Origin of the sequence: Brevibacillus sp. HB2.2, assembly GCF_013284275.1 — a bacterium.
Taxonomy (GTDB): domain Bacteria; phylum Bacillota; class Bacilli; order Brevibacillales; family Brevibacillaceae; genus Brevibacillus; species Brevibacillus brevis_D.
Window position 1 is genome coordinate 1 of sequence record NZ_JABSUV010000029.1, and the last position, 86,423, is coordinate 86,423.

Below are 86,423 nucleotides of genomic sequence, written 5' to 3' on the forward strand. Positions count from 1 at the left end.
AGGATGCGGCTTTTTATGCCCATCCTTTTTACGTGCTTATTCCGGTCGTCGGTCTGTTAGCCAATGACCGCCTGCGATTTTGCCCACTGATGCCATCAACACAGACAGATGCGACGTGCCATCAATGCCTAAATATTCGTTCATGTCATGATCCATCCAGTGACCAATCGTCGTTACCCCAAGCCCCAATCCATTTGCTATTAAATGCAGATTTTGCGAAACGTGCCCGGAGTCCCACCAAATATAGCGGTACGCACGCTCTTTGTATTTGTCTTTCGTGCGATCTACCATCGCTGTCCAAACGAAATTGACAGCAGCCCGTCTTGTCACCTCTTGTTCTTCCGTGAACAGATAGGCAATCTCGGACGTGTCTTCTCTCTTCAGTCCCTCCAAGCACCAATTCTGTACATCCAGGTGATACAGGCCCTTCTCGAGTCCTTCCACGTTGTTGATCATCAGGTACGTCTCAATCGGATACAGGGCCCCGGCAGACGGCGTCGTGCGTAATTGATAGTCTCCCATATCATCTGTGATACCCTGTGTCCCCCACAGCAAGAGATTCAATTCATTAAGCGTCATGGGCTGCTTCAAGAAATTACGCTTGGATCTTCGATTAGCGAGGACCTCCCACAAATCGACGGATGCTGGAAACTGCGGCTTGCCCAATTCTATGCGTGCAAACACCTCTTCATAGCGCAAATACGTCGCTGGTCTTTTGGAAAAATCATAACGAGAGGCCCAGCCTTTTTCTAGCTCGCCTACCCGGTAAGAGGTCGCCTCGATAAATTCATTTGCAATTCGCTGCCATTCGGGATGCATCTATGTTCCTCCTCGTATGTGCTTGGTGGTGATGTCTTTTACTATACGAAGCTCTTTTCCATTAGTAAAACAATGATTTATAATATTTTTCATAAGATAAAACTAATGAAAAGGAACGAGGAGACATGACGCTTACCCAACTGCAAGTGTTTGTCGCCGCAGCAAAAGCTGGTAGCTTCACGCGGGCAGCAGAAGAAATCGGCTTTACGCAATCCGCCGTCTCGCAGATGATTCAGTCCCTGGAAAAAGAGCTAGGCGTCAGCCTTTTTCAGCGCAGTCGCAGCGGGATTACTCCGACGAGCATCGGAGAACGAATGCTTTCGCACGCTCGCGACATTTTGAACATCACATCCTGCATGAAGGAGGAAGCAAACGTGGCCCGCGGGATTTCGTCCGGTACCTTGCGTATTGCCTCGATCCCCAGCGTCGCCTCCCGCTTTTTGCCTGGACTTTTGGGCAGCTTTCGCAAGCGGTTTACGGCCGTGGACATCCTGCTTTTGGAAGGCGACAGTGATGAAATTAGCAATTGGCTGCACAGCTCGGTTGTCGACATTGCTTTTACCGTTATGCCTGATAAGGAAATGCAAACGTTGCCGCTTTTGCAAGACGAAATGATGGTCATTTTGCCAGATACCCATCCGCTGAAAGATAGTCAGACCCTTCGTTTTTCCGAAATTGCGGAACGCTGCTTTATCATGCCAAAGGATGGCTGCATCCGAAAAATGCTGCAAGAGAATCACATCACCCCAACAGTTACGTTTGAAGTGCGTGAGGTGTATACGATTTTGACCATGGTGCAGGAGTATATCGGCGTCACCATCATGCCTGAGCTGTACATGCCACCTGTCATCCCCAAAGTCGTCGCGATCCCTCTGTCGCCCCCGATTACAAGGGAAGTCGTGCTCGCGGTTCGCAACTGGCAGTCGATCTCCCCACTCACGGCAGAGTTCGCCGTTCACAGCCAGCAATATGTAAAAGGCATGGATTTCACGCCAACGAGCAAGTAGTCACACGAACAAAGCCCTCGCCTATTGGGATGGGCGGGGCTTTTGGTGTGCGAGAAGCTCTGTTAGCCATTTTTCAAATTTATTGGCACTCATAATTTCATGGGTAATAAATTCCCCCTCATAAAACAGGCCAAAGGTCGTCCATATGACAGGCGCGTTCTGTGCTGCTTCCCTCGTTGTCAGCTCGTACGCATGAAAGGGAACACTTTTCGCTTCCGCTACTTTTCTCAGCTCTTCCAAAACACCAACAGCAAATGGACACTGCGCTGTGTAATAAATGGTGACGCCTTTCTCCGTTGAAGAAGTCGTTCCTGTTTTCTTAAAGGACGGCATAGCGGCTTGTTCATTCCATTTCCATGCCACTAATTGAAAATACGGCTCTGCTTGGTCTGCCAGCTCAAACCCCATATGCTCAAAAAAACGCCTCTCACTCAAATACGGGTACTTGTTCTTCCCTACGATATGAACGATTCCGTCCATACCACGTTTGATGGCATCTTCCTTGCAATGATGCAACAATTGTTTCGCATGCCCGTTCTCTTTATATCTGCCAGACACCCACAAACAGTTAATGTACATATAATTGGGCGCTTCAATTGGAACCCATGCCATTTCCGCAGGCAAGTACTCAATAAACACTTTTGCTCGCTCATCCAAGCGATAAAAAACCAACCCTTCATCCATTCGCTCTGTCAGCCACTTCTTCTTCTCGGCTACTGAATGTTCGTATTGTTTTGCACCTAATGCACAGCATATGTGCTCCGTTTCTATATTCTTTTTCGTGATTTCTATATACGCCATTGTTTACCGCCTCCACCTTTCCTCTGCTTTTATCTATGATCGCGGACGAGGATTTTAGATAAAAGTGGTTGGTTTTTGGTAGCTGAGTAGTTATGTATATTTTACCACTTTTTTCTTGCCATAGAAAAAGGAGAAGTAGTGAATAGCTAGTTGGTTTTTTCATTCAAACAATGAAAGCTCTATTTCACCTGCTTGATCTTGCTCTAGATGAACAAGTGGAACAGGAGAGTAAATAAACGTATCCCCGTCGTTTTCAAGCTTGTACATGATACAAAACAAAGCTGATCCTCGATGATCGCCACTCGGTATGGAGAAAATCATGGCTGGACAGCGCAGCTCAGCAGAATGAACGCTTGCACACAGATCTTTATAAGTCACAACAGCAAGGTTGTCGATATCAACGAGATGCTGTTGACAATCCCCGATAACTTGCCTGTAATACTCTATATTTTGATGATACTTATTCGCAAAGCTCTGCTTATACTCCTCAATGCTAAGAAAGCAACACTCCCAATCCAAAGGTGGGATACTTAACACATAGCGATAGTACTTCAACTTTCTGATTCCTCCTCTTTTGAAATCAAGCTATTATACTTTAAGCATAAAGGAATGATTCCGTTCCATGTAAGTGTAAAGCTATCACAACAATAGCTCCATGGCTGCGCGTTCTTTATCCGCAATCTCAAGCAACAGCTTAGACGCATGCACGAGCTCTTGGTGCTCACCTGTTCTTCCTGCATGGTCGATTGATGCAGAGACGCTACCCCACATTGGAGCGATCTCTGTAAACATACAGTGGGCTTGTTCGATCCTCGGGTCCTCCAGCCGTTCCGCACATTCTCTCAAATAATCCCTATACAGATTCCGAAATAAAGCGCCACCGGTTCCCGCCCGCTCCATTAGCATCGCGGTAAGACATAAATCATGTTCGACATTGTTGCTGCGAGAAGGCCACTTCAGGATTTCATTGCTCATTTTAACAATGCCTCTATTGCCAATATTCTGAATCGGCGGGTTTAGATAGTCTTGCGCATTCATGGTCAAGGATACACGTATAGCAGAAACAAGCGGAAGCAATGCGTCGTTTGGCTCGATCGTAAAGGAACGATTCCGGGAGCTCATGGGTCCCTTTGCATTTCTGGCAGCGGCCAAGCTTGTCAAACTCGTCTTCACAAGTCCCCCCTGTTGTCTGGTGTCCGCCAAGTAGGCGTATTCGTCATCTATACCGTAAAGTACCGCATAGTGACCGGCGAAGTGCACTTTGTTCGTAAAATAATCCAAGTAATAAGAATCTAATTTAAGCGCAACCGGAATGCCGTGTTCGATGCTACTTCGGACGTTCTGCCACGCCTTATTGATGGACGAGGTTTCTTGATATCTGACGTTCAAGCCGAGTCGTTCGGCGAGATAAGCGGTCAGTTTATCCGGTTTTATCCTTCCTCCGATGAAAGGAAAGTCCATTCCCTTCGAATCCCAGTATATGAATCCAAGCCCTTGCCCGAGTCCGAACAACATCGGCTCAGACAGGTGGACTCCCGCATATTGCAATAAATTGCCCATGGCGGTTGTTTCGCAATGTTCCCCTTGATAAGGAATGAAACCTTCAATAAATTTGACCATGTTTACTTGCCTCCTCCAATAATTCATGGATGAAACGACTAACGAACGCTTGCTCGCTCTCGATTAAGCTTAATGGATGCAAAAACAACGCCCTTACGTTCAGCGGCAAGCTAGCTCCGCCTTGTGATTCGTACTTCTGTCTTATTTTTATCGAGGCTTGTCCAAGAAAATCCAGTCGTTTCCGTAAAGCAATGACGGCCTCTTCCTTCCCGATATGGGGCAAAGCGGCCAAACCGAGATCGAAGCGGTTGTCACGTTCCCGTGTAGACGACAGACAATCAAGAATTTCATTTCTCAGCTTACGTGTACCCACTTCGGTGAGGGCAAACCGGGTCGGCGCTGGCCCCTTGCCGGATTTCTCGTCGGATGTCTCAGGTGCGATCCATCCTTTATCGCTAAGTTTCTTCAATCCTGTATATATCGAAGTTGTACCGATATTTGCCCATTCTTTATAGCCTCGCTGTTCGACTAACTTCATAATATCGTATCCGGAAGCTTGACGATGTTCCGCGATCAATTGCAGGAGCATGAATTCAACATTCGATAATCTATGCATAGAGGGACTCCTTATCATCAGTATTTCATATATGGAATATAACGCAGGTGTAATAAAAATTCAATAACCGAATCTTCTGCGGCACTTGAGCTCGCGGCATCAACCGATCATGCCGATCTTTTTTTGGACGTCGTGCTTTGACTATGATAATGAAAGCGCAAGATCTTGAAACATAGTTTCCCCTATACTAAAAATACGAAAAATGGCAATTAGTTGTGACGAAAAATGGGGGAACGAACATGAGTAACAAGGTGGAAGGATTGTTAACGAACACAGATTTTCGCAGGCTCTGGATTGGGCAAACGGCATCACAGTTTGGGACTCAGGTTGCATTATTAGGAATGCCATTAGTGGCAGCTCTCTATTTAGGAGCCAGTCCCATGCAAATGGGGTTGCTTGGTTTTGCCGAGTATGCGCCATTTATCCTTTTCGGGTTGCTCGCTGGTGTATGGATAGATAGATTTCCCCGGCGACCCATTCTTGTCGCCGCTAACTTTTTCAGGGGTGCATTACTGCTCATAGTGCCGCTGACAGCCTTAACTGGATTCCTGAATATGACAGTTCTATATTTGATAGCCTTCATAGTGGGGATCTGTACTGTCTTTTTCGATGTTGCCTATACATCCTTTTTGCCTTCCATTGTGAGCAAGGAGCAGCTTGTTGATGGGAATAGCAAACTAGAGACTAGTAAATCTACCGCGCAAATTGCTGGGCCGGGTTTATCAGGTGGACTGGAACAGTTAATCACCGCTCCTTTTGCAATATTATTCACTTCGGTAGCCTTTTTTGTATCCGCTGTGTACATAGCCCGGATTCGCAAGTTGGAGACAGTCGTGACAGATGCGAAAAAACCAAAAAACATGTGGCTGGAAATCAAAGAAGGGCTGCATACGGTTTACACAAAACCGTTGCTGTGGGGAGTGGTGCGCTGCTCAACAATCTTTAACCTTTCCTGGAATGTTATTTTTAGTGTTTATGTTCTATATGCATCGCAAGAACTCAAAATCAGTGCGAGCATTGTTGGCATCATTTATGGAACGCTAGGAGTAGGGTACCTATTTGGCTCTCTGCTTGCCCAAAGGGCTGTACGTCGTTTTGGAGTAGGTCCAACTATTGTGGGTTCCGCTACGATCGCAGCAAGTGGCGGTTTGCTTGCTCCATTAGCAGTAGGATCAGAATTAAGCATGGCGTTGATTATGATGACGGGACAGCTTCTTTTCGGAATGGGTGTCTCCATGTTTAGCATTAGTACCGTCAGTTTACGCCAAGTAATTGTACCCGATGCCCTGCAAGGTCGCGTGAATGCTACCTTTCGCTTTATCTCGTGGGGTTCTTTACCGCTAGGCTCGTTGATTGGAGGGATGATAGGGGGGACAATGGGTTTACGGTTCGCTTTATTTGCGGGTGGCATTGGATTGTTAGCTTCGGCTTGTACATTATTGTTCACCCCATTTTTACAACTGCGTATGAAATCATTTCATGAAGTAACACTGGAAAAAGATGTGTCATAAAGAGCTAAGGAGTGCCTTAAGAAGTATGAAACTAACAGGTATTCAGGAATGTATTTTTGCTCCTGAATACCTTTTTTAAATTATCCCGGTTGATCGCTACCAACCAGAAAGACCTTCTTTACTGGCTAGTACGTAATGCCGAGCTCTGCCGCTAACACGAGAAACATCGCGTGCGACCATAGGAGCGGTACAGCGGGGTGCCCTGTTCTCTCCACCCACATCTCATAATGAGCCGGGGAAAGCAAATGCTCCTGTACTTGTTCAGGCAGTCCGTTCACTTGCCGCTGGGACACAATCCACGCCGCTATCTTTTCGGCTTCTTCACGCCTGCCCGTTTTCACGTAATACCAGCCCAACCACGCAGATAACAACAGCCACTGCCCCCCAACGGGTTTTATCAATCGCCCGTTGGCTGTACCATGCTCGCATATGAATTGGCGAATGGTCTCTCCTTGCTGAGTCGCCTCCCGCTTTTTGCCCGGACTTTTGGGCAGCTTTCGCAAGCTGTTTCCGGCCGTGGACATCCTGCTTTTGGAAGGCGACAGTGATGAAATTAGCAACTGGCTGCCGCCTCCACCTTTCCTCTGCTTTTATCTATGATCGCGGACGATTTGACCAAGCCTCTCAATGCCAGATTCAAAATCGGCGATCGAAGCGTACCCATACGAGAGCCGCACATACCCTTCTTTCGTCTCCCCGTAAATGTTGCCTGGATTCAGCAGAATGCCCTGGCGTTTGGCTGCTGTAAAGAGCTCCATCGTCGAGAGCTTTCCATTCATTTTCAGCCAGATGAAAAATCCTCCCTCAGGCACTTCCCACGTCGCGAGCTCACTCATGTGCTGCGTAAGTGCCCGGATGGCAGCCGCTCGTCTTGTAATGAGCTGCTCTCTGACCTTGTGCACATGCCTCTCATACAAGCCACTTGCCAGCCACTCCTCCGCCACACGTTGTGATAGTGAGCTGACTCCGTAATCCGTCTGCATCTTGATATCGGCCAGGCGTTCGATAACTGGCTCTGGCCCCACTACCCATCCAATCCGCAAGCCGGGGGTCAATGTCTTTGACAGGCTCCCGATGTACAGGACAGTTCCGTGTTTATCTCTAGCCTTGAGGGGCAGCGGTGGAGGCTCTTTCGTCCACAGCTCGCGGTAAATGTCATCCTCAATAATCGGCAGACGCTCTTCTTCACATACCCGCAGCAGCTCCAGCCGGCGTTTTTCTGTCATCAGGATGCCTGTTGGATTATGAAAGCAAGGATTGGTGTACAGAATCGCCCCATGCTCCTCTTTTCGCCTCGCATAGATCGCCTGTGCAATCATCCCCTGACGATCCATCGGCAATCCGGCAAGCTCCATCCCCGCCGACTGGAACACATGCAAGGAATTGAGATACGAAGGCTGTTCCAAAAACACAGTTGAACCTCGATGCAATAACCCAACCGAAATGAGCTGGAGCGCCTGCAATGCACCAGACACGATTAAGACAGAAGACGGCGAAGCTGTAATTCCTTGTCGTCCGACATAATCACTGACCGCTTGGCGCAGGGGAAGGTACCCTCTCGGCTCTTCATACCCAAATCCGCTAAGGTTCCTCGTTACCCGCTCCATGACTTGCTTCATCGTATCGACTGGAAACATGTCTGGGGAGAGCTCTCCTTTGCTCAGCTGAATCAGGTCTGACTGGAATTCACGCTTATTGATTTCTTGCACCGACGTCATGCTTGGCTTGTGCAATCCAGATCTGACGTACTCATTCCAATCCGGCGGTGGTGTCGTAGCCAACAGCGTCCAGGTATTATTGACAACGACAGTGCCCATTCCCAGCTTGCCCTCGATCAACCCGTCTGCGGTCAACTCCTCCAATGCCGCAATGACCGTGCTCCGATTGACTTCGAACGCTTGTGCCAAGTCGCGTTGGCTGGGGATTTTGCTGCCAATCGGCCATTCTCCTGTAGATATTTTTCCTTTGATAAAATCAATAATTTTCCGATATTTCGGCAACCGTTTCTCTCTGTGCAACCTGATCGATCCCTTCCTCTTCCTCATCTTCATAGGTAAAAGTGGTTGGTTTTTTTGATAGCCGAGTGGTTGCAGATATTTTACCACTTCTTGTTTACCATGGAAAAGAAAGAAGAAGCAGAGAATAGCAGGTTGGTTTTTTCATTCAAAGGAGGGAAGTTATCTTGTTTCATCCTGTCAGAAGTCGTATTTTCGCTGCACATGCCATCAGCATTTTGTTATGGGCCTCGGCCTTTGCCGGTATTCGCGTTGGGCTGCAAGCATACTCGCCGGAGCATCTCTCGCTGCTTCGCTTTCTGATTGGTTCTCTTTTTCTCGGGATACTCGCACTGTTTTTCCGCATCCGTCTGCCGGAGTTAAAGGATGTCCCAGCTATCCTTCTGCTTGGGGGCTTGGGTTTCGCCGTTTACCATACAGCGCTCAACTACGGGGAGATGAGCGTAAGTGCAGGGGTAGCCAGCCTTTTGGTCACGACGACGCCGATCTTTTCCGCTCTCCTCGCTCTCCTATTCTTCCGGGAGCATTTCGGTGTGAGAGGCTGGTTCGGTGCACTGATCAGTTTTCTAGGAGTCGCCATCTGTACGATTGGCACAGGAGAGACCCTTCAAATAACAGACGGAATATTCTTGATTTTATTGGCAGCCAGTAGCGAAAGCATTTACTTTGCGTTTCAGAAGCCACTCGTAGAAAAATACGGCGTTCTCGCGTTTACCGCCTACACCTTATGGGCAGGTACCTTCTGCATGCTCTTCTTTCTGCCCGGACTTGGCACTGCGATAGCCCAAGCGCCTTGGGAAGTGACACTCAGTGTTGTGTATTTGGGCATTTTCCCTAGCGTTGTTGCTTATTTGTCCCTCGCCTATGTGACTTCTGTCGTTGGCACCTCGGAGGCTACTACCTCCCTTTACATGACGCCAGTGCTCGCTTTTCTGATTGCTTGGGTGTGGCTGGGTGAAGGTCCTACGCTTGTGACGATGGCTGGTGGCGTTGTGACGCTTGTCGGTGTCCTGCTCGCAACGATGAAGCCTCGGTTATCCAGAAGCACATTCAAACACCAACCCTTTTAGAAACGCCAGTATTTCCATGCTTGTCGCTATAGGCGTATCGATCGGAATCAAATGCTTGGAGCTTGGAATGACTACCGTTTTGCTTTGCGGATGCCTCGTATCCATTTGGATCAGAGAGAGCTTCACATCGAGCTTTGACTCAGTCTCCGCCGGGAGAAACAGAACCGGGCATCCCATTTGTGCGCAGGCATCCTCAAAGTGCAAATCACAGAATGTCTCTATGCTCAGCGAGGCAGGTGCTCACACTGTCTGTGATAGCCAAGCTGCTTGCGAGTATTCCAACAGAGTCCTGAACTGAGCATAGCAACAAATGGTGTCAATAGATGTCAGCAATAAGAAAAACCAGGAAGACCCTCTTCCTGGCTAGTACGGAATGCCGAGCTCTGCCGCCAACACGAGAAACATCGCATGCGACCAAAGGAGCGGCACAGCGGGTTGGCCCGCTCTCTCCACCCACATCTCATAATGAGCCGGGGAAAGCAAATGTTCCTGTACTTGTTCAGGCAGTCCGCTCGCTTGTCGCTGGGACACAATCCACGCTGCTATCTTTTCGGCTTCTTCACGCCTGCCTGTTTTCACGTAATACCAGCCCAACCACGCAGATAACAGCAGCCACTGCCCCCCGCCGTAATACGTATCAGCCGGGTAGCGATGCACGCCGTGTCCTGCGCGCAGTTCCTCTTCTATGGCCTGCACGGTCCGGATCATAAGCGGATCATTCACGTCGACGATCCCATACGGCAGTGCCAACCAGAGAAGACTTGCATCCACTGAATGATCCCCGACGGATTTTATCAATCGCCCGTTGGCTGTACCATGCTCGCGTATGAATTGGCGGATGGTCTCTCCTTGCTGAGCGAGTTCGAAAGCTCGTTCGGGCAAATAAGGCTCCATCGCCTTGATCCCGGCATAAATGGCTCCCAGCGTCACTGGATGGATTCGGTCTCCTCCCTCTTCCCAGCAATCAAAGTTCGGGAGCTGCCAGCACGCCAGGACATAGTCAATCGTCAGTTCAATCGATGGCTTGACCTCGTGAATCAAGTCATGCTCTCCACTCATCCGCACATGCTCAGCCAGCCCCCACAGCCATGTCCCGTAGCCATCGAGCTGAAAGCTGCCCCATTCACCTGCCACTTCTTCTCCGTCCGCTGTATAGCGCGTATGCAAAAAGCGGTCTCTTCCCGCATCATTTTTGTCTAATCCATTTTTTACTGCCGAAATGGCTGCTCTTGCCTTTGTCTCATGCTTTCGGATCACATCATTACACCATTGGTAAAACTTGCGGGCACTCTCATGCTTGCCAGTACGGTTCATTGCGTAGGCCGTAAATGTTCCATCGCGGAGCCACGCATACTGATAGTGGACAAATGCGGGTGAAGCGATGTACGCCCCGGTACTCGCTTGATGCTGTAGGATCAACTTTACACTTTCCTCGATCAGGGTCATGGTTATCCCCCCTTATTCGGACAAGCCGACTTCGTAACAAATACAGTCGCTGCTCGTCTTCCGGCTATGCTTTTATAGCATATGCACCCGACATCCAAACGAAAACCCAAGATGCATAACAAAAGAAAACCCACTGGATGCGCATGTCCGGTGGGTTCTTGTACACTTAATTTTGTGAAGGTACATCGGTATGTTCCGATTTCAGGAACTGCTGCAGCTCCTCATAAAAAGTCGGGTTGCAAGCCATCACGCTGCTTTTTTGGTCGTACGGCAGTGGTGTTCCCGCCATGGTCGTCACCCGGCCGCCTGCTTCCTCTACAATAATGCGAGCTGCCCCGAAATCCCACGCATTGAGCTGCATACTGACATAGCCATCCAGTCTTCCCGCAGCCACATACGCCATTTCCAGAGCGGCGCTTCCCAAAAGACGCATTCCGCGAACCTTCCCAGCAAGCTTTTTCACAATCAAATCAATGCCGATCTGCTCAGCACGCTTGTTCCAAAATACGCTCGTACATAACAAAGCTTGCTCCAGGCTCACTTCTCGATTCACTTGCAAGGGACGATCATTGAGAAAAGCCCCTTCCCCTTTTACCGCATAAAACAACTCGTCTCTGGAAGGATCATAAACCGCTCCGACCATTCCCTCTCCCTTATGATACACAGCAATGGAAACGGAAAAATTGATTTGCTGATGCACAAAATTAGTCGTACCATCAATCGGGTCGATGACCCAAAGCGTGTCATACTGCTTGTAATCCTCCACATGTGCACTCTCTTCTCCAAGAATGCCGTGATCAGGGAAGCGTGCAAGAATCATCTGAATGACGTGATTCTCCACTTCTTTATCTACGGCTGTAACAAGATCGGAGGCAGATGTTTTATACTCGACGGTAAAAGGCTCCTTCATTCGCTTCAAACTCAGCTCACCCGCTGAACGGGCGCATTGCAAAGCGAGCTCCTTGAGAGCCGCCAGTGTTGATGCTTGCACACGTATCGCCACCTAAAACTTGACTTATTTTTTCGCAAAGCACGCCCTTTTCTTCCAGAAAGAGAGGCTTCGATGTTTTAATTGAATATGATGAGACAGCTCGTGTTAAAAAACGGCCATGCTATATGATTTAGTGTACCATACTTTACCTGCTGTTACACCACACGTTAGCCATGGGGAGTGTGCCTGAAATGTCGTTGCTTCACCCAGCACCCGGATTATTGAAAAAGGGTGTCTCCCTCGTCATTTTCTGACCGGGGAGACACCCTTTTTTACATGACCACTTTAGCAGCAGCGCGTTACGCCGCCTTTTTCAAATCGTTCGGTCAATGCGTACATGTAATACTCACGCTCTGTCATCGGAAAGATACCCGGTTCCCCATGCGTCTCGTACCAATGGGCGAGATAGCGGTCATAGTCAGGCATTCCGAAAATGGTTTTAATAACAGAGCTCACTTTGCGCATTGCCTTTCGCATTGCCCTTAGCTTGCGCCTCATGCTACGTGATGTCCTTTCCCGTCAAATACATTTCCTTTGGACTTGATGTACGGAGACTCCTGCAACGGATAGTGCTTGCCGCGGAGAATATTGATCCATACCCGCGCACCATCGAGAATGATCCCAATCGTAATGACCATGAAGATCGCACATACCACAGCATCGATCTGGTCGTTAAAGATCATTTTTTGTGCAGCTTCTACCGTTTTTACTCCTTTTGGCAGCGTGCCCGCATCCAGTGCCTTTTGGAATGCTTCTGCATGCGAGAGGAAGCCGATTTTTGGATCAGGATGGAACAGCTTTTGCCAGCCTGCTGTCAGCGTAGCCGTCGTCAGCCAAGCCATCGGTACGAGTGTGATCCACGAGTAAGCCGCTTTGCCCATTTTGAAAATAATCGTCGTTCCCACCGTAAACGCTATCGCGGCGAGCATTTGGTTTGCGATACCAAAGAGCGGCCACAGGGTGTAAATGCCTCCCAACGGGTCCATGACACCTTGGAGCAGGAAGTATCCCCATCCGATGGTAATGATCCCAGAACCAATCAGATTACCTGGCAGCCAGTTGACTTCCTTCATTTTCGGAATGACGTTGCCGAGCATGTCTTGTACCATAAATCGTCCGACACGCGTTCCCGCATCGATCGTCGTCAAAATAAAGACAGCCTCAAACAAGATCGCAAAGTGATACCAGAAAGCCATTAATGCCTTGCCACCCAATACTCCCGAGAAAATCGTCGCCATCCCAATTGCCAGTGACGGTGCTCCGCCCGTCCGGGAAAGGATCGTCTTTTCTTGAATGTCGTTGGCGAGCGTTGTTAAATGGTCAGGGGTTACGGTATAGCCCCAGCCTGTTATCGTCGTCGCAACCTGAACTACATCCACGCCAATTGCTGCGGCAGGTGAGTTGATCGCAAAATAGACACCGGGAGTCAACACGCACGCTGCAATCATCGCCATAACCGCAACGCCAGACTCCATCAGCATCCCGCCATAGCCGATCAATGGCGCATGCGATTCCTTCGCGATCATCTTCGGCGTCGTTCCGGATGATACGAGTGAATGGAATCCTGATACGGCTCCGCACGCGATGGTAATAAACAAGAAGGGAAACAGATTTCCTGCAAAAACAGGGCCAGTTCCATCAATGAACTTTGTCAGTGCTGGCATTTGCAATGGCGGCAGTGTCAGCACAATTCCCACCGCCAATACCGCAATCGTCCCTACTTTCAAGAATGAGCTGAGATAATCGCGCGGTGCCAACAGCAGCCACACAGGCAAAACCGAGGCAATAAACCCGTACACAATGATCATCCAGGCAAGCTGTACTTTGGAAAACGTGAAGGCTGGTCCCCATGTTGGCGATGCAGCAACGATTTGACCGAGCCAGAGGGAAAAGAACAGCAGGGCAAGCCCGATAATCGAGCCTTCCAATACTTGCCCAGGTCGTATATACCGCATATACAATCCCATCATGATCGCGATAGGGAGCGTCATGAATATCGTGAAGGTAGCCCACGGTGATTCAGCAAGAGCGTTAACCACAACCATGGCCAAAACAGCAATCAGGATAATCATAATGGCAATAATACCAATCAAAGCGAGTGCTCCGCCAACAGGACCGATCTCTTCCTTGGCAATCTGACCGAGAGACTTTCCATTGCGACGCATCGATCCGAACAGAATAATAAAGTCTTGTACCGCTCCACCGATCACGACCCCGACGATAATCCAGATCGTTCCCGGCAAATATCCCATTTGCGCAGCCAACGTAGGACCTACGAGCGGGCCTGCTCCTGCAATCGCAGCAAAATGGTGCCCAAACAACACCCATTTGTTCGTGGGCACGAAGTCTTTGCCGTCGTTGTTCACTTCTGCTGGAGTAGCGCGATTGTCATCGAGCGCCATTAGTTTTTTTGCTATGAATTTGCTGTAAAAACGATATGCTACAGCATAAGTGCAAAATGCGGCTGTCAGTAACCAGAACGAGTTGACTGATTCACCTTGCCAGAGGGCTATCATCCCGAATCCGACAGCACCCAATGCGGCTATCCCGCCCCAAATCAAGAGGGAAAGAAACCATTTCTTCATCCGAGTCGCCTCCTTCTATTTATTTAATATTCAGGCAATGGACCTTAGAAAAACGTATCACATCGGACAGCTTGCCAACATAAAAAATGACTGAACCGTACAAAAACAGGCATAAGCTGCACCATCCTCGTTTGAGTGTAAGCGCGTTCAATTTGGGGACGTAGAAAGTCTCCGCCCCGAGTCCGATACAAACCCCTCCACAATATGTTAAAGTTATACATAAATTGGTATGGAAATCAAAAAGGAGAATACGCACATGCGACGAATCGGGGGTTACATCATTATCGGAATCGGAGCGATTTTTGTTCTGGCTACCTACCTGAACGTACCGCTCGCAATGGACATGCTTTGGCCAGTCTTTCTTCTCATCCCAGGAATCGGGTTTCATATTTTCTTTTTTATGAACCCAATGCCGAATCGCGCTGGATTGTTGGTGCCAGGCGGGATCTTGCTCGTTTATGCTCCACTCTTCTTTTTCAGCCAGCTATTTTTTCATGGGGATATGAGCACGACGTGGCCCTTCTTCCTGATTGGTCCTGCTGTGGGGCTTACCGAACTCTACCTATTCGGCAATCGCAAACCCGCTCTCTTGATCCCCATTGGCATCCTCACTGTTCTCGCTATCATATTTTTGATCGCGAATCTGGCGTCTACCCAAGTAGGCGGCATCCTCGGCTTGATCCTGATCGTTTTGGGAGGGATCATGGTGACACGGAAGAAAAACGATGACTATCCCGTGTAAGCAGTCAAAAAAACAGACCAATCCTCCCCCAAACGGGACGCAGGATTGGTCTGTTTCCTTTAAAACCCCAATCGTTTCTTCAATTCCTTTACGACATTGCGGCTAACAGGCACTTCTGTTTTGCGTTGATCCTGCATGACTAGATGAATCGAGCCTTTAAACCAAGGGACGAGCTCTGCCGTTTTAGATAAATTGACAATGAAAGCGCGATGGGTCCGAAAAAACTGTTGGCGTGACAGCCTGCTCTCCAGCTCCTGCAACGTAAAGGTGGTCGCATATTGCTCACCTGCTGTATAGATGCTCGCATACCTTCCTTCCAAGGTGGCATAGACGATTTCGTTTGGATCAATCAGCATGATCTTGCCGTTTTTTTCTACCGGGACACGATGTGGCTGAGTATCGACCAGTACATTTTGCAGAAGGGATTGTAGCCTTTCCTCCAGTAGCGGTGACGCGTCCAATGCAGGCTCACTTTTCCGCCTCATTTTTCGTACCCGGTTCATCGTCTTTTCCAGACGCATTTCGCTGAACGGTTTGACGATATAATCAACGGCTTCGGCCTCAAATGCTCGAACCGCATGAAATTCATACGCACTTGCAAAGATGATGACAGGTGGATTGACCATGGATTCCAGAAGCTCCTGCCCCACATCTACACCGTCCCTGTCCTGCAAATGGATGTCCAAAAAAACCGCATCCGGCTCTGTCTGAAGCACCGCTTCCAACGCCTCTTCCCCACTGCCCGCCTCTCCTACTACGGATACTTCCGAAAACTGCTCCAGCAAATACCGCAGTTCTTCTCTGGCAGGCGTCTCATCATCGACGATGAACACTTTGAGCACTGACGTTCACCCCTATCGGTAATTGTATGGTGCATGTTGTCCCGCTCCCGCTTTTGCTCTCGATCACGATTCCATACGGTTCTCCGTAAATCGATTGAAGACGACTTTTTACATTGGCAAGACCGATTCCAGATAATTGCCGTCCTGCACGCTTCTCATCTAGTGCTCGCTCGGATGGGTCCATCTCCATTCCGACTCCATTATCTGCCACTGTCAGTTCGACGATTTGCTTTTCTTTGCGGCGCGCACGAATCACTACGGTTCCCCCTTCGCGCTTGGGCAACAGCCCGTGCTTGACCGCATTCTCTACCAGCGGCTGCAAAATCAGTCCTGGCACGGTAAACCGCTCTACGCCGTCCTCGATGTCGTACTCTACATGAAGCTTGTCCCCGAACCTCGCACGTTCGATGGCCAAATAGGCTTCGATATGCTCCAGCTCACGCGCCAGACTGACATATCCGCCAGAGTCATGCAAATTACGGCGGAAGTACTCTCCCAAATGAATCAATAATTCACGGGCCTGTTCGGGACGGAAGCGAATAAACGAAACGATCGTATTGAGCGCATTAAACAAGAAATGCGGATTGATCTGCGCATGCAAGGCCCTGATTTCTGCATCTGCCAACAGGCGGGACTGCTTCTCTAGCTCAGCCAGTTCGAGCTGACTCGATATCAGGTTCCCCAATCCACGTACGAGTTCCAGGTCCACTGCCGACAGTTTGCGCGAGCGATCCTGATACAGCTTAAGCACACCCGCCACTTCACGTCTTCGCATCAGGGGGACAAGGATCGCATAGCGCAAGGGACAGTTCGTCTCCCTGCACCCAATCTCTTCCTTCGTCTGGGCAATCTTTACTTCTTTGGTCGATAAAACTTCACGGGTCGCCTTGGTCGTTATGCCTTCTCCCACTACGTGATGAGACGAGCCTGCACCAACATGCGCAAGTACAGAGCGCGTATCGGTAATCGCTACCGCTGCTACACGCGTCGTCCGCAAAATTTCCTCCGCGACCTTTTGGGCAGAATCATAGGTTAGCCCTTGACGCAAGTACGATAGTGTTTTGTCCGCTACTTGCAGCGTTCGCTGGGCTTGGAGCGCCCCAATCCGATCCTCTTCCTTTTTGGCCAAATCAATAATAATGATCAAAATAGCAATTCCGACCGAGTTGACGACTGACATCGGTACACTAATGGCCTGAACCAATGCCAAAGCGTCAGCGTATGGGCGTGCGATGAGCAAAACAATTCCCATTTGCAGCCACTCCGCCAAGAAACCAACGAAGAGCGCTGTCGTCCACCCGATTTTTTTACTGCGGTTACGGAGGAACTGATAGATTAATCCCGCAAACAAGCCCTCGCTTATGGTCGAGATGGCACATGCCAAATCTGTAAAGCCGCCCAAGGAATAGCGATGAATTCCCGCAATCAGTCCTGTCATCAACCCTACCCAGGGACCAGCCAGCAAGCCTGCCACGACCGTCCCGATCACGCGTGAATTCGCAATCGCATCCTGATACCAAATGCCATTATAGGTACCCAGTATGGAAATAGCAGAGAAAATGACGACCATCAGTGCTTTTTCCCGCCACGTCGCTTGCTGGTTCAATATGCTGCGGAATGCACGGACACGCGTAAACAGCAAGGCCATCACAATCAAAACCGCCGTCCGCTCCGTCAATGGGACCATTAATGCCAGATTCATTGTTTTATCCCTCTCTATCGCTGCCCGATCGTTCCTGTTTGTTTTCATAACTAATCAAAATATTCACTCTTCACACCGTATTTCCCTTTTGCTTCTCTTCCTTTCTTGGTAAAAAAGGTTGCCGAAGTAATTTCGCCAACCCATGGAAACCCGTATCATTTTCATATTCGAACTCCAGTATTTTACACTTTTCCTTCCGCTCAAATCCTAGCTTTGTCCCCAGACGTACCGACTCCTCGTTGGTTTCCAGCGTGGTCCAATGCGGTGTCAGTCCATGTTCCATGCAATGCTCCAGATACGAAGCGCAAGCAAGTGTAGCAAAGCCTTTGTTCATGTCGGCTTCCTCGTACGTTTCCACGCTAATTTCATGGTCACGCTCATGGACACAGCAAGACAGGCAAGCACTCACAATCGTATTTCCCCGACATACGCAGAATCCTATGCCCCACTGCAAAAAATCATCCACCGAATGATAGAATTCCTCTACAACCTCGATCAGGATGTTGTCCGGGTCGTTTTCGATGACACCTGCATCGATTCTATTCAAACTGTATCCTTCAGGCAGAGAGCGGTAGCTGATCTTTCGCGCTTGGTATTGCTCGGGATTGAACTGGTAGTAATACTCCCAATCCGTTTCGATCTCTCGATGCGAGATGGCTTTGGTCACTGCTTTTTCCCACTCTTCATCTGGGACAACTGCCAGAAAATGAGTGCCCCCGCATGATTCGGTCGTATATCTGCGCAATTCCCCCTCGATAAAGGCACCTAGATCCGCTGTGAACGCTTCATTGGCAGAATCCCCTACGAAAATACTGATCACACCGGTTTGATCGACCAAGGCTGTCCGGGGCTGCTCCATATCATCTACGAAAATCGCTCCTCGATTTGTTCCATTGATAATCGCTTGGATGGTCAGATCGTTCACGTTCTTAGGTGACAGCAACGTCCTGATTTTTGCATAATCATTTGGCTCCAATCGATGAATCATCACAATTTCAGTCCTTTCACTTTCTTTTGGTCATCTGTGTACTTATGCGGCTATTTGAACGACTCTACCAAAAGCTTCTACGCTACCGTCCTGTGTTAGCTGAATGTCCTGCTGAACTTCCCTCTTGATACTCACATCGCATAATCATCCCTTTATATCCAGCATTTGGTTCCTACTAGTATAGATGATAGAGATGGGTAAATGGTTCATGAGATTTATTTTTTCTGCTTCGCAAACAAAAAAAGACCATCCCTTCAGCGTTTTCAGCCTGAGATGGTCTTGTCATACTTGTTACGTCAATGAATTAAAGGTTCCCTCTGCGCTCCTGCTCTCGCTCCAACGCCTCGAACAGTGCCTTGAAGTTGCCATTTCCGAAACCGCGCGCTCCTTTGCGCTGGATAATCTCGATAAACAGCGTCGGACGGTCTACAATCGGCTTGCTGAACAGCTGCAAGAGATAGCCTTCGTCGTCTCTGTCGACCAAGACCCCCAGCTTTCTCAAAGCCTCGATGTCTTCGTCAATTTCCCCTACACGCTCTTTCAAATCTTCGTAGTACGCATCTGGGACCATGAGGAAATCTACACCGTTATCACGCAGCTTCGATACCGTTTCGATAATATCATTGGTCAGGATGGCAATATGCTGTACGCCTGGTCCTTTGTAGAACTCCAAAAACTCCTGAATCTGCGACTTGCGGCGTCCTTCTGCTGGCTCATTAATCGGGAACTTGATGCGTCCAGTTCCACTTTGCATCACTTTGGACATGAGCGCAGAATACTCCGTCGAGATGTCGTCCTCACTGAAATTTTGTACGGCTGTAAAGCCCATGACCTTTTGGTAATATTCTACCCACTCATCCATGATCTCGACGTTACCAACGATGTGGTCGATGCCGATGATACCCGTGCTCTCTCCTTTGACTGGAGATTGGTAAGCTTTATAGCCCGGGAAGAATGGTCCGTTGTAATTTTTTCGTTCGATAAAGGAATGAATGTTTTCTCCGTACGTACCGATAATCGCTTTTTTGACCGTCCCGAATTCATCGGTATACTCAGTCGGTTCCATGATCGGAATGGCTCCGCGAGAAACGGCCTCCCGGTAAGCCTGCTCACAATCCTCTACACGCAGGGCAACGTCCTTGACTCCGTCCCCATGCTTTTTCACAAAATCCGCGATCGGGCTGTCAGGCGTAAGGGCCCCACTGATCACAAACGTCATATGCTTCTGCTTCAAGACGTAGGAAACCTTTTCCCGAGAACCTGTCTCCAAGCCCGAATAGGCTACTGCTTCAAAACCAAACGCATTTGTGAAATAGTGCATAGCTTGCTTGGCGTTCCCTGTATAAAACTCCAGGTAGTCCCAGTCCTGAATCGGGAAAAAATCGGTATTGCTCATTGCCTACCCCTCCGCTTTCCTTTTCGATTATTGACATTATTTTGTGAATTGGGATTATTTTGTCGTTATCTTGAGAGTACATTGGAAGCGCTTCCCCTTGCAAGAGCACGAAACAACGCGAAAACGCTCAAACGCTTTTATTCATTAAAGTACGCATGCGAGTAACAACTGGATACCAAAAAGCCACCGATCAAGTTGACCGATGGCGTTCCCTTCGTTTTCCTACTACCTATGCTTGAAAACAAATTGTTTCAGTTCCGCTAGAGGGGCAGCTCCTACGGCCTTGTCAATCATTTCTCCGTTCTTGAGCAAAATGGTCGTTGGCAAACTCATAATGCCATACTGATTGGCAATCTCTTGTTGTTCATCGACATTGACCTTTAGGACTCTCACTTCGCTGCTATGCTCCCTATCGAACGATTCGAGTATCGGCCCAAAAAAGCGGCACGGCCCGCACCAAGGTGCCCAAAAGTTGACGAGAGTATAGCCCTCGCTTTTTACATCATGTTGAAACGTAGAATCTGTTGTGTGGCAAATGCTCATTTGTAAGTTCCTCCCCTTTTTATGTTGAACAGTTATCCAAAACGACCATTACAGAGCCTCAATATCCTTAATGGAGGCAAAAAAATAACTCCCTGTACTTGGATCATTTCAAACAACACATTCATAGACTTATCATATCTATAATATCCCTCAAGGATTTTTAGTGTCAAGTTGCCCCATCCAAAAATGGGCGTCGAAAGTGCAGATGACAGCGCGAATCACTCTCCCCCTTGCTCATGCTCCCCATTCACTTTATGATGGATGTATTAAGTCCATGATTGAGGTGTATTATGAAGTATTCACAGGCAACAGATTATGCCCTCCATGCGATGCTCTATCTGGTAGCAGAAGCCCCTGATAAACCCGTTAGTGTTCAGCTTTTGGCAGAAAAGCTAGGCGTTTCACAAACATACCTATCCAAAATGCTGACCAAACTGGTCAAAGCGGGGTTGATCCACTCGGTCTCTGGCGCAAATGGCGGATACAAGCTCAAACGCAATCAGGATGATATATCGTTTCTCGATGTTATCCAAGCCATTGAAGGCACAACCTCCTTGTTTGAATGCAGCTTCCGTCATGATAGTGCCTGTCTGATTCAACAGGTTGTGACTGACGCCGAGCAGCAAATGATGCATACGCTAAAGAGTAAAAAAATTGCTGACCTGGTCCCACATATCCCCAAACCATGATCCTTTGACGTAAAACATCTTCCATGAAAAGCTCCGGCCGCCTTGACCGGAGTTTTTCTTCATAACGCTATCGTTCAATCGAAGAGAAAGGCGTGAACAAGGATGAGCCAATGGACAGAACAAGCCGCCAAGCAATGGGATCAATTTGCAGAAGACTGGCGAAAACGAAGTGAGCATATGTGGGAAAAAGGGAGCCGTAGCACCATCCTTCCCTATTTTATGAAGCATGTAGCTGTCGGAGCTGGACCTGTTCTCGATGCAGGCTGTGGTGATGGCTATGCCAGTTGCAAGCTTGCAGAGCACGGCTATCAGGTGGAGGGCATCGACATTGCCGGGGAAATGATCCGCCTCGCTCATGACAGGGTCATTTCCTCCTCAGGCTCTGTTCATTTTCAGACGGGAGATATCAGCGAGCTTCCTTTTGCCAATGATTCATTCTCCGGTGTGCTCTCGATTAACGTAGTGGAATTCACGCCGTCTCCGCTCCAGGCACTCTTGGAGCTTCACCGCGTGCTCGCACCCGGAGGAATTCTCGTCTTGGGTATCCTCGGTCCTACAGCTGGCCCACGCGCTCATAGCTATCGCAGACTTTATGAAGAGACGACGATCCAAAATACGATGATGCCCTGGGAAGCCAAGCAGTTGGCGAGCGAAAATGGCTTCACACTGATTGACGAAGAGACGGTATACAAAGAAGGAATTACGCCAGATATTGCGGGCCGCCTAAGCGTAGAGCTGCGGGAGGCTGTCAGCTTTTTAACCTTGTTTGCTTTGCGAAAATAGATCAGAATGCTCTCAACTTTCGTTAAGTATGCCGGTCACACCTATGAGAGGGAAAAACGGCAATTTTTTATGATCAATCACATCGAACAGTGTCCCGCTAGTCTAGGCTTTGCTATTCCATATCTGGGCAGTTTACTTACCAATATTTCGTTGTTAAAATGGTCGTGCTAATAATATTTATTTATTTTTATTTTTTTATTAATCCTACTACAACTTTGTGCGACACACATCTCGGAAGGTGAGAAGAATTATTATCAACGAATGTAATTTTACAATTGTAGCCCCTATCATTTGCTTTCATTGTGGGAATGGAAACTTTCACAAATCTGATAATAAACACCAAATATACAAAGACCTCATCAATAATGAAGTCATTGAGATACCGGTAAAGCGTCAACGGTATCGATGCACTGCTTGTGGTACGAAAGAATGGGACGTTGTATTGGGCGCATCAACGCATTTGAAAAAAACGAGAAGACTACTTTCCTTTGAAAAGCGCAACACATGATTCCAAGGTTCATGTGCCATTGCGAAAGAGTCCACCAACTATAGTTAAGAAGCCGCTTCCCTGAAGCTCACAGGGAAACGGCTGATTCTTCTCACATACTGCATTATCGATATCATCAATTCGTACGGGTCACATTCCATAACCATACCGTCTTTTTACTTACCGATACTGAACATTATTCAGTTGCATCCACATCCATTTACTGTCAATCAACAAGGCAAGCGTCATCTCATCTATCCCATGCAGTTGACGGTACAGACGCTGGGTTTCGACCAAGTCATTGTAGGTCAAGAACGGATAGTCCTTCCTGCCGAATGTTCCATCTGGAAAATAAGCGTAATGCAAATCGCCATTTCCGAGAATCCACTGCGACCCAAGGTTTACGACACCGTAAAGCATCGTATCCGCTAAATCTTTGTCAGTCCGATCGCCGAATTGCATGTAGCTTTTGTAGAGAAAATTAATTTCGGCCAACTGATGATTCAAAGAAACGTGTGTTCGAATCATCGGATTCGTTGCTGTCGCGTAGTCCGGAATCAGCCAGCCTTGCTGTACACCAGCGACGACCAAACGGTTCACGGCTGCATGATTGTGAAAATAAGAAGTATATTTTTTCGCCGCTTGGCAAAAGTCCTTTTCTTGATACTGATCGCAGCCCCGCAGAATCAGATCAGCCGCTCCTGTGTTGAATCTCGTATCGTAAAAGCCCTCTTGTATCCCGTAATCGTCACTTAACCACAAAGAGCGCGGCTGCGTCTTCCAGTACCCCTCAGGCTCCTGCTGTTTCAAGCTCGCTTTCAGCATCACATAGCCCATATCCCGGGCAGCATTGCTTCCACCTGTATATAAAAAGGAGCGAAGCACATAATTTTCGGGAATCCGCCAAAAGGAGGACTCGGAAGTCGGCTCATACGTAGAAGGGCTTTGATAGTAATACCCATCGTACAGCCATTTTGCCTTTTCCGTAACGTCCAAGTTAAGCCAGATGCTGTCAAACGATTTTTCTCCCCAAGGAACAAGCGGTTCCCTCGAATCGAGCGCCCACATTTCGCTGATAAAGCCTGCTTTCATCGGTAGCTTGAACACGAGCTCGACACCAGAAGGCGTCTGTTTTACTTCGACTGGCAACGCCAATGCCGGCTTTTCTTCAATCGTGGCTCTACCTTTATCCACATAGGTAATGGGCTTACCTAACCAAATATACCTGCCCTCTGTCTCTAGGAAACCAGCGGAAAGCGGAAGGGTCTGGACTTGATCAAGCGTGACAACCTTCCAATACGGCTTCTTCGACTCATCATAGTCTCGGTAGCGGAACATCATGTTCTGACTGTTACCCTGAATGGGGATGGTGAAAACGTAGGGCATCATATTGCGCTGACCTGTCATTTTATGGGCCCAATACGTGGCACCATCTGAGAATCGAAACTCTTGTTTTTGGTGAATCGCGCCATTCAGGTGCTCAACATTCTCTGTTTCTATTGGTTTTTTCCATTCATTTGCAGAAATACCACTCGGAAGGATACTACATACGGCGATGGCCGTCATCAAAAGGAGCATTCTGCTGATTTTTCTGACCATGTCATCCCCCAATTCTAGTAAAGGAGAACCGAAAGTCCTACTTTAAAATGAATATTTCGTAGTGATTATTATTTTAAAAATAGTCTGATAAATTAACCATAGGTGTCTACTTCTATTACGCAGGAGGGAATTTATGGACAAGAAAGTACGCTACGTTGTTTCTACAGCACTCGTAATATCTCTGTTCACCAGCCCCTCAATCACCCAAGCTGAACCACAAACCCACATTCCTTATTACGGAATTGGGCCAACCTATGTACAACCTGCACAGATTGAGAGCTTGTTTCCCAAGCCAACTATCCGGTTCGGGACACCCGGCTTCCAAGAAGGAAAAGAAGCTTTTACGTCCCAGGAAGAAATGATGGCTTACATAAGCAAATTGGTTGCAGGCAACAAGGAAATCCAGCTGCTATCCATCGGGACATCATTGGAAGGTCGGGACATCCCCCTGCTGTTATTCAGCAAAGACCACGGCAAGCTCAAACAAACCAATGAGAAGCCACTCATCTGGCTACAGGCACAAATCCACGGGAATGAGCCCGCCGCTGGTGAATCTGCTCTTGTGATCGCCAAATGGTTGGCAGAGGGAAAGCTTGGGACCGACCTCTTGGATAACGTAAACGTTGCGATTGTTCCTCGCATCAACCCGGATGGCTCCTACCAATTCAAACGCTACATCGCGACAGAGCTGGATGCCAACCGCGACTACATGAAGGTAGAATATCCAGAGGTGCAAGCGGTTCACCAAGCCATGAATACCTATCACCCTGATGTGGTGCTTGATGCCCACGAATACGGCGTCTCTTCCAGCCAGCTTCGCGATGTTGGAGAAAAAGGCGCGATCTCTTCCTACGATGTTCTGATCTCCTCTGCGAAAAACTTGAATATCCCCACCAACCTGCGCAAAATGTCAGACAACCTGCTCTTGGCTGACGTTCAAAAAGCACTCGACAAGGAGCAACTTTCTCATCACGCTTACTATACGCTGGCAAAAGGCAAGGACGGAAAAGTGACCGCAACAGAAGGCAGCACAGAGACAAGAATCGGACGCAATGCCTTGGGATTGAAAAACACGTTAACATTTTTGGTGGAAACACGCGGCATCGGCATTGGACGCGCCGATTTTGAACGACGTGTATACAGTCAGGCCATAACTCACGCTGCTGTCATTCAATCAACAGCGGCCAACGCCAAGGCAATCAAGTCCGCCGTGACCCAGGCACGCGCAGAAATCACGGAAAAAGGCAAAAAGGCAAACGACAACGACAAACTCGTTATCCTGAGTGAGAATAAGCGAATACCGGGTCAATCTCTCGAAGTAGTCGATCTCGCAACAGCAAAAAAAGTGTCTACCCCTATCGACTGGGTAAGCTCTACAGATGCCTATCCTGTACTCGAACGTGAGCGCCCCACTGCTTATCTCATGCCTCCTGGCTATCATGACGTTGCAGCCAAGCTGGAACTGCTCGGTGTTTCGGTAAGCAAGCTATCAAAAGAAACGACCATAGCGGTAGAAAGCTACACCATTTTGGAAAACAAGGTGAATACGATATACGAGAATGGGCATTTCACCAATCAAGTGACTGCAAATGTAACAGAAACAACGAAAACCTTTCCTGCGGGTAGTTACGTGTTCAGCATGGCCCAACCAAACGCGAACTTTATTGCGTTGGCCCTGGAACCGGAATCAGTGGACAGCTATGTCACGTTTAACTTCCTGCCCGTTGAAAAGGGCGATGAAGTACCGGTTTATCGCTATATGCTGGAGCATCCACTACCCACTACAAATAAGAACTAAAGGAAAAATTCCCCTCTCTAGAGTTAGACTCCTGAGAGGGGAATTTTGTTACATGTATGGGCTTACTTTATTTCAAACACTTCTTGGGCAAGCCCTGCTAGCTTATTCGTATTGTCGCTCACTTCGACCATCGTCGCAGAAATTTCCTCCGTAGCGGCTGCCTGACTCTCCATGGTTTGATTGATCAATTCAATCGAATTTTGTAGCAGGGTTATCAAATCCCGGATGGAATCCGTGGTTTGCTTGATTTTGTCTGCATTCGTCCGTGAATCTGTCGCCATATTGCGAACCTCATTCGCGACGACAGCGAATCCACGCCCTGCATCTCCTACTCTCGCAGCCTCAATGCTCGCATTCAGTCCCAAAATGTTACTTTGATCAGCGATTTTTTTCACGGCGAGTGTAATTTGCTCGATCTCAGTTGTACTTTGGCTCACATCATTGGCTTGCTCTGAGATCGCCTTCATTTGCTCGTTCAAATTCCCGATCTGCACGGCCATCTCGTGTGTGGTGGCACTGACCTGCTCGACGACGCTCGAGAGATTTGCGGCAATTTCATACAGCTCATTGGCTCGCTCCATACTCGAACCAATGCCAACACCGCCGATAACTTTTCCCGTGTGATCATGCAAGGGGATCGCCCGTGCGACGAGAGGAAAACCAAATAATTCCTTGGGAACCATCATCGCCTGCTTGGTGTTTTTTTGAATCGCGTTGGTGATCACATCTCCCTCCTGGAGTGGATCACCAGACTTTACCTGCAGGGAAAATGTTTGGGCAGGCACATTGCGCAATAGCTTTTCCGTGTCGTAGACCCCAATGGTAATGTCATCGTTGAGCAAATCATTTAAATAGGGAGCAACCTTGATGAAAGCCTCGAGAAGTTCTGCATTTTTCCCCTTTTCGGAGGCTTCTGTTTCGTTCCATCCTTCGTATCCGTTCATGACCCTCTTCACCTCTATCTTTTGCTAGCATTAGTACGGAAATTGACGCTTCTTGTGCTGAACCGAAATCCATTTTAGCGTAGTAAACTCTTCTAGGCTCCATTGACCATTCAAGCGTCCCAATCCGGAATGCTTTTCACCGCCGAACGCCACAATTGGTTCGTCATTGATCGTTCCATCGTTGATATGAATCATGCCGGTCTCAATGCGCTTGGCCATCTGGGCACCTCTCTCCAGATCGCGGGTATGAATCGCCCCGGACAATCCAAATGGTGTCTCGTTCGCCATACGAATTGCTTCTTCCTCGGAAGCAAACGACATGATGCAAACAGCCGGACCAAACAGCTCTTTCGATGCAATGGACATGTCTGTGGTCACACCTGTCAAAACAATCGGCTCGACCACGTTTCCTTTTACTTCCCCTTTCAGTGCAGGAACGGCTCCTTCGCGTATCGCCTCATCGATCGTTGCCATCAGGTTGGCGACTTGCCGTTGATTGATGAGTGGACCGATTACCGTGTCTGGATCATTTGGGTCGCCTACCTTGAGACCAGATACTTTTTCCACATACAGACCGAGGAATTTATCGTATACATCTTGGTGAACCAGAACCCGGTTAGCCGACATGCAAATCTGACCTTGGTGGGTAAAGCGGCTGAATACCGCTGCATTGACGGCATACTGGAGATCCGCATCCTCCAAAACAATCAGGGCACTATTGCCGCCTAGCTCCAAAATCGCCTTCTTGAAATGCTTCGCTGCCACTTGCGCGATATGGCTTCCTACTTGGCTAGAGCCTGTAAACGAAAGGATGCGCGGAATCGGGTGGGAGACAAACCCATCGCCAATTTCAGCAATATCCGTTACAACGACGTTGATCAAGCCTTTGGGCAGACCTACTTCTTCAAAAATTTTCGCGATGAGAGTCCCTCCCGTGATTGGCGTGTGTTCATGCGGTTTGAGGACGACACCGTTGCCCGCGCCAAGAGCTGGAGCTACGGACTTCATCGACAGATAGAACGGGAAGTTGAACGGACTGATGACGCCGACAACTCCTGCGGGAATCCGATACAAGCGATTTTCCTTTCCGTCTACGGGAGAAGGGAGAATTTTTCCTTCCATGCGCACCGGGAACGTAGCCGCCTCGCGAATAATATCCTTCACAAGCCCGATCTCAAAAAATGCCTTCAGTCGGGTTCCACCTAGTTCACGAATGATGATCTGAATGATTTCTTCTTCATGCTCTTCGATATAGCGAACAGCACGCTCCAACATTCGGGATTTGGTATAGGCATTCACTTCATCCCACTCTTTTTTCGCGTTGGCTGCCGCCTTGTAAGCCGCGTCGATATCCTCCAGATTTGCCATTTTGAATTCTGCGATGACTTCCCCGTTGTAAGGGTTGATATCTTGCAATGTCTTCGCGCCAAGTCCGTCGCGCCACTCCCCATTGATGTACTGCTTGTCCAGTGTTTGAAGGATTGACATGCTACAACCACTCCCCTTTTGAAAAATAAATAGGCCCCTTTCGCATGAAAGGAGCCGTCATACTAAAACAGCAAAATACACTGCTCGTTGGCAACCCGGCTGCCATCGTAACGTGTACATTAGGCCCGTGGCTTTGCGTCCCCACTTTTCAATGGGTTTGCCCATTCATAGCGAATGCTGATAAGATTTTGTCGAAAAAAGGAAAGATATGGAGAAACCTACTTTGATTATAGTACTCCATTTCGAATAGTCAAACGTAAACATGTAAATATTTCGTGAAAGGAAAGAACAAATATCAAAAAGTCCGCATCGCTTGGATACGGACTTCTAATTTTTCTTCCTCATGATCACAATAACTTTTTGACATCCTTTACGCTCGTCGCGAGCATTTGCTCTACCGCGTTGGCGTCTCTTACGTGCTTGGTGATGCCTTCATTCAGCTCGTCCAGTAAGCCCTTTGCCTCACGTACCTGCTGGGACACATCGTCAGCAAAACGCTTTTGATGCGCGATGATTTCCATCACACCCGCCACTTCGCCGTTCAGTACCTGGAAAGCGTTCGCGATCTGATCCGTCTTCTGTGCAGCATCCTTGCTGATGGAAAGTCCATTTTTAATCGCACTGCTGCTTTTTTCACTGTTGGACAATGCTTCCTTGATTTCTTCTTGAATCTTGCCGATCAATTCCGCAATCGTCTTGGTCGAGTTCGCTGTCATCTCTGCCAGCTTCCGTACTTCATCCGCTACGACAGCAAAGCCTCGGCCTTGTTCCCCCGCACGTGCAGCTTCTATCGCTGCATTCAGAGCGAGAAGGTTAGTCTGATTCGTAATGTCACTGATTACCTTGACAATACTCGTAATTTCCGAAGAACGCTCTTCCAAGCGGCTCATGGACTTGGACGTATGAACCGATTCTTTGTCGAGCAGGCTCATGACTTCCACAACGTCCGTCATAGCCTTCTTGCCTTCATCTGCACGCGCTACCGATTGTTTACAGATGTCTGTCAGGCGCTCCCCTCGAACCGACAACTGGCTCGCAGATTCATCATCCCGCTCATTAATGGCCTGGATATTCTCTACGGCACGCTTCATTCTCGTCACCAATCGCACCATTTGATCGGAATCGGCGTTCATCGCTTGGTCCGAAGCGAGGATTGCACCCATCTGTTCGTAAAGACCGCGAAGCTCATGTTTCCATGCGTCTTGCTGTCCTGCCATTGTGGTTGTGGCTGTCGTCGCTGCTGTCTCTTTTTCTGCCAGGCCTTTGTCTTTTTTCCAAAACATCCGCTTCCCTCTCCTTTGTACCCATCAATTGTCACCTCGGCGGCTATATACGCGGGACTCGATTATTCCCGGATGTTGTTTCGCCAAGCTCAGCAAGTTTTCCAAGAAATAATAGTGACCCTCCAAGAGCTCCACGTCTTTACGCTCAAAATGCTTCACCTGCAAATACTGCTGCATTTCCAAAGCATAGCGCTCCAGTTTATCGTGAAAATCGTTGGCACGAAGCATTTGCTCCACTTCTGGATATTCTGTTTTCAGGCGACTCAGCTCGCTGTATACACGCCCACCCTCCAGAATCATCTGGTAGGCCGTACGCTCGAGCGTAGCTGTTGTAGCTGCCTCCTGCTCCTCACGCTCCTCGCGCAAAGCTGCCAAGTACGTGATAAAATGGTAGACAGTTAAAAACAATGGTCCTAAAAATAGAATGATCCCTGCCTTGTACACATGCTGATTGGACAAATTGCTGATGAGCAGGAATAAGTGAAACAAGATCGCACCCAACCATACATAGATGATGATTTGGTGATTGATCTTCCCTGCCTTTTGGTGGCGTGAAAAGGCAAAGGTAAGTCCGAGCAGATAAAAGGCAAGCAACGTAAAGCTGGCAGAAAACAAAGCCATCTCCATATCGGTCAGCCAATCTGCATCGGCGGGTATTTCGATAAAGAATTCAAAAGCGAGCACCAGCAGTGAGAACAACAACCCCATGATCCAAAACCGGCTTACTTCCGAGTCATTCCTCCGCCGGGAGCGGTAGCGTTTTGCACGGGATCCTTCCATAATGCTCTCACCTCATTCTCTATGATTCGCCATGATTCTATCTTTTCCTTTCACATGGGGCCAAAATCTGACATCGGAGGCTGTTATGACAAAAATTTTACCAACATCATTTATCGAGCGCATGAAAACCTTGCTCAGACATGACTATGAGGCCTTCGTTTCCTCATATGATCAGCCTGTGACACACGGCTTGCGAGTCAATCCGTTGAAGGTGGAGCGTGACGTTTTTTTGAAAATCTCGCCGTTTGCTGTAGAAGCAGTCCCTTGGTGCGAAAACGGGTTTCGCTACAAAGAGCCTGCTCGTCCCGGCAAGCATCCTTTTCACTCCGCTGGCATGTACTATTTGCAGGAGCCAAGCGCGATGTCCGCTGCCGAAGCACTCGGTGCACAACCTGGTGAGCGAATCCTCGACCTGTGTGCAGCGCCAGGGGGTAAATCGACGCAGCTTGCAGCGTTTTTGCATGGACAAGGAATGCTCGTGGCAAACGAAATCCATCCTGTTCGGGCAAAAGCCTTGTCAGAAAATCTGGAGCGCTGCGGCGTGACCAATGCCGTCGTGACCAACGAAACGCCCGAACGCTTACAAGAGCGATTCCCTCAGTTTTTTGACCGAATTTTAGTAGACGCTCCTTGCTCTGGCGAAGGAATGTTTCGCAAGCTGCCCGAAGCAATCGAAGACTGGAGCCCAGCAAAAGTAACGGAGTGCCATGTCATGCAAGGCGATATTCTCGATGCGGCCGCTGCTATGCTGAAGCCAGGCGGGACGTTGGTCTACTCCACCTGCACATTCGCTCCGTTGGAAAACGAGCAGTCCCTGGTTAACTTCCTCGGCCGTCACCCGGAATTTGAGATCGTCCCGCTGCCACATGCAGATTGCTTTTCTGCTGGTCAACCCGAGTGGGCGTCGCCGCAAAATGAGCAGCTCACCCAGACAGCCAGATTGTGGCCGCATCGTCTACAGGGAGAAGGTCATTACCTCGCCAAGCTGCAAAAGAGTGAGACCGCTGAAGTTCATGAACCTTCCGGGAAGCGTAAAGAAAAGCGCGCAGCAAAGTCAGCTCCGGCAGGTCGAAAAGAAGCCCTGGCAGCCTGGCGTACATTCGCAGCCGAAGCACTCCCTGCGCTCTCCAAACCATTTGAAGATGAATCTGCTTTTCTTTTATTTGGCGAGCAGCTCTACTACTCACCTGCCCCCGAGCTCGACTGGAACAAGCTCAAGGTCGCGCGCGTCGGTCTGCATCTAGGAACCGTAAAGAAGAACAGATTTGAACCTGCACACGCCTTGGCACTCGCGCTCTCTCCTGCGGAGGCAGCTCGTGTCGCTTCGTATGGCGCGGACGCTCCTGAACTGTTGCGGTACTTAAAAGGAGAAGCGCTCACGCGTGAAGGGGAAAGTGGTTGGACGCTGGTTACTGTAGAGGGATTCTCCATCGGTTGGGGCAAGCAATCAGAGGGGCAACTCAAAAATCATTATCCAAAAGGTCTACGCTGGTTGTAGATTTCCATCCAAAATAAAAAAGCCCACAAAGCTACACGAAATGCATTCGTGACTGCTTTTGGGCTTTTCTCTTTTTCTTATGATCGCCCTCTGCGGGACGGATTGTCTACTACGGACAAAGAGCCATTTCTAATATAACGCAATATTTTTGAAACAGATATCCCTGTTGCGTTGGCAATTTGCATCGCATTCGAATTCGGATACGTTCTCACGTAATTGCGAATCATCTGGTAGTCTTGCATTTCGTTTTCTCCGCAAACCTGGCAACTGTACTCTCCCCGGCCCATCGGACTGCCGCATTTCAAGCACGTATCCGTCGTCATCACTGGTTCTCCTCACACCCTGTACTATGGTACTTTTACAAGAAAGGGTTCTATCTTCCTATCTATTACCCAATTCACATGGGAGGAAAACACTATTTTCTATCGCAATTCCTGTATTCTATTAAAATTCGATACAGTCATTCCAAATTCCTTTAAAAAGGCCAGTATGGAGGCTTCAAACCGCTTTTTGCGAAAAGGACAATCGCAAACCCAATTAGAAAGACACCACTGAGCACATGAAAAACGTTGAACCATCCTGGACGAAAAAAGCGAGCCAAATACGCGGCCAACAAAGCTACCAGCCCCAGAAACAAAAAAGTCGATAACAGACAGCCTGTCGCAAACAAGAACAACTCCGTTGAATGAACAAAAGTTCCAGATGCCAATAGTGAGCCAAATACTCCCGCCCAAAACAGAACAGTCAGAGGATTTGCGAGCGTCAGAAGCACGCCGTGCCAAAAGCTGCTTCGACCAGATGGAGCCTGCTGAACTGGTGCCTGTTCATGTTCTCCTCTTCCTTTTATGGCACGCAAGGTTTGAATCCCAAACCAAGTCAAAATCAGGGCTCCGATAATCAAAACCATCTGTTTGACCCAATGGATTTGTAACAGCAGCGACAGTCCCCCGATCGCCCCTCCCATATAAACCGCATCTGCGAGTGCAACACCCAGTACCATCATGAATGCATCTCGCAATCGCCGAGTCATCGAGCGATGCAACACCGCCAGACAGACCGGACCAACAGATAGCTGGAGCATCATCCCGAATAATAGACCGTGCCAGATCGCCATCAGGCTCACATCTCCTCTTTCATGGAAGACAGGACGATCATCGTATTCGTCTTGCTTATCCCTTCTACTTGCTTCAATGTTTCAGAGATAAATCGTTCCAGATCAGCCGTCCCTTTTACGGCAACCTTCAATACATAGTCGTAAGCTCCCGCAATATGATGGCATTCCAGCACACAGTCTGCCTGCATGACCGTTTCACGGAAGCCAGCGATATGCTCCGTTTTCTCGATTTGCACCATCACAAACGCAATCAGGTGAAGCCCTAGCTGCTCCCGATCCAGCTTTACCGTGAATTGCCTGATGAGTCCTGTATCCTCCAGCTTGCGTATTCGCTCGGAGACCGCAGGCACGGACAAATGGACCTGCTTGCTGATGTCGGAGCTGGTGATTCGGGCATTTTCCCGCAATAAGCGAAGGATTTGTTCATCAATCCGATCCATAGTGGTGCCCCTCCTTTTTATCATGATTATACCAATTCCTTCATAATAAAAAGGGATTTGACGCTATCACCGTATATTTTAAAGAGATAATATGGCTTAACTTTCATTTTTTCTGCCACACGAATGATCTTGGGGCGTATTCCTAAAATAATGCGGCCGAGAGAGTCAAGAAGTTATCATACGCCATCTTCTTACGCTGATAGCTGCTCTTTCTTTGTGGAAAACAAGCGGATCGCGAGCAACAATGACAGCAACGCTATAACAAATCCGGACCAGCCCAGATGCTCCACAGAGGAGTTACTGATCACCAGTCCCCCAACCCACGATCCCAAAGCGAAGCCAAATTGAATAAAGGATGTATTGATGCTAAGTGCGATATCCGGCGAACGGGGCACCTGGGTAACCAAATATAGCTGTTGGGCCGGAGACGTTGCCCAAGTGGCGAGCATCCACAGCATGATGATCACGATATACGTAGTGATTACTCCATCCATGACCGATAGCAAAAGCAGCATACCTGCCTGAAGGGAGAGTCCAAAATAAATCGTAAACTTCGGCCCTTTGCGATCTGCAATAACCCCTCCAATTTTTGACCCCATAAAACTGCAAATGCCTGCTAAAAACAGAATCCCGGAAATCTCGGATGCCGAAAGCACGGCCCGGGTTAGCAGGAAAGGCGCAATATAGGTAAACAATGTGGAATAAGCGCCGATGTATAACAGCGTGATAACAACCGCAGTAAGAATCTTTCTATTTTTTATAACAGCTAGCTGTGCCCGCGGTGTTACAGCCTCCTGCGCTTTTATAGGCGGGACTTTTTTATAAATGACAAGCAACGGAACCAAGCCCAGCAGTCCAATAATAATAAACAGTAGTCTCCAACCAATCGCTTCACTTAAAAAAGTGCCAACGGGAAGGCCAAGTACAAGTGAGCTGCTCAATCCCATCAAAATGATGCCGATTGCTCGCCCACGATTGCCTTCTTCAACTAGCCGTGTAGATACCGCCATCGCAACAACAGTAGCAACTCCTCCACTGAGTCCTTGAATCATGCGTGTAACCAGCATCATCTCAAAGGAAGGACTCACATAGACCAGCCAGTTGCTCAAAATAAAAATGCCAAGCATCATAAGTAATAATTTTTTTCGGTCAAGATGGATCGTGGCAGCGATGACAATAGGAGCTCCTACTGCCGCAGAAAGGGCAAATGCAGTGACAAGCAATCCGGCAGACGACGTCGTGACACCCAGATCAGCTGCCACCGTTTGAATGATCCCGCTTATCAGATACTCCACTGTCCCAATCAGGAAAACTGCCAAAGCAAGAATATGGACAACCCCTTTATTCCCCATGCTCACTTTGCCCCCTTGCTTCAATTGGAATCTGGATTTCTATGAGCTCAACTCCAGGTTCTTCTGATAAGGGTACATAGATTTCTCTGCCGGGCTGCTCATCTCGAACACAGTAACCATGCTGTTCAATCCACGTAGCCAGATCCAGGCAAGCTGATTCTTTCATGGTCGAATCCGAACGGAATAGTAGCGTAGCCATTGTCTCGGCAGGCAAGAAGCTTCGTTCTATTTGCTCGGGCAGTTTGACAGATTCTGTTTTAATGCCATAGCCCACCCCAAAATCGAAAAGCTGATCCTTCGTTCCGGTTTCCTTCCATAGCACTGTTTTGGGACCAGTCAAGGATGACTTCATGCTTGGATCAAGCATGCTGTCGAACATATGAAACAGCCAAGGAATATCTTCAGCAGTACCCCGTGCCGAATAGGAGATCAAGTGCATAGCATCTACCTGCTTCAAAACCACCTCTTGCTCCTTCTCGATCCTTCCCTCCCGTTCAACAAGCTGCACTCGTTCTTTAATACGAGCAAGCTTTGCCATTTCCATCTCCAGCAGGGATTGGATTTCATTTTCTTTGAGCCGCAGCATGCCCCGAATTTGTTCGGCTGGTATATTCTCATGAAGCAATTGCGCGATCTGCTGCAAGGTGAACCCCAATTCTTTGAAGATGACAATTCGATTGATCTGGAGAAGCTGTTCGGCACAGTAATATCGGTACCCGGTCGTATCATCGATTTTTGCTGGTTTTAGAATCCCAATCTGATCATAATAGCGCAACGTTTGCAACGGAATTCGACTCAGTCGGGAAAACTCGCTGATTTTGAACAATTCCACACCTTCTCTCTCATTACTTCGATCTGAGTATAAACCTTCTAGTTGGGTATAAAGTCAAGAATCGAAAGGCGTTTTTACAAAAAAACTGCCCAGATCCTTCTCGGATCTGGACAGCCTTTTCTATCTTATTTTCCCCGAGATTTCCCTTGGGATTGACTAAACGGTCTTCCACCCTTGGCAGAACGAGCGGCTCCACCTTTTCCTGCTTTTTTCGTATCGGCAGGCTTCGCAGATTTACCCGCTTTGCGTGCTGCAATCGCTTCAGCCTTCTTGCGGTTTTTCTCATACTGCGTTTGCAGTTCTCCCAGCTCACGCGCCATCTTCTTTTTGTAGCCTGGCTTTACCTTCGTCTTTTTCTTTATCGCTTCACGTACAGGAGAGAACTCTTTGTCTTTTTCCTTCTGTTGCTCTTTCGTCTGTTGCGCCCGCAGCTCAATGAAATGAGCTTCCCGTTCTTCTGCGCGCTGACGACGTCCGGCATCCAGATGGCGTCCTTCCTGCAAAATTCTTTCTTCGATCGAAGCCTTCGTCGCTTTGGCAAAGCGAGCCATCAAGTTTTTCTGACGAGGTGAAATGAGGGAGATCGCTTTTCCTTTTTGTCCCGCACGACCCGTACGACCGACGCGGTGAATGTAGCTGTCCACGTCATTCGGCAAATCGTAGTTGATGACGTGAGTTACACCTTCTACATCGAGTCCACGAGCCGCGATGTCTGTCGCGATCAAAAATTGGAAACGAATCTCACGGAATTGCTTCATCAATTGTTCCCGCTTGTTTTGGGACAAATCACCGTACAGGGCTTTCGCCGATAGGCCATTTTCCTGTAGGCGGGCTGTAAGCTGTTGCACACGTACTTGCGTATTGGCAAACACAATGGTCAAGAACGGCTGCTCTTGCTCCAGCACATCGACGAGAGCATCCGTCTTATCGCTTTGGTTCACTACATAGTAAAATTGTTCAATGCGCTCCACAGTCTTCTGCTTGCCCTCGATCTTGATATGCGGAGGCTGTTTCATGAAGCGGTGCGCCAGTTTTTTCACCAGATCAGGCATCGTAGCCGAGAACAACAGCACCTGACGCTGGGAAGGCGTGTGGACGATCACTTGCTCCACATCTTCCAAGAAGCCCATTTCCATCATTTTATCGGCTTCATCCAGCACTAATGTGGAGATACGTCCGAAATGGAGCGATCCGCGCTTCATATGATCCAGTACACGTCCTGGTGTTCCTACAACAACTTGAACCGTTTCTTTCAGCTTGCTCAGCTGTTTGTCGATATCCGTTCCACCGTGCAGGGAGAGTACATTCACATTCAGGTGTTTGCCCAGCTTTTCTACTTCTTTGGCAATCTGGATGGAAAGCTCACGCGTCGGAGTGAGGATGAGCGCTTGAATGTCGCGTTTTCCCTCATCCAATGCGTTGAGGATCGGCAGCATGAATGCAGCTGTTTTACCCGTACCTGTCTGAGCTTGTCCGATCAGATCTTTGCCTTCCATAATGAGAGGAATGGCTTCCTCTTGAATTTGTGTTGGTTCTTTATAATACAGGTCTTGAATCCCTTGCATCAGCTCCGGACGAAAACCAAAAGACGCAAACGATTTTGCCATAACTTCCACTTCCTTTCACAAGCGATCCGATTCGCCACACCATGACTGCATGGACAGTGGATGCGATAAAACCGGCTCTCATCAATCAAAATTCATCCTAGGCAGGTTGTTGCCCTTGCGAAATCCTATCCTACCTATACTAAAGGAGTCCTTTCGAAAAAACAACTAAACCGTTCAACTCCCGGGCATTTTTCTTCAAGACTCGCGACGATGAAGTAAGCCTCGCTAAAATTTTTGCTTACATCATGTGACCATGTATCGATCTCGCTGATCTAATTACTGTCAATGCGAAAAACCAACACAGAAAGGAGTGAGAAAGATGAATCTAACAGAACAGGTTCTCTTGGCAAAACAGGGAGATCGTGAAGCTTTTATCGCTGTTGTCAAACAAGTCGAGAGCTCCTTGTACCATACGGCTAAATCCATCCTGAAAAAGGAGGAAGATATTGCGGATGCTCTCCAGGAAACCATTTTGAAAGCTTTTAAATCTGTGCATTCACTTCGTGAGCCCCAATTTTTCAAGACATGGATGTTCCGAATTTTGATCAATGAATGCAACAAGATCGTAGCAAATCGCTCTCGTAACGTTCTAATGGATGAATTCCCTATCCAATTGTCACTCTCACCGAAAGACGAACTTATTGACCTGCGGGACGCCGTTGAGAGATTGGATGAACAGCAGCGCCTTGTTATTGTGCTTCACTATTTTGAAGACATGCCTTTAAGACAAGTAGCAGAGATACTGGAAATTTCGGAGAGCGCTGCAAAAATGCGACTCAGTCGGGCACGGAACAACTTGATGGAGAAATTACATACATTTCGGGAAGGGAAGATACATTATGGATCAATCTAAATTCGATGTAGAACTAAAGGAGTACAAACGTACAAAAGATTCGACGATGTCACCATTGGTACGGGCTAGACTGGATGCAACATACGCTGCTCTCCCGGAAATGTCTCGTGAACGAAAAGTCCAACGATTACGCAAAGCACCCTATGTTGCGGCCGCAGCAGTCATTCTAGGTGCAACTGTATTCACCTCCGGATTTATCTCGCCAGTCATGGCGCAATCGATTAAGCAGATCCCATTGGTGGGCAGTCTCTTTAGCTTCATCGAAGCGGACCTCGGCTTACGAGCGGCAGGCGAACAAGGTCTTTCTTCCCAGGTAAACAGAAGTATTTCTCACCAGGACATGAAGCTCGAGGTAACAGAGACGGTCTTCGACGGAACACGCGCTGTCTACCTCCTCAATGTAACGGCTCCAAACCTGAAGGACGGCATGTTTGATACGGGAACGGAGGTTGTCAAACTCAGTGACGCGATCGAAAATGTCACTTTTAGCATCGATGGAAAAGGGCAAGATGACCCAGGTAGTTTGGTAACAGGTGGTTTTTTCTACTCAGCTGGCGAATCGCACCCAAACTTTCTAGTCTTCGAAGAAATTTTGAAGACATCTGACCACAATTCTACGGGCAAGATTCCAGACTCATTCCATGCGGAAGTAGTTGTTAAGCTTGCTGGTATTGATCAAGCCTTCAAGCTGGACATTCCGTTCCAAAAAGCGACGAGCAACACCATCCAGCTTAAACCGAATGCTATTCAATCAAACGATGGGATTTCTTTCGAAGTATCCGAGGTCAATGTGACGCCAGTGACGACGCGCTTGTTGTATTCGGTCAAACTGGATGGCGAGACAACAGATAAGTCCATCAGAGCTGCCCTGTTTGACGACCAAGGCCGTCAACTGACATCCCTCCACGGAGAAGGAGAACGCAAGGATAACACTCTCATATTTGACGCCCGCTATGCTTCTGCACAAGGACAGCCGAAGTATTTCATAATCAAGCCCTTTGTCGTAAAAGATCATTTCGCTGAAACAGTCACAGACGATCAGTTTATTAAGGGTCTGGAAATAAAGGTAGACCTCCCCGAGAAGAACAAGTAACAAAACGAAAACCCTCCCCCATGCATTGATACATGGGGAGGGTTTTGCTTTCCTTGCCTATCTGTCGATCAATTGTTGAATCGTTTCCTTATCGAGCTTCTTAATAACGGCTGTCAGCAGTTGGGCAGCCTGCTCGAAATCGCTTTTGGACATAATCGCATTATGGCTGTGAATATACCGTGTCGCAAAGCCGACGACAATCGATGGGCAGCCAATTCCGCTTAAATGGAATTTTGCTGCATCTGTTCCACCTCCTGCGAGGGCATCCACTTGGATATTGATACCGAGCTCCTCTGCTGTGTCGAATACGAGATCACGCAATCCGGTATGTGGAATCATCGTAGCATCAAATAACATGACGAGCGGACCGTCTCCCACATTGCAGGTCATCGGATACGATTCATTTCCAGGTGTGTCATACGCGAGTCCAACATCAACAGCAAAAGCAATATCCGGTTCAACCAGCCTCGCTATCGTGCCAGCACCACGAGTCCCTACTTCTTCCTGAACGGTTGCACCAGCGTATACCACATTCGGATGCTCTTCCGTCTGTAATCGTTTCAGTACCTCGATTGCCATCGCGCACCCCGCCCGATTATCGAGCGCCTTTGCGACCCACAGCTCTCCGTCATGCATCGTCGTAAAATTACTGTCAGGGACAATCCAGTCACCTGGGCGAACACCCATTTCCTTTGCATCCGCTTCATCTTTTGCCCCGATGTCGATGTACAACTCCTTGAGCTTCATGACTTTTTCCCGTTCTTCTTTTTCCAGCGCGTGTGGTGCCTTCGAACCAATGAGCCCCAGATACTCACCTTTGCGTGTCTTGACCTTCACACGATGCGAGAGCATATTGTGCGTCCACCATCCGCCAAGTTGGATGAAACGCAAGTACCCTTTTGGCGTGATATGTGTCACCATGAAGCCTACTTCATCCAAATGTCCCGCGAGCAAAATTTTCGGACCGTTTTCTGCACCCGTCTTCTTCCCGAGCACTCCACCCAGCCGATCCTTTACCAACTCATCGCAAAGAGGCTGCAAGTACTTCTCCATCTTTACTCTGACTTCGCGCTCGTGCCCAGGTACTCCGTCCGTTTCCGTCAAATCCTTGATCAATTTCGTAAGATCGTCCATCATTTATCTCCTTTTTGATACTGAATTCCCTTATTATTGTTTCCCCAACCGCTGTCCCGAATGCGCTCGAGTGCATCTTCATGCTGTCTCATTTGATTCAATTGCCTTCGCAGCATTTGCTAAGTTTTTTCTCTCGTCTCATTCAGCAAAAATAAAAACGGCTGGAGCTTGTGCCCAGCCGTTTGCCTATTTTCTACTTCGCTAATTCATAGATCGCTTGCGCGTAAATCGCTGTCGCTTTGATCAGGTCATCCACGAAAATATATTCATCTCGCTGGTGAGCACTGTCAGGTCGTCCTGGGAAAAGCGGTCCGAATGCTACCCCAACATCCAACGAACGGCCGTAGGTAGCGCCGCCAATTGCAATGATACCAGCTTCCTCACCCGTTTGTTCTGTATACACGCGTTGTAGTGTCGTCACCAAAGGATGATTCGGGTCGACGCGGTGCGGTGTCAGATGCTCAGCCACTTCGAGCGTAAATGCTCCTTCACTGAATCGTTCAGCCAAAACGGCCGACCATTTTTCGAAGGCAACAGAATGTGGGTAACGGATATTCAGACGGAAAAGCGCATCCTGCTTTTCGTCATACTCGATCACACCTGTGTTCACTGTGAGCGCACCCATTTCTTCATCATTATGCGCGATGCCGATCGCTTCCCCATAATGCTGCTTGTGCAAATAACGATCAGCCAAGCCTACGAATACTGCTCCCCGTTCATCCAAGGACAAGGTGCGCAAAAAGTGAATGAGCTCGGTACCCGCGTTGACACCTTTGCTCGGGTCCATTCCGTGAACCGAGACGCCCTCCATGTGTAGCACGACGAGGCCATTCTGCTCCTCCGCCTTGCCTTTCAAGCCAGTCGCATCCAAGTGCTGACGATAACTTTGTGCAATCGCCTCACTATTCAAGCCAATTGGCGCAAGCGTTGCTACAGCCTTGTCTGGAACCATATTCATCCGCAAGCCAGCCTGCAAGGAAACGAGCTTTGCCTCCACATTTTCCGCAGCAGGTATTCCGAGGCTTTGGAAGGATTCAAGCTTCTGGCGCAATGACAGGTCAGTCAAGCCTTTCTCCGCATAGATCAGCGGGAAATCGGCATCTGGCGTAAAGCCCATCGTCGGCATTTCTTCCGTTTCAAAATATGTGTTCACACATTGCCAGCTCGATTCTTCATCCGTACCAAAAATAAAGCGCACGCGCTTCGACAGCGGCAATCCAAGCTCCATCACGATCTTCGCGGCGAAAATGGCCGCCATCGTCGGTCCCTTGTCATCAATCGCACCACGTGCCACCAAGCGTCCATCCACGATCTCAGCTGCATACGGTGGTGTACTCCAGCCATCGCCTTCCGGTACGACATCGACATGGCTCAGAATGCCGATCAATTCCTCGCCTTGTCCGAATTCAGCGTGCCCTGCATACCCGCGGACGTCTTTGGTTGTCATGCCTGCCTTTTCACATACGCCTAGCGCAAAGTCAAGCGCTTGCCGAATCCCTTCTCCGAAAGGGGCACCTTCCCGCGCGGACTCAGGGTCGAGTACGCTTTTTATTTGCAAAAATTGTTGCGTCGTCGCAATCAGTTCTTCCTTGCGTTTATGTGTTTCTTCCAGCCAATTAACGCTTGTCATTCTCTTCTCCAGCCCCTTCATTCATACTTCCTTCGTCCATTGCCGCATCGACGTCGAGATCCAGCTCCACCAACGATAATAATGACTCCATCGGCACTTCTTTTTTCGTAAACTCTGCTTGGGCGTCTTTAATTTCGTCCCGGATATTGTTCATTTCACTATCCAGCTTGTAGGACGCCTTGGCAGCTTCGAACAATCTTTGCCGTATATCGGATGGGATAATTCCCTCGTATTTATAATTCAGCGAGTGCTCAATCGTCGCCCAAAAATTCATTCCCAATGTGCGAATCTGAATTTCTACCGGAATGGTCACTTGCCCACCCGCCATCATGATCGGATACTCCACAGCAAGGTGATAGCCGCGATAGCCGCTTTCTTTTGGGGTAGAGACATAATCCTTCTCCAAATACACACGCATGTCCCCGCGGTTGCGGATCATCTCTACGACAGCCGGTATATCATCGATAAACTGGCAAATGACACGGATGCCAGCGATATCGCGAATTTCCCAGCAAATATTTTCATCAATAGGAAACTGCAAGCGGTTTGCCTTGTTGTAAATACTCGGGATCGATTTGAGCCTGCCCACCGCAAACTCAATCGGTGAATGCTCCTTGCGTTTGCGCAGCTCGTTACGGATATTTTTAATTTTGACTTTGATTTCTTCTACAGCTTGTTCGAACGGTAGCAGATATAGTTCCCAATCTAGTTTGTGCACGCTTACGTCCCTCCGGCTTGAAACTCTCCATCGTCCTTATCATTCAACATTTTGTGTGAGATATCCTTCCAAAATACAAAAAGAGACGGGAGAAAAGGCAGTTTTCACCGGCTTTTGCTCCGTCCCTTTTTTCTTAATTTTCGCGCGAGACAAAGGTTGCAAGGGAGCTTCTCAGCTCTTCTGCTAGAATCGCCAACTGATTCGCAGCATCTGCGATGAGCTCCATCGCTGCACTCTGCTCTTCTACCGCAGCCGAGATGCTCTGGACACCAGCAGCCGCTTGCATCGATGCGGACGATACTTCCCCAGCGACTACAGCTACCTGTTTGGCATCTGGCGCCATACGCTTGAAGGCTTCACTAACACCGTTAATTTCTTGCGACACCCCGAGGATGTTTTCCTCGATGTGCTGGAACATCTCTTGCGATTGATGGGCTGTCTTCATGCCACGGGCAGTTGTTTGGGCACCCTCGACCATTCTGGATACTGCTTCCTTCGTATCCTTTTGCACGTCTCCAATCATGCCTACGATCTGCTGGGCAGCATGGTTGGTATCCTCCGCCAGCTTACGCACTTCCCCTGCGACGACAGCGAATCCCTTGCCATGCTCTCCTGCTCTGGCCGCTTCAATCGCAGCATTCAAGGCGAGCAGATTCGTCTGGCGGGCTATTTCTGTAATGACAGCGATAATTCTCGAAATGTCCTTCGAGCGCCCTTCCAATACTTGAATGACATCCGTTGCAGCTTCTACCGAACGATTGATTTCGTCCATGCTGTCCATCACATCTGCGATCGCGCGTCTGCCTGCGTGGGCATGCTGCTTCATTTCTTCCGCAGAAACGGTCACTCGCTCTACATTTTCCGTTACTCCTTCCACATCCTTCGTCAAATCAACAGCCAGATTCAAGGTTTGTCCCATTTTCTCAACCTGGCTATCAGCAGAGGCAGCCACTTGATCGACGACGAGGACTATTTGCTGGCTGGAAGCAGCAATCTCACTAGTGTTTCCCTGAATATTTCGCACCGCCCCGGAAACGGAAGCAGCTGCCTGCTGAATCTGAAACAAGATTTTGCGCAATTGCTTCTGCATCGTAACGAGAGACCCAGCCAGTTCTCCTAATTCATCTTTTCGTTTTAATAGCTTGTCAGGAATCTCTCGTGAAAAATCACCATGTCCGATCCGTTCTGCGACAGCAAGCATGCCGCGAAACGAGCGGCGAAGCCAGTTTGCTGTAAATAACGAGATGATGACGATGAGCATGAGGACGGCACCATTAAAAGCAATCATGGCATTCCGAATGCGGGTTGGGCCCTCCAGTATTTCGGTCATATTCCTCTCTGCCAAAATCGCCCACGTCTTTTTCCCCACTTTAACCTGATCGTAGGACACGAGCACTTGCTGACCTAAGTAATCCATACTCTCGACCGTTCCTTCTGATTGTTGGGTGAGCAAGACTTGATCGACGATGGGCGTATCTACTTTTTGCTGTAACAACGTATTGGGTCCACTGCCCAGTTGCGATCGCATGAGCTTGTCCGGACCACCAACCAAGTAAATCTTCCCGGTTTCCCCCAGCCCTTCCCGTTGGTTGAATATTCTTGAAATATAGTCCATGGATACTTCGACTGCTATTTGCCCGATGATGTAGCCTCGTTCGTAGATCGGCGCTGCAATGTATACCCCTGGCGCCCCTCCGGATGGTTCGTAAATGCCTAGATCTGACATTTCTGCGCTTTGGGTTTTCTGAACTTGCTGTACAGTCTGGCCAAGTACAGAGCCAGCGTGTGGGCCTGTCAGGAGATTGGTACCGAAATCGGCCTGCGGCTTTGTCTCGTACACGATGTCCCCTTGTGCATTCAACAGAATGGCATTTACGAAGCCGTAGCGAGCGACCTCCATCTTCAATTCGTTCGTATACCGCGCTTGCACTTCTTCATAAGCAGGCGATTCCACGCCTTGCCGCCACACGTCCTCAAACGAAGAAAGGGCGGACATTACTGTTCCCGATGCAGCCAACGTATCCACGTTCCTGGCTCGCTCGCGAAAGTAATTTTCCACCTGTTCCTTGTTGCTGTGACGCAGTGCTTCCAGTGTAGCGGCACTTCCATTCAACAATTCCTGCTTGGATTCCTGATAAGCAAACACTCCCGCTGCTGTCAGCGGTACACTTCCTGCCAATAGTAGTACGAGCAGTATACGAGCGCCTAGTTTCATGGAAAAGCCCCCCATTTTTGCCAAATCGGTTTTTCTGGTATACTAAATAGAATATTATTTATATTTCTACTATTCATATGAATATAGTACCAGAAAAGGAAAAAGGAAGGCTAGACCAAATGTATCAGGCCGTTTCGAAAATCATAGCAATTTCGTCGCACATCGGCAGCTTGGAGCAGTTAATGCAATCTTTCCAGGCTTTTTGCGGCAGTGTTTCCTTGGCAACTACCCAAAACCCGCACTTTTCAAAAAACACTTGTTGATAGGTCAGCGCCAGTACACGCTTAATTCCCAAAAGGCGGCATTGCTCAACCAAATGAAGAACTAGATGTTTCCCAACGCCCATCCCCTTTGCTTTTTCCGAGATAGCCAAGGAGCGGATCTCTGCCAGGTCCTCCCACAAAATATGCAGACCTGCAACACCTACGACCGAATCTCCGTCATGAGCGACAATAAAGGATTGCAAGTTTTCCAAGAAAGACAGCTTCGTACGTGGCAGCATCAAGCCTTGCTGTGCATATTCATTAACAATCTCCAACATGGCATCCACGTCTTTCATCGTAGCCTGACGTACTGCCAGCGCCTTTGCAACACCCATTTTACTCTCCTCCACCCCATGCATCACGAGCCTGGTATGATTTAATATTTATTCATTATAGTATATAAATATACATTCGGCCTTCGCAGAAGTCTATCCTTTTTTCACCGAAATTATGCTCAATTGCATGAACTATTCTTTTGTTAGGTAACCGTTGTGTTATAATCAAGCGTACGAGTTCATAGGGAGGTGCTACATACTTGACGACGAGACGGGAACGGAAAAAGCGCGAAACACGCGAAAAAATCTTCAATGCTGCCATCAAGCTTTTCAAAACACATGGCTTTGAAGCAACTACCATCGACATGATTTCCGAAGAAGCGGATGTTGCACGCGGTACGATCTTTCTGCATTTCACTTCAAAGGAAGCTATTCTTGCTAACTGGGGATACGAGCGTCTGCATGAAATCGAGGAGCGCCGGGAAGAGTGGGATTATGGTGACGAATGCAAGGCGAAGGTGCTACGGATCTACAAGATCATGAATGAAGTCACCATCACCAATTTCGATTTCATCAAAGTCGTCGTAGAATCCTCGATGAAACATCGGAAAGTGCTTGAGAACGAAAAGAACATGTACTTTGAATTGCGCCAGCTGTTCGCCGACCTGATTGAAGAAGCGCAAGAAAAGAATCAATTGAAAAGTAAATTCAACCCACTTGTTGCTGCGAATATGTTGGAAAACATTTACTATAACGCTCTTTATGATTGGGTACGAAGCGAAGGCGCCTGGGCACTCGAAGAAATCATGGAAGAGAAAGTCTCTATCGTATTCGAAGGGCTGGTCGTGGAATAATCCGACTGACCAGCCCTTCGAATGTGACAACTTATGATTTATTCAAAATAGGCCCATTTGTACTGCGCGTATCCCAGACCTGAAATAACTACACCTTTTAACTTGGGATTCTGCGCATACACCGTAGACTTAAAGTAAAACGGAATAACTGGCATTTCATCCACCAAGATTTTCTCAGCCTCTTGCAAGATCGCTTTTCGTTTGGCAGCATCCTTCTCCTTGGCAGAAGCCGCCAATAGATCGGCATATTGACGATTCTCCCAACGAGTATGGTTGTTGCCTTCCTTCGTTCGGAATATTTCCAGGAAGTTGATTGGATCGTTGAAATCCCCCGTCCACCCCATCCGCGCTACTTGGTACTTCCCGTTTTTCACGTTTTCATAGTAGACATTCCATTCCTGATTCTCCAGCTTGACATGCACACCCAAGTTCTTTTGCCACATGTCCTGTACAGCTTGCGCGATTTTGGTCTGTGCTTCCTCTGTATTGTAGGATAGAGTAATCGGCGGGAGCTGGTCGACGCTAGCGTACCCTTCTTCCTTCATCCCTTCCGCCAATAGCTGCTTGGCTTTTTCCATGTCGTTGTCTGTAAACAAGCCTTGCTCGTTCTCAGCAAACATTGTAGGCGGCACTACGGCTGTCGCAACCAATTCCCCTCCCTGCGTGATGTTCTCCACGATATCTTTCCGGTTGATCGCGTATGAAAAGGCTTGGCGAATTTTTTTGTTGTGGAAAGGCTTTTGCTCTGTGTTGAATTCATACCAGTACGTTCCGGCTTTTGGCGTGATCACCAGCAATCCTTTTTCCTTCAAGGTCGGCATCGCGTCTAGCGGAAGATTGCCAGCCGGGGCACCTGCCCAATCGAGATCGCCGCTCTCCAGCATGGACAGCTCTGTATTCGCGTCATTGATCATATTCATTTCGATTTTGGTCAGCTTGACAGCGTCTGCGTCCCAATAATGCTCGTTTTTCGTTAGCGTTAGCTTGTTTTTATGCTCCCACGCAGCGAGTTTGAACGGTCCATTCGAGGTGTAGGCTGGTCCTGCTTCCTTCGCCCAGTCCGGATTGTCTTTCACCACTTTCGTATTTAGCGGAAAGTAGCTGTAAAAAGCCGTCAGCTCCAGAAAAAATGGCGTCGGGTTTTCCAGTTGGACGACCAGCGTCTTGTCATCTGTTGCCTTGACCCCGATCTCTTCAGGCTTCGCTTTGCCAGCAAAGGCCGCCTCTGCATTTTTTACATAAAACAGCTGGTAGGCATACTGGGAGCCGTTTTTGGAATCGAGTGCCCATTTCCAAGCGTTTTCAAAATCGTGCGCAGTTACGGGATCGCCGTTCGACCACTTCGCATTGTCGCGAATCGTGAAGGTATACGTCAACAAATCGTCTGATGCCTTGATTTCCTGGGCCATCGCGGGCTGAGGAATGCCCTTGTCGTCAATGCGAGTCAGCCCCTCAAACGTTTGAAAAATAACATTGGATGACCAAACATCCGAAATGAGTCCGGGATGAAGAGAAAGCGGTTCTGTAAAGTTATTCAGTCTGAGTATTTGTTCGGGAGGCACCGATGCATTAGCTGGTGTAGCTTCATTCGTATGTTGTGTGACAGGCTTTGCTGCTTCCTGTGGTTGTCCGCATGCAGCAAGCGCTAAAGCCAAACCTGCTGTGAAAAAAGCTTTTCCTGTTTTTTGCCACCATCTGTTTGCGGATCGTCTCATGGTCTATTCCCCTTCGCTCGAGAGCCTTCGCTGTTCGTCACGCTGCTGCCATTCTTTCAGCTCGCTTTTGATTTGATAGAGTTCTGCACGTGTTTCGAGCTTGAACGCTTTTAATTCACTTCTGATGACAGCCAACTCATGTAAGAGTCGCTCCCACACCTCTTGATCTTTGTCCATGTTCCTCTCCTTTTCCGGTCATATACACTGCAGGCAGTTGAATCGTCACCTGCGTTCCATGCCCGTGTTGACTCTGAAAGTGAATCGTCCCTTGCATCGCCTCGATGATACGGCAGGTTACCATCAAACCGAGACCTGTCCCTTTTTCCTTTGTAGAATAAAAAGGTAGCCCTATCTGTTCAATCTGCTCTGGCGTCATCCCCTCTCCCTCATCCATGATGGAAATCACATGATAGTTCCCGGCTGCTCGTACAGTGACCTGAAGTATGCCACCTTGTCCCATCGATTCGATACCGTTTTTCATCAGATTCATCAATGCTTGCTTGAGCTTAACGGCGTTGCTCTCAACAAATAGTCCCGGCTCGGTCTCACAGGCGATTTCCACTCGGTTCATGACGCTGTAGGAGGACATGATAGCCGTGACTTCTTTCACGGTATGCGCAATCTCCAGTCGCTCCAGCGTCTCAGAATGAGGCTTGGCCAGATTTAAATAGTCAGAAATGATAAATTCAGCCCGATCGAGTTCATTTAAGACCAATCGGATATATTCAACGTTTTTCGGATTCGTCTCCTCACGCAACAATTGGACAAAGCCTCGTACCACCGTGAGTGGATTGCGCACTTCGTGGGCGACACTGGCTGCCAGCTCGCTGATCAGGTTCAGCTTTTCCGAGCGTTCGACCTGCTTGCGGATAATATGAGATTCTCGGATAAACTCGATAAAATAAACGGCTCCACCTTGTACGATCAAAGCGAGGTAGCCGAATTCTACCAGCGGCTCCAGATAATTGTGAATGATGGACAACGGGAATCCTCTCCAGATCAAAACAACCATCCCTCCACCGATGATGGATAGTTGCTTTAAGCATCCGATCAAGAGAACGAGCCCTAATTTCTTTCGTAAGGAGTAGCCATACCAACGATTGACCAATAAAAACGGGATGATCGCATACACCATCGTTCCAAGAATCGTTACGAGTACGCCATCGCCACCTAAAACGATCCTTACGATAAACATCACCAAAATCGTCAAAATGCCCGGGATATACCCAGCGTATAAAATGGTAATAATGATCGGTATCGAGCGTAAATCGTACTCCATACCATTACTGAGTTGTACTGGAAAGCTCATCGCAAAAATAACACTGATCGAGCTACAAACGATAACCATTGATGATTTGATGCTCATCTTGTTCGAGGTTGATCGCCCCAGCCAAACATTTCTATACAGCAAAACAGGGACGATAACGAACAGTAACTGTAGCAAAATGTCTTTGATGATTAACATATATCGGTTCCCCTGGCCTTTAGAATATTTCGATTTTTCTTACAGAATAACATTACAGATGTCTTTCTGGAAGGCACATTTTCAACATCTGGTAGAAAGGATGTTTTTGTTGCGGTGACCAGCACATTTCCCTATGATGAAGAAGAGCTTGTTTGAAGACCTTGGAGGTAATGACATACACATGCGAAATGGTATAAAACGTGAAGATATCGAGCTGTTGGCACCTGCCGGTAACTGGGACTGCTTGAAGGCAGCCGTGGCCAACGGAGCCAATGCCATCTTTTTTGGGGTAGAAAAGTTCAATGCGCGTGCTCGTGCTGAGAACTTCCAAATGGCGGAGCTGCCTGAGATTATGGCTTATTTGCACATGTACGGGGTAAAGGGCTTCCTTACCTTTAATATTCTCGTATTTGAAAATGAACTAGAGGATGCACGCGAGCTGATTGACGCCTGTATTCACGCTGGAGTAGACGCTGTGATCGTTCAAGACCTCGGTCTTGTAAAGATGATCCGCGAGATATCTCCAGACTTCCCGATTCACGGCTCTACACAAATGACGATTACTTCGCCGGAAGCGGTGGAGTTCACGAAGCCGTTTGATATGGAACGTGTCGTACTCGGCCGTGAAAATTCATTAAAAGAGATCAAAAAAATCGGTGAAAAAGCAAAGCTGCCGATGGAAGTATTCGTTCACGGTGCCTTGTGCGTTTCTTATTCGGGACAATGTCTGACCTCGGAAATGTGGGGTGGACGCTCGGCAAACCGCGGGGAATGTGCCCAAGCCTGTCGCTTGCCGTATGACCTGATGGTAGACGGTGTGCAAAAGGAAATGGGGAACATCGCTTATGTGCTGTCCCCGAAAGACTTGGCTGCTATCGATTTGGTTCCTGAGTTGATCGAGGCTGGCGTGACTTCCTTTAAAATTGAAGGCCGCCTGAAAACACCTGAATACGTGGCAAACGTCGTGAGTAAATACAATGCCGCCATCGACCGTTATTTTGCCGGACAAGATACAGGACCAACCGAGGTAGAAGTACGCGAGCTGCAACAAAGCTTCTCTCGCGGATTTACACACGGATTTTTGACCGGGACAAACAACAAGCAGCTCGTAGATGGTTCGTTCCCGAAAAGCCGCGGTGTGTTTTTGGGAACCGTGAAAAAACTGCTTCCTACAGGCGTTTTGGTGGAAATCACTGCTCCTGTCAAACGCGGAGACGGAATCGTGTTCGACGCGGGTGACCCCACGCAAAAAGAAGAAGGCGGACGCATCTACGATATTTTGAGCCGCAGTAAAAAGGTAGAAGGCGAAGTTTCCAAAGGCATGTACGAAATCGTCATGGGACGCAATGACGTGAATCTGAAGCGTCTTCATGTCGGTGACCGCGTATGGAAAACGAGCGATCCTGAGCTGGATCGTCGCCTGCGCAAAACGTTCGAGACGGAAAAGCCTTATCGCACCTTCCCGCTGTCTGTTCACGTGAGCGGAAAGCTGGGTGAAAAGCTCAGTGTCACTTGGGTGGATAAACAAGCGAATCACGCTGTCAGTGTTCCTTCCGAGGTACTGCTGGAGACTGCTTTGAAGCGTCCTCTGACGGCTGAGTTGCTGCATGATCAATTAAGCCGTCTGGGCGGAACCATTTTCCACCTGGAAGCTCACGATCTGACTGTCGATCTCGAAGGGGACCTCATCGTACCTGTCAGTGAGTTGAACCGGATGCGTCGTGACGCGGTTGAACAGCTCGTGTTCCTGCGCTCGAAGCCGCCGATTTACCACCATCACGATATCAATGTATACGCGGATGCCCCGAAGAGCCAGCCAGTGGAAAAGCCACTCCTGACAGCGCTGTGCCGCTCGCTTGAGCAATTGGAAGCAGCCGCGCAAACGGATGTGGACTTCCTCTACGCTGACTTTGAATTCGTCAAGCAGTATCCAGAGGGTGTCAAGCTGGCCCATAAGTACGGGAAAAAGATCGGGATTGCTACGATGCGCATTCATATGCCGGATGAAAACGGTGTCCTTGCCCTGATCGCGAAAAGCAAACCAGACGCTATTCTGGTGCGCAATACGGGCGCACTCTATTACTACATGTCCCGTCGTGATGAAATCGACATTCCACTGATTGGCGATTTCTCCTTGAATGTCGCGAACCACAAGGCAGTTGAACTGTTCCTGGCAACAGGTCTTGAGCGCGTCACACCATCGTACGATCTGAACATCCAGCAAATGGTTGATATGCTCAGCCGCTCAAACGCTGCGAACATGGAGCTGGTTATCCACCAGCACATGCCGATGTTCCACACCGAGCACTGCGTATACTGCACATTCATGAGTGAAGGTACTGACCATACAAACTGCGGAACTCCATGTGAGACCTCCCGCATTTCTTTGAAAGACCGCGTCGGTTTTTCTCACCCTGTACGTGTGGATACCGGTTGCCGCAATACCGTTTATAACGCGATTGACCAGTCCGGTGCTGAATACTTGAGCGAGTTCCGCTCCCTGAATGTCGGTAGCTATCGCATCGAGTTTTTGGAAGAAGAACCAGAGCGCGTGAAAGAGGTAATCAGTCTGTATCGCAAGGCATTGCGCGGAGAAGTTAGCGGTACACACGTATGGCGTACCCTGAAGGCAACCAACCAGTTGGGTGTCACACGTGGGCAACTGACGAAATAAATACCAGATTTGTAGAGAGGAGAGAGAAAGTATGGCTGACCTGAATCAACCGACTGTAGAGAACTTGGCTATTATCATTGAGGGCATCAAAGCAAAGCTGAACATGGCGAATACAGCAGTGATGCGCCCGGAAGACTTCGATCTCGTTCATTACGAGGATTTGCTGTATCTGTACAACATGGTGCAGAAAAAAGCAGCGTTTGGCATCAATGAAATGACCGCCATCGTTGAAGAGCTGGGTGCGATGAGAAAGCAATCCTAGTTTTTGCCCCAACAAGAGAAAAAAGCGTCGCTCCTGTACATGGAGTGACGCTTTTTTGCGTGGACTTTATTTTTTCAACGTAACGGTAAACGTTTTGAACTCAATGTCTTTCCCTTGTTTCTTTATCATCTCGATGGTTGATTGGATTATCGTTTCTTTCCCATTTTTATCCACCCCAACACCACCACCTTGAGATGGCAATGACAGATATGGAGTGATCCTTAATTCTTTTACATCTGCTGTCACCGGATCGAAACGACGGGTTCCTGCAAGGTATTCTTTACCATCTGATTTTTTACCTTGGCTACCGCCTGAGTAGGCTCCTAGCTCATTTCCTTTATCATCAACGACCTTGAATTCCAAATAGCTCGATAGATAGCCGATTTCCTCCGTTACAGCCTGGAAGCTGACCACCAGTCCTGCTGGACCCATTGTTATATCCGGAACAGTGAGGTCAATGCCTCCAGCTTTTTGCTGGTGATTGATCGCAATGCGCTTGGTATCTGTACGGGAGATGATTGGCAAGGAGAAGTTCCACTGCTTGCCGTCCTCCCCATGAAAGCTCAATCCCAGCTTGAACTCCTCGGGCAAGCCATTGATCGCATCAATATCGACAATCCCGGTCGCTAGCGTCGGCGTGATCTGTGTATGTTTGCTGCTTCCTGCGTATCCAAATGCTTTCCCATTTACCGTCAGATCTGGGGAGGAGCCTAAATAATGCTCTCCGACTGCCTGCTTCGTTTCCAATGTATAACCAATCGTAAAACGGGTGCCGTCATAGTACACTTCATTGACAGTAATCGCATGACCATCCACATCCTGCGACTCGCCAATGACAGTTGTTAAGCCTTTTTCACTCGCTAGCTTCAATCCGTTATCTCCATATGCCGAGAAAATCGATCCAATCAAAGGCACCTTGGACACCAGATTGGCCATCACCGGAGAAACTGCTGCTGAGCTAAACAAGACCCCTAAAGCTACGACCGCTGCCCCTGTACTGTACACCAGCTTTCGTTTGTTCAGGCGTTTTCTCTTCGGTACAGCCTGCTGAACCGTTTGGGCGATAATAGCGTCCAGCTTCTCTGTCGGGACTGGAATGTGATCTACTTGCTCTTTATAGGCATGAATTTTTTCTCTCATCGAAGTACTCCCCTTTTAGTTTCTTTTTTAATAGCGTCAATCCTCTGTGAATATTCGTTTTTACAGTGCCTTCCGGACAATCCAGCGCTTCCGCGATTTGTTTTACAGAGTAGTCCTTGTAAAACCTTAGCAGCAGTACCGTTACATACTTTTCTTCCAGCTCTTCCATTGCTTCCAGCAGATCGATCCGTTCCTCGAGCCTTACGCTTCCTGTATCCCGCACATTTTCAATCATGTCTTTGCTAAGCGAGATTACCTTGCGTTTCCTAGCCAAATAGGCAAGCGCCGAGTTGATCAAAATGCGCGTCAACCATGTGGTAAAATACTGCTCTTCCTTTAAGGTTGAAATGGAGAGTAACGCCTTATAGACCGTTTCCTGAAAAATCTCAAGCGCATCCTCTTCGTTGCGCGTATACACGAACGCCATCTTGTACAAATTGGCTTTTTCCTGATGAATCAGCATTTGAAACGCGTCAGCATCACCAGCCTTGGCACGAGCAACGAGACCAAGTTGTCTATTCAAACAGCTCCCCCCTCCTTTTCTCCCCTGTTAGAGAAATCAGGGCGACAAAACGTTTCATTTTTTTCTATCGAAATAAAAAAAGCCTGCTCTCACAGTCTACCTGAGACTACGAGAACAGGCTCTATCCGTTACATTTTTTTCAACACGATGACTGCATTGTGACCGCCAAAGCCAAAGGAATTGGACATGCCGATGTCGAGCGTGGCTTTGCGTGCTGTATTTGGCACATAGTCCAGATCGCATTCGGGGTCACGCTCTACCTGATTAATTGTCGGGGGAATGATTCCTTCCTGCAAGCTCTTAATCAGGGCGATCGCCTCCGCACCCCCGGCTGCACCAAACATATGTCCCGTCATCGATTTGTTGGCGGTGATCGGTACACGGTACGCATGGTCGCCAAACAGCTTTTTGATGGCCAGTGTCTCGGAGCGGTCTCCGAGTTCTGTGCTGGTTGCGTGCGCGCTGATGACATCCACGTCGGTCGGTTGGGCCCCTGCTTCCTGAAGGGCCCATTTCATCGCACGGTAGGGACCGATTCCTTCTGGATGTGTCGCCACCATATGATAGGCATCAGAGCTTGCCCCATAGCCAATCACCTCGGCATACATGCGGGCGTTTCTTTTCTTGGCGTGTGATTCTGATTCCAATATCACAATCCCGGCACCCTCTGCCATGACAAACCCATCCCGCTTGGCATCAAATGGCCGACTCGCTCCTGCTGGATCATCATTTCTTGTAGACAACGCCGTCGCATTGCTAAAGCTGGCGAGAGATATGTCTGTCACTGCGGCCTCAGACCCTCCTGCGATGACGACATCCGCCCCGCCCGCCCGAATGAACCGGAAAGCCTCACCGATGGACGTATTCCCAATCGAGCAAGCAGTAACAGGTGACATTGTCGGACCGTATAAACCGTACTTGATGCTGATCATCGCTGCTGCCATGTTGGAAATGAGCATGGGAACAAGCGTCGGGCTGACCCGCTCAGGACCTCGTTCACGAAGAACGTTATGCTGCTCAAGAAGCGTCCCTACCCCACCAATACCAGAGCCTACATAAACCCCGATTCGCTCGCGGTCCAACTCGTCCAGCTGAAGCTCTGCATCCTCTAGTGCTTCTTCTACAGCAGCAAGGGCAAACTGGCAAAAGCGATCCATTCGCCGCGCTTCTTTGCGCCCAAACCGCTCCACCGGATCAAAATCTCGCACCAAACCTGCGATTTTCGTTTTATTTCGTGCTGTATCAAAAGTATCAATTGGAGAGATACCAGACTTTCCTTGCACGAGACTGTTCCAAAACTGATTCACTGTATTCCCTATCGGGGAAATTACTCCCATTCCTGTGACAACGACTTTTTCCATGATTAGCCTCCTATTCGAGTGCCTTATGGAAATCATCTTGTCACACGCGTTATCCTATTACAAGTTGTTGTTTATCCTAGTATAATGAGTACTAGTCTAACAAACTTACCCAGTTGAGGAAATTGGGAAATGGAGAGTGTACCATGAATCAGCAAACGCGTTTGCAGGCACTGTCTACTTTTTTGAAAGCGCAACGCGCCAAAATTTTACCACAATCGGTCGGGCTGGCCCCTGGGACACGTAGAAGAACACCTGGGCTACGAAGAGAAGAAGTGGCTCAACTCGCGGGGGTTAGCTCCACCTGGTATACATGGCTGGAACAAGGCCGCGATATCAAGGTCTCGCCTTCTGTTCTGGATGCGGTAGCAAGAGCCTTGCAGCTTACCGTCGATGAGCACAAATATTTGTATGCGCTGGCACTAGAGACAGGGAGTGGAGTCGGGCAAATCCCGCAAAAAGATGAACCGCCCCAGATCAATCCAGCCCTGAAACGAATCTTAAAAGAGTTGCGCTCGTGCCCAACCATCATTTCAGATCGACGCAGTCATATTGTCGGCTGGAACGAGGCTGCTACACATGTCTTTCTTGATTTTGAACAAATCCCTTATGAAGAGCGGAATTTAATCCGCCTCGTGTTTACGCGTAAGGAATTACGACGGCTGGCCGTCAACTGGGAGCATTTCGTCAGCGGCTTTCTCGCGATTTTTCGCGCCAATTACGGTCAGTATGTAGAGGACGAGTGGTACGAGCAGTTTTTAAGTGAGATGCGGCAGGTTCATCCCGACTTTCACGACCTGTGGGAGCAGAGCCGCGTCAGTTCAGCTCCGGAGGTATTACTGGAATTCCGTCATGCGAAGGTAGGGAAAATGCTCTTTCATCTGACTTCGCTGCAAGTTTCCGGGAATGCGGATTTGCGGTGCAGCATTTACACACCTGACCCGAATTCTGCCACGGAGACAAAGCTGTGGCAACTGATTGATCGGCCGGTTTCTTCTTCGCAGCCGTGACCGAAGGTCTTTGTGGTTTGAGTCAACATGGTGGAGGAGAAGAAAAATCACAGTTCTCTTCGACTCTGACACGCCTGCATGGGGGATTCACTGCCCGTCTCCACTGCAAAAAGGGGACCGTCGAGCCAAAGCCACCCTACGGGCGGACGTTTCTCAGAGAAGAAGTGTTCGACAAGCGTGGTCTCCTTTTGGAAGTTCCGACTGGGTAGGCGTTGTCAAGGTCTACGAGCCCTGTGCTTTTTATTCTCGCCAGCTTTGTTGGTTGATCGTTACCTTTTAAAACTTGCAGACCAAAGGAAAACCAGCCCGACGGCATCTGCCCGGGCTGGTTCCCTTTGTTAATGATTTACAATTCCTACACGCGTCCCGGAGGAAGCAAGGCTTCCGACTTCCTCGCAGCCTTCTTTCCACAGCAAGTAACGGATACTGTCTGCCAGTGCTTCCCAGCTCGCTTCGATGACGTTGGTGGAGACGCCGACTGTGCTCCACTTTTCGCCGTTGCTCGAGGATTCGATTAGGACACGTACTTTTGCAGCAGTCGCGCCGTTTTCGTCCAAGACACGCACCTTGTAATCTTCCAGCTGCATTTTTGCAATGCACGGGTAGTAGCTCTCCAATGCTTTTCGCATCGCATTGTCCAGCGCATTCACCGGACCGTTGCCATCGGCAGCCGTATGGACAGACTCCCCGTTCACCCGCAGCTTCACGGTTGCCTCCGATGTGATCGATTGGATGGCTGCCTTTTCCAGCATGATTTTGAAGGAGTCTAGCTTGAACAGGTTTTTTAGCTTGCCGGAGGCTTCCAGCAGCATCAGCGTGAGCGAAGCCTCTGCTCCCTCGTATTGATAGCCTTGGAATTCGCGCTCTTTGATGTGTGTAATGATTTCCCTCGCCTTTTCGCGATCCAGCGATAGATCGATCTCGAGCTCTTCCATTTTAGCGAGCAAATTGCTTTGTCCTGCGAGCTCTGAGACGAGTACGCGACGTTTGTTGCCGATATTTTCCGGCTCGATGTGCTCGTACGTTTTCGGATCGCGCATAACGGCGCTTACGTGAATACCACCCTTGTGAGCAAACGCACTGTACCCGACAAACGGCTGGTTGTTCGGCATTGTCATGTTGGCAATTTCCGCTACATAGCGAGACAACTGTGTCAGCTCCTGCAATTGATCGCTGCTCACACAATGATGGCCCAGCTTGAGCTGCAAATTCGGAACCACCGAGATCAGGTTGACGTTCCCGCAGCGCTCACCGATACCGTTAATCGTTCCTTGTACTTGCTGTGCGCCCGCCTGTATCGCAGCCAGTGCATTGGCAACTGCCACTCCACTGTCATTATGCGGATGAATGCCTACAGGCGTCCGTAGATGACCCACAGTCGTTTTGACAATATCATAAACTTCATGCGGCAGTGTCCCGCCGTTTGTATCACAGAGAACAATCCAGTCAGCCCCAGCCTCTTCTGCCGCTTCCAGCACACGCAATGCGTAGCGTGGATTCGCCTTGTACCCATCGAAGAAATGCTCTGCCAAAAAGAGAGTCGTCAGTCCGTTTTCTTTTAAAAATGCAACCGACTCAGCGACCATGCGCACGTTTTCTTCCAACGTCGTCTTGAGAGCATCCGTCACGTGCAAGTCCCATGATTTCCCGAAGATCGCGGCTGCCGAGGCTCCGCTTAAGATCAACGCTTGCAGATTGTCATCATCCGCCGCTGCTACATTCGGTCTACAGGTACTGCCAAAAGCCGTTACCTTTGCGTGCTGCAGCGAAATCTCCCGGATACGCTCAAAAAAAGCCATGTCCTTTGGATTGCTGCCAGGCCAACCGCCTTCAATAAAATCGATACCAAACTGATCCAGCCGCAGTGCGATCTTTATCTTGTCTTCTACCGACAGGCTGATCCCCTCTCCCTGCGTTCCATCTCGCAGGGTCGTATCATACAGATACACCTTGCTATTCATGTTTCTTCTCCACCTGTTCTGTTATTTTTCTGAATAATCACATCATTCGAACCGTTAGAACGATTCCCAGTATACCACAGCCCAAATGGAAAGAAAACGCGGGAAAATTGAGGTTTTTTCTATGTCCGTGGGGTGCGGACAAATGCGACAGTTTGCTTGATCGCAGCTTCCAACGGAGCCGATGTACCCGCAAACGGATGACGCGTGTTAAATGTATGATCTCCGCCTTCTATCCAGTGCAGCTCGCTGTTTTTGGCAGCCTGATGAATTCTTTTTGCACCCTCTACCAGACGGACATAATCTTTTTCTCCTGTGATGATGCACAGTGGTTGCTCCATCGTAGAAACCAATTCCAAAATATCGTATTGTTGGCGATTGTTGTCCACATCCTCGATCACGACTCTGGTGATGGGCATGTCTTGACCGGTTCGTGCATTTGCTATGTATCCGACGCCTGTCTCTTCTATTTGTCTGCGCAGCTTCTCGTCGAACAAATCAACATGAGCGATTCCGTTCCAGGTCACAATCCCTGCCACATGCGGGTTGTTTGCTCCGAATAAGATCGCGTCACCGCCGCCCTTGCTGTGTCCCAATACGTACAGCTTTGTTTTGTCCACATATTCGGGTAACGGTAGCTCGCCTGACAGAATTCGTTCTGTCAAAGCTTGCAAATCAGCCAGCTCGCGCGCATATGTATTGCGTCCGAATTTCTCCAGCTCGTCGAACTCCGTCAAGCTCTCCCCTACGCCATTACAGCTAAAATTAAAGCGGATCGTGGTAATGCCTTGCTTAGCCAGCTCATCGGCCACGTAGGGAAAGCTTCCCCAATCCTTGAAGCCTTTAAAGCCGTGACAAAACAGCAGGAGTGGCTGTGCTGAGCCTGCCGATTCCTCCGTATGAATGTCGCCGCGCAGCGTTAACTCCTCGTCGAGTGCGATGGAAAAGGATTGTTTTTGCATGTGCGTTTCACCTCTTGTGCATTTTTTTATTATTATGCCGTGTCCCCCTCTTAAAAGAAACGAAAAGAACAAAAAAAGACCTTCCTTTATGGAAGATCCCCTTTAGTTAACTGCATTGTCTTTATTAACAAGATACAACGCATACTCCAACGGCCGTCGAACCGCCGTCACATATCGCTTGTGCTGACGCATCTGCTTGAAAATTTCTCTCCCTGGCTTCGGATTGATTTCGATAATCCAAACCCTGCCATGAACATCAATCCCCAGATCAAAGCCAAACTCCATCATCAGGCCGAAATGCTCTTCAATGCGTGTAACTGTCTTAATCGCGAGCTCCTTGCATTCCTGCACAATCCGCTCTGCCATTTCCTGACCAAATCGTGTGACCAAGAACGAAACAGCAGGCAAAGCTGTTCCTCCCCCATGCAAATTCGAGGTGGATGATTGGATCGGCCCAACCCGAATGCCCATCCCGGTCAAACACCATTGACCCTTCCCGTCCTTTTGCACAAGCATGCGAGCATCTACTGTTCGCTTGGGAACCAGTGACAATTGTAGCCCCTGTTGAAGAAAAAACTGCTCGTTTCCGCTCTTCTCATTCTTCATCCAATGCTCCAGCCGCTCGCACACCTCTGTGAGCGTCGCCAGTTTTTCGCAGCTTTTGGCTTGCTTCTTGGTCCTGCCATGCAAAAGGTAACGACCTGCTCGTTTCTCCACACGCAGTATGCTTCTGCCGCCTGTGCCGTTTGTCGGCTTGAGATAAACCAGACGATGATCGGCAAGCATTGTGGCAAGCGTTTTTCTGTCGTAGGGGAGTGTTTCGGGTAGCCAGCGCTGTAGCTGTGGATCTTGTATCAAAATCTGATGAACGACATATTTGTTCGAGAAGCGGTTATTCGCATAACGGAACCAGTTTTGCTTGCGAAATGGCAAATAGGCACGATGCTTGGGCAATGGATAGTAGCGATAACGGTCGATGACGATATCGGGCCAGGGAAAAGTCTCTCGTCTCCACTTCTTGCCATCTGGTACAAAACCGTTGATCCGCTTTTCTGCAAAACGGACATCTTGTGGGCTAAACAAAAAAACCTCTGCCCCCATTTCTCTTCCTGCCTCAACCAGCCTTCGCAAATAGCCGGGCTCGACAAAGCCTGATTCTCCTCGGTAGGTTAGTACGCCTATCCGTTTTCTCACCGAAAGGCCCCTCCCTCCCTTATTCGATTTTCTAGCTAGCCTCGTATAGCTTATGGTTGAAAGCAAAAAAAAGCGCCTTTGTCCTATGTAGGCAAAAGCGCATCTTTCGTGCATTTTCTTATCGTTGCTATGTTTCCAAATAGTGCAGCGCTGTTCGTCCCAAGAGCTCGCCTGCGATGAGCATGGCATCCTCGTCGATATCGAAGCGGGGATGGTGGTGGGGATATGTTGCCAGTTTTTCTGGATTGCCTGCCCCTACGAACAAGTAAGCGCCGGGCACCTTTTCCAAATAGTACGAAAAGTCCTCGCCCCCCATCAACGGCTTCATCGATTCCACACGGCCAGCTCCAAACGCTGCAATGGCTGCTTCCCGTGCTATCGCTGTTTCCTTTTCATGGTTAATGACGGCTGGATATCCTCGCTCGTAGACAACTGTAGCGCTTCCTCCCATCATGGCAGCTGACCCCTCCGCAATTTCTGTCAGGCGCTGCTCCGCATGGTCGCGGACGTCTGGCAAAAAGGAGCGGACAGTCCCTGTCAAACGACAGCTATCTGCGATGATGTTCGTACTGTCTCCGCCGTGGAACGTCCCCACGGTCACGACCACACTTTCTAACGGGCTAACGTTGCGGCTGGCAATCGTTTGGAGATGACCGACGATTTGTGAACCGATCACAATAGAATCGACGGTTTCTTCCGGAACAGCACCGTGTCCCCCTTTTCCTTTGATCTCGATGGAAAAGTCGTCCGTATTCGCCATGAGCGGACCCGCACTAATGAATACCTTTCCTACAGGGAACATCGACCAGAGATGAACACCAAAGATCGCATCGACGCCCTCTACAGCACCATCCTGAACCATTTGGATAGCTCCACCCGGATTTTCCTCTTCCGCATGCTGAAAAACAAAGCGAATTTCACCGGCAAACTGCTCACGATGTGCTGCCAAAACAGAAGCGAGTCCTAGTAGCTGGGAAGTGTGCGCATCATGCCCACACGCATGCATGACGCCAGGTACAGTCGATTTATACGGTACATCTTTTTGATCTTGAATCGGCAGCGCGTCAAAATCCGCACGCAACGCGACGACCTTACCCGGGCGCCCTCCGCGCAAAACGCCGATGACTCCCCTACCGCCAACGCCTGTGCGAACCTCATCGAAGTGAAGTCCTCTCAATATTTCGGCAATAAGGGCTGGAGTCTTCTCTTCTTGAAAGGAAAGCTCGGGATGCTGGTGCAGATGGCGCCTCCAGCTAATGATTTGCGGTTCCATCTCTTTTAGCAGCTCTTTCAATTGTTCCTGCAAGGCCATGGTTCTTACTCCTCCCCCTGGATTCACTATTCTTGTCCCATCATAGCAGATTCATGGGACAAATGGGGAGGTTGACTAATCCAGGGCGAGCATGCTACGTTTTCGCTTTTCAAAAACCGCAAAGCTCGTATAGCCTACCCGTTTCAACTGAGCTCGAGCCTCGTCCAAATGCTGACCGACTTGATCAGGCGCAGTAGCGTTAGACGCCAAGGTGATGGGCACCTCATTCTGAAACAAAATTTCCAGAAAACGATAGCTGGGCGAAAATTCACGGAGCTGACTCGCCAAACCGTAGCCCGTATTGATTTCCGTCGTAATCCCCATACGTCCAAGAGCCCGGGCCACACGCTGATAATACGGCAATAGGGCAGTCTCATCCGGTCGCATACCAAACGCTTTGATGCCATCGATATGGGCGATAACATCGAATAATTGCGATTCGATCGCCTGCTCCAGCTTATCAAAATAAAGGCTGTACAATCCGATTAGCTCCTGTCTTCCAAAGCGTTCTTGTGCACCCTGGATCGAATAGCCCCAGCCTTCCAGAAAATGCACCGCTCCTATGCACACATCCCATGGATATTGATTGATGACATGCCGCAGTGTCTCTTCTCCACCCGAAAAATAATCCAATTCAATCCCGACACGCAGCTCAATTCCATCCTCCGCCCAACGAAGCCGCTCTTTTTGCAGGAAAACAACAAAGCTGTCCAGTGAATCGTTTGCGACCTGGCTTAGCCATTTGCGCTGCGCTGTTCCCAAACGATCAGAGCCGATGTGCACATGCTGTTCGTAGTACGACCGATACTCATGAAAACGATATAAGTGCTCGACCACGCAAACTTGCTGTATCCCAGCCTGTTTGGCACGTAATCGATACAATTCAAGCCAATCTCGTGAATACGGGCCTTGTTGTAGGCGTTCTGCCAACCCATTGGTCAGCATACTTGCCCATTTTCGGCTTCCCATCACTTCGGCATGCTCCACGTGGGGGCGCAATGATTCCGCTTGCTTGAGCAACCAGTCCAGCGAATAAGGCCCTTCCTCCAGATGGACGTGAAAGTCTACCTTCACCCGATCACCTCCTTAGGTTCGTCCCTGCTATTTCCTATCGTTATATATGCGTTTGGTTCCATACATATGTCGAGTATTCACATGACGAACGACCTAGTAGAAGAGGTAAAAAAAGAACAAAAAAATGCCTCAGCATCGAGGCATTTTTGTTTATCAGCTATTTTTCCGCTCATACATGTAAAACGCATGCGGATGAACGTTCTTCTCATCTACGATACCCTCACGCTTGTCCACTAATGTGTAAGCATCACGATCCCATGCCGGGAAAAACGTATCGCCCTCTGTTTCCAAATCGATCTCTGTAATGTACAAACGATCAACGACATCGAGGAACTGGCGATAAATTTCCGAGCCGCCAAAGATGATGACATCACCCATGGCGAGAACTTCTTCCTTCGTATGAACGACATCTACACCTTCAGGATGAAAGTCCTGACTGCGCGTCAAAACGACATTTCTGCGGTTAGGCAGCGGCTTGCCGATCGATTCGAACGTTTTGCGTCCCATTACAATCGTTTTGCCTGTCGTTAATTCCTTCACATTTTTCAAGTCGGCAGGAAGATGCCACGGCATGTCGCCATCTTTTCCGATGACTTGGTTGCGGGCATAGGCAACAATCAGGCTGATCATACGGCCACCTCGCCTTTGATGTGCGGGTGGGATTCGTAGCCAACGATTTCTATATCTTCGTATTTGAAGTCAAAAATCGAAGTCACATCTGGATTGAGCACGAGCTTTGGCAGTGGTTTCGGCTCGCGAGTGAGCTGTAGCTTGACCTGCTCGATATGGTTGAGATACAGATGAGCGTCTCCGATCGTATGAACAAAATCGCCCACTTCAAGCCCTGTGACATGCGCCACCATATGTGTCAGCAACGCGTAGGAAGCGATATTAAACGGCACACCCAAAAACGTGTCGCCACTGCGTTGATACAGCTGGCAGGACAGCTTGCCATTCGCTACGTAAAACTGGAACAGCAGGTGACAAGGCGGCAATGCCATCTTGTCCAATTCAGCCGGATTCCACGCACTAACGATCAAGCGGCGAGAGTCCGGATTGCGTTTGATCTCATCAATGACCCATTGAACCTGGTCCACTGTTTTGCCGTCGCGTCCAGTAAAGGAACGCCATTGGCTTCCGTATACCGGGCCTAAATCTCCGTTTTCATCGGCCCATTCGTTCCAGATCCGCACACCGTTTTCCTGCAAGTAGCGGACATTGGTATCGCCTGATAAAAACCAGAGCAATTCGTGGATGATCGATCTCATATGCAGCTTTTTCGTCGTGACCATGGGAAAGCCTTCACTCAGGTCAAAACGCATCTGATGCCCAAAAACACTGGTCGTTCCGGTGCCTGTCCGATCCTCTTTTATGACACCCTCATCCAAAATGCGCTGGCACAAATCCAGGTATTGTTTCATCGTCCATCTCTCCTTCCATCTCATCTATTTTACCTGACCCAGACGAAAAGGAAAGATCGGAATGTCATGATATAATAAATGGATAAATGTAGAAAGCGGGATTCGTGATGGATGGCAAATCTTCTGTTCCTACAAAGCCCTTATATAAACAAATAGCAGAGCAAATCGAGCAACGAATCAGCAGTGGTGAATTCGGTCCTGGCAGCTATTTGCCCTCGGAGCGCACACTGGCCAAAGAACTGAACGTCAACCGCTCGACAGTCGTCGCTGCGTACGATGAGCTGCAAGCAGCAGGTATGATCGAGCGCATACAAGGAAGTGGTACCATCGTCAGCCAAGATATTTGGGGACTGGCACGGACCCGCGTTCCGAACTGGCGTCATTTGACGGAATCAGGTTCATTTCGTCCGAATTTACCGCTGATTCGCAAAATCCGTCGTGAAACACAGGAAAATGACTTGATCGATTTGGCGAGTGGCGAGCTCTCGACCGATCTCGTCCCCAATCAAACGCTCCAGCAGCTCATGACACCCGATGACTTCCCGGCTCACCTCGGTTATGAGCATCCGCAGGGCAATTGGGCTTTGCGAGAAACATTGAGTCTCCACATGAAAGCATGGCGAAGCATCGAAGCACCTGCTACCTCGATCATGATTACGTCAGGCGCGCAGCAAGCCCTTCATCTCGTCGTTCAATGCTTGTTAAAGCCAGGGGATGCGGTTGCCATTGAGGAGCCGTCTTATTGTTATTCCTTGCCGCTTTTTCATTCTGCTGGCTTGCGTACGTTTTCGCTGCCTGTCGACCGGGATGGAATCGACCCGAAGCACTTGGCCCAGCTCCACCGCCAGCACCGCATCAAAATGGTTTTTCTCAATCCGAATTATCAGAACCCGACAGGGACGCTGCTTTCATTGGAGCGGCGCCAGGAATTGCTCGCGTTCTCCTATGAAAAAGGGATTCCGATCATCGAGGATGATCCATACAGCCTGACCAGTTTTTCGAGAGAGCCCGTCCCAACCTTAAAATCACTGGATCAACACGGAACCGTACTCTATATCAGCTCCTTGACCAAAATCGTAGCCTCAGGTCTACGAATCGGCTGGATCGTCGGGCCCCCTACCGTCATGGAGAGATTGGCAGATGCGAAACAACAGTTTGATTTTGGGCACAGCATTATTCCGCAATGGCTGGCAAATCGCTTTCTCGGATCGCCTCAGTTTGCGAGTCACATCGATCTGTTGCGAACAGAGCTATCCTTACGGCACGATCAGCTTGTCTCCTCGCTCCAAGACAAGTTCGGTGATCAAGTAGAAATGGTCGGGTCAGAGGGAGGCATTCACCTGTGGTGTAAATTTAAAGGGGAATGGAGCGGCGAACATTTTCTCACAGAATCAGTCAAACGGGGAGTCGTTTTCGTTCCGGGACATCTTTTCGGCGCGGAGCAAGGGTATGTCCGTTTCACCTTTGGCAGAGCTACCCTGGATCAGATCACTGAGGCAGTCTCTCGCTTAGCGGATGCATTCACAGCAAGTGGATGGTCAAAATAATCCCCAAGTGGATGGCAACATTTTTGTGCGGTCGGTATATGATCGAAGTAAGCTACCGTATGCATCCTCGTGTATATCCGGCAGGATGACTGGGCCATACAGAAAGGACTGGCTGTTATGAGTATTTTGCCTTTCATTATTGCTATTATTGTACTTGTTCTCATAGGTCTCGTCGTTACCATAAAAATCGGTATGAACCCATCCGAATCCAAAGTACGGGACTTTAAACAACGCTCCCGCAATCTGTTGATCATTTACGGCATGATTACCATCGCCTTGGTGATTGCATTGTCAGTCTTTCTCTACAACAACCTTTGATCCATCCCGAACGATACGTGACATAAATAAGACGCCGTCTGCCTTGTACAGGTATGACGGCGTTTTTGAATCGAAGGAGATCCTTCGTCATGTGTTTTTAGAAGATGATACCTCTTTTACACGACTTTCCTCGCCACATTGGCGGCTTGCAGTCCACGCTGTCCATTCACGATTTCAAAAACCACCTGCTCGCCTTCCTCCAAGTTCCGGTAACCTGCCCCCGTGATCGCAGAGTAGTGTACGAATACATCAGGTCCTCCATCACGCTCAATAAACCCATAGCCCTTTTCTTTGCTGAACCATTTTACTTTCCCTTGAATCATTGTGTTTCCTCCCTGTAATCAGTGCAGCTCTTACGCTTACCCCATCATATGCGGATGCGAAGTCAGTGGATATACGGTAAAATAAATAAAGTATGAATCGTCACGCCAGAAAGGAGTGAACCACATGAAAAAAGTATGGATGATCGCATGCGCGTTGCTGCTCACTGCCTGCTCCGATCTATCAGAAGGGGTCCAAACCGCCCAGCAAGCAGTAGAAACAGGTCAACAAGCGATTGAGACAGGAAAACAGGCTGTCGAAGCGGGCCAACAAGTTCTCGAAGCCGGCAAGCAACTGGCTGAGTCTGAAGTCGCCAAACAGCTACAAACATACCTCCAGCAAAAATACGAATCCTCTGAGGCATTGCGTAAGGCCATGTTCAGTGGAGATGGTCAGTTGCTCGTTAATGAATTGCAAAAAACCGAGCTTGCGAACTTCAGCTTTTACAAATCTGACATGTTTGGTGTTGAATATACAGGCACGCTCTCTGCCGATGGTACTTTCAAAGTGCTCAAGCATGATTTGAACAACCAAGGTGCGGAGCCTACTGTCGTAAAGGAATTCAAAGTAACACTCGACGGAAACGGTCAGGTACAAGTTCAGTAATTTGGAAAACATTTCAAGGAAAGCCTGCGATCAATCCTCGCGGGCTTTTTCGTGTTATTAAAAAACTTTTTATTGGGTTTCTACAAAATTTTCTGTATTTCCTTATAGATTTTTATAATTGGGCATGATAATGTGTAAGATGTTCATATAAATTTCACAAATACTAAACACAACGAGGTGATGCCAATGAATATGCTGCTCGCATCTATTATTGTGTACATGGCAGGTATGCTCCTGATCGGCTATTATGCCTACAAACGTACCTCCAATCTGACAGACTACATGCTCGGCGGTCGGTCGCTCGGTCCAACTGTAACCGCTCTCAGTGCGGGTGCATCCGACATGAGTGGCTGGTTGATGATGGGCCTGCCAGGCGCCATGTTTGCCCAAGGTCTTAGCGCTTCCTGGATTGCCATCGGTCTGACTCTCGGGGCTTATGCCAACTGGCTGTACGTTGCTCCCCGCCTTCGCTCGTATACAGAGGTTGCCAACAACTCGATTACGATTCCTGCTTTCTTGGAAAATCGTTTCGGGGACGGGTCTCGGATGCTTCGTCTTGTCTCAGCCCTTGTTATTATGATCTTTTTTACCTTTTACGTCTCATCTGGTCTCGTCTCTGGAGGCGTGTTGTTTGAAAACACTTTCCACCTGAGCTATCAAACGGGACTATGGATTGTTGGATTGGTCACCATTGCCTACACATTGTTTGGCGGCTTCCTCGCTGTAAGCTGGACGGACGCTGTACAAGGACTCATCATGGTCATTGCGCTCATTCTCGTTCCGCTTGTGACCGTTCTTACAGCAGGCGGATTGGGAGAAACATTTACCGAGATTCACGCTGTCGATCCCTCTTTGCTCGATATTTTTAAAGGGACGAGCCTGCTCGGCATCATTTCTTTGTTTGCATGGGGTCTCGGCTATTTCGGACAACCGCACATTATCGTTCGCTTTATGGCGATCACGTCCACGAGTGAGATTAAAAAAGCACGCAGCATCGGTATGGGCTGGATGATTTTCTCCGTCGCTGGCGCCATGCTGACAGGTCTGGTCGGTATTGCCCTGTACTCCAAGCAAGGCTGGACGTTGAGCGATCCTGAGACGATCTTCATCCAGTTGGGTACGATTCTGTTCCATCCGATCATTACCGGCTTTTTGCTGGCGGCGATTTTGGCAGCGATCATGAGTACGATTTCCTCTCAGCTGCTCGTCACCTCCAGCTCCTTGACCGAGGATATTTACAAAACCTTTTTCAAGCGTTCTGCAACCGACAAAGAGCTGGTCACGATTGGCCGCTTGTCCGTCTTGCTTGTATCTGTCGTCGCCTTTTTGCTCGCCTTGAATAAAAATGACACGATCCTCGATCTCGTTGGATATGCGTGGGCCGGATTCGGCGCTTCGTTTGGACCTGTCATTCTGCTGTCCCTCTATTGGAAGCGCATGAACAAATGGGGTGCTCTCTCCGGGATGGTCGCTGGCGCACTTACCGTTATCATTTGGACTCGTTTTGATGTGCTGAAGGACTTCCTCTACGAGATGGTTCCCGGCTTTGCCATTAGCCTGCTCGCCATCGTGGTTGTCAGCCATTTGACCAGCAAGCCTTCGAATGAAGTAACTGCTCAATTTGATGAGTACCAAAAAAGCATGAAATAATCTCTGCCGAAAAAAAGCCAAGCAGCCTATGCGCTGGACAATTGCCCTGTCCCACGCCATAGGCTGCTTTTTTCTGTTGAATCTATTTGGGGCCCTCATCGGAACGAGAAGATCCGGTAAAATCGCCAATCATAAAGAAAACCAAGCTTCTGCTAGACGACTGATTCCTACCGCAATGTCTTGTTCCTCCACTCCACCAAATCCAACTATGATTCGCGGCCGCACATTCGTCGGATCATTGGCCCAGTTATGGCCGCTCGGATAAACGCGAACATCGGACGCACGCGCTAGCTCGATCAGCTCCTTTTCCGTTAGGGAAGTATCAACCTCTAGCAAAATATGCAGCCCCGCTGACTGTCCCAAAACTCGTACTTCCCGAGGCATGTAGGTCTGTATCGACCGAAGCAATGTATCGTGCTTACGATGATAGACGGTGCGCATTTTTCGGACATGCTTTTCCCAGTAGCCCTTTTGCATGAACAACTGCATACTCCGCTGCAAATGGCGGGAAACCGGAGAAGGATACGCCTGGAATGCTTCCAAATATCGCCCGAGCAATTGCCGCGGAAGTACCGTGTAATCCAAGCGAAGTGCTGGAGAAAATGCTTTGGAAAAATTCCCGATATAAACCACACACCCGTCCCGATCCATCCCTTGCAAAGAGGGCGTAGGGTGTACATTGTAGCGGAATTCGCCATCGTAATCATTTTCGATGATGATTCCGTTCCTTTTCTTTGCCCATTGCAACAATTGCTGGCGCTGACCGACTGGCATAACCATCCCATAAGGAAATTGGTGGGCAGGCGTCGTGTACACGACAGTTGCCTTGCTTTTCTCCAAGGCTTCTATGGACAGCCCGTCTTCCACTAGCGGGATGGACACGACCTCATAGCCGTGCTGGGAAAAGACGATTCGTGCATCTGCATAGCCAGGCTCCTCGATCGCAACCACACGATGTCGATCTGCCAAGAGCAGACACAAAAAGCTGAGAGCCTGCTGTAATCCAGTGCCGATGATGATGTGCTCAGGTCTACAAATGAGCGTACGTGCTCTGCGCAAATATTTACTGAGCTCTTCTCGGAGCTCCCACTCACCTTGATCATCCCCGTAAAAAGAAAAGTCCTCCGGATAGACATCCAGCGCTTCCAGCATACAAGAGTGCCATGCAGCGTAAGGAAACGACTTCGTATCGATGACAGAACCGTGAAAATTGTAGCGACAGGTAAGATGCTCCCCTTTTTTCTTTTTCAAGAGAGATGAGTACAAGGCAATCTCCTCATCCTGCTCCACTGGCTCTGACCATCTCTCGATCTCGGCAGCATAAAAGCCACTTCGCTCCCGGCTCACGATGTAGCCTTCTGCGAGTAGTTGCTGATAGGCAGCCTCAATCGTATTTTTTCCGACCCCGCTTGCCTTCATCAACTGACGGATCGACGGCATCTTGGTTCCGGACGGTATCTCTCCCGATGCAATCCGTTTGCTCAATTGCTTGTATAGCTGCTGATACAGAGGTTCCTTGCTCTGTGCATCCATGACCGGCATGTACTCCATCAGCGGCCCTCCATTCTGTCCCTATCTAACTCTCCCAAACTGTCACTATGTATAGGAGCAGTTCTCTTTTACAATGATTGTACCAGATTCACCCAAACGAAAGGAGAACAAGTCATGCATATTCATTTGCAAGGAGAAAAGGTCGTTCTACGAGATATTCGAGCAGAAGATTTGGATACGATTTACTATTGGAAATACGAAGCAGAGGATCGGGAACATCTCCATTGGAATGGCCCCTATAAACCGCTTGATCCGTACACAAAAGAAGAGTATCGTGCCCTCCCACGCTCCCAGGAGTCTCTCGCTCTCGTCGGGACAGATGCACCAAGAACCGAGCTGATCATTGAGATTGACGGCGAGCTAAAAGGCAGTGTCGGTCGCTACTGGGTATCTGAGGAGACGAACTGGTGCGAAATCGGAATCGTCATTTACGACTCCCGCTACTGGCAGAATGGTTATGGCCGGGAAGCGTTTCGGATGTGGATCGACTACTTGTTTACCCACATGGATACGGTCCGTTTAGGCATTGGTACGTGGTCCGGCAACGAACGGATGATCAAGCTGGCTGCTCACATGGGAATGGTGGAAGAAGCGCGGGTACGCAAAGCAAGGATTGTTCGCGGTGAATATTACGATGCGATTAAGATGGGGATATTGCGCGAGGAATGGGGGATTCTGGAATAAAAATTTTGAATAGCGGTTGTTTTCAACATGAGCATCTTCCATCTGTATAGGAAGCTCCCTATTAGGAGGAAACTGTATGCCCAATATGGAAGATATCACTGTCCAAAAGTCGAATGCGGAACGAAAGAGCTATGTCGTTGTTGGTGTCGGCTAAAATTTGTAAAGTGCAGAACCTTGAAGAATCCCACAGTAGTCTCTGCCACCGTAGCCAATAATAGGTGGAACATTACATTTTAAAACAACCAGAAAATACTTGACTGTATCTGTTGCCGGGTTCCACAAAAAACAAACTCCCTTCTCATTTGAACAAAAAGGGAGTTTGTCTGGTTTCACATCCTCTTAATTCACTTCTTTCGCTTTTTTCAGCTCTGCTAATTGAGCCTCGACTGTTTCTGCCAGAAGATGATCAATATATGGGTTCCTGTCGACAGCTTTCGTACCGTAAACGTACGAACTCGCAGCTACTTCAGCTTCCAGCTTCTGGACAAACTCTTCTACCCTCGCAAATCCTTTCATTGCATAATCGCTATGAAACCCTAACAGCATTTCCTGTCCTTGCTTGATAGATTTTGCAGCGTGGGCTCTGGATGTTAACACCAGCTTTTTGTATTGGAACTCTTGATAGGTGTTTTTAAGTTTATCTATTTGCTCATACAGGATTGCTGTCTGTTTTTTTGTCGCGTCATATTGATCCTGGTACAGATTGCGCTTATTTTCATGAATTTCTCTTTCCTGTAGGGCAAGCTTTGCCATGTTATCTTCATTACAATCAACAGCAAGGTTGGCTTGTTTCGTGCGCTTTTCTATGTTTGCTTCTTCTTCTGCGATGAGAAGATCATACCTTTTCTCAAGAAAGAGTTGATAGGAAAGTGCCTGGTTGGCTTTTTCGATTTGCTTGTCCATGTCTCTTATATATTGATCTAACAAAGTGATTGGATTCTCTACTTTATTTAATACCTCATGCACATCTGCAACAACAATATCTCTTACCCGTTTAAAAATACCCATCTTATTTTTCCTCCTTCGACATCTGTTTTTCCCATTTATCTAAAATGGCTGAATTACTATTCTCACCTGAATATGGGGAGTGAAGTGGTACATCAACGAAAACGATATTCCCTTTACGCGGTCTGATTCGTATACATAACCAGTAAATGACGAACGCAATGACAAGTAATGGCAGGATGGGAAGAACCCCAACAAAGATCAGAAGCCAGCCTGTCCATTTTCTCCAGATACTCTCATTTGCATGTTTGCGAACAAACCAACCACTGATGACAAGACCTGCTGAAATCAGGAAGAATACCCAACCATCTGCTTGATGTCTTCGCTCACCGTGTTCTCGTTTGATATCCTCTTTGTGGAATCGCCTTCCTTCAAATTTGGGTTGTAATCGCTCCGAATGTTCGCTTTGTCCTACCAATTCCTTCTCGCCTCTGTCTTGCAAGCTTACAAAGACATGCGGATAAGCGAGCATCTCCTTATTCATCCAGCCTGTTGCATGTAAAGCCCGGAATCCACCAGCAAGAATGACAGCTGAAACAGTAGCAACGATCAGCCACCTCCAGATTTTCCGCTTCTTTTTTTTTTCTTCCATCCATTCTCCTCCTTTTTCGATGATGAGATGTTTTGTTTACAGGTACGATTATGGACCTCCAGTCTTAACTTTTCCTTAAGAACTACAAGAGCAGGAAAAAAGAAAAAAGAGTACCAATGGAATCGGTACCCAATACTTTGTTATTTTTGATTCTTAGGGAACGTAATTTCAAAGCAAGTTCCTTCCCCTGCTTTGCTGCTGACCGTAATTTTTCCATGATGCTTGTCAATAATCCACTTGGCAATAGATAGCCCTAAACCATAGCCTTCTGCCATCGTCCGTGCTTTGTCGCTTTGGTAAAACCGCTCAAAAATGTTTGGAATTTCTTTCTCGTCCATTCCAATCCCATCATCTTTCACCTTCAGTTTAATTGTGGAGGCAGTTTGTTCACATATAAGTGAGATTTCGCCTCCTGCTTCTGTATATTTCATAGCATTGTCTAAGAAAATGAGAATCAACTGATGGAGCCTTTCTTTATCTCCTGTGAAACTGATATTTACTGGCGTATGAAGAGTGATCGCTTTCTCTTGATATACAGTAATTTCTTCATAGTTAGCTACAATATCTCGCAGAACTTCATCAAGCAAAAAGGGCTGTTTCTTCATTTCCATCTGATTGGAATCAGATCTCGCTAAGGTAAGTAAATTGGTGACCAGTTTGGATAATCTTCTAGACTCATTTGAAATCATGGAAATATCAATACTTTTTTCTTGAATCGTTGCAGCAGGCGAGCGAAATAATAAATCTGTTTTTGCTTGTATGACAGCAAGTGGTGTTCTTAATTCATGAGAAGCATCTGAAACAAACTGTTGTTGTTTTGTCCAGGAATTTTGTATTGGGACCAATGCTCGACCTGCAAGAAAATAACCGGCAATCACAGCAGATACGACCCCGATACAGCTTCCGATGATAATAATGACGAGCAATCTGTCCAAAAGCTCCTGCTCTGAATTTACATTGCGGAGATACTGTACCGTTATTACCCCATTCGGGGAATGAACTTTCAAGGTTTTCACGTGAAAAGCAAAGCGATCAACATGAATTTCCTGAATCTCTCCATCATCAAAGTGCCTTGGCTTCTTTACGAAATTCGCTTTTTGGAAGAAATCTACTCCTGGCCCAGTATTAATCAGTTCATTTTTATCATTCCAGACAAGCGTAATGACACGCGGATCATTTTCAAACAAGAATTCCTCGAGAGCCGGTCCTTTTTCAGGTCCTTTTTTTGCTACAGCGCCAGGCTGACTCCCGGGCTTACTTCTAGGCTCATCGCTTCTTTCAGGCCTAAGTTGCGGGTTTAACTTCTCAGCTGTTTTTAACAGGGATCGATCAACATCCTTATATAATTGTACATAGGTGAAAAAGTAGATCACAGCAGCTAGCAAACCGATAAGCATTATGAAAACAACTGAATTCATAATGGTAAGGCGCATATGCGTTCGTCTGAACATATTCTTCCCCTTACTGTTCTTTTAACATATACCCAACGCCTCTAATGGTTTGAATATCTTTATGGTATCCGAAGGGCTCCAGCTTTTTTCGAAGATGATGCACAAAAACCTCAACAACTAATATTGTTGTATCTGACTCGAATCCCCATATGCGATCATAAATCTGCTCTTTTGTCAGAATGATGCCCTTGTTTTGTACGAGGTATTCCAATAATTCGTATTGTTTTAATGTTAATTTTACAGGCACCAGATCTACTAGGGTTTCCTGTTCTTTACCAACTAACTGGATGCCACGGTACTTTAAAGTATGATCAGTCGTCAAACTGCCGCTCCTTCTTAACAGCGCTCGAATGCGTGCTTTTAATTCAGCCATTTGAAAAGGCTTGGTCAGGTAATCATCTCCTCCCAACTCCAGACCTTGCACTCTATCCTCCAATGAATCCCTCGCTGTCAAGAATAATACTGGCGTTTTAATTCCCTCCTTGCGCATGCTTTCTATAATTTGAAAGCCATCCATTCTTGGTATCATCACATCTAGCACAATAGCATCATAAATATTTTGCATTGCTAGAAAGAGTGCTTCCTCCCCTTCAGATACTCCATCTACTTTAAACTCGTCCACTAATATTTGAATAATCGATTCTTTCAACGGGAGATTATCTTCTACAACTAACAAACGCAACATCACTTCACCCCACATCAATACATCTATTTTCATACTGAGGATCAATTATGTCTTACAACCCTTAACTCTTCCTTAAAGTTCACATCCTCGCAACTTAAGGATTTGTTAAGTTTTCTACACTACTATTTATCCAACTTAAAGACAGAGGTGACTTTTGTGAAAAAAATAAAACCTTGGCTACCCGCGGTCCTTTCCGTAACGGTTATTGCAATGCTTATTCTTTATTCATTCTATACCACACCACAAAAAATGCACCAAGTTCCTCCTATCGGTGGCGGTCATCCGAATATGGCGAGCGGTGATTATCGAGATATCTTTCATTTACTTGGCCCGCTCGTCAAACATATCTTCCATCTGGTTACAGGGTGGGCAGCATTAGTATTTAGTATATTACCTGGCAGTTATTATTTGTTAACGGAACAACTCACACATAAAGGAATGTTGAATGGAATTGCTGCTTTCCTTCTTTTACTGGTACTAGCTGTTTATGGTTGGCTTTTCCAACGTGTTCGTACAGAGTTCATGAAAGAAATACATTCGTACCTAAGCTTTATTGGTCTTATCGTTTTGTTCATTCATACAGGTGGTCATTTTATAATCACCGTGACCGGTACGATACTCGTCTTGATCGCGGTTTGGCTCATAGTTTTTTTCACCAGACATGCGGATCCTCACACAAAATCAACCGTCATTCATTTAGACGATCAGCTATGAGGGGAAAAAGGAGATTTGATTAATGGAACTACAAGAGGAGAATCTGATGACTCCTTTACCCCATTTAATCATGTGACATGCTCTATTTAACAACAGAAAAAAGGCAATCCCCTCGTCGTTACAAGATCCGGGAACTGCCCTTTTCATTTTTCACTCTTAAACCTCTCTATTCCAACTCAGCCGCCACACGACTCACTTTTGCAGCCAGCTCGTCGAGATCGACGTTCATCTCAAGAGCCGCAAACAGACCTGTGAAGTACTCGTTGATCTGGTCGATGACGCGATTGCGCTCACTTGCCACCAGCTCTTGGAACAGCGTTGAAAACTGCTCATCCAATTGCTTGTTTCCGATTTCTACGTACGCGCTCACTGGTTCTTGCATGCGCTTCTCCAGCTCGTCACGCATTTTGGCTTTGCCATCCTGCTCGAAAAAGTCTTTCGTGTTTTTGAACAAGGAAACCGCTGAAGCAAATGCCGATTCGGCTACTGGCAGCTCGTTCGCAAAGGACAGTGTTTCTACCTGTCTCTGCTGATAAGGTGCCAAGGTCAAACCTGCTGCGTAGCCTTGTACATCCTGTTGCCATGCCGCAACAAGTGTTGTCCCCTGCTTGTTCGTGAATTTCTCCAAGCGAAGAGTAGTGGCACGCAGCTCCTGGGCCAAGTCGTAGCTGATCGAACGCAGAAGATCAGTCAAGCATCCTTGCAGGGCTTGCTTCATGTTGCGTCCATCGTCCTTGATGACAGCCGGGTTAAATGCGAGATTGAACAGCTCGTTAAAACGGAAGAACAAGCGCTGGCGAACGTAGTAGAGCAGCTCCTCGCGCTCTTTTGCCAAGTCGCGTTCGAACGAAGCGGTAGACAGTGCTTCAACAGCTGACAGAGCCTGTGTCTTGGCGTTGCTTGCTGCTTCTTTGCGTAACAGACGCTCGTCTTCTCCGGACTGTGCCATACGCATGAATTCTGTCAAGGTATCATGGGCGCGACGGATTTCACCGATTGCAGCATTCACAGCAATTTGCGTCAGCTCTTCAATCGTAAAGCGGAGGAACTCTGCTTCAAACGACGCCATTCCCGAAAACTTGAATGCTTCATCTGCCGGCATTAACGACTCGCCTTCAGCCGTATTCGTGCGCTGGCGGTATACTTTCTCCGCAGAAGCTGCCAGCTTGCCTTTTTCATGCATCCGTGCCAACAGAGCAGTCTGGCTCGACACCGGATAAATACGTGGGAGGCGAATTCCGCACGAGAGGAGGTTTTTCTCTACGTGAGTAATCACACCCTGCAATTCCTCATCGTTTGCTGCGAGGTCACAAGCATTGACGATAAAGAACATTTTGTCCATTTCAAACGTATCCTTGACCCGTCCCATTTGTAGCAAAAACTCGCGGTCTGCCTGTGAAAAGGCGTGGTTGTAATAGGTTACAAACAACACGGCATCCGCGTTTTTCATGTATTCAAACGCCACACCTGTGTGACGCGCATTGATGGAATCTGCACCAGGCGTATCAACGAGAACGATGCCCTGATCTGTCAGCGGGCAGGAATAGAACAGCTCGATGTATTCCGCAAAACAAGCTTTTTCTTCCTTGGCTACAAAGCCTTTGAATGCCTGCATATCCACAAGCAGTTCTCCACCCAGATGAGCAGCCATTTCTGGCAAACCTTTTGTTACAGCCTTCAAAAAGGTGTAGTGAGGTTTTGCCGTAGGCGGGATTTGAGCGACGTCGATCTTGCCCAGCTCAGCTAATGCGCCATCCAGATCAGATGCAACCAGTCCAAACACAGCGAGCGAACGGATAACATCCTGCTCAATTGCTTCGCGCTCCTTCAAGACGACACGCACAGTTCCATGTGGATGCTCATCCGTAGGCGGCATAATTTTGTTGATCGCTGCTGTCGTCGGATTCGGCGATACAGGCAACACGAGATCGCCCATCAAGGCGTTGGCAAACGAGGATTTACCTGCGCTAAAAGCACCAAACAGTGCAACGGTAAAACGATTGGCGGTTAGACGATCTGCTCGATCCAGCATCGCCTGTGCCTGCGCTTGCATCCCTGGTACGGAAACGACTTCTTCACTTGCGCGTCGCAGACGCTCTGCTGCCGCAATTAGTTTGTCTCGTAGTTGATTCATGCTACTTATTCTCCTCCACGCATAATCGCCAACAGACGACCCTTGGTTTCTTCTTCTCTCGCTGCTAGTCCTGCCAGCTTTTGATGCAGCGCTGCCAATTCACGCAATGCGCCAAGACGCTCGCCTTGAGCTGCACTTTCTACGCGCACTTTCTCCTTTATCATCTCAACCACTTGTGCAATGAAGGAGAGACCCACTCGTCTGTACTCCAGCTTCATCCCGCTGGAAATATCCGCACAGTAGTTCAGGACGTACTCACTCGAAGCAGCACCCTCTTTGATGTGCTTGCTCAGGAACTCACCTGTAATCTCGATCTTGGTCGCGTGCACGCTAGCGTGATATTCTTCGTTCCGCAAATCAAACACTTGCGGCTGCTTGCCAAGCCATTCTTTGAAATGGAAGTCGAGATTTCCCGCCACTTTTTCGCGGAACTCGACGAGAAGCGCTTCTTCGCGGCGTTCGCGCTCTTCTTCTGTCTTCTTGCCTGCAAACAACAACCCCACCTTGAAGCCCGGTTTGCGACTCTCCAAGTAGCTTCGTGCTGCTTCGTTCGTACTGAAATAAGTCAAACGAGCATTGTCCAAAAGTACACTCAGCTCTTTTTCCATCTGCACGCGGGCATCCTCAGCACGCTGCTCTAGAGCCGCCGCTGTTGCTTCCTCCTGCTCAAGCGCTTCCTGCACAGCCGCTGCATTACGACTGTCTATGCCTTCTACTTCCAGACCATCCAGCTGGGCTTCCCACTGCTGGCGTTGATCTGCCTGGCTTGTTCTTACTACTTGGATGTGTTCATCGATCAAATGCTCGGCAGCACTGCGAACGCTCGTGCCAACCAGCTTTTCACGATCAGCGATCAACTGCGAAAGCATGCCCTTAAATTCTTCATACATGTTCTCAGAATGATCTGGTTCCGCAAGCGACGTGTAAAAAATACCATCCGGATGAATGTTCCAGGTCGCGAATGCCTCCTCGACACTTTCCTTATAGCTGTCGAAATCCAATTCGAAATCAATATGCTTATCAATCATGTTCACAACCAGATAAACTGGCTTGCCACGGTCCTTCAACGTCTTCGTAAAGTTGAAGTTCTCTTCGGCTTGAACATGGTTATAATCCATCATATAAATGACGACGTCAGCCAAATGCAGAGCAGATTCCGTAGCGATTTTGTGTGCAGCATCTGTTGAATCAATGCCCGGTGTATCGAGCAAGCTGGCGTATTCGTCAAGGAATGTTCCCGGATAAGAGACCTCTACGGATTCAACCGTATCTCCGTCAACAGCAAACTGCTTGAGCTTCTCCATCTCCGTATCTGGATCAAAAGTAAGGACTCCGCTGTTCATGGTGAAGACACGAGCCGCTTTTTCTCCGCCACGAATCTTCACGACATTCGCACTTGTCGGAATCGGATTGGAAGGCAACAAATTAACACCCAGAAGCGTGTTAATCATCGTTGATTTTCCAGCGGAAAAATGTCCGCAAAACGCAATATTCAGCTCAGCGTGCTTTGTTTTCGCGGCCAGTTGAATGAGCTTGAGCGGCGTGTTTTCGTCTCCCTGCGACTTCATTACTTCTGCGAGTTCTTCCCATGTATGTGCCAGTCGGGAAAAGTCCGTTTCCCGGATCAATACTTGACTGTCAAGCACTTCTATTCCACCCTTCTCCATCTTTCCTACTCTCTCTACTAATACCTGTTCATGAACTTCCTTTTTACTTCACTCTATTCTACCATGCCGAATGTATCACAGGTCACAAATGAGTTCAATTCAAAACTATGAAAGATTTAGCATTCGCCTATTCTTCCGCATAATTTTCCTCTCATCTGGAAAAAATCGCACTAACATGATATTCGCAATCTGAACGGGAGGAACTTCAAATGATGCGCAGATTTTTGTCACAGCGTCGCCAAAAGAAAACTCCCTCTCTTATCGCACAGCGCTTGCAGCAGCGAAATGATCCTGCGCTTATACTTACGACCAGTTTGCAGCAAAACATGGACACGTTTAAGACTGTGCTGGGCAGCCCACACGATTTATTAATTCGTACGTTTACGATCGGCAACACCACTCATTCCTGTGCCGTTATTGCGATTGATGGATTGGCGAACTGCGATATGCTGGATGCGCAAGTCCTTGGACCAATCCAGTTGATGATCTCCACTGCTTCTAAGGTAGTACCGACTGAACCAGATGAGATTGTCCGGATGCTTTATGAGGAAGTACTTTCTGTCGTTGAAATATCAAAAGCAACCGATTTGACAAAAATACTCGAAGGCATTCTTTCTGGGGACACAGCGATTTTTGTAGATGGAGCGACCGAAGTCATTATTGTCGACAGCAAGGGCTGGAAAACTCGTGCCATTGAGGAGCCGGTCTCCGAAGGCTTGGTGCGTGGTCCGCGGGATGGCTTTACGGAGAGTATCCGGGACAATACCGTTCATATACGCAGACGTATCAAAGACCCGAACTTGCGCTTTGAAGGGTCGATCATAGGCAGACGTAGCCGAACAGATGTGATCATCGCCTACATTGAAAACATCGTTGATCCAGAACTACTGAATGAAGTGAAACGGCGAATCTCTACGATCGATGTGGACGAGATAGAAGAGTCCGGCTTTATCGAGCAATGGATTGAAGATGATTTTTTATCGCCTTTTCCGCAGATTCATAACACGGAGCGTCCCGATAAAGTGAGTGGAGCGTTGTTTCAAGGCCGCATTGCAATATTGGTGGACGGGACTCCGATGGTGCTCATTTTGCCTGTGACGATTGGCTTGCTCCTGCATTCACCAGAGGATTACTACGAACGTTGGATTGTCGGTTCATTAGCCAGGCTGTTGCGGTATTTGGCAGCATTTCTGGCCGTCTATTCGCCCGCTTTCTATATCGCTCTCGTTACCTTCCACCCTGGCTTGATCCCGTCTGATCTCGCCTTCTCGATCGCAGCCACACGCGATGGGGTTCCGTTTCCGGCATTCGTAGAAGCGATCATGATGGTGACAACGATGGAGCTGCTGCAGGAAGCCGGATTACGCTTGCCGAAGCCGATCGGCCAAACCGTCGGAATCGTTGGCGGTCTCGTCATCGGTGATGCTGCGGTTTCTGCGGGCATCGTCAGTCCTGTCATGGTCATCGTCGTCGCCCTCACTGCCATCGCTTCTTTTGCCATCCCTTCTTATCACCTCGCCATTGCCTTTCGAATGATTCGTTTTTTCGCCATGTTTATGGCGGCCATTTTTGGTATTTATGGTGTGGTGCTTAGCTTTATTGCCATCATGATTCATTTATCCAATCTGACCAGCATCGGGTACCCTTATTTGGCGCCTCTTGCTCCACATATGCCAAGGGATTGGAAGGATATGATTTTGCGCGCACCTGTTACCTTCTTGAAAACCCGACCAGATGCCCTTCACACGAAAGATGAAAACAGAATGAGTACAGGAGGGTCGTAAGTGAGTGCAGAAACCTTGGCGGAGAAGTTGATCAGCAAAAATCATATGGGGATTAACATTGCCTCAGTCACAATCGGCGTCGGCATCCTGACCTTTCCCCGCTCCTTAGCCAAGGCAACCGGAGCATTCGATGGATGGATTTCCGTCGTGATTAGCGGTCTTTGTGCGTGTCTGGTTGGCTGGCTGCTTGCCAAGCTCGCTGCTCGGTTTCCGAGACAAAGCTTTTTTGAATACAGCTCGATGATCGCAAGCAAACCGATCGCCTACATCTTGACCTTTCTCGTCTGTATTTACACGATGCTATTTGTCTCCTTTGAAATCAGGGCAATCGGAAACATCGCTAAGCAGTACCTGTTCTACAATACCCCGGTGGAAATGATCACGCTCTCTTTTCTCTTGATCGTTCAATATTCCGTGATTGGATCACGTATTGCCATGCTGCGGCTCAACTTGCTGTTTTTGCCTGTGGTTCTTGTCGTCATGTTCGTCGTCCTGCTGTTTACCACCCAGTTGTTTGACATCCAAAATGTTCGTCCCTTCTTTTCATCAGACTGGCGCTCACTCTTGGAAGGCTCCAAAGTAGTCGGATTGTCTTATTCCGGCTTTGAGATTATCCTTTTTTACACCATGCTGATGAAAAAGCCTCAGGAAGGGGCAAAGGCCGTGACGTTAGGTCTCTCGATCCCCATTCTGCTCTACATGACCATCTACATGTTCGCCATCGGAGTATTCTCTGCAGAGGTTGCGACGAACTTGACCTATCCAACCATCGAGTTGGCAAAAGAGGTCGAAATCCCCGGCGGCTTTTTTGAACGGGTGGAGTCCGTTTTCTTCACCATCTGGATCATGACGATCTTCAACACATGTGCGATGTGGCTCGATATTACCGTGCTCAATCTGTCGTCCATGTTCAACAAGGTGCGCAAAACGTTTTGGGTGCTCATTCTTTCTCCCATGATTTATTTTGTCGCGATGCTCCCACAAAACCTGGTTGATTTCTTCGCGTTTGCAGACAGCATCACTTATTTCGGAATGATCCTCGTCTATTTATGTCCGATTTTACTGCTCCTCATCGCCGTCATACGAGGTGTAAAGGGTCATGAATAGACAGCTCACTGCTTTCTGCATCTTCCTGCTTCTATCGACTTTGCTGGCTGGATGCTGGGATCAGGTTCAAATTGAGGAACGAGGATTTGTGGTAGGCGTAGCGATTGATAAACCACGTACAAAAGAAGCCGAGCAGCAAGCCAAACAAGAGGCACCAGACAAACCTCAAGTAAAAGAGCGCTTTCTCGTCACTCATCAATTCGTCGTCCCCGGTGGTTTGATCTCCGGCGGCCAAGGAAAAGGCGGTGGTCAAAACACAGCCAATGAGGCTTACCTCAACCTCATATCCGAGGGGGATTCTCTTTTCGAGATTTCCCGGGAATTGGCTACCCGGACCAGCAGAACTCCGTTTTATCAGCATATGAAGATCCTGATCGTCTCCGAAGACGTTGCCCGTACGAAAAACGGTTTTGCCAGAGCACTCGATTTCTATCTGCGTGATCCAGATTCCAGACGAAGCAGCAAGGTATTTATCTCAAATGGCCCCGCTAAAGAAGTACTGGAAGTCAAACCGAAAACAGAGAAGCTGCCAGCTATTTACGTCAACTCGATTGGAGAAAACGTTAATAAAAATTCCCGCATGCTTCCAGAGGCTCGATTGGGCGATGTCCACGAGGATCTTCTCAGTTCGTACAGTTTTGTGGTTCCGCGTATAAGAGCCGAAGAGCAGGAGGTAAAATTAGCAGGTGCCTCTGTTTTTACCCGTGACAATCAATTGATTGGTTTTCTGGGGGAAGAAGAGACGGAGGGGCTGAATTTTCTCACGGGAAAAGTTAAGGGAGGTATGGTAAAAGGCAAGGTAAAAAACGGTCTTGTCTCGATGAACATCCAAGGGATCAAGCATAGCATTGAAGTAGATTTACGTGATCCGCAACACATGAAATTTACAATAACGATCGAATGTGAAGGCACATTGGCTGAGTCTTACGCCACAATGGATTCACTGAATAACACTGCGATGAAAAAGCTTGAACAAGTGTTTTCCGAAGAAATCGAGCGAATGAGTAATGATACCATCAGGAAGGTCCATAAGCAGATGAAAGTGGATGTCATCAAGCTTGGCAACTATCTGAAGCAGCATTATTTTTCGCTATGGAAAAAGATTCGGCAGGATTGGGAATCAGGGCAACATTTGTATGAAAAAAGCGAAATAAAGGTTCAAGCAAAAGTCTATTTACGCAATATCGGTGCAATCAACCGTACCGAACGTCAAAACAACAGGTGATCCCATGCTCAAATTTTTAGGAGTAGTTCCTCCTTATTTGACCTTTGCAGGGACGATCATGGCGTTTTTGATTCCCTATCTTTTTTTTAAAATCAATAACAAAATTCATGAGTTAGGCGATCCGCCGTGGAAGAAACGGAATAACTCCGGTTCATAAAACACCAAGCCGAAATGTACCATGTTTCGGCTTGGTGTTTCTCTCATTCTGTATCAATTGTGCGCAAATCGATTTTGTCTTTCAAAAATCCGTCAAATGTCTCAACTCGCCTGCAACTGTTTTTGTTCCACTCGAAGTCTCGTAAATTTTTTTCATCACTCACCGTTTTTCTGCTTTTCTTCTTCAAGATTTTAAATCTTTCATGCGCGGCAATCGATTTTTTGACCGACCTTTCCCATTTTCTTTTATAGATGGGACGTGTTTTTTTGACGATCTTTGAATACGCCATTCTTTCCCGTCTATGATTGAGGATGACTCGTATAACGCGGCTTTGCTTTTGGAGCATGGCTTTGCATTCCTTCAGCAGGTCTGGGCTTATATCTTTTGCGTTCATTTTTGTTTCGATGTCTTTCAGATGATCCTTTTCAAGCTGCAAGCTTTTCAAGTCATCATCCTTCATAGAAAAAGATTCCAAATAATTTTCATTTGCATATTTCAGCTCATCGTATTCCTTACCAATCTTTGCATCCCGCAACTCTTTGATAAAACAACTTCTATATCCTTCGTCAACCATTTTGTCCATCACAACAGAGGGAACTAGCTCAAAGTCCTCTGGTTGATCTGCATCCTCCATGGCTTCAAACTCGAGAAAATCTTGTCTGTTTTTCTCATACATTTTGTCAATCGCTTTTCGAATACCCGCAGACTCTGCCACCAATCCGTCTTGTACACTCCCGTAGTCCGCTACCCTTTCCCTTCCTTTCCATGCTATCGGCTCTTTATTTTTCGCATGATCTGACATCAAGGCTTGATGCATGGAAAAATGAACACTTGTAACACCCTTCGTATTTTCCAAATCACCGGGGGTATAATCTTTGTCTTCTCCTCCATTGACGGAATACCATAAATGGTATCTCGCCGTATAGTCGCTCGCCGTATAATCTAGATTACCTTCGTCCATACTTTCTGAATATTGATCATAGGACGAATCCCCTGCCGTCGGACGACCAAATTGCCCATTGTTGAGCATCTCTGCCTTGGCCTCCCATTTGAAGGGTATTCTGACAGGAAGCTGAATTTCCCATGGTTTATCCCCGTCTATTTTTTTCAAGATCCCCAATTTCAAGAGCTGATCCTGGTCTACACTGAAGTTCAATTGATCGTATTTTACTTCCACCGTGTACTCGTACTTTGTTCCAATTTTCGCTTCACGAAGCATTTCCTCGATTGTATTATTGTAGGACTCTTTATTATTTTTTGTATCCTGCGGGGCTACATTCCATTCTTGATCGCCTCCCTGTCCTCTGAGGATCTGATAGCCAACCAAATGACCTCCCTCGTAGCTGGCCAATAACCCGCTAATCGCGCCTTCCCGTATGAAAATCTCTTCTTTTCCAAGATTTCCGATGGCTGTTACCACCTTTAAGCCTTCACGGTCATTTTTAGAGGCACTTTTTGTAATAAGAGCGGTAACAGAATGAGGACGGTCGCATGTATCTCCCAATTCGTTTTTTGTTTTGGCAAATATCTCTGCATTCAAATTTTTTTCCCCGAATACTTCCTTAAACATCCCCCAAAAAGTAGGAAGTCCTTTGTCTGCTTGCACATCCGTAAACTTCCCGTCATCTCCAACGGCTTCTTCAAAATCTTTTTGTTGGTATGCATCTGGATGATCCGCTTTCATTTTATTGAGATTCTCTTGTTTGAGTTTTCTTTGGATGAGTGGCATTCGAGGTTGCTTTTGATTTTGCAGGAGTTGCGTCATTGCCTTGTTTCCTACTTTTTTGGCGAGTTGTAAAACGGGTGGCATGTTTCGGTGGGAATTTTGTGGGGGAAGCACATTGTCAGATAGATTTTTGCTGCTTGGCCTCTGATTTTGATTTTCTTTTGGGAGTAACTCCCGATTATTGAACACCCTATCACCCCCTACTAGGTTGGCGTTTCTTTCATGAAAGGACTTACCCGTCTATCCGAGCAAGCCCTTTTCATCATTTCCTATTGTAGTGCCAGCAAATCAGCAAATGCTTTGGCGTACGCAGGGAGGTCAGGCGGTCTACGGGAACCTACAATGTGACCGTCTACCACGACCTCTTCATCTACCCAAATCGCTCCTGCATTCTCCATATCATCTTTAATGCCTGGCGTCGATGTCGTCGTTACCCCGCGCAAAATTTTTGCGGAGGCAAGCACCCACCCCGCATGGCAAATGTGTCCAATCGGTTTTTTCGCCTCGTGCATCGCAACCACAAACGATAGCACTTCCGGATAGCGGCGCAGCTTGTCAGGTGCCCACCCTCCTGGAACGAGTACGCCTGCATAGTCGGCAGGATTGACCTCTCCCATCGCTTTGTCAGCCTCACACGGTACACCGTACTTCCCTATATAGACGTGATTAGCCTTCGGACCGACGAAATGGACGGTAGCGCCTTCCTCTCGCAGTCTCATCACCGGATACCAGAGCTCGAGATCCTCAAATTCACTTTCGACGAAGCAAACCACTTGTTTTCCTGCAAGTCTCAACGTTCTCGCCTCCATTTCCTTCTATACTACGCTATTGTAGCAGGTACAAAAGGAAAAGACAGCAGGTACATGGATCAAGCATGCTGCCTATCTATCCTCGGTATAATAAAAAAAGTGAGAAACAGGCCTACTCACTGTTCCCCACCTTATAACGAAAACCATATGTATAGATTGCTGGTGCCGGTAGAGGGACTTGAACCCCCACGGTTTCCCTCACGATTTTGAGTCGCGCGCGTCTGCCAATTCCGCCATACCGGCCTATTCAAAAGAAAAC

At 48.2% G+C, this 86,423-nt stretch carries 80 protein-coding genes, 1 tRNA gene and 1 riboswitch; of the genes, 24 read left to right on the forward strand and 57 right to left on the reverse strand.

Annotated elements, in window-relative coordinates:
* Positions 1-36: 36 nt before the first annotated feature.
* Positions 37-819, reverse strand: coding sequence for a SagB/ThcOx family dehydrogenase (locus HP401_RS20055; protein ID WP_173606286.1), 783 nt, complete (start codon positions 817-819; stop codon positions 37-39).
* 125 nt (positions 820-944) lie between these two features.
* Here HP401_RS20055 and HP401_RS20060 point away from each other — a divergent pair, with 125 nt between their 5' ends.
* A complete protein-coding gene (locus tag HP401_RS20060; protein WP_173606287.1) occupies positions 945-1,826 on the forward strand; it encodes a LysR family transcriptional regulator in 882 nt (293 codons plus the stop codon).
* A gap of 21 nt (positions 1,827-1,847) precedes the next feature.
* Here the strand turns inward: HP401_RS20060 and HP401_RS20065 are convergent, their stop codons facing one another.
* The 4 genes from HP401_RS20065 to HP401_RS20080 form a co-directional block, all read right to left on the reverse strand.
* On the reverse strand, positions 1,848-2,627 hold the full coding sequence (locus HP401_RS20065) for a GNAT family N-acetyltransferase (protein ID WP_173606288.1): 780 nt from the start codon (positions 2,625-2,627) through the stop codon (positions 1,848-1,850).
* Positions 2,628-2,786: 159 nt separating this feature from the next.
* Positions 2,787-3,182, reverse strand: coding sequence for a hypothetical protein (locus HP401_RS20070; protein WP_173606289.1), 396 nt, complete (start codon positions 3,180-3,182; stop codon positions 2,787-2,789).
* 84 nt (positions 3,183-3,266) lie between these two features.
* Positions 3,267-4,247, reverse strand: a complete 981-nt coding sequence (locus HP401_RS20075) for a BtrH N-terminal domain-containing protein (protein ID WP_173606290.1) — start codon at positions 4,245-4,247, stop codon at positions 3,267-3,269.
* Complete coding sequence (locus tag HP401_RS20080) at positions 4,231-4,803, reverse strand: PadR family transcriptional regulator (protein WP_173606291.1); 573 nt, start codon at positions 4,801-4,803, stop codon at positions 4,231-4,233. The genes HP401_RS20075 and HP401_RS20080 overlap by 17 nt, the downstream gene beginning before the upstream one ends.
* Before the next feature lie 239 nt (positions 4,804-5,042).
* Here HP401_RS20080 and HP401_RS20085 point away from each other — a divergent pair, with 239 nt between their 5' ends.
* Positions 5,043-6,314 (forward strand): MFS transporter, encoded by a 1,272-nt coding sequence (locus tag HP401_RS20085; RefSeq protein WP_173606292.1) that lies wholly within the window; start codon positions 5,043-5,045, stop codon positions 6,312-6,314.
* 125 nt (positions 6,315-6,439) lie between these two features.
* On the opposite strand, the gene HP401_RS20090 is transcribed toward HP401_RS20085, so the two are convergent.
* Positions 6,440-6,874: a hypothetical protein gene (locus tag HP401_RS20090; RefSeq protein WP_254457133.1), complete on the reverse strand. Its 435-nt coding sequence runs from the start codon at positions 6,872-6,874 to the stop codon at positions 6,440-6,442.
* 30 nt (positions 6,875-6,904) lie between these two features.
* Positions 6,905-8,359 carry an aminotransferase-like domain-containing protein gene (locus HP401_RS20095; protein WP_173606344.1) on the reverse strand — a complete coding sequence of 485 codons (1,455 nt, stop codon included), beginning with the start codon at positions 8,357-8,359 and terminating at the stop codon, positions 6,905-6,907.
* Between the two features lie 137 nt (positions 8,360-8,496).
* Here HP401_RS20095 and HP401_RS20100 point away from each other — a divergent pair, with 137 nt between their 5' ends.
* Positions 8,497-9,399, forward strand: coding sequence for a DMT family transporter (locus HP401_RS20100; protein WP_173606293.1), 903 nt, complete (start codon positions 8,497-8,499; stop codon positions 9,397-9,399).
* Here the strand turns inward: HP401_RS20100 and HP401_RS20105 are convergent.
* The 5 genes from HP401_RS20105 to HP401_RS20125 form a co-directional block, all read right to left on the reverse strand.
* Positions 9,364-9,576 (reverse strand): alpha/beta fold hydrolase, encoded by a 213-nt coding sequence (locus HP401_RS20105; RefSeq protein ID WP_173606294.1) that lies wholly within the window; start codon positions 9,574-9,576, stop codon positions 9,364-9,366. The genes HP401_RS20100 and HP401_RS20105 overlap by 36 nt on opposite strands.
* Before the next feature lie 186 nt (positions 9,577-9,762).
* Entirely contained in the window at positions 9,763-10,845 is a 1,083-nt protein-coding gene (locus HP401_RS20110; RefSeq protein ID WP_173606295.1) for a glycoside hydrolase family 15 protein, read from the reverse strand.
* Between the two features lie 166 nt (positions 10,846-11,011).
* The gene (locus HP401_RS20115; RefSeq protein ID WP_016743074.1) at positions 11,012-11,836 is read right to left on the reverse strand and encodes an inositol monophosphatase family protein; all 825 of its coding nucleotides are present in this window, start codon (positions 11,834-11,836) and stop codon (positions 11,012-11,014) included.
* 285 nt (positions 11,837-12,121) lie between these two features.
* Positions 12,122-12,334, reverse strand: a complete 213-nt coding sequence (locus tag HP401_RS20120; RefSeq protein ID WP_173606296.1) for a CstA-like transporter-associated (seleno)protein — start codon at positions 12,332-12,334, stop codon at positions 12,122-12,124.
* Positions 12,331-14,421 carry a carbon starvation CstA family protein gene (locus tag HP401_RS20125; RefSeq protein WP_173606297.1) on the reverse strand — a complete coding sequence of 697 codons (2,091 nt, stop codon included), beginning with the start codon at positions 14,419-14,421 and terminating at the stop codon, positions 12,331-12,333. The genes HP401_RS20120 and HP401_RS20125 overlap by 4 nt, the downstream gene beginning before the upstream one ends.
* A gap of 256 nt (positions 14,422-14,677) precedes the next feature.
* On the opposite strand from HP401_RS20125, the gene HP401_RS20130 reads away from it, so the two are divergent.
* On the forward strand, positions 14,678-15,163 hold the full coding sequence (locus HP401_RS20130) for a hypothetical protein (protein ID WP_015892581.1): 486 nt from the start codon (positions 14,678-14,680) through the stop codon (positions 15,161-15,163).
* Between the two features lie 59 nt (positions 15,164-15,222).
* On the opposite strand, the gene HP401_RS20135 is transcribed toward HP401_RS20130, so the two are convergent.
* From HP401_RS20135 to trxA, 5 genes are all read right to left on the reverse strand, one after another.
* The gene (locus HP401_RS20135; RefSeq protein ID WP_015892582.1) at positions 15,223-16,005 is read right to left on the reverse strand and encodes a LytR/AlgR family response regulator transcription factor; all 783 of its coding nucleotides are present in this window, start codon (positions 16,003-16,005) and stop codon (positions 15,223-15,225) included.
* The gene (locus HP401_RS20140) at positions 15,980-17,707 is read right to left on the reverse strand and encodes a sensor histidine kinase (protein WP_173606298.1); all 1,728 of its coding nucleotides are present in this window, start codon (positions 17,705-17,707) and stop codon (positions 15,980-15,982) included. The genes HP401_RS20135 and HP401_RS20140 overlap by 26 nt, the downstream gene beginning before the upstream one ends.
* A 70-nt stretch (positions 17,708-17,777) precedes the next feature.
* Positions 17,778-18,695, reverse strand: a complete 918-nt coding sequence (locus tag HP401_RS20145; protein ID WP_254457134.1) for a GNAT family N-acetyltransferase — start codon at positions 18,693-18,695, stop codon at positions 17,778-17,780.
* A 304-nt stretch (positions 18,696-18,999) separates the two neighbouring features.
* Positions 19,000-20,091: a 4-hydroxyphenylpyruvate dioxygenase gene (gene hppD, locus HP401_RS20150; RefSeq protein WP_016743081.1), complete on the reverse strand. Its 1,092-nt coding sequence runs from the start codon at positions 20,089-20,091 to the stop codon at positions 19,000-19,002.
* 225 nt (positions 20,092-20,316) lie between these two features.
* The gene (gene trxA / locus HP401_RS20155; RefSeq protein WP_015892586.1) at positions 20,317-20,634 is read right to left on the reverse strand and encodes a thioredoxin; all 318 of its coding nucleotides are present in this window, start codon (positions 20,632-20,634) and stop codon (positions 20,317-20,319) included.
* Between the two features lie 290 nt (positions 20,635-20,924).
* Between trxA and HP401_RS20160 the strand changes: the two genes are divergently transcribed.
* Together HP401_RS20160 and HP401_RS20165 are read left to right on the forward strand one after the other, a co-directional pair.
* Positions 20,925-21,323, forward strand: coding sequence for an RrF2 family transcriptional regulator (locus HP401_RS20160; RefSeq protein ID WP_015892587.1), 399 nt, complete (start codon positions 20,925-20,927; stop codon positions 21,321-21,323).
* A 102-nt stretch (positions 21,324-21,425) separates the two neighbouring features.
* Positions 21,426-22,106 carry a class I SAM-dependent methyltransferase gene (locus HP401_RS20165; protein WP_173606299.1) on the forward strand — a complete coding sequence of 227 codons (681 nt, stop codon included), beginning with the start codon at positions 21,426-21,428 and terminating at the stop codon, positions 22,104-22,106.
* Positions 22,107-22,773: 667 nt separating this feature from the next.
* On the opposite strand, the gene HP401_RS20170 is transcribed toward HP401_RS20165, so the two are convergent.
* Complete coding sequence (locus tag HP401_RS20170; protein ID WP_173606300.1) at positions 22,774-24,192, reverse strand: hypothetical protein; 1,419 nt, start codon at positions 24,190-24,192, stop codon at positions 22,774-22,776.
* Between the two features lie 133 nt (positions 24,193-24,325).
* Between HP401_RS20170 and HP401_RS20175 the strand changes: the two genes are divergently transcribed.
* Entirely contained in the window at positions 24,326-25,990 is a 1,665-nt protein-coding gene (locus HP401_RS20175; RefSeq protein WP_173606301.1) for a M14 family metallopeptidase, read from the forward strand.
* Between the two features lie 62 nt (positions 25,991-26,052).
* On the opposite strand, the gene HP401_RS20180 is transcribed toward HP401_RS20175, so the two are convergent.
* The 4 genes from HP401_RS20180 to HP401_RS20195 form a co-directional block, all read right to left on the reverse strand.
* Positions 26,053-26,934 carry a methyl-accepting chemotaxis protein gene (locus tag HP401_RS20180; RefSeq protein ID WP_173606302.1) on the reverse strand — a complete coding sequence of 294 codons (882 nt, stop codon included), beginning with the start codon at positions 26,932-26,934 and terminating at the stop codon, positions 26,053-26,055.
* Between the two features lie 30 nt (positions 26,935-26,964).
* Entirely contained in the window at positions 26,965-28,422 is a 1,458-nt protein-coding gene (gene yfmT, locus HP401_RS20185) for a benzaldehyde dehydrogenase (protein ID WP_173606303.1), read from the reverse strand.
* 86 nt (positions 28,423-28,508) lie between these two features.
* A riboswitch (cyclic di-GMP riboswitch) is annotated at positions 28,509-28,594 on the reverse strand.
* Positions 28,595-28,769: 175 nt separating this feature from the next.
* Positions 28,770-29,705 carry a methyl-accepting chemotaxis protein gene (locus HP401_RS20190; protein ID WP_173606304.1) on the reverse strand — a complete coding sequence of 312 codons (936 nt, stop codon included), beginning with the start codon at positions 29,703-29,705 and terminating at the stop codon, positions 28,770-28,772.
* Positions 29,706-29,729: 24 nt separating this feature from the next.
* Complete coding sequence (locus tag HP401_RS20195) at positions 29,730-30,485, reverse strand: hypothetical protein (RefSeq protein WP_015892595.1); 756 nt, start codon at positions 30,483-30,485, stop codon at positions 29,730-29,732.
* A gap of 85 nt (positions 30,486-30,570) precedes the next feature.
* On the opposite strand from HP401_RS20195, the gene HP401_RS20200 reads away from it, so the two are divergent.
* Positions 30,571-31,983: an RsmB/NOP family class I SAM-dependent RNA methyltransferase gene (locus HP401_RS20200; protein ID WP_173606305.1), complete on the forward strand. Its 1,413-nt coding sequence runs from the start codon at positions 30,571-30,573 to the stop codon at positions 31,981-31,983.
* 77 nt (positions 31,984-32,060) lie between these two features.
* Here HP401_RS20200 and HP401_RS20205 read toward each other — a convergent pair whose 3' ends face one another.
* The 6 genes from HP401_RS20205 to HP401_RS20230 form a co-directional block, all read right to left on the reverse strand.
* The gene (locus HP401_RS20205; protein WP_015892597.1) at positions 32,061-32,306 is read right to left on the reverse strand and encodes a hypothetical protein; all 246 of its coding nucleotides are present in this window, start codon (positions 32,304-32,306) and stop codon (positions 32,061-32,063) included.
* A gap of 152 nt (positions 32,307-32,458) precedes the next feature.
* Positions 32,459-33,097 carry a LysE family translocator gene (locus HP401_RS20210; protein ID WP_173606306.1) on the reverse strand — a complete coding sequence of 213 codons (639 nt, stop codon included), beginning with the start codon at positions 33,095-33,097 and terminating at the stop codon, positions 32,459-32,461.
* A gap of 5 nt (positions 33,098-33,102) precedes the next feature.
* Positions 33,103-33,537, reverse strand: coding sequence for an Lrp/AsnC family transcriptional regulator (locus tag HP401_RS20215; RefSeq protein WP_173606307.1), 435 nt, complete (start codon positions 33,535-33,537; stop codon positions 33,103-33,105).
* Positions 33,538-33,728: 191 nt separating this feature from the next.
* Entirely contained in the window at positions 33,729-34,889 is a 1,161-nt protein-coding gene (locus HP401_RS20220) for an MFS transporter (RefSeq protein ID WP_173606308.1), read from the reverse strand.
* Positions 34,879-35,715 carry a MerR family transcriptional regulator gene (locus HP401_RS20225; RefSeq protein ID WP_173606345.1) on the reverse strand — a complete coding sequence of 279 codons (837 nt, stop codon included), beginning with the start codon at positions 35,713-35,715 and terminating at the stop codon, positions 34,879-34,881. Before HP401_RS20225 ends, HP401_RS20220 begins: the two co-directional genes overlap by 11 nt.
* A 131-nt stretch (positions 35,716-35,846) precedes the next feature.
* Positions 35,847-37,328 (reverse strand): DEAD/DEAH box helicase, encoded by a 1,482-nt coding sequence (locus tag HP401_RS20230; RefSeq protein WP_173606309.1) that lies wholly within the window; start codon positions 37,326-37,328, stop codon positions 35,847-35,849.
* Between the two features lie 319 nt (positions 37,329-37,647).
* Between HP401_RS20230 and HP401_RS20235 the strand changes: the two genes are divergently transcribed.
* Both HP401_RS20235 and HP401_RS20240 read left to right on the forward strand, forming a co-directional pair.
* Entirely contained in the window at positions 37,648-38,181 is a 534-nt protein-coding gene (locus HP401_RS20235; RefSeq protein WP_173606310.1) for an RNA polymerase sigma factor, read from the forward strand.
* Positions 38,168-39,274 carry a DUF4179 domain-containing protein gene (locus tag HP401_RS20240; protein ID WP_173606311.1) on the forward strand — a complete coding sequence of 369 codons (1,107 nt, stop codon included), beginning with the start codon at positions 38,168-38,170 and terminating at the stop codon, positions 39,272-39,274. Before HP401_RS20235 ends, HP401_RS20240 begins: the two co-directional genes overlap by 14 nt.
* Positions 39,275-39,331: 57 nt before the next feature.
* On the opposite strand, the gene HP401_RS20245 is transcribed toward HP401_RS20240, so the two are convergent.
* The 5 genes from HP401_RS20245 to HP401_RS20265 form a co-directional block, all read right to left on the reverse strand.
* Positions 39,332-40,408 (reverse strand): M42 family metallopeptidase, encoded by a 1,077-nt coding sequence (locus HP401_RS20245; RefSeq protein WP_172801889.1) that lies wholly within the window; start codon positions 40,406-40,408, stop codon positions 39,332-39,334.
* A gap of 193 nt (positions 40,409-40,601) precedes the next feature.
* Positions 40,602-42,038 carry a dipeptidase PepV gene (pepV, locus tag HP401_RS20250; protein WP_173606312.1) on the reverse strand — a complete coding sequence of 479 codons (1,437 nt, stop codon included), beginning with the start codon at positions 42,036-42,038 and terminating at the stop codon, positions 40,602-40,604.
* Positions 42,025-42,756: a GTP pyrophosphokinase gene (locus HP401_RS20255; RefSeq protein ID WP_173606313.1), complete on the reverse strand. Its 732-nt coding sequence runs from the start codon at positions 42,754-42,756 to the stop codon at positions 42,025-42,027. Before HP401_RS20255 ends, pepV begins: the two co-directional genes overlap by 14 nt.
* 133 nt (positions 42,757-42,889) lie before the next feature.
* Positions 42,890-44,971 (reverse strand): methyl-accepting chemotaxis protein, encoded by a 2,082-nt coding sequence (locus HP401_RS20260; protein ID WP_173606314.1) that lies wholly within the window; start codon positions 44,969-44,971, stop codon positions 42,890-42,892.
* Positions 44,972-45,095: 124 nt separating this feature from the next.
* Complete coding sequence (locus HP401_RS20265; protein ID WP_007722846.1) at positions 45,096-45,569, reverse strand: N-acetyltransferase; 474 nt, start codon at positions 45,567-45,569, stop codon at positions 45,096-45,098.
* Between the two features lie 200 nt (positions 45,570-45,769).
* Between HP401_RS20265 and HP401_RS20270 the strand changes: the two genes are divergently transcribed.
* Positions 45,770-46,363 carry a TetR/AcrR family transcriptional regulator gene (locus tag HP401_RS20270; protein WP_007722843.1) on the forward strand — a complete coding sequence of 198 codons (594 nt, stop codon included), beginning with the start codon at positions 45,770-45,772 and terminating at the stop codon, positions 46,361-46,363.
* A 38-nt stretch (positions 46,364-46,401) separates the two neighbouring features.
* Here HP401_RS20270 and HP401_RS20275 read toward each other — a convergent pair whose 3' ends face one another.
* Genes HP401_RS20275 through HP401_RS20285 form a run of 3 tightly spaced genes read right to left on the reverse strand, consistent with a single transcriptional unit; the run spans position 46,402 to position 49,543 of the window.
* Positions 46,402-48,078, reverse strand: coding sequence for a peptide ABC transporter substrate-binding protein (locus tag HP401_RS20275; RefSeq protein WP_173606315.1), 1,677 nt, complete (start codon positions 48,076-48,078; stop codon positions 46,402-46,404).
* Positions 48,079-48,081: 3 nt separating this feature from the next.
* A complete protein-coding gene (locus tag HP401_RS20280) occupies positions 48,082-48,255 on the reverse strand; it encodes a hypothetical protein (protein WP_173606316.1) in 174 nt (57 codons plus the stop codon).
* A complete protein-coding gene (locus HP401_RS20285; protein WP_173606317.1) occupies positions 48,215-49,543 on the reverse strand; it encodes an ATP-binding protein in 1,329 nt (442 codons plus the stop codon). The genes HP401_RS20280 and HP401_RS20285 overlap by 41 nt, the downstream gene beginning before the upstream one ends.
* A gap of 181 nt (positions 49,544-49,724) precedes the next feature.
* Here HP401_RS20285 and HP401_RS20290 point away from each other — a divergent pair, with 181 nt between their 5' ends.
* Together HP401_RS20290 and HP401_RS20295 are read left to right on the forward strand one after the other, a co-directional pair.
* Entirely contained in the window at positions 49,725-52,217 is a 2,493-nt protein-coding gene (locus tag HP401_RS20290) for a U32 family peptidase (protein WP_173606318.1), read from the forward strand.
* A 31-nt stretch (positions 52,218-52,248) separates the two neighbouring features.
* Positions 52,249-52,479: a DUF1128 domain-containing protein gene (locus tag HP401_RS20295; protein ID WP_015892616.1), complete on the forward strand. Its 231-nt coding sequence runs from the start codon at positions 52,249-52,251 to the stop codon at positions 52,477-52,479.
* 66 nt (positions 52,480-52,545) lie between these two features.
* Here the strand turns inward: HP401_RS20295 and HP401_RS20300 are convergent, their stop codons facing one another.
* From HP401_RS20300 to fabF, 3 genes are all read right to left on the reverse strand, one after another.
* The gene (locus HP401_RS20300) at positions 52,546-53,619 is read right to left on the reverse strand and encodes a DUF4179 domain-containing protein (protein WP_173606319.1); all 1,074 of its coding nucleotides are present in this window, start codon (positions 53,617-53,619) and stop codon (positions 52,546-52,548) included.
* Entirely contained in the window at positions 53,594-54,142 is a 549-nt protein-coding gene (locus HP401_RS20305) for a sigma-70 family RNA polymerase sigma factor (protein WP_173606320.1), read from the reverse strand. Before HP401_RS20305 ends, HP401_RS20300 begins: the two co-directional genes overlap by 26 nt.
* A gap of 128 nt (positions 54,143-54,270) precedes the next feature.
* Positions 54,271-55,503, reverse strand: coding sequence for a beta-ketoacyl-ACP synthase II (gene fabF, locus HP401_RS20310; protein WP_173606321.1), 1,233 nt, complete (start codon positions 55,501-55,503; stop codon positions 54,271-54,273).
* 143 nt (positions 55,504-55,646) lie between these two features.
* Here fabF and HP401_RS20315 point away from each other — a divergent pair, with 143 nt between their 5' ends.
* Positions 55,647-56,510: a helix-turn-helix transcriptional regulator gene (locus HP401_RS20315; RefSeq protein ID WP_173606322.1), complete on the forward strand. Its 864-nt coding sequence runs from the start codon at positions 55,647-55,649 to the stop codon at positions 56,508-56,510.
* Positions 56,511-56,848: 338 nt separating this feature from the next.
* Here HP401_RS20315 and cimA read toward each other — a convergent pair whose 3' ends face one another.
* The 7 genes from cimA to HP401_RS20350 all read right to left on the reverse strand — a co-directional run bounded on the left by cimA (position 56,849) and on the right by HP401_RS20350 (position 64,431).
* Complete coding sequence (gene cimA, locus HP401_RS20320; protein WP_173606323.1) at positions 56,849-58,471, reverse strand: citramalate synthase; 1,623 nt, start codon at positions 58,469-58,471, stop codon at positions 56,849-56,851.
* Positions 58,472-58,590: 119 nt separating this feature from the next.
* Entirely contained in the window at positions 58,591-59,430 is an 840-nt protein-coding gene (locus HP401_RS20325) for an alpha/beta hydrolase (RefSeq protein ID WP_173606324.1), read from the reverse strand.
* 102 nt (positions 59,431-59,532) lie between these two features.
* Positions 59,533-60,624 (reverse strand): YheC/YheD family endospore coat-associated protein, encoded by a 1,092-nt coding sequence (locus tag HP401_RS20330; RefSeq protein WP_173606325.1) that lies wholly within the window; start codon positions 60,622-60,624, stop codon positions 59,533-59,535.
* A gap of 127 nt (positions 60,625-60,751) precedes the next feature.
* Positions 60,752-61,936 (reverse strand): M20 metallopeptidase family protein, encoded by a 1,185-nt coding sequence (locus tag HP401_RS20335; RefSeq protein WP_173606326.1) that lies wholly within the window; start codon positions 61,934-61,936, stop codon positions 60,752-60,754.
* A gap of 75 nt (positions 61,937-62,011) precedes the next feature.
* Positions 62,012-63,010, reverse strand: coding sequence for a histidinol phosphate phosphatase domain-containing protein (locus HP401_RS20340; protein WP_173606327.1), 999 nt, complete (start codon positions 63,008-63,010; stop codon positions 62,012-62,014).
* A 153-nt stretch (positions 63,011-63,163) separates the two neighbouring features.
* Positions 63,164-63,640: a dihydrofolate reductase gene (locus HP401_RS20345; RefSeq protein WP_064201052.1), complete on the reverse strand. Its 477-nt coding sequence runs from the start codon at positions 63,638-63,640 to the stop codon at positions 63,164-63,166.
* Positions 63,637-64,431: a thymidylate synthase gene (locus tag HP401_RS20350; RefSeq protein ID WP_173606328.1), complete on the reverse strand. Its 795-nt coding sequence runs from the start codon at positions 64,429-64,431 to the stop codon at positions 63,637-63,639. The genes HP401_RS20345 and HP401_RS20350 overlap by 4 nt, the downstream gene beginning before the upstream one ends.
* A 107-nt stretch (positions 64,432-64,538) precedes the next feature.
* Between HP401_RS20350 and pdxR (HP401_RS20355) the strand changes: the two genes are divergently transcribed.
* Together pdxR (HP401_RS20355) and HP401_RS20360 are read left to right on the forward strand one after the other, a co-directional pair.
* On the forward strand, positions 64,539-65,978 hold the full coding sequence (pdxR, locus tag HP401_RS20355; RefSeq protein WP_173606329.1) for a MocR-like pyridoxine biosynthesis transcription factor PdxR: 1,440 nt from the start codon (positions 64,539-64,541) through the stop codon (positions 65,976-65,978).
* 117 nt (positions 65,979-66,095) lie between these two features.
* Positions 66,096-66,296 carry a hypothetical protein gene (locus HP401_RS20360; protein ID WP_015892632.1) on the forward strand — a complete coding sequence of 67 codons (201 nt, stop codon included), beginning with the start codon at positions 66,096-66,098 and terminating at the stop codon, positions 66,294-66,296.
* A gap of 116 nt (positions 66,297-66,412) precedes the next feature.
* Here HP401_RS20360 and HP401_RS20365 read toward each other — a convergent pair whose 3' ends face one another.
* Positions 66,413-66,619 (reverse strand): cold-shock protein, encoded by a 207-nt coding sequence (locus tag HP401_RS20365; RefSeq protein ID WP_015892633.1) that lies wholly within the window; start codon positions 66,617-66,619, stop codon positions 66,413-66,415.
* Between the two features lie 124 nt (positions 66,620-66,743).
* Between HP401_RS20365 and HP401_RS20370 the strand changes: the two genes are divergently transcribed.
* On the forward strand, positions 66,744-67,223 hold the full coding sequence (locus HP401_RS20370) for a hypothetical protein (protein WP_173606330.1): 480 nt from the start codon (positions 66,744-66,746) through the stop codon (positions 67,221-67,223).
* Positions 67,224-67,409: 186 nt separating this feature from the next.
* Positions 67,410-68,873, forward strand: coding sequence for a sodium/proline symporter PutP (gene putP, locus HP401_RS20375; protein WP_173606331.1), 1,464 nt, complete (start codon positions 67,410-67,412; stop codon positions 68,871-68,873).
* 129 nt (positions 68,874-69,002) lie between these two features.
* On the opposite strand, the gene pdxR (HP401_RS20380) is transcribed toward putP, so the two are convergent.
* Complete coding sequence (gene pdxR, locus HP401_RS20380; RefSeq protein WP_173606332.1) at positions 69,003-70,424, reverse strand: MocR-like pyridoxine biosynthesis transcription factor PdxR; 1,422 nt, start codon at positions 70,422-70,424, stop codon at positions 69,003-69,005.
* 114 nt (positions 70,425-70,538) lie between these two features.
* Between pdxR (HP401_RS20380) and HP401_RS20385 the strand changes: the two genes are divergently transcribed.
* Positions 70,539-71,108, forward strand: coding sequence for a GNAT family N-acetyltransferase (locus HP401_RS20385; protein WP_173606333.1), 570 nt, complete (start codon positions 70,539-70,541; stop codon positions 71,106-71,108).
* Positions 71,109-71,447: 339 nt separating this feature from the next.
* Here HP401_RS20385 and HP401_RS20390 read toward each other — a convergent pair whose 3' ends face one another.
* From HP401_RS20390 to HP401_RS20405, 4 genes are all read right to left on the reverse strand, one after another.
* Positions 71,448-72,116, reverse strand: coding sequence for a PspA/IM30 family protein (locus tag HP401_RS20390; protein WP_173606334.1), 669 nt, complete (start codon positions 72,114-72,116; stop codon positions 71,448-71,450).
* A 1-nt stretch (position 72,117) separates the two neighbouring features.
* Complete coding sequence (locus tag HP401_RS20395) at positions 72,118-72,705, reverse strand: hypothetical protein (protein ID WP_173606335.1); 588 nt, start codon at positions 72,703-72,705, stop codon at positions 72,118-72,120.
* Between the two features lie 140 nt (positions 72,706-72,845).
* On the reverse strand, positions 72,846-74,156 hold the full coding sequence (locus HP401_RS20400) for a sensor histidine kinase (RefSeq protein ID WP_173606336.1): 1,311 nt from the start codon (positions 74,154-74,156) through the stop codon (positions 72,846-72,848).
* A gap of 10 nt (positions 74,157-74,166) precedes the next feature.
* On the reverse strand, positions 74,167-74,838 hold the full coding sequence (locus HP401_RS20405; RefSeq protein WP_064201164.1) for a response regulator transcription factor: 672 nt from the start codon (positions 74,836-74,838) through the stop codon (positions 74,167-74,169).
* 159 nt (positions 74,839-74,997) lie between these two features.
* Here HP401_RS20405 and HP401_RS20410 point away from each other — a divergent pair, with 159 nt between their 5' ends.
* The gene (locus HP401_RS20410; RefSeq protein WP_173606337.1) at positions 74,998-75,555 is read left to right on the forward strand and encodes a hypothetical protein; all 558 of its coding nucleotides are present in this window, start codon (positions 74,998-75,000) and stop codon (positions 75,553-75,555) included.
* 166 nt (positions 75,556-75,721) lie between these two features.
* Here the strand turns inward: HP401_RS20410 and HP401_RS20415 are convergent, their stop codons facing one another.
* Both HP401_RS20415 and HP401_RS20420 read right to left on the reverse strand, forming a co-directional pair.
* The gene (locus HP401_RS20415) at positions 75,722-77,689 is read right to left on the reverse strand and encodes a dynamin family protein (RefSeq protein WP_173606338.1); all 1,968 of its coding nucleotides are present in this window, start codon (positions 77,687-77,689) and stop codon (positions 75,722-75,724) included.
* A 5-nt stretch (positions 77,690-77,694) separates the two neighbouring features.
* Complete coding sequence (locus tag HP401_RS20420; RefSeq protein WP_173606339.1) at positions 77,695-79,356, reverse strand: dynamin family protein; 1,662 nt, start codon at positions 79,354-79,356, stop codon at positions 77,695-77,697.
* Between the two features lie 209 nt (positions 79,357-79,565).
* Between HP401_RS20420 and HP401_RS20425 the strand changes: the two genes are divergently transcribed.
* Genes HP401_RS20425 through HP401_RS20440 form a run of 4 tightly spaced genes read left to right on the forward strand, consistent with a single transcriptional unit; the run spans position 79,566 to position 83,629 of the window.
* Positions 79,566-81,140 (forward strand): spore germination protein, encoded by a 1,575-nt coding sequence (locus tag HP401_RS20425; RefSeq protein WP_173606340.1) that lies wholly within the window; start codon positions 79,566-79,568, stop codon positions 81,138-81,140.
* On the forward strand, positions 81,141-82,247 hold the full coding sequence (locus tag HP401_RS20430; protein WP_173606341.1) for a GerAB/ArcD/ProY family transporter: 1,107 nt from the start codon (positions 81,141-81,143) through the stop codon (positions 82,245-82,247). It abuts the gene before it with no gap.
* Positions 82,240-83,472 carry a Ger(x)C family spore germination protein gene (locus HP401_RS20435; protein ID WP_173606342.1) on the forward strand — a complete coding sequence of 411 codons (1,233 nt, stop codon included), beginning with the start codon at positions 82,240-82,242 and terminating at the stop codon, positions 83,470-83,472. Before HP401_RS20430 ends, HP401_RS20435 begins: the two co-directional genes overlap by 8 nt.
* Positions 83,473-83,476: 4 nt before the next feature.
* Positions 83,477-83,629, forward strand: coding sequence for a hypothetical protein (locus tag HP401_RS20440; RefSeq protein WP_016743138.1), 153 nt, complete (start codon positions 83,477-83,479; stop codon positions 83,627-83,629).
* A gap of 43 nt (positions 83,630-83,672) precedes the next feature.
* Here HP401_RS20440 and HP401_RS20445 read toward each other — a convergent pair whose 3' ends face one another.
* The 3 genes from HP401_RS20445 to HP401_RS20455 all read right to left on the reverse strand — a co-directional run bounded on the left by HP401_RS20445 (position 83,673) and on the right by HP401_RS20455 (position 86,407).
* Complete coding sequence (locus tag HP401_RS20445; protein WP_173606343.1) at positions 83,673-85,544, reverse strand: DNA/RNA non-specific endonuclease; 1,872 nt, start codon at positions 85,542-85,544, stop codon at positions 83,673-83,675.
* A gap of 80 nt (positions 85,545-85,624) precedes the next feature.
* Positions 85,625-86,149 carry a type 1 glutamine amidotransferase domain-containing protein gene (locus HP401_RS20450; RefSeq protein WP_064201036.1) on the reverse strand — a complete coding sequence of 175 codons (525 nt, stop codon included), beginning with the start codon at positions 86,147-86,149 and terminating at the stop codon, positions 85,625-85,627.
* Between the two features lie 175 nt (positions 86,150-86,324).
* Positions 86,325-86,407 (reverse strand) — tRNA-Leu (locus HP401_RS20455).
* Positions 86,408-86,423: the final 16 nt, after the last annotated feature.

Coding starts and splice junctions, on each gene's coding strand:
- HP401_RS20055 (WP_173606286.1), bottom strand. CDS start 819: ATGCATCCCGAATGGCAGCGAATTGCAAATGAATTTATCGAGGCGACC.
- HP401_RS20060 (WP_173606287.1), top strand. CDS start 945: ATGACGCTTACCCAACTGCAAGTGTTTGTCGCCGCAGCAAAAGCTGGT.
- HP401_RS20065 (WP_173606288.1), bottom strand. CDS start 2,627: ATGGCGTATATAGAAATCACGAAAAAGAATATAGAAACGGAGCACATA.
- HP401_RS20075 (WP_173606290.1), bottom strand. CDS start 4,247: ATGGTCAAATTTATTGAAGGTTTCATTCCTTATCAAGGGGAACATTGC.
- HP401_RS20080 (WP_173606291.1), bottom strand. CDS start 4,803: ATGCATAGATTATCGAATGTTGAATTCATGCTCCTGCAATTGATCGCG.
- HP401_RS20085 (WP_173606292.1), top strand. CDS start 5,043: ATGAGTAACAAGGTGGAAGGATTGTTAACGAACACAGATTTTCGCAGG.
- HP401_RS20095 (WP_173606344.1), bottom strand. CDS start 8,359: ATGAGGAAGAGGAAGGGATCGATCAGGTTGCACAGAGAGAAACGGTTG.
- HP401_RS20105 (WP_173606294.1), bottom strand. CDS start 9,576: ATGGGATGCCCGGTTCTGTTTCTCCCGGCGGAGACTGAGTCAAAGCTC.
- HP401_RS20110 (WP_173606295.1), bottom strand. CDS start 10,845: ATGACCCTGATCGAGGAAAGTGTAAAGTTGATCCTACAGCATCAAGCG.
- HP401_RS20120 (WP_173606296.1), bottom strand. CDS start 12,334: ATGAGGCGCAAGCTAAGGGCAATGCGAAAGGCAATGCGCAAAGTGAGC.
- HP401_RS20125 (WP_173606297.1), bottom strand. CDS start 14,421: ATGAAGAAATGGTTTCTTTCCCTCTTGATTTGGGGCGGGATAGCCGCA.
- HP401_RS20130 (WP_015892581.1), top strand. CDS start 14,678: ATGCGACGAATCGGGGGTTACATCATTATCGGAATCGGAGCGATTTTT.
- HP401_RS20140 (WP_173606298.1), bottom strand. CDS start 17,707: ATGAATCTGGCATTAATGGTCCCATTGACGGAGCGGACGGCGGTTTTG.
- HP401_RS20145 (WP_254457134.1), bottom strand. CDS start 18,695: ATGATTCATCGATTGGAGCCAAATGATTATGCAAAAATCAGGACGTTG.
- hppD (WP_016743081.1), bottom strand. CDS start 20,091: ATGAGCAATACCGATTTTTTCCCGATTCAGGACTGGGACTACCTGGAG.
- trxA (WP_015892586.1), bottom strand. CDS start 20,634: ATGAGCATTTGCCACACAACAGATTCTACGTTTCAACATGATGTAAAA.
- HP401_RS20160 (WP_015892587.1), top strand. CDS start 20,925: ATGAAGTATTCACAGGCAACAGATTATGCCCTCCATGCGATGCTCTAT.
- HP401_RS20165 (WP_173606299.1), top strand. CDS start 21,426: ATGAGCCAATGGACAGAACAAGCCGCCAAGCAATGGGATCAATTTGCA.
- HP401_RS20170 (WP_173606300.1), bottom strand. CDS start 24,192: ATGGTCAGAAAAATCAGCAGAATGCTCCTTTTGATGACGGCCATCGCC.
- HP401_RS20175 (WP_173606301.1), top strand. CDS start 24,326: ATGGACAAGAAAGTACGCTACGTTGTTTCTACAGCACTCGTAATATCT.
- HP401_RS20180 (WP_173606302.1), bottom strand. CDS start 26,934: ATGAACGGATACGAAGGATGGAACGAAACAGAAGCCTCCGAAAAGGGG.
- yfmT (WP_173606303.1), bottom strand. CDS start 28,422: ATGTCAATCCTTCAAACACTGGACAAGCAGTACATCAATGGGGAGTGG.
- HP401_RS20190 (WP_173606304.1), bottom strand. CDS start 29,705: ATGTTTTGGAAAAAAGACAAAGGCCTGGCAGAAAAAGAGACAGCAGCG.
- HP401_RS20195 (WP_015892595.1), bottom strand. CDS start 30,485: ATGGAAGGATCCCGTGCAAAACGCTACCGCTCCCGGCGGAGGAATGAC.
- HP401_RS20200 (WP_173606305.1), top strand. CDS start 30,571: ATGACAAAAATTTTACCAACATCATTTATCGAGCGCATGAAAACCTTG.
- HP401_RS20205 (WP_015892597.1), bottom strand. CDS start 32,306: ATGACGACGGATACGTGCTTGAAATGCGGCAGTCCGATGGGCCGGGGA.
- HP401_RS20210 (WP_173606306.1), bottom strand. CDS start 33,097: ATGGCGATCTGGCACGGTCTATTATTCGGGATGATGCTCCAGCTATCT.
- HP401_RS20215 (WP_173606307.1), bottom strand. CDS start 33,537: ATGGATCGGATTGATGAACAAATCCTTCGCTTATTGCGGGAAAATGCC.
- HP401_RS20220 (WP_173606308.1), bottom strand. CDS start 34,889: ATGGGGAATAAAGGGGTTGTCCATATTCTTGCTTTGGCAGTTTTCCTG.
- HP401_RS20230 (WP_173606309.1), bottom strand. CDS start 37,328: ATGGCAAAATCGTTTGCGTCTTTTGGTTTTCGTCCGGAGCTGATGCAA.
- HP401_RS20235 (WP_173606310.1), top strand. CDS start 37,648: ATGAATCTAACAGAACAGGTTCTCTTGGCAAAACAGGGAGATCGTGAA.
- HP401_RS20240 (WP_173606311.1), top strand. CDS start 38,168: ATGGATCAATCTAAATTCGATGTAGAACTAAAGGAGTACAAACGTACA.
- HP401_RS20245 (WP_172801889.1), bottom strand. CDS start 40,408: ATGGACGATCTTACGAAATTGATCAAGGATTTGACGGAAACGGACGGA.
- pepV (WP_173606312.1), bottom strand. CDS start 42,038: ATGACAAGCGTTAATTGGCTGGAAGAAACACATAAACGCAAGGAAGAA.
- HP401_RS20260 (WP_173606314.1), bottom strand. CDS start 44,971: ATGAAACTAGGCGCTCGTATACTGCTCGTACTACTATTGGCAGGAAGT.
- HP401_RS20265 (WP_007722846.1), bottom strand. CDS start 45,569: ATGGGTGTTGCAAAGGCGCTGGCAGTACGTCAGGCTACGATGAAAGAC.
- HP401_RS20275 (WP_173606315.1), bottom strand. CDS start 48,078: ATGAGACGATCCGCAAACAGATGGTGGCAAAAAACAGGAAAAGCTTTT.
- HP401_RS20280 (WP_173606316.1), bottom strand. CDS start 48,255: ATGGACAAAGATCAAGAGGTGTGGGAGCGACTCTTACATGAGTTGGCT.
- HP401_RS20285 (WP_173606317.1), bottom strand. CDS start 49,543: ATGTTAATCATCAAAGACATTTTGCTACAGTTACTGTTCGTTATCGTC.
- HP401_RS20290 (WP_173606318.1), top strand. CDS start 49,725: ATGCGAAATGGTATAAAACGTGAAGATATCGAGCTGTTGGCACCTGCC.
- HP401_RS20295 (WP_015892616.1), top strand. CDS start 52,249: ATGGCTGACCTGAATCAACCGACTGTAGAGAACTTGGCTATTATCATT.
- HP401_RS20300 (WP_173606319.1), bottom strand. CDS start 53,619: ATGAGAGAAAAAATTCATGCCTATAAAGAGCAAGTAGATCACATTCCA.
- fabF (WP_173606321.1), bottom strand. CDS start 55,503: ATGGAAAAAGTCGTTGTCACAGGAATGGGAGTAATTTCCCCGATAGGG.
- HP401_RS20315 (WP_173606322.1), top strand. CDS start 55,647: ATGAATCAGCAAACGCGTTTGCAGGCACTGTCTACTTTTTTGAAAGCG.
- cimA (WP_173606323.1), bottom strand. CDS start 58,471: ATGAATAGCAAGGTGTATCTGTATGATACGACCCTGCGAGATGGAACG.
- HP401_RS20325 (WP_173606324.1), bottom strand. CDS start 59,430: ATGCAAAAACAATCCTTTTCCATCGCACTCGACGAGGAGTTAACGCTG.
- HP401_RS20335 (WP_173606326.1), bottom strand. CDS start 61,936: ATGGCCTTGCAGGAACAATTGAAAGAGCTGCTAAAAGAGATGGAACCG.
- HP401_RS20345 (WP_064201052.1), bottom strand. CDS start 63,640: ATGATCAGCCTGATTGTTGCCTATGCCCGCAACCAAGTCATCGGAAAA.
- HP401_RS20350 (WP_173606328.1), bottom strand. CDS start 64,431: ATGAAACAATACCTGGATTTGTGCCAGCGCATTTTGGATGAGGGTGTC.
- pdxR (WP_173606329.1), top strand. CDS start 64,539: ATGGATGGCAAATCTTCTGTTCCTACAAAGCCCTTATATAAACAAATA.
- HP401_RS20360 (WP_015892632.1), top strand. CDS start 66,096: ATGAGTATTTTGCCTTTCATTATTGCTATTATTGTACTTGTTCTCATA.
- HP401_RS20365 (WP_015892633.1), bottom strand. CDS start 66,619: ATGATTCAAGGGAAAGTAAAATGGTTCAGCAAAGAAAAGGGCTATGGG.
- HP401_RS20370 (WP_173606330.1), top strand. CDS start 66,744: ATGAAAAAAGTATGGATGATCGCATGCGCGTTGCTGCTCACTGCCTGC.
- putP (WP_173606331.1), top strand. CDS start 67,410: ATGAATATGCTGCTCGCATCTATTATTGTGTACATGGCAGGTATGCTC.
- pdxR (WP_173606332.1), bottom strand. CDS start 70,424: ATGGAGTACATGCCGGTCATGGATGCACAGAGCAAGGAACCTCTGTAT.
- HP401_RS20385 (WP_173606333.1), top strand. CDS start 70,539: ATGCATATTCATTTGCAAGGAGAAAAGGTCGTTCTACGAGATATTCGA.
- HP401_RS20390 (WP_173606334.1), bottom strand. CDS start 72,116: ATGGGTATTTTTAAACGGGTAAGAGATATTGTTGTTGCAGATGTGCAT.
- HP401_RS20395 (WP_173606335.1), bottom strand. CDS start 72,705: ATGGAAGAAAAAAAAAAGAAGCGGAAAATCTGGAGGTGGCTGATCGTT.
- HP401_RS20400 (WP_173606336.1), bottom strand. CDS start 74,156: ATGTTCAGACGAACGCATATGCGCCTTACCATTATGAATTCAGTTGTT.
- HP401_RS20415 (WP_173606338.1), bottom strand. CDS start 77,689: ATGAATCAACTACGAGACAAACTAATTGCGGCAGCAGAGCGTCTGCGA.
- HP401_RS20420 (WP_173606339.1), bottom strand. CDS start 79,356: ATGGAGAAGGGTGGAATAGAAGTGCTTGACAGTCAAGTATTGATCCGG.
- HP401_RS20425 (WP_173606340.1), top strand. CDS start 79,566: ATGATGCGCAGATTTTTGTCACAGCGTCGCCAAAAGAAAACTCCCTCT.
- HP401_RS20435 (WP_173606342.1), top strand. CDS start 82,240: ATGAATAGACAGCTCACTGCTTTCTGCATCTTCCTGCTTCTATCGACT.
- HP401_RS20440 (WP_016743138.1), top strand. CDS start 83,477: ATGCTCAAATTTTTAGGAGTAGTTCCTCCTTATTTGACCTTTGCAGGG.